105 protein-coding genes and 1 tRNA gene (1 of these 106 running past the window's edge) are annotated in these 112,055 nt (G+C 62.5%); 50 read left to right on the top strand and 56 right to left on the bottom strand.

The features are described 5' to 3' along the window. The 17 genes from AC07O2_RS00530 to AC07O2_RS00450 all read right to left on the bottom strand — a co-directional run. Nucleotides 1-722: the 5' portion of a GlxA family transcriptional regulator gene (locus AC07O2_RS00530; RefSeq protein WP_495073789.1), read on the bottom strand. The gene continues 268 nt to the left of window position 1, outside the view; only the first 722 of its 990 coding nucleotides appear in the window; its start codon is at nucleotides 720-722; its stop codon lies beyond the left edge, outside the window. A gap of 133 nt (nucleotides 723-855) precedes the next feature. Continuing rightward, nucleotides 856-1,728: an ABC transporter permease gene (locus AC07O2_RS00525; protein ID WP_495073788.1), complete on the bottom strand. Its 873-nt coding sequence runs from the start codon at nucleotides 1,726-1,728 to the stop codon at nucleotides 856-858. Continuing rightward, a complete protein-coding gene (locus tag AC07O2_RS00520; protein ID WP_495073787.1) occupies nucleotides 1,721-2,758 on the bottom strand; it encodes a quaternary amine ABC transporter ATP-binding protein in 1,038 nt (345 codons plus the stop codon). The genes AC07O2_RS00525 and AC07O2_RS00520 overlap by 8 nt, the downstream gene beginning before the upstream one ends. A gap of 219 nt (nucleotides 2,759-2,977) precedes the next feature. Continuing rightward, nucleotides 2,978-4,096: an FAD-binding oxidoreductase gene (locus AC07O2_RS00515; RefSeq protein WP_495073786.1), complete on the bottom strand. Its 1,119-nt coding sequence runs from the start codon at nucleotides 4,094-4,096 to the stop codon at nucleotides 2,978-2,980. 32 nt (nucleotides 4,097-4,128) lie between these two features. After that, a complete protein-coding gene (locus AC07O2_RS00510; RefSeq protein ID WP_495073785.1) occupies nucleotides 4,129-5,385 on the bottom strand; it encodes an aromatic ring-hydroxylating oxygenase subunit alpha in 1,257 nt (418 codons plus the stop codon). 11 nt (nucleotides 5,386-5,396) lie between these two features. Beyond that, nucleotides 5,397-6,146 carry an adenine nucleotide alpha hydrolase family protein gene (locus AC07O2_RS00505; RefSeq protein ID WP_495073784.1) on the bottom strand — a complete coding sequence of 250 codons (750 nt, stop codon included), beginning with the start codon at nucleotides 6,144-6,146 and terminating at the stop codon, nucleotides 5,397-5,399. Then, the gene (locus AC07O2_RS00500) at nucleotides 6,143-7,252 is read right to left on the bottom strand and encodes an FAD-binding protein (RefSeq protein WP_495073783.1); all 1,110 of its coding nucleotides are present in this window, start codon (nucleotides 7,250-7,252) and stop codon (nucleotides 6,143-6,145) included. Before AC07O2_RS00500 ends, AC07O2_RS00505 begins: the two co-directional genes overlap by 4 nt. Further along, nucleotides 7,249-9,141: a (Fe-S)-binding protein gene (locus AC07O2_RS00495; RefSeq protein WP_495073782.1), complete on the bottom strand. Its 1,893-nt coding sequence runs from the start codon at nucleotides 9,139-9,141 to the stop codon at nucleotides 7,249-7,251. Before AC07O2_RS00495 ends, AC07O2_RS00500 begins: the two co-directional genes overlap by 4 nt. Nucleotide 9,142: 1 nt before the next feature. Continuing rightward, the gene (locus AC07O2_RS00490; RefSeq protein WP_495073781.1) at nucleotides 9,143-11,203 is read right to left on the bottom strand and encodes an oxidoreductase; all 2,061 of its coding nucleotides are present in this window, start codon (nucleotides 11,201-11,203) and stop codon (nucleotides 9,143-9,145) included. 21 nt (nucleotides 11,204-11,224) lie between these two features. After that, entirely contained in the window at nucleotides 11,225-11,758 is a 534-nt protein-coding gene (locus tag AC07O2_RS00485; RefSeq protein ID WP_495073780.1) for a DUF5943 domain-containing protein, read from the bottom strand. Between the two features lie 79 nt (nucleotides 11,759-11,837). After that, on the bottom strand, nucleotides 11,838-12,713 hold the full coding sequence (locus AC07O2_RS00480) for a glycine betaine ABC transporter substrate-binding protein (RefSeq protein ID WP_495073779.1): 876 nt from the start codon (nucleotides 12,711-12,713) through the stop codon (nucleotides 11,838-11,840). A 64-nt stretch (nucleotides 12,714-12,777) separates the two neighbouring features. Then, nucleotides 12,778-13,749, bottom strand: a complete 972-nt coding sequence (locus AC07O2_RS00475; protein ID WP_310375654.1) for a dipeptidase — start codon at nucleotides 13,747-13,749, stop codon at nucleotides 12,778-12,780. A gap of 11 nt (nucleotides 13,750-13,760) precedes the next feature. Then, nucleotides 13,761-15,035 (bottom strand): serine hydroxymethyltransferase, encoded by a 1,275-nt coding sequence (gene glyA, locus AC07O2_RS00470; RefSeq protein ID WP_495073778.1) that lies wholly within the window; start codon nucleotides 15,033-15,035, stop codon nucleotides 13,761-13,763. Nucleotides 15,036-15,047: 12 nt separating this feature from the next. Then, nucleotides 15,048-15,692, bottom strand: coding sequence for a sarcosine oxidase subunit gamma (locus AC07O2_RS00465; protein ID WP_495073777.1), 645 nt, complete (start codon nucleotides 15,690-15,692; stop codon nucleotides 15,048-15,050). Further along, nucleotides 15,685-18,681: a sarcosine oxidase subunit alpha family protein gene (locus AC07O2_RS00460; protein ID WP_495073776.1), complete on the bottom strand. Its 2,997-nt coding sequence runs from the start codon at nucleotides 18,679-18,681 to the stop codon at nucleotides 15,685-15,687. The genes AC07O2_RS00465 and AC07O2_RS00460 overlap by 8 nt, the downstream gene beginning before the upstream one ends. Continuing rightward, complete coding sequence (locus AC07O2_RS00455) at nucleotides 18,678-18,986, bottom strand: sarcosine oxidase subunit delta (protein ID WP_495073775.1); 309 nt, start codon at nucleotides 18,984-18,986, stop codon at nucleotides 18,678-18,680. The genes AC07O2_RS00460 and AC07O2_RS00455 overlap by 4 nt, the downstream gene beginning before the upstream one ends. A 1-nt stretch (nucleotide 18,987) precedes the next feature. Beyond that, a complete protein-coding gene (locus tag AC07O2_RS00450) occupies nucleotides 18,988-20,247 on the bottom strand; it encodes a sarcosine oxidase subunit beta family protein (protein ID WP_495073774.1) in 1,260 nt (419 codons plus the stop codon). 222 nt (nucleotides 20,248-20,469) lie between these two features. On the opposite strand from AC07O2_RS00450, the gene AC07O2_RS00445 reads away from it, so the two are divergent. The 8 genes from AC07O2_RS00445 (at nucleotide 20,470) to AC07O2_RS00410 (ending at nucleotide 27,636) form a co-directional block, all read left to right on the top strand. Then, nucleotides 20,470-21,069, top strand: coding sequence for a YqgE/AlgH family protein (locus AC07O2_RS00445; RefSeq protein WP_495073773.1), 600 nt, complete (start codon nucleotides 20,470-20,472; stop codon nucleotides 21,067-21,069). Nucleotides 21,070-21,203: 134 nt separating this feature from the next. Beyond that, nucleotides 21,204-21,611, top strand: a complete 408-nt coding sequence (ruvX, locus tag AC07O2_RS00440; protein WP_495073772.1) for a Holliday junction resolvase RuvX — start codon at nucleotides 21,204-21,206, stop codon at nucleotides 21,609-21,611. Between the two features lie 8 nt (nucleotides 21,612-21,619). Further along, on the top strand, nucleotides 21,620-22,108 hold the full coding sequence (pyrR, locus tag AC07O2_RS00435) for a bifunctional pyr operon transcriptional regulator/uracil phosphoribosyltransferase PyrR (RefSeq protein ID WP_495074212.1): 489 nt from the start codon (nucleotides 21,620-21,622) through the stop codon (nucleotides 22,106-22,108). A 6-nt stretch (nucleotides 22,109-22,114) separates the two neighbouring features. Further along, the gene (locus AC07O2_RS00430) at nucleotides 22,115-23,080 is read left to right on the top strand and encodes an aspartate carbamoyltransferase catalytic subunit (protein WP_495073771.1); all 966 of its coding nucleotides are present in this window, start codon (nucleotides 22,115-22,117) and stop codon (nucleotides 23,078-23,080) included. Between the two features lie 198 nt (nucleotides 23,081-23,278). Next, nucleotides 23,279-24,574 carry a dihydroorotase gene (locus tag AC07O2_RS00425; RefSeq protein WP_495073770.1) on the top strand — a complete coding sequence of 432 codons (1,296 nt, stop codon included), beginning with the start codon at nucleotides 23,279-23,281 and terminating at the stop codon, nucleotides 24,572-24,574. 190 nt (nucleotides 24,575-24,764) lie between these two features. Next, entirely contained in the window at nucleotides 24,765-25,505 is a 741-nt protein-coding gene (locus AC07O2_RS00420) for a lysophospholipid acyltransferase family protein (RefSeq protein WP_495073769.1), read from the top strand. A gap of 205 nt (nucleotides 25,506-25,710) precedes the next feature. Further along, nucleotides 25,711-26,619, top strand: a complete 909-nt coding sequence (locus tag AC07O2_RS00415) for a glycosyltransferase (protein ID WP_495073768.1) — start codon at nucleotides 25,711-25,713, stop codon at nucleotides 26,617-26,619. 51 nt (nucleotides 26,620-26,670) lie between these two features. Then, the gene (locus tag AC07O2_RS00410; protein ID WP_495073767.1) at nucleotides 26,671-27,636 is read left to right on the top strand and encodes a glycosyltransferase; all 966 of its coding nucleotides are present in this window, start codon (nucleotides 26,671-26,673) and stop codon (nucleotides 27,634-27,636) included. A 173-nt stretch (nucleotides 27,637-27,809) separates the two neighbouring features. Here the strand turns inward: AC07O2_RS00410 and AC07O2_RS00405 are convergent, their stop codons facing one another. Continuing rightward, nucleotides 27,810-28,040 (bottom strand): hypothetical protein, encoded by a 231-nt coding sequence (locus tag AC07O2_RS00405; protein ID WP_495073766.1) that lies wholly within the window; start codon nucleotides 28,038-28,040, stop codon nucleotides 27,810-27,812. A gap of 206 nt (nucleotides 28,041-28,246) precedes the next feature. Here AC07O2_RS00405 and AC07O2_RS00400 point away from each other — a divergent pair, with 206 nt between their 5' ends. Continuing rightward, a complete protein-coding gene (locus AC07O2_RS00400) occupies nucleotides 28,247-31,603 on the top strand; it encodes an EAL domain-containing protein (RefSeq protein WP_495073765.1) in 3,357 nt (1,118 codons plus the stop codon). 862 nt (nucleotides 31,604-32,465) lie between these two features. Continuing rightward, nucleotides 32,466-33,425 (top strand): phosphoribosyltransferase family protein, encoded by a 960-nt coding sequence (locus AC07O2_RS00395; RefSeq protein WP_495073764.1) that lies wholly within the window; start codon nucleotides 32,466-32,468, stop codon nucleotides 33,423-33,425. A 6-nt stretch (nucleotides 33,426-33,431) separates the two neighbouring features. On the opposite strand, the gene AC07O2_RS00390 is transcribed toward AC07O2_RS00395, so the two are convergent. From AC07O2_RS00390 to AC07O2_RS00380, 3 genes are all read right to left on the bottom strand, one after another. Then, nucleotides 33,432-33,806: a hypothetical protein gene (locus tag AC07O2_RS00390; RefSeq protein ID WP_495073763.1), complete on the bottom strand. Its 375-nt coding sequence runs from the start codon at nucleotides 33,804-33,806 to the stop codon at nucleotides 33,432-33,434. Between the two features lie 116 nt (nucleotides 33,807-33,922). Then, nucleotides 33,923-33,997: transfer RNA gene (locus tag AC07O2_RS00385), tRNA-Arg, on the bottom strand. Between the two features lie 166 nt (nucleotides 33,998-34,163). Beyond that, nucleotides 34,164-34,664 (bottom strand): Lrp/AsnC family transcriptional regulator, encoded by a 501-nt coding sequence (locus AC07O2_RS00380; protein ID WP_495073762.1) that lies wholly within the window; start codon nucleotides 34,662-34,664, stop codon nucleotides 34,164-34,166. Between the two features lie 86 nt (nucleotides 34,665-34,750). On the opposite strand from AC07O2_RS00380, the gene AC07O2_RS00375 reads away from it, so the two are divergent. Next, complete coding sequence (locus tag AC07O2_RS00375) at nucleotides 34,751-35,635, top strand: EamA family transporter (protein WP_495073761.1); 885 nt, start codon at nucleotides 34,751-34,753, stop codon at nucleotides 35,633-35,635. 21 nt (nucleotides 35,636-35,656) lie between these two features. On the opposite strand, the gene AC07O2_RS00370 is transcribed toward AC07O2_RS00375, so the two are convergent. The 5 genes from AC07O2_RS00370 to AC07O2_RS00350 are packed head-to-tail and all read right to left on the bottom strand — an operon-like array spanning nucleotide 35,657 to nucleotide 44,020. After that, nucleotides 35,657-39,529, bottom strand: coding sequence for a translocation/assembly module TamB domain-containing protein (locus tag AC07O2_RS00370; RefSeq protein WP_495073760.1), 3,873 nt, complete (start codon nucleotides 39,527-39,529; stop codon nucleotides 35,657-35,659). Then, nucleotides 39,529-41,340, bottom strand: coding sequence for an autotransporter assembly complex protein TamA (locus tag AC07O2_RS00365; RefSeq protein WP_495073759.1), 1,812 nt, complete (start codon nucleotides 41,338-41,340; stop codon nucleotides 39,529-39,531). Before AC07O2_RS00365 ends, AC07O2_RS00370 begins: the two co-directional genes overlap by 1 nt. A gap of 4 nt (nucleotides 41,341-41,344) precedes the next feature. Next, complete coding sequence (locus AC07O2_RS00360; RefSeq protein WP_495073758.1) at nucleotides 41,345-42,535, bottom strand: vWA domain-containing protein; 1,191 nt, start codon at nucleotides 42,533-42,535, stop codon at nucleotides 41,345-41,347. 17 nt (nucleotides 42,536-42,552) lie between these two features. Next, a complete protein-coding gene (locus tag AC07O2_RS00355; protein WP_495073757.1) occupies nucleotides 42,553-43,149 on the bottom strand; it encodes a GNAT family N-acetyltransferase in 597 nt (198 codons plus the stop codon). Between the two features lie 28 nt (nucleotides 43,150-43,177). Then, on the bottom strand, nucleotides 43,178-44,020 hold the full coding sequence (locus AC07O2_RS00350; RefSeq protein WP_495073756.1) for an AAA family ATPase: 843 nt from the start codon (nucleotides 44,018-44,020) through the stop codon (nucleotides 43,178-43,180). A 109-nt stretch (nucleotides 44,021-44,129) separates the two neighbouring features. On the opposite strand from AC07O2_RS00350, the gene AC07O2_RS00345 reads away from it, so the two are divergent. Further along, nucleotides 44,130-44,795, top strand: a complete 666-nt coding sequence (locus AC07O2_RS00345) for a c-type cytochrome (protein ID WP_495073755.1) — start codon at nucleotides 44,130-44,132, stop codon at nucleotides 44,793-44,795. A gap of 81 nt (nucleotides 44,796-44,876) precedes the next feature. Here AC07O2_RS00345 and AC07O2_RS00340 read toward each other — a convergent pair whose 3' ends face one another. Continuing rightward, on the bottom strand, nucleotides 44,877-45,311 hold the full coding sequence (locus AC07O2_RS00340) for a DUF1841 family protein (RefSeq protein WP_495073754.1): 435 nt from the start codon (nucleotides 45,309-45,311) through the stop codon (nucleotides 44,877-44,879). Between the two features lie 403 nt (nucleotides 45,312-45,714). On the opposite strand from AC07O2_RS00340, the gene AC07O2_RS00335 reads away from it, so the two are divergent. Continuing rightward, complete coding sequence (locus AC07O2_RS00335) at nucleotides 45,715-46,722, top strand: helix-turn-helix transcriptional regulator (protein WP_495073753.1); 1,008 nt, start codon at nucleotides 45,715-45,717, stop codon at nucleotides 46,720-46,722. 14 nt (nucleotides 46,723-46,736) lie between these two features. On the opposite strand, the gene kefC is transcribed toward AC07O2_RS00335, so the two are convergent. Together kefC and kefF are read right to left on the bottom strand one after the other, a co-directional pair. Then, on the bottom strand, nucleotides 46,737-48,563 hold the full coding sequence (gene kefC, locus AC07O2_RS00330) for a glutathione-regulated potassium-efflux system protein KefC (RefSeq protein ID WP_495073752.1): 1,827 nt from the start codon (nucleotides 48,561-48,563) through the stop codon (nucleotides 46,737-46,739). 6 nt (nucleotides 48,564-48,569) lie between these two features. Continuing rightward, nucleotides 48,570-49,238, bottom strand: a complete 669-nt coding sequence (kefF, locus tag AC07O2_RS00325; protein WP_495073751.1) for a glutathione-regulated potassium-efflux system oxidoreductase KefF — start codon at nucleotides 49,236-49,238, stop codon at nucleotides 48,570-48,572. Between the two features lie 37 nt (nucleotides 49,239-49,275). Between kefF and AC07O2_RS00320 the strand changes: the two genes are divergently transcribed. Together AC07O2_RS00320 and AC07O2_RS00315 are read left to right on the top strand one after the other, a co-directional pair. Continuing rightward, nucleotides 49,276-49,902: a nucleotide-binding protein gene (locus tag AC07O2_RS00320; RefSeq protein ID WP_495073750.1), complete on the top strand. Its 627-nt coding sequence runs from the start codon at nucleotides 49,276-49,278 to the stop codon at nucleotides 49,900-49,902. A 5-nt stretch (nucleotides 49,903-49,907) separates the two neighbouring features. Further along, nucleotides 49,908-50,363, top strand: coding sequence for a MaoC family dehydratase (locus AC07O2_RS00315; protein WP_495073749.1), 456 nt, complete (start codon nucleotides 49,908-49,910; stop codon nucleotides 50,361-50,363). A gap of 66 nt (nucleotides 50,364-50,429) precedes the next feature. On the opposite strand, the gene trmL is transcribed toward AC07O2_RS00315, so the two are convergent. Continuing rightward, entirely contained in the window at nucleotides 50,430-50,891 is a 462-nt protein-coding gene (gene trmL, locus AC07O2_RS00310) for a tRNA (uridine(34)/cytosine(34)/5-carboxymethylaminomethyluridine(34)-2'-O)-methyltransferase TrmL (RefSeq protein WP_495073748.1), read from the bottom strand. Nucleotides 50,892-50,932: 41 nt separating this feature from the next. On the opposite strand from trmL, the gene ltaE reads away from it, so the two are divergent. Further along, on the top strand, nucleotides 50,933-51,964 hold the full coding sequence (gene ltaE / locus AC07O2_RS00305) for a low-specificity L-threonine aldolase (protein ID WP_495073747.1): 1,032 nt from the start codon (nucleotides 50,933-50,935) through the stop codon (nucleotides 51,962-51,964). Here ltaE and AC07O2_RS00300 read toward each other — a convergent pair. Next, complete coding sequence (locus tag AC07O2_RS00300) at nucleotides 51,961-52,662, bottom strand: ComF family protein (protein WP_495073746.1); 702 nt, start codon at nucleotides 52,660-52,662, stop codon at nucleotides 51,961-51,963. The two genes, ltaE and AC07O2_RS00300, sit on opposite strands and share 4 nt — an antisense overlap. A gap of 27 nt (nucleotides 52,663-52,689) precedes the next feature. Here AC07O2_RS00300 and AC07O2_RS00295 point away from each other — a divergent pair, with 27 nt between their 5' ends. From AC07O2_RS00295 to AC07O2_RS00260, 8 genes are all read left to right on the top strand, one after another. After that, a complete protein-coding gene (locus AC07O2_RS00295; RefSeq protein WP_495073745.1) occupies nucleotides 52,690-53,595 on the top strand; it encodes a class I SAM-dependent methyltransferase in 906 nt (301 codons plus the stop codon). Nucleotides 53,596-53,735: 140 nt separating this feature from the next. After that, nucleotides 53,736-54,212: a DUF2244 domain-containing protein gene (locus AC07O2_RS00290; protein WP_495073744.1), complete on the top strand. Its 477-nt coding sequence runs from the start codon at nucleotides 53,736-53,738 to the stop codon at nucleotides 54,210-54,212. 65 nt (nucleotides 54,213-54,277) lie between these two features. Further along, nucleotides 54,278-55,465, top strand: a complete 1,188-nt coding sequence (gene coxB / locus AC07O2_RS00285; RefSeq protein ID WP_495073743.1) for a cytochrome c oxidase subunit II — start codon at nucleotides 54,278-54,280, stop codon at nucleotides 55,463-55,465. Nucleotides 55,466-55,503: 38 nt separating this feature from the next. Then, nucleotides 55,504-57,129, top strand: coding sequence for a cytochrome c oxidase subunit I (ctaD, locus tag AC07O2_RS00280; RefSeq protein WP_495073742.1), 1,626 nt, complete (start codon nucleotides 55,504-55,506; stop codon nucleotides 57,127-57,129). A gap of 9 nt (nucleotides 57,130-57,138) precedes the next feature. Then, entirely contained in the window at nucleotides 57,139-57,255 is a 117-nt protein-coding gene (locus AC07O2_RS00275; RefSeq protein WP_495073741.1) for a cytochrome oxidase small assembly protein, read from the top strand. Between the two features lie 17 nt (nucleotides 57,256-57,272). Then, entirely contained in the window at nucleotides 57,273-57,893 is a 621-nt protein-coding gene (locus AC07O2_RS00270; RefSeq protein WP_495073740.1) for a cytochrome c oxidase assembly protein, read from the top strand. Further along, complete coding sequence (locus AC07O2_RS00265; protein WP_495073739.1) at nucleotides 57,890-58,090, top strand: DUF2970 domain-containing protein; 201 nt, start codon at nucleotides 57,890-57,892, stop codon at nucleotides 58,088-58,090. Before AC07O2_RS00270 ends, AC07O2_RS00265 begins: the two co-directional genes overlap by 4 nt. Nucleotides 58,091-58,138: 48 nt before the next feature. Next, nucleotides 58,139-59,020, top strand: coding sequence for a cytochrome c oxidase subunit 3 (locus AC07O2_RS00260; protein ID WP_495073738.1), 882 nt, complete (start codon nucleotides 58,139-58,141; stop codon nucleotides 59,018-59,020). A gap of 61 nt (nucleotides 59,021-59,081) precedes the next feature. Here AC07O2_RS00260 and AC07O2_RS00255 read toward each other — a convergent pair whose 3' ends face one another. Then, nucleotides 59,082-59,312, bottom strand: a complete 231-nt coding sequence (locus AC07O2_RS00255; RefSeq protein ID WP_495073737.1) for a twin transmembrane helix small protein — start codon at nucleotides 59,310-59,312, stop codon at nucleotides 59,082-59,084. 15 nt (nucleotides 59,313-59,327) lie between these two features. Here AC07O2_RS00255 and AC07O2_RS00250 point away from each other — a divergent pair, with 15 nt between their 5' ends. Genes AC07O2_RS00250 through AC07O2_RS00230 form a run of 5 tightly spaced genes read left to right on the top strand, consistent with a single transcriptional unit; the run spans nucleotide 59,328 to nucleotide 63,479 of the window. Further along, a complete protein-coding gene (locus AC07O2_RS00250; RefSeq protein WP_495073736.1) occupies nucleotides 59,328-60,065 on the top strand; it encodes an SURF1 family protein in 738 nt (245 codons plus the stop codon). After that, nucleotides 60,001-60,732, top strand: coding sequence for an SCO family protein (locus AC07O2_RS00245; protein WP_495073735.1), 732 nt, complete (start codon nucleotides 60,001-60,003; stop codon nucleotides 60,730-60,732). Before AC07O2_RS00250 ends, AC07O2_RS00245 begins: the two co-directional genes overlap by 65 nt. Next, entirely contained in the window at nucleotides 60,733-61,911 is a 1,179-nt protein-coding gene (locus AC07O2_RS00240) for a COX15/CtaA family protein (RefSeq protein ID WP_495073734.1), read from the top strand. Nucleotides 61,912-61,947: 36 nt separating this feature from the next. Next, on the top strand, nucleotides 61,948-62,862 hold the full coding sequence (gene cyoE / locus AC07O2_RS00235) for a heme o synthase (protein WP_495073733.1): 915 nt from the start codon (nucleotides 61,948-61,950) through the stop codon (nucleotides 62,860-62,862). 53 nt (nucleotides 62,863-62,915) lie between these two features. After that, a complete protein-coding gene (locus tag AC07O2_RS00230; RefSeq protein WP_495073732.1) occupies nucleotides 62,916-63,479 on the top strand; it encodes an SCO family protein in 564 nt (187 codons plus the stop codon). A gap of 48 nt (nucleotides 63,480-63,527) precedes the next feature. Here AC07O2_RS00230 and rpoH read toward each other — a convergent pair whose 3' ends face one another. Next, on the bottom strand, nucleotides 63,528-64,463 hold the full coding sequence (rpoH, locus tag AC07O2_RS00225; RefSeq protein WP_495073731.1) for an RNA polymerase sigma factor RpoH: 936 nt from the start codon (nucleotides 64,461-64,463) through the stop codon (nucleotides 63,528-63,530). A gap of 638 nt (nucleotides 64,464-65,101) precedes the next feature. Between rpoH and AC07O2_RS00220 the strand changes: the two genes are divergently transcribed. Beyond that, nucleotides 65,102-65,800: an HAD-IA family hydrolase gene (locus tag AC07O2_RS00220; protein WP_495073730.1), complete on the top strand. Its 699-nt coding sequence runs from the start codon at nucleotides 65,102-65,104 to the stop codon at nucleotides 65,798-65,800. Then, nucleotides 65,800-66,984, top strand: coding sequence for a M20 aminoacylase family protein (locus AC07O2_RS00215; protein WP_495073729.1), 1,185 nt, complete (start codon nucleotides 65,800-65,802; stop codon nucleotides 66,982-66,984). Before AC07O2_RS00220 ends, AC07O2_RS00215 begins: the two co-directional genes overlap by 1 nt. Before the next feature lie 78 nt (nucleotides 66,985-67,062). Here the strand turns inward: AC07O2_RS00215 and AC07O2_RS00210 are convergent, their stop codons facing one another. From AC07O2_RS00210 to AC07O2_RS00190, 5 genes are read right to left on the bottom strand one after another with little or no spacing between them, the layout of a single operon-like run. Then, the gene (locus AC07O2_RS00210; RefSeq protein WP_495073728.1) at nucleotides 67,063-68,220 is read right to left on the bottom strand and encodes an NAD(P)/FAD-dependent oxidoreductase; all 1,158 of its coding nucleotides are present in this window, start codon (nucleotides 68,218-68,220) and stop codon (nucleotides 67,063-67,065) included. After that, the gene (locus AC07O2_RS00205; RefSeq protein WP_495073727.1) at nucleotides 68,217-69,608 is read right to left on the bottom strand and encodes an FAD/NAD(P)-dependent oxidoreductase; all 1,392 of its coding nucleotides are present in this window, start codon (nucleotides 69,606-69,608) and stop codon (nucleotides 68,217-68,219) included. The genes AC07O2_RS00210 and AC07O2_RS00205 overlap by 4 nt, the downstream gene beginning before the upstream one ends. Further along, entirely contained in the window at nucleotides 69,605-69,997 is a 393-nt protein-coding gene (locus AC07O2_RS00200; RefSeq protein ID WP_495073726.1) for a (2Fe-2S)-binding protein, read from the bottom strand. Before AC07O2_RS00200 ends, AC07O2_RS00205 begins: the two co-directional genes overlap by 4 nt. 17 nt (nucleotides 69,998-70,014) lie before the next feature. Continuing rightward, complete coding sequence (locus AC07O2_RS00195) at nucleotides 70,015-70,509, bottom strand: Lrp/AsnC family transcriptional regulator (RefSeq protein WP_495073725.1); 495 nt, start codon at nucleotides 70,507-70,509, stop codon at nucleotides 70,015-70,017. 57 nt (nucleotides 70,510-70,566) lie between these two features. Then, nucleotides 70,567-71,970: an aspartate aminotransferase family protein gene (locus AC07O2_RS00190; protein WP_495073724.1), complete on the bottom strand. Its 1,404-nt coding sequence runs from the start codon at nucleotides 71,968-71,970 to the stop codon at nucleotides 70,567-70,569. A 599-nt stretch (nucleotides 71,971-72,569) separates the two neighbouring features. Between AC07O2_RS00190 and AC07O2_RS00185 the strand changes: the two genes are divergently transcribed. Together AC07O2_RS00185 and AC07O2_RS00180 are read left to right on the top strand one after the other, a co-directional pair. Then, nucleotides 72,570-73,862, top strand: a complete 1,293-nt coding sequence (locus AC07O2_RS00185; protein WP_495073723.1) for an NAD(P)/FAD-dependent oxidoreductase — start codon at nucleotides 72,570-72,572, stop codon at nucleotides 73,860-73,862. 60 nt (nucleotides 73,863-73,922) lie between these two features. Continuing rightward, a complete protein-coding gene (locus AC07O2_RS00180; protein ID WP_495073722.1) occupies nucleotides 73,923-75,542 on the top strand; it encodes an ABC transporter substrate-binding protein in 1,620 nt (539 codons plus the stop codon). A 24-nt stretch (nucleotides 75,543-75,566) separates the two neighbouring features. Here AC07O2_RS00180 and AC07O2_RS00175 read toward each other — a convergent pair whose 3' ends face one another. Continuing rightward, nucleotides 75,567-76,892, bottom strand: coding sequence for an NAD(P)/FAD-dependent oxidoreductase (locus AC07O2_RS00175; RefSeq protein ID WP_495073721.1), 1,326 nt, complete (start codon nucleotides 76,890-76,892; stop codon nucleotides 75,567-75,569). Between the two features lie 50 nt (nucleotides 76,893-76,942). Continuing rightward, nucleotides 76,943-78,130 (bottom strand): DSD1 family PLP-dependent enzyme, encoded by a 1,188-nt coding sequence (locus AC07O2_RS00170; protein WP_495073720.1) that lies wholly within the window; start codon nucleotides 78,128-78,130, stop codon nucleotides 76,943-76,945. Nucleotides 78,131-78,225: 95 nt separating this feature from the next. On the opposite strand from AC07O2_RS00170, the gene AC07O2_RS00165 reads away from it, so the two are divergent. Then, on the top strand, nucleotides 78,226-79,137 hold the full coding sequence (locus AC07O2_RS00165) for a LysR family transcriptional regulator (protein WP_495073719.1): 912 nt from the start codon (nucleotides 78,226-78,228) through the stop codon (nucleotides 79,135-79,137). Here the strand turns inward: AC07O2_RS00165 and AC07O2_RS00160 are convergent. The 4 genes from AC07O2_RS00160 to AC07O2_RS00145 all read right to left on the bottom strand — a co-directional run bounded on the left by AC07O2_RS00160 (nucleotide 79,131) and on the right by AC07O2_RS00145 (nucleotide 82,963). Then, complete coding sequence (locus tag AC07O2_RS00160) at nucleotides 79,131-80,570, bottom strand: aldehyde dehydrogenase family protein (RefSeq protein WP_495073718.1); 1,440 nt, start codon at nucleotides 80,568-80,570, stop codon at nucleotides 79,131-79,133. The genes AC07O2_RS00165 and AC07O2_RS00160 overlap by 7 nt on opposite strands. Nucleotides 80,571-80,623: 53 nt before the next feature. Continuing rightward, nucleotides 80,624-80,977 (bottom strand): cupin domain-containing protein, encoded by a 354-nt coding sequence (locus AC07O2_RS00155; RefSeq protein ID WP_495073717.1) that lies wholly within the window; start codon nucleotides 80,975-80,977, stop codon nucleotides 80,624-80,626. A 163-nt stretch (nucleotides 80,978-81,140) separates the two neighbouring features. Further along, entirely contained in the window at nucleotides 81,141-82,076 is a 936-nt protein-coding gene (locus AC07O2_RS00150) for a 2-hydroxyacid dehydrogenase (RefSeq protein WP_495073716.1), read from the bottom strand. Between the two features lie 8 nt (nucleotides 82,077-82,084). Further along, nucleotides 82,085-82,963 carry a GNAT family N-acetyltransferase gene (locus AC07O2_RS00145; protein ID WP_495073715.1) on the bottom strand — a complete coding sequence of 293 codons (879 nt, stop codon included), beginning with the start codon at nucleotides 82,961-82,963 and terminating at the stop codon, nucleotides 82,085-82,087. 519 nt (nucleotides 82,964-83,482) lie between these two features. Between AC07O2_RS00145 and AC07O2_RS00140 the strand changes: the two genes are divergently transcribed. From AC07O2_RS00140 to AC07O2_RS00105, 8 genes are all read left to right on the top strand, one after another. Then, nucleotides 83,483-84,148: a haloacid dehalogenase type II gene (locus tag AC07O2_RS00140; protein WP_495073714.1), complete on the top strand. Its 666-nt coding sequence runs from the start codon at nucleotides 83,483-83,485 to the stop codon at nucleotides 84,146-84,148. Nucleotides 84,149-84,192: 44 nt separating this feature from the next. Continuing rightward, on the top strand, nucleotides 84,193-85,812 hold the full coding sequence (locus tag AC07O2_RS00135) for an ABC transporter substrate-binding protein (RefSeq protein WP_495073713.1): 1,620 nt from the start codon (nucleotides 84,193-84,195) through the stop codon (nucleotides 85,810-85,812). 107 nt (nucleotides 85,813-85,919) lie between these two features. Continuing rightward, nucleotides 85,920-86,876, top strand: a complete 957-nt coding sequence (locus tag AC07O2_RS00130) for an ABC transporter permease (protein ID WP_495073712.1) — start codon at nucleotides 85,920-85,922, stop codon at nucleotides 86,874-86,876. Between the two features lie 81 nt (nucleotides 86,877-86,957). Beyond that, nucleotides 86,958-87,836 carry an ABC transporter permease gene (locus tag AC07O2_RS00125; RefSeq protein WP_495073711.1) on the top strand — a complete coding sequence of 293 codons (879 nt, stop codon included), beginning with the start codon at nucleotides 86,958-86,960 and terminating at the stop codon, nucleotides 87,834-87,836. Next, the gene (locus tag AC07O2_RS00120) at nucleotides 87,836-89,455 is read left to right on the top strand and encodes an ABC transporter ATP-binding protein (protein ID WP_495073710.1); all 1,620 of its coding nucleotides are present in this window, start codon (nucleotides 87,836-87,838) and stop codon (nucleotides 89,453-89,455) included. The genes AC07O2_RS00125 and AC07O2_RS00120 overlap by 1 nt, the downstream gene beginning before the upstream one ends. Nucleotides 89,456-89,490: 35 nt before the next feature. Then, nucleotides 89,491-90,579: a tartrate dehydrogenase gene (locus tag AC07O2_RS00115; protein ID WP_495073709.1), complete on the top strand. Its 1,089-nt coding sequence runs from the start codon at nucleotides 89,491-89,493 to the stop codon at nucleotides 90,577-90,579. 30 nt (nucleotides 90,580-90,609) lie between these two features. After that, nucleotides 90,610-92,082, top strand: a complete 1,473-nt coding sequence (locus AC07O2_RS00110) for an NAD-dependent succinate-semialdehyde dehydrogenase (RefSeq protein WP_495073708.1) — start codon at nucleotides 90,610-90,612, stop codon at nucleotides 92,080-92,082. Nucleotides 92,083-92,147: 65 nt separating this feature from the next. Beyond that, nucleotides 92,148-92,552 carry an OsmC family protein gene (locus AC07O2_RS00105; protein ID WP_495073707.1) on the top strand — a complete coding sequence of 135 codons (405 nt, stop codon included), beginning with the start codon at nucleotides 92,148-92,150 and terminating at the stop codon, nucleotides 92,550-92,552. A gap of 55 nt (nucleotides 92,553-92,607) precedes the next feature. On the opposite strand, the gene glcF is transcribed toward AC07O2_RS00105, so the two are convergent. The 4 genes from glcF to AC07O2_RS00085 all read right to left on the bottom strand — a co-directional run bounded on the left by glcF (nucleotide 92,608) and on the right by AC07O2_RS00085 (nucleotide 97,092). After that, nucleotides 92,608-93,840, bottom strand: a complete 1,233-nt coding sequence (gene glcF, locus AC07O2_RS00100) for a glycolate oxidase subunit GlcF (protein ID WP_495073706.1) — start codon at nucleotides 93,838-93,840, stop codon at nucleotides 92,608-92,610. Continuing rightward, nucleotides 93,840-94,934, bottom strand: a complete 1,095-nt coding sequence (glcE, locus tag AC07O2_RS00095) for a glycolate oxidase subunit GlcE (RefSeq protein ID WP_495073705.1) — start codon at nucleotides 94,932-94,934, stop codon at nucleotides 93,840-93,842. Before glcE ends, glcF begins: the two co-directional genes overlap by 1 nt. Beyond that, on the bottom strand, nucleotides 94,934-96,427 hold the full coding sequence (locus AC07O2_RS00090; protein WP_495073704.1) for an FAD-linked oxidase C-terminal domain-containing protein: 1,494 nt from the start codon (nucleotides 96,425-96,427) through the stop codon (nucleotides 94,934-94,936). Before AC07O2_RS00090 ends, glcE begins: the two co-directional genes overlap by 1 nt. Nucleotides 96,428-96,594: 167 nt before the next feature. Beyond that, nucleotides 96,595-97,092, bottom strand: a complete 498-nt coding sequence (locus AC07O2_RS00085; protein ID WP_495073703.1) for an Lrp/AsnC family transcriptional regulator — start codon at nucleotides 97,090-97,092, stop codon at nucleotides 96,595-96,597. Nucleotides 97,093-97,228: 136 nt separating this feature from the next. Here AC07O2_RS00085 and glmS point away from each other — a divergent pair, with 136 nt between their 5' ends. The 4 genes from glmS (at nucleotide 97,229) to AC07O2_RS00065 (ending at nucleotide 102,068) form a co-directional block, all read left to right on the top strand. Then, nucleotides 97,229-99,109: a glutamine--fructose-6-phosphate transaminase (isomerizing) gene (gene glmS / locus AC07O2_RS00080; protein WP_495073702.1), complete on the top strand. Its 1,881-nt coding sequence runs from the start codon at nucleotides 97,229-97,231 to the stop codon at nucleotides 99,107-99,109. Between the two features lie 381 nt (nucleotides 99,110-99,490). Further along, nucleotides 99,491-100,060, top strand: coding sequence for a TetR/AcrR family transcriptional regulator (locus AC07O2_RS00075; protein ID WP_495073701.1), 570 nt, complete (start codon nucleotides 99,491-99,493; stop codon nucleotides 100,058-100,060). Nucleotides 100,061-100,111: 51 nt separating this feature from the next. Then, on the top strand, nucleotides 100,112-101,029 hold the full coding sequence (locus AC07O2_RS00070) for an oxidoreductase (protein WP_495073700.1): 918 nt from the start codon (nucleotides 100,112-100,114) through the stop codon (nucleotides 101,027-101,029). Nucleotides 101,030-101,096: 67 nt separating this feature from the next. Next, the gene (locus AC07O2_RS00065) at nucleotides 101,097-102,068 is read left to right on the top strand and encodes an SDR family NAD(P)-dependent oxidoreductase (RefSeq protein ID WP_495073699.1); all 972 of its coding nucleotides are present in this window, start codon (nucleotides 101,097-101,099) and stop codon (nucleotides 102,066-102,068) included. 382 nt (nucleotides 102,069-102,450) lie between these two features. Here the strand turns inward: AC07O2_RS00065 and AC07O2_RS00060 are convergent, their stop codons facing one another. From AC07O2_RS00060 to AC07O2_RS00050, 3 genes are read right to left on the bottom strand one after another with little or no spacing between them, the layout of a single operon-like run. Next, nucleotides 102,451-102,762 (bottom strand): putative quinol monooxygenase, encoded by a 312-nt coding sequence (locus tag AC07O2_RS00060; RefSeq protein ID WP_495073698.1) that lies wholly within the window; start codon nucleotides 102,760-102,762, stop codon nucleotides 102,451-102,453. Between the two features lie 13 nt (nucleotides 102,763-102,775). Then, nucleotides 102,776-103,549, bottom strand: coding sequence for an SDR family oxidoreductase (locus AC07O2_RS00055; RefSeq protein WP_495073697.1), 774 nt, complete (start codon nucleotides 103,547-103,549; stop codon nucleotides 102,776-102,778). A 10-nt stretch (nucleotides 103,550-103,559) separates the two neighbouring features. Further along, a complete protein-coding gene (locus AC07O2_RS00050; RefSeq protein ID WP_495073696.1) occupies nucleotides 103,560-104,540 on the bottom strand; it encodes an aldo/keto reductase in 981 nt (326 codons plus the stop codon). A 138-nt stretch (nucleotides 104,541-104,678) separates the two neighbouring features. Here AC07O2_RS00050 and AC07O2_RS00045 point away from each other — a divergent pair, with 138 nt between their 5' ends. After that, complete coding sequence (locus AC07O2_RS00045) at nucleotides 104,679-105,575, top strand: LysR family transcriptional regulator (RefSeq protein WP_495073695.1); 897 nt, start codon at nucleotides 104,679-104,681, stop codon at nucleotides 105,573-105,575. A 162-nt stretch (nucleotides 105,576-105,737) separates the two neighbouring features. Here AC07O2_RS00045 and AC07O2_RS00040 read toward each other — a convergent pair whose 3' ends face one another. The 3 genes from AC07O2_RS00040 to AC07O2_RS00030 all read right to left on the bottom strand — a co-directional run bounded on the left by AC07O2_RS00040 (nucleotide 105,738) and on the right by AC07O2_RS00030 (nucleotide 108,943). Next, nucleotides 105,738-106,403 carry a carboxymuconolactone decarboxylase family protein gene (locus tag AC07O2_RS00040; RefSeq protein WP_495074211.1) on the bottom strand — a complete coding sequence of 222 codons (666 nt, stop codon included), beginning with the start codon at nucleotides 106,401-106,403 and terminating at the stop codon, nucleotides 105,738-105,740. A gap of 119 nt (nucleotides 106,404-106,522) precedes the next feature. Further along, nucleotides 106,523-106,936, bottom strand: a complete 414-nt coding sequence (locus AC07O2_RS00035; RefSeq protein WP_495073694.1) for a (R)-mandelonitrile lyase — start codon at nucleotides 106,934-106,936, stop codon at nucleotides 106,523-106,525. Nucleotides 106,937-107,608: 672 nt separating this feature from the next. Beyond that, nucleotides 107,609-108,943 (bottom strand): aminotransferase-like domain-containing protein, encoded by a 1,335-nt coding sequence (locus AC07O2_RS00030; protein WP_495073693.1) that lies wholly within the window; start codon nucleotides 108,941-108,943, stop codon nucleotides 107,609-107,611. A 127-nt stretch (nucleotides 108,944-109,070) separates the two neighbouring features. Here AC07O2_RS00030 and cynS point away from each other — a divergent pair, with 127 nt between their 5' ends. The 3 genes from cynS to AC07O2_RS00015 are packed head-to-tail and all read left to right on the top strand — an operon-like array spanning nucleotide 109,071 to nucleotide 110,534. Then, the gene (gene cynS, locus AC07O2_RS00025) at nucleotides 109,071-109,514 is read left to right on the top strand and encodes a cyanase (RefSeq protein WP_495073692.1); all 444 of its coding nucleotides are present in this window, start codon (nucleotides 109,071-109,073) and stop codon (nucleotides 109,512-109,514) included. 34 nt (nucleotides 109,515-109,548) lie between these two features. Then, nucleotides 109,549-110,166 (top strand): DJ-1/PfpI family protein, encoded by a 618-nt coding sequence (locus tag AC07O2_RS00020; RefSeq protein ID WP_495073691.1) that lies wholly within the window; start codon nucleotides 109,549-109,551, stop codon nucleotides 110,164-110,166. A gap of 29 nt (nucleotides 110,167-110,195) precedes the next feature. Next, a complete protein-coding gene (locus AC07O2_RS00015; RefSeq protein ID WP_495073690.1) occupies nucleotides 110,196-110,534 on the top strand; it encodes a cupin domain-containing protein in 339 nt (112 codons plus the stop codon). Nucleotides 110,535-110,802: 268 nt separating this feature from the next. On the opposite strand, the gene AC07O2_RS00010 is transcribed toward AC07O2_RS00015, so the two are convergent. Then, nucleotides 110,803-111,435: a LysE family translocator gene (locus AC07O2_RS00010; RefSeq protein ID WP_495073689.1), complete on the bottom strand. Its 633-nt coding sequence runs from the start codon at nucleotides 111,433-111,435 to the stop codon at nucleotides 110,803-110,805. A 415-nt stretch (nucleotides 111,436-111,850) separates the two neighbouring features. Continuing rightward, nucleotides 111,851-112,055: hypothetical protein (locus AC07O2_RS00005; protein ID WP_495073688.1), on the bottom strand; the 205-nt coding region annotated here is incomplete at its 5' end.

Genomic DNA, 112,055 nt, shown 5'->3' with positions numbered 1-112,055 from the left:
CGGTGGAACAGCCGCTCCAGCTGGCGCAGCGACAGTGCAATGGCGCTGGCCAGCTCGGCCAGCGGCAAGGGATCTTCGATGTTGGCGGCCATGATTTCGGCGGCCTCGGTCAGATGCTGGTAGCCCGGGCCTATGCATTCGGGCTGGGGTATGCGCTGGCGGTCGTTGCTGGCGCGCAGCCGCTCCACGATGAACTGCTCAGAAATGTCCATCACCAGTTTGGCGCCGTGGCTGGCGCGTATCAGGTGCAGCATCAGGTGCAGCGGCGCCGTACCACCCGAGCAGGTGATGCGGTCGCGGTCCAGAATGAAGACCTCGGTGGCGAACTGCACCTTGGGGAATTCTTCGCCAATGGCGGCCAGGTTTTCCCAGTGGATGGCGCAGCGGTAGCCGTCCAGCAGGCCGGCGCTGGCCAGGGCGAAAGAGCCAGTGCACAACGCGCCCATGGTCACCCCGTGGGTGGCCAGCTGGCGCAGCATGTGGCGTACGGCATCGTCGGTGTTGCGGCGGATGTTGACGCCGCCACAGACAAACACCGTATCGCATTCCGACAGGCTGGCCAGGTCGCCGGTGGACCCCATGGTCAGGCCATTGCTGGCCTGGGCGCCACTTTGCTCAGTGCTCACCACTGTCCAGCTGTACAGCGGGCGGCGGCTGATGTAGTTGGCCATGCGCAGTGTTTCCACCGCGTTGGCAAAGGCGATCATCGAGTAATCGGGCATCAGAATGAATCCGATGCGCGTGGTATCTGTTGAAACGGAAGCGTCGTTGGCTCCGAATGCCGCAGCCGGTGAGGCCTGGGTTGGGGCAAGGGGACTGCGTGGCAAAGGGGCGCTCCTCAATTTCTGCGTGGGGTCAGCTGTCGCGGCCTTTGCGGGCCACGCCAAAGCTTTCAGTCAGGCGGTCAAGAATGATAGCCAGCAAGACGACGGCCAGACCGCTCTCAAACCCTAGGCCGATGTCCAGCCGTTGGATGCTGGCCAGCACGTCGTTGCCCAGGCCGCCAGCGCCGACCATGGACGCAATGATGACCATGGACAGCGCCATCATGATGGTCTGGTTCACGCCGGCCATGATGGTCGGCATGGCGATAGGCAGCTGCACCTTGAACAGCAGCTGGGTCGAGGTGCAGCCAAAAGCGTTGCCGGCCTCCACCTGCTCGGAGCTGACCTGGCGTATGCCCAGGCTGGTCAAGCGCACCACCGGCGGCATGGCGAAGATCACGGTTGCAATCGTGCCGGGCACGCGGCCCAGGCCAAACAGCATGGCTGCAGGTATCAGGTACACAAAAGCGGGCATGGTCTGCATGAAATCGAGTACGGGTCGCACGCTGGCATTGATGTGGTTGTTGCGGGCACACCAGATGCCCAGGGGAATACCAAAAAACAGGCTGATCAGGGTGGCCGACAGCGTCAGCGCCAGCGTCACCATGGTTTGCGGCCAGAAGCCAGTCACCACGATCAGCATCAACGCCAAAGCAACAAACAGGCCAAAGCCCCAACTGAGCCGACGAATGCCGACAACGGTGGCGACTGCAATCACTAGCCAGAAGGGAATTGCCAGCATGCCCTGCTCGATGGATTGGGCAAAGCCCTCGACCACTACGCCGATGGAGTCGAACACGGTGGCGCCGTTGTCTAGCAGGGTTTTGACGCCTGCGTTGACCCACTTGCCCAGGGGCAGCATGTTGTGGGTGGCGTCGGTGACTTGGGTGAGCAGATCAGACATGGCGGGCTTCCTGGGACATCTTGACGAGCAGGCTGCGGGCAGAGATGCAGCCCAGCAACTGGTTGGTGGCATCGAACACGCCGACCGGCTGGTCCATGCCCAGCACGATCTTCATGGCCTCGGGCAGGGTGGTGGACCAGGGCAGGCGCGGGCCACCGTTGTACGAGTGGCCGTTGAGGCCCGGGTCCAGCAGGTCAGCGGCGGTGAGGTAGCGCGAGGTGTCCACACCTTCGAAGAACTTGCGCACGTAGGCGTTGGCCGGCTGGGTGATGATCTGGTGCGCTGTACCCTCTTGCACCAGGTTGCCGCCTTCCATGATGGCGATGCGGGTGCCGATGCGCAGAGCTTCTTCCAGGTCGTGCGAGACGAACAAAACGGTGCGTTGCTGTTCGCGCTGCAACTCCAGCATCAGGCCCTGCATTTCCACGCGCTTGAGCGGATCGAGCGCCGAGAAGGCTTCGTCCATCAGCAGAATATCGGGGTCTACCGCCAGCGCGCGTGCTAAGCCCACGCGCTGCTGCATGCCGCCGGACAGCTGAGATGGGTATTTGGCTGCGTAGGTTTGCAGGCCTACCTGGGCCAGCACTTCCATGGCGCGGGTTTCCCGTTCCTTGCGCGGTGTGCCGGCCATTTCCAGGCCGAAGGCGGCGTTGTCCAGCACATTGCGGTGTGGCATGAGGGCGAAGGACTGGAACACCATGGCCACCCGCTTGCGCCGCCAGCGCACCAGCGCGTCATGGGGCAGCTTGGCGATGTCTTCACCGTCGATGTTGATGGAGCCGGAGGAGGGTTCCACTAGGCGGTTGATCAACCGGATGAGGGTGGACTTGCCCGAGCCGGACAGGCCCATGAGCACATAAATCTCGCCTGGCATAACGTCAAAGCTGACCTTATTGACGCCCACGACATGCCCGGTTTTGGCGAAAACCTCGTCCTTGCTACGACCTTCATTGAGTAACTTGACGGCTTCTGAGATATTGCTGCCGAATATCTTGTACAGATTTTTGACGCTAATTTTTGGGTTTGACATCGTGGGTCTCCAGGAACTTTGGATCAATGCGTTGGTCTATTCTTATAAGCAAATGATGTGCCACCCATAAATGGGCTGACTTTATTATGTTTGGTTAATTTTTGGGTAAATATGAATATTGTTTTAATGGTTTGCACCAAAATAGAATTTTGGTGAGGTGACGGATGTCGGGCATGGTGCATGGCTGGTTTTTTGCGAAGTGCATGCACACATTAGTGTTCATCTTTCGAGTGAAATGTCACTCGTAGGCTTGCTGCAGCAGGGCAGAATCCAGCCTTGGTCAATCTCGCGCTGGCGTATGCCGCCAGCATGTTTCATTTCAACCTGACCCGATATTTTCTTGGTTTTGCAGGTGCCGCAGGCACCGCTGCTGCAAGAAGAGGGTAGGCGCAAACCGGCTGCGGCGGCAGCTTTTAAAATGGTTTGGTCTGATGGGCAGTCGAATATCTTGCCCATTTTCTCGAGTTGGATTTTAAATGTGGGCGTGCTATCAATTTTTATTATCTCGTCGGCGCCTGGTTTTAATTGCGCCTCTGATAATTCTTCGGTAGGCAGGGATTCGAAAGAGAAACTTTCTTCGCGGTAGCGCTGCATTTCGAAACCTGCCCCCGCCAGCAGGCCGCGCACCGCGCCCATGAACGGAGCCGGGCCGCAGGTGTAGACGTCGCGCTGCATAAAGTCGGGCGCAATATGCGCCAGCCGTGCCGCGTCCAGCCGACCGAGGTGGCCCGCGTAAGCGCTACCCGGTGTGTGCTGTTCGCACACCATGGCCAGTCGCAAATGGGGCATATTGCGCGCCATCATGGTGAGTTCTTCGGGGAACAGCAGGTCTGCGGGCGTGCGCGCGCAGTGCACAAACACGATGTTGGCGTCGCTGCCCAAGTCGTGCAGGGCGCGCGTCATGGACATCAGCGGTGTCACGCCGCTGCCGCCGGACAGGAACAGATAGCTTTTCGCCGGCGCCTTGAAGCAGCTGAACTCGCCCGACGGCCCCATGGCCCCCAGCGCCATGCCCACGCGCAGATTGTCATGCAGCCAGTTGGACACCACGCCGCCAGGCACCCGCTTGACGGTGATGCTGACCAGGTCGGGCCGGGTGGGTGTGCTGGACAGGGTGTAGCAGCGGTTGATCTTGCTGCCGGCAATGTCCAGCTCCAGCGTGATGAATTGGCCGGGCAGATAGCGAAAGTTGCGCGGACCGTCGGCGGCCAGCACAAAGGTTTTCACGTCGTGCGTTTCCTGGCGGATGTGCACGCAGCGCAGGGTTTCATCCCGGTCGGAAGACCAGGGCTGGGACGCCGGGCCGGCGAAATCGGGGGCAAAAGAGGGGATGGACATGGCGGTGCTTACAGCGCAAGGGTGGCGGTGGTTTACTTCGTCAGAGCGCTCAGGCGGTTCACGTACCAGTTGCAGAACTTCTCGACCAAGCCTTCGGTGAAGGGCGAGTAGGGGCCAGGTTCATAGGCGCCGGTGGCGATGCCGATCTGTGACTCTTCCACCAGGCGGCGGTCCTGGTCGTTGGTGGCGTTCCACACGGCGGTCAGGTTTTCCTTGGTGTAGTCCACACCTTCGACCGCATCCTTGTGCACGCACCAGGTGGTGCGCACCAGGGTCTTGGTGGCTGAGATCGGCAGCACGGTGAAACTGACGATATGGTCGCTCATGAAATGGTGCCAGGAGTTCGGTTGGGTCCAGAAAGACAGGCCACCGAGCGCCGGATCTACGAAGTCTGCTAGCAATTTCTTGGAGGCAACCTCGGCATTCATGGTCTGCGACTGGCCCGAGCGGTCGATCGGCAGGCGCTGGGTGCGAAAGCCGGTGACGCGGTCGTCCAGCGTGTCGATCTCGGCCGAGGGCAGGCCCATGCCTTCCCAGCGCTCGTGGTTGGCGGCCAGGATGTCCTGGAAGCGCTGCAGATCGGCCTTGTTGTGTTCGTCGGGTTGGTAGCCAAAGCCGTATTCGTACAGCGAGATGGTCAGCTCGGGGTGGTTGCTCACACAGTGGTAGCACTCACGGTTGTTTTCCATGGTGAGCTTCCAGTTGCAGTCCTCGATGATGTCGACCTGGGCCGCCACTTTGCAGTCCTGCAGCCGGTGCGGCGCGATATAGGGCGTCATCTCGGCCGCCATCTGCTCGAAGTCTTCGGGCGGATTTTCGGCCAGGCAGATGAAGATCAGGCCGGCTAGGCTGCGCACATTCACCTTTTTCAGGCTCAGATGGCTGGGATCGAAGTCCTCACCCATGTGCTTGGCGTGGATCAGCTTGCCGGTCAGGTCATAGGTCCACTGGTGGTAGGGGCAGACGATGTTGCCCACTACGCCTTGCTGGCTGGCGCACAGGCGCGAGCCGCGGTGGCGGCAGACGTTGTGGAAGGCCTGCACCTGGTTGTCGTCGTCGCGCACGATCAGGATGGAGTTTTTGCCGAAATCCACCGTGATGTAGTCGCCCGCTTCGGGAATTTGCGGCTCTACCGCGACGAAGATCCAGTGCTTGCCGAAGATGTGCTCCAGGTCGGCCTGTAGAACGGTCTCGCTCAGGTAAAACGGTGCCTCCAGGCTGTAACCGGGGCGGCGGCGCGCTAGCAACTCACGGGTGAGTAGAGACTGCGCTGAAATGGTCGTGGTCATGTGGGCGTCTCCTAAAAATGCACAAGAGAGTGGGTACGCAGGTAGTCCAGAACTGCCTGCGCCTTGGTATGGGGCGTACCGGTTTGCAGCACGGTGCCGCCGGTAGAGGGCGACTCAATCGCGCCGAGCATACGGGCGTGGCCGCTTTGCACGGTGCGGGCTTCCAGTAATTTGCGCCGCAGCGTGCGGGGCACCAACTGGCCTTGCGGTGCACGGCCGGCTGCGGCGTTTGATACGGATGTGCGTACCACTGTGCCGGCCATCGCATCCGCCAACGAGTGGCGCAGCGTGACAGGTGCTGCGGCGCTGATGACCAGCACGGCAGGTGGGGTGACACGCAAGCGGCGGCGTGCGCCTTTGGGCAGTGCCTGGGTGATGATCCAGGCCTTGCCGTCGACTTGCACCGCCAGCACATCGGTGATCACCGGGCGGCCCAGCGCGGTAGCCAGCGCAAAAGGCAAAACGCCTGTGCCTTGTTCGGACTCCGGACGTGTGCCCGCCAGGACCCAGGGTATGTTGTGCAAGGCAGGCAACAACACATCGCAGGTATCGGCATCCGATTCCAGAATTTCCAGCTGGGTGGCGCCCAGCGCCAGATAGTCGCGGGCTACGGCATCCGGCATGCCACCTGCGGTGAGCAAGCGCACGGTGCCGGGCAAGCCCAAGGCCAGGGCGGCTGCCGTTGCATCGGCACGGCTGCGGGTGGATTTGCCACTGACCGCGTGGGTGCGGGCAGCGACCAGTACGGTGATATCGCTCATACCCCCTCCTTCTGTTGGCGAACCAGTTCCAGCAGGGCCTGCATCAGGGCGGCACTGTCTTCCACCACCGTCAGGTCCGCACGGCGGGAAATGGGGGCGGATGCGTCCAGGTTGACCGCGATTACATGGCGGCAATCCTTGATGCCTTGCAAATGCTGTACCGCGCCCGAGATGCCCAGCGCCAGATAGCCCGAGGCCGACACGGTTTTGCCGGTGGCACCCACCTGCTGCGCGCGGGTGAAACGGCCGTCGTCCACCGCCACGCGCGATGCGCCCACGGCGGCACCCACTTCGCGTGCCAGGGTGTGGAACAGCGGCACATCGGTTACGCCATTGCCGGCAGCCAGGATGAAATCGGCTTCTTCCAGCGCCAGGGTTTGTGGGTCGCCGGCTTGTACGCCCATGTCTTCGATGCCCAGCTCCACCACGGCCGGCAGCGGTGGCGCTGATTCCTTGTTACCCAGGCCCACAAACGGCAGCTTGGTGCTGGCAACGTTCTTGGCCAGCAGCATGACCGGGGCATGTGGGCGCAGCCAGTCTTGGTGGCTATTAGCAGGTACACGCAGCTTGTCGGCAGCCAGCTCGGCCACACCGCAGACCAGGTCCAGTCCGGCGCTGACGGCGAAGCGTCGGCCCAGCTGCCCATCGGCGCCGGCATCGGCAAACAGCCATTGCGCGGGTTGCAGCAGTGCTTGCAGCTTTTGCAGCCAGGCCGCACAGGCGCCAGGTTGGTAGCGGCCGGAGTCCAGGTCCTCCAGGACCAGCATGCGGTCTGCGCCCAGCGCTGCGACATCGTCATGGCAGGCGCCGAGTACGGCCACCACTACTTCGACCTGGGCCGAGGCCAATATGGCTGCAGCCGCAACCGCCTGGCGTGCACCATCGGTCAATGCGCCGCGCTCGGCATGGGTGACCACCACGGTGGTCTGGTTGAACGGGCCAGCGCTGCGCACCGGCTTGGCCGCAGCGTGCTGGGCCGAGCGGCCGTTGGCCAGGCGCTCGCCTTCGCTGCTGCCCAGCACAATGCGACGCAGGCCGGCGGGCGTGATGATGGCCGGGCGGCGCGGGTCGATGCGCGGCACGGCGGAATGCATAGGGGCGTTCATGCAACCTCCAGGGCGTGGGCCACCAGCTCGGCAATGTCCCGCACTTCAGGGCGTGGGCCGACCACGCCTTCCAGCATGGCGGTGCAGTTGGGGCAGGCCACGGCGACGATGCCCGCGCCGGTGGTTTTGGCATCCAGCATACGGATGTCCGGTATGCGGGTGCTGCCAGGGATGTCAGTGAAGGGTGCACCGCCACCGCCGCCGCAGCAGCGGCCGCGCTCACGGTTGCGTTCCATCTCCACCACCTTGATGCCGATACCCTTGAGCACGGAGCGCGGAGCGTCCACCTCACGGCCATAGCGGCCCAGGTAGCAGGGATCGTGGTAGGTCACGGTCTCCAGGCTGCCGCTGCGGGTGGGTTTGAGCTGGCCTTTGGCCAACAGCTCAGCCATCAGCTGGGTGTGGTGCCATACGTCGAAATCGCCGCCCATGGCTGGAAACTCGTTCTTTAGCGAATGGAAGATGTGCGGGTCGGGCGTCACGATGTGCTGGAACCGGCGCGTTTTCAGCGTGGCAATCAGCTGCTTGGACAGGCGTTGGAAACCCGCTTCGTCACCCAGGCGGCGGGCCAAGTCACCGCAATCGGTTTCGGCCGCACCCAGCATGGCGATCTTCAAACCGGCCTTTTGCAGCGTCTTGATGAAGGCCCGCAGCGTGCGCTGGTAGCGCATGTCGAAACCACCTTCGCCCACTAGCACCAGCCAGTCGGTCTGGCCGCCGACATCGAGTACCGGCACGTTCAGGTCGGCCGCCCAGTGGTGGCGGGCTGTCAGCGGGAAGCCGCCCACGGTATCGGTGTCGCGCAGCTGCTCCAGGGCTTCGCCGCCCTTGTTGGGCACCACGCCATCGACCAGGGTGATGTGGCGGCGCATGTCGACGATGGCGTCCACATGCTCGATCAGCATCGGGCATTCCTGCACGCAAGCGCGGCAGGTGGTGCAGGACCAAAGAGTGTCGCTGTTGATCAGGCCATTGACGATGGGCAGGTGGGGTGCGCCCGCATGCTCGCCGACCTTCTGGCCGGGGTAGGGGCTGCCGGCATAGTTGGCGTCAGATTTGGCGCTCATACCGACCACCAGGTCCTGGATCAGCTTCTTCGGGTTCAACGGCTGGCCGGCGGCAAAGGCTGGGCAGGCGGCTTCGCACTTGCCGCACTGTACGCAGGCGTCGAAGGACAGCAGCTTGTTCCAGGCAAAATCTGCGGGTTTGCCTACGCCCATGTCGTCGGCGGTCAGCTTCAAAGGCTGCAGGGCGGTAGCGAAGCGTTTTTCGCTGGCCGTGCCAAAACGCTCGGGACGGGGATGCAGGCCTAGGTGCAGCAGGCCGGCGACCGCATGCTTCATCGGTCCGCTCAGGCCGATGCCCAGCGCCAGCTCCGCAGCGCCGGCGGCGAAAGCCAGGCTGATCAAACCCGCCAGCCACGGCGCCAGCGCCGTGCCAGTGAGTGCCACAGTTCCGACCAAAGCGACGGCGATGGCGAATAGCATCAGCGAGTAGGGCAGGCGGCTCCATGGACCCTTGGACAAGCGCGTCGGCGCATTGCGGCGCCGCGAGGCCATGGCGATGGCGCCAACCAGCATCATCAGGCCGGCCAGCAGCAGTACAGCGTCCAGGCTGCGCCAGTACAGGCCCAGGCCGTAGTTCACAGCCACCAGGGCCAGCGCCAGAATGGCGCCGCCGGCCACACCCACGTGGGCGCGTGCGACAAACGGCTCGCGCGCCACCACGTCATGCAGGTCCACAAAGTAACGCTTCGGTATTTGTAGCAGCCCGCGCAGATCCACACTGCGTGAACGGCCTGTTTTCCATATAAGCGCTCGGCGGGCCATACCCCAGGTCAAGCCCAGGACTGCCAACCAGAACAGCGTGCTCACCAGGTGCTGCAGCATCTTAAAAGTCCTTGCACAGGCGCAGCGAGTCGTAGATCGCGGCGTGGATGTTGTGCATGGAGACGCAGTCGCCCACGCGGTACAGCAGGAAGCTGCCGTTGCCGGTGGTTTCGCTCAGGCCGGGCTGCGGCTTGGCGTCATACAGCGCTTCGATGTCCGTCTGGCCCTTGTTCAGCGACAAGGGCTTGAGCTGCCAGTACAGGCCGTCGTTCGGCAGGATACCGTTTTCGACCACCACCTGGTCCACGGCGCGCTCTTCCAGCGCCTCGGTGTATTCGTTCTTCAGCACGGCGATCAGTTTGTCGCCTTCACGGTAAACCTTTTCCAGCCAGAAGTTCGGCGTCTGGATCACGGCATTGGCGTACAGCTGGCGGTAAAAGATCGGGAAGGTGGTGCCGCCCACGTCGTCTGCCACCTTCACGTCGGGCGTCACAATCTCCACCAGCTTGCCGCGGGCGGCGATGAAGTCGGCTACGCCGGTGCCCGCATGGGTGCTGATGCTGTCGTAGACCAGCACGTTTTCACCGGGTGCGACGGCGCCGGACAGGATGTCCCAGCCGCTGACGCACAGGCCTTCGGCTGCGCCCCAGGCCGGGGTCTGGCCGGTGTGCGGCACGCCGCCGGTGGCCAGCACCACGATGTCGGGTTGCTCGGCCAGGATCATCTCCTGCGTCGCGGCTACGCCCAGACGGCGGTCCACACCCAGGCGCACGGTTTCCATGTCGAACCAGCGGATGATGCCGGCCATCTGCTCGCGCTTGGGGGGCTTGGAAGCCAGGTTTACCTGGCCGCCGACCAACGCGTTCTTTTCAAACAGCACCACGTCATGGCCGCGTTCGCGGGCCACGCGGGCTGCCTCCAGCCCGGCCGGACCGGCGCCTACGACGACCACTTTGCGGCGCTTGCCGGTGGTCTTCTCGATCACATGCGGCATGGTTTCTTCGCGGCTGGTGGCCGCGTTCTGGATGCACAGCACGTCCAGGCCGTTGTATTGGCGGTCGATGCAGTAATTGGCACCCACGCATTGCTTGATCTGGTCTTCGCGTCCGTCGCGGATCTTGATGACCATGTGCGGGTCGGCGATCTGGGCACGGGTCATGCCGACCATGTCGACCATGCCGGTGGCCAGGATGCGTTCGGCCTGCGATGCATCGCGGATGCTTTGGGCGTGCATCACCGGCACTTTGGATACCGACTTGATGCCGGCGGCCAGGTGCACAAAGGGTTCGGGCGGCAACGCCATTGGCGGCATGCAGTTGACCAAGGTGTTGTGCGTATCGGCACCGGAGCCGACCACGCTGAGGAAGTCGATGAGGCCGCTCTCGCTCATGGCCTGGGCGATTTCCTTGGCCATCTCGTGGCTGATGCCGTCCTCATGGAATTCATCGCCGCACATGCGCATGCCGACGCAGAAGTCGCTGCCGACCTGCTCGCGCACGGCTTCCAGCACTTCCATGCCGAAGCGCAAGCGGTTTTCCAGGCTGCCACCGTATTCGTCGGTGCGGTGGTTCACGCGGGGGCTCCAGAACTGGTCGATCAGCTGTTGGTGCGCAGCGGAAATTTCGATGCCGTCCAGGCCGGCGTCTTTTACGCGCTTGGCAGCGCGGCCGTAGTCGGCCACGATGCGGCGGATTTCTTCGATTTCGATGGTCTTGGCGTTGCCGCGGTGCACCGGCTCGCGGATGCCGGAGGGGCTGACCAGATGTGGCCAGTCAAAACCGTGCCAGGCGTTGCGCCGCCCCATATGGGTGGCCTGGATCATGATCTTGGCGCCATGCTTGTGCATGGTTTCTGCTAGCTTGCTCAAGGGTTCGATCACTGAGCCCTTGGCCAGGTTGATCGAGCTCCACCACGACCAGGGGCTGTCACGCGATACCGGGCTGGAGCCGCCACAAATCGCCAGGCCCACGCCGCCCTTGGCTTTCTCTTCGTAGTAGCGAATGTAGCGTTCGGTAGGAACGCCACCTTCGGCATACACCTCGGCATGCGCCGTGCTGACGATGCGGTTGCGCAACAGCACCTGGTTCAGGCGGATCGGTTCAAACAAATGCGGGTAGCGCATGGCGGGCTCTGCTGGAAATAATTAAAGGGGGCTGACGGTGAAGATGCAGTGGCTGTGGCCTTCTGCTGCGCATTGGGTTTCAGCGCTGGTGGTGCGCACCGCTGAGCCGCTGGTCTCCAGTACCCAGTCCATGGCGCCGGAGAACCAGCCGGCGAACAGATAGCAGACCTTGCTGTGGTTCACGGGCACGCCGGCAATGCCTTGCGCCAGTACGAACACCGAATGCTCCAGCTTGACCTGGGCGTGGCCGGTGGCGGCATCGGCCTCGATGAAGGAGAACAGGCCCCAGCCGCGTTGCGACAGGCGTTTGAGGTAGTGCTCGTACACAGCCATGCCGGAGAGGCCATGGGTGGCAGCTTCCTGCTGGCACCAGAAGTAGGCCGAGCGGTAGCCGGCCTTGTACAGCGCCGGTGCATACACCTCGCGCCCCACTACGGCCTCGGTTTCGACATGGTTGTTGACGAAGAAGTGCCGAGGCACGTAAATCATCGGCAAGCCGTCAGTGGTCCAGATGCCGGTATCGGCGTTCACTTCAATGGGGAGTTGGGGCTGCATCGTGGGCGTCCTCGGGTGTTATCGGTAAGCTGCGTCCAGGCTGCTGGGCGCAGCCTGGACATCCGGGTTGGACTGGGACTTACGCCAGCCAGCCTGCAACGCGGGCAGGGTTGTCGGCGATCCATTTTTCGGCGGCGGCGTCGGGCTTAGCACCACCCTCGACCGCCAGCATCACAGCGCCGATTTCCTCGGGTTTCCACGACAGCTTCTTCAGGAAGGCGACAACTGTCGGCGCCTTGGTGTTCAGGCCGGGGTTGATCACGCTGTCCACATGTTCTTCGGCGCCGTAGACGTTCTTCGGATCGGCCAGGAAGCGCAGCTTGTACTTGGCAAACATCCAGTGTGGAATCCAGCCGGTCACAGCAATCGCTTTATTGGCGCGGTAGGCGCGGTCCAGTTCGGCAGTCATGGCTGGGCCTGAGCTGGGCTGTAAGCGCATTTCCAGGCCATAAGCCTTGATGGCCTCTTCAGTCTTCTTCATCACGCCGGCGCCGGCATCGATGCCGACGATGCGGTTGTCAAAGTCGGCGCGGTGGGTATTCAGGTCTGCCAGGCTGGTGGCCTTGACGTATTCCGGTACGATCAGGCCGATCTTGGCGCCTGGATAGTTGGTGCCGATGATCTGTACCTTGTCCTTGAAGTTGGCCAAATAGGCTTCGTGCGTCACAGGCAGCCAGGCCGACAATGTGGCGTCGATGTCGCCGCGCGCCACACCCTGCCACATGATGCCGGCAGCCAGGGGCACCAGCTCCACATTCATGCCCAGCTTACTGCGGATGATGGCGGCCGCCAGATTGGTGGTGGCGACGCTGTCCGACCAGCCATCGACAAAACCGATCTTGATGGTGGGTTTGGCCTGGGCAAAGGCAGCGCCACCGGACATGGCTAATGCGGACAGACTCAAAGTCTGTGTGAGGAACTCACGACGTTTGCGGGGGGTGAACGAAGCGGTCATAGCAGCTAACTCCTGGTTGTGGAAGGGAATGGGAGGGGACGGGGAAATCGGTAGGTTGCGGGTCTTAGGTGCCCCAGACTTGGTCGAAGAATTTCATCCAGTTGGCACCCAGTACCTTGGTGATCCGGGCATCGGACCAGCCCGACTGCTGCATCGTGGTCGTCAGGTTGGGGAAGTCGCCTATGGTCCGGATGCCTTCGGGATTGATCACCTCGCCGAAGTTGGTCAGGCGGCGCCAGCGGCCTTTGTCATGCGTCAGCATGTCGAAGAACTCATGGCCGTGGCCTTGGGTGAAGTCAGAGCCCAAGCCCACGCAGTCTTCGCCAACAATGTTGATGACGTAGTCGATGGCCTCGACGTAGTCGTGCACAGTCGACTCATTGCCGCGCTTGAGGAAGGGCGAGAACATGGTCACGCCGATGAAGCCGCCGTGGTCGGCGATGAACTTCAGCTCGGCGTCGCTTTTGTTGCGCGGGTGGTCCTTCAGGCCCAGGGGCAGGCAGTGGGTGTAAGCCACGGGCTTGGTGGAGGCCAGGATCGCTTCTTCCGAGGTCTTGCTGCCCACGTGTGACAGGTCGACCATGATGCCCACGCGGTTCATCTCGGCGATGACCTCGCGGCCGTAGCCGGAAAGCCCGCCATCGCGTTCATAGCAGCCGGTGCCCACGAGGTTCTGCGTGTTGTAGCAAAGCTGGACCACGCGCACACCCATGTCGTGAAAGGCTTCGATGTAGCCGAGGTTGTCTTCAAAGGCATGGGCGTTCTGGAAGCCCAGAACGATGCCGGTCTTGCCATCGGCTTTCGCCTTGACGATGTCCGCTGTGTTGCGGGCCAGTGTGACGAGATCGCTGTTGTCGCGGATCAGCTGTTTCAGCTGGGCAATGTTGTCCACCGTCTTTGGAAAGTCCTCCCACACGGAGACGGTGCAGTTGGCAGCGGCAAGGCCGCCTTTCTTCATGTCTTCAAATACGCTGCGGTTCAGGTTGGCAATGATGAGACCGTCGATGACGATGGAATCCTGGTGCAGATTGCTCATGGTGATTTCCTTCAGGCGTAGAGGGGAAAGCGGGCAGTCAGTGCTTTGACGCGGGCGTAGACCGAGGCCTCGGTCGCGGCGTCGCCGGCGGGGTTGGTCTTCAGGCTGTTGAAGACTTCCAGCATCAGGCGGCCGACTTCTTCAAACTCGGCCGTGCCGAAGCCGCGCGTGGTGCCAGCAGCGGTGCCGACGCGGATGCCCGAGGTGATGGTCGGCTTCTCGTCGTCGAACGGAATGCCATTCTTGTTGCAGGTGATGCCGGCACGCTCCAGCGCCACTTCGGTGGTGTTGCCCTTCAGTCCCAGCGGGCGCAGGTCGACCAGCAGCAGGTGGTTGTCGGTGCCGCCAGTCACCAGGTCCAGGCCACCGGCTTTCAGTACGGCGCCCAGGGCCTTGGCGTTGGCCACAACCTGCTGGGTATAGGCTTTGAAGCTGGGCTGCAGTGCCTCGCCAAAGGCCACAGCTTTGGCGGCGATGACGTGCATCAGCGGGCCGCCTTGCGAGCCGGGGAACACGGCGGAATTGATCTTCTTGGCGATCTCGGCGTCATTGGTCAGCACCACACCGCCGCGCGGGCCACGCAGGGTTTTGTGGGTGGTGGAGGTGGTCACATGCGCATGCGGCACCGGGCTGGGGTAGACGCCGGTGGCAACCAGGCCGGCCACGTGGGCCATGTCCACCATCAGCAGCGCGCCGACCTTGTCGGCGATTGCGCGGAAGCGCGCCCAGTCAATGGTGCGGGGGTAGGCTGAGAAGCCGGCGATGATGAGTTTGGGTTTGTGTTCGATGGCCAGGGCTTCGACTTCGTCGTAGTCGATCAGCGAGTCGGCGCGGCGCACGCCGTACTGCACGGCTTTGAACCACTTGCCCGACAGTGCGGGCTTGGCGCCGTGCGTCAAATGGCCGCCAGCGGATAGCGACATGCCCAACACCGTGTCGCCGGGCTGTACCAGGGCCAGCATGACGGCCGTGTTGGCCTGCGCGCCGGAGTGCGGTTGCACATTGGCGAATTCGCAGCCGAATAGCTTGCACAAGCGCTCGATGGCCAGGGCCTCGACTACGTCCACATGCTCGCAGCCACCGTAGTAGCGCTTGCCGGGGTAGCCTTCGGCGTACTTGTTGGTCAGCACCGAGCCCTGGGCTTCGAGTACGGCCTTGGAGACGATGTTTTCCGAGGCGATCAGTTCGATCTGTTCGCGCTGGCGTTTCAGTTCGTGGTCCATGGCGACGCTGACTGCAGGGTCGGCCTGGGCTACGCCGGTAGAGAAGAAGGCTTCAGTGGTCATGGTGAAAGCTTTTTAAACGGTTTCAAACAAGGGTGTGAACACGGGGTCGGCGCATTGCGCCGGGCTGGTGATGCATGGCCGGTACGACCGTGCCGTGCGCTCCAGCAGGCGCCAGGTGTAGTCGGCAAAGCTGCGGCGGAACAACAGCACCACGCCAGTGGTGTCGGTGCGCATCACAGTCAGTCCGGTCTTGGACACCACAGTGCTGGCACAGCGGCCCACGGCCAGGCTCTCATAGTCATACGGGCCGAGCTGGCGTAGCAATTGGATGTGGTCGGGGCCGGCCAGGCGCATGGAGGTCAGGCCACCGCTGTTGTCCACGATTTGCGCGAACAGGCCTTGCACTGCGCTGGTCAGGGCGGCCAGCAGGCTGTCGCGGCGCGAGCGCTTGCACACCAGCAGCCATTCGTCGGGCGATACCCAGAGCACCGCGCCTGCGTCGGTGCTCAGCACGGTCATGGGCTGGGTGGGTAGTGCCTGGCCCAGCACGCCGGCCACGGCCTGCATGAAGGCGGCGTCATCGGGCTTGCCGCGCAGCACCAGGTAGCCCATGTGCGGCAGCTCGGCCAGTACGATGCGTTCGCTGCTGCTTGGGGTTTGTACACGGGCCGACAGGCCAAAGGCGTGCAACGGAGATTCCAACAGAACCTTAGACATTTTGACGGTCACCTTTCACATCCACAAACACGCTGCTGCTGACCTTGACCGGCGTGACCTTGCCGTGCGCATGCACATACAGGGTCTGGTCCTTGCGTTGCAGTCCACCCATCACGACCGCCATGGCAATCGAACGGCCCAGGAAGGCGCTGTGGTAGCTGGAGGTCACATGGCCTAGCATCTGGTTGCTGGTGCCAACCGTGGCGCTTTCCATGATTTGCGCGCCTTCGATCAATACAGTGGTCGGGTCTTCTGGCAGCAGACCGACCAGTTGCTTGCGGCCTTCGCGGGCCGTGTCGCTGCGGGCCAGTGAGCGCTTGCCGAGGAAGTTGAAGGGCTTCTTCATGCCGACGGCCCAGGCCATGTCCAGATCCAGCGGGCTCATCGAGCCGTCGGTGTCCTGGCCGACGATGATGAAGCCCTTTTCGGCGCGCAGCACGTGCATGGTCTCGGTGCCGTAAGGGGTGATGTCGAACTCGGCACCGGCGGCCATCACAGCCTCCCACAGGGCATGGCCGTAGCCGGACTCGACGTTGATTTCGTAGGACAACTCACCCGAGAAGCTGACGCGGAACACGCGGGCCGGCAGGCCGAGCACCGTGCCAGGACGCCAGTCCATGAACTTGAAGTTCTCGGCCGACAGGTCGATGTCCGAGCACAGCTTGGCCAATACGGCGCGGGCCTTGGGGCCGACCAGGGCAATGGTGGACCAATGGTCGGTCACCGAGGTCATCCATACCTTCAGCTCTGGCCATTCGGTCTGGTGCCAGCGTTCCAGCCAGTTCAGCACGCGCGCGGCACCGCCGGTGGTGGTGGTCATGTAGAACTGGTTTTGTTCGATGCAGGCCGTTACGCCGTCGTCCATCACCATGCCGTTTTCGTCCAGCATCAGGCCGTAGCGGCATTTGCCGACGGCCAGCTGGGTCCAGGCATTGGAGTAGATGCGGTTCAGGAACTCTCGCGCATCCGGGCCGTCGATCTGGATCTTGCCCAGGGTGGATGCGTCCATCACCGCCACGCCGTTACGGGCTGCCAGGCATTCGCGGTTCACGGCGGCGTGCAGATCTTCGCCGGGCTTGGCAAAGTACCAGGGGCGCAGCCATTGGCCGACGGGCTCCAATGCCGCACCGCGTGCCACGTGGGATGCGTGGATGGCGGTGTAACGGCTCGGGTCAAAGCACTCTTCGGTCATGGTGCCGGCCAGCGCACCCAGGCTGACTGGGGTGTAGGCCGGGCGGTAGGTGGTGGTACCGACTTCGTTCACCGGGCGCTTCAGGGCGCGGGCGGTGATGACGAAACCGTTCACGTTCGACAGCTTGCCCTGGTCGGTACCAAAGCCCAGCGCGGTGTAGCGCTTGACGTGCTCGATGGAGTGGTAGTTCTCGCGCACGGCCAGCTCGATGTCGGCAGCGCTGACGTCGTTTTGGTAGTCCACAAAGGCTTTGGCGCCAGCGCCTTCCTGCTTGCCATCGGGCAGGCGGAACATGGGGCGGGCTGGCATGCGTTTGGCTTGGTTGCAGGTGGGCACCTGCAGACCCTGGGGCTTGCCGCAGTGGGCCAGTACCTGTTGCATGGCCCGCGTGGTTTGTGCCAGCGCGGCAGAGAGTTCAAACGCGCCGGTCACGGAGCCGACGCAGGCCACGCCTTTACGGCCCTGGCTCGGCGCGACGAAGGCGGCTACCGCCTCGTCCCAGGTGGGGCGGCTGCCGTCATGGCAGAACAGATGCACTGTGGGCGACAGGCCACCCGAGCTCAGCACCACATCGCAGGCGATATGGGTGCTGGCACCGGCCACTTCGTCCCGCGTGGCATGCAGGGGCACTAGGCGCACGCCCTTGACCTCGCTGCCGCCAGTGACTTCGGCAATGCCGTGGCCGGCCATTACCGTGTAGTTTTGACTCCGGGCTACCGCGCCGTGGCGTACGTCGGCTACGGTGACGGTGGCACCGGCTTTGGCCAGTACCTCGGCGCAGTCGTGGATCAGGTCACTGGTGCCGCAGATAACAATACGCTGGCCGACGCGCACGCCGTAGCGCTGCAGAAAGGTCTGGCCTGCGGACACGGTCATCACGCCGGGCAGGTCGTTGTTGCCGAACACCAGCGGGCGTTCGATGGCGCCCGTGGCCAGCACTACGTGGTGGGCACGGATCTTGTGCAGGCGGTGGCGTGGCAGATGGGCCTGGCGCTGTTCCGGGGCGATATGGTCTTGCACCAGTTCCACGGCTTGCACCAGGTTTTGTTCGTACATGCCGAATGCCGTAGTCCGGGGCAGCACGGTGACGTGAGGCATGTCATGCAGAGCCGCCAGCACGGCGCGGATGTAGGCGTCGCTGTTGCGGCCGTCAATCTGTGCAGTCGGGTCGGACAGCAGCCAGCCGCCGATTTCACTTTGCTCGTCCAGCAGCACGGTCTTCAAGCCGGCTTGTCCAGCTTGCAGCGCGGCCAGCAGGCCGCAGGCACCGCCGCCCACTACCAGCACGTCCACATGGTGGTGCAGGTGGTCGTAGTACTCGGGATCGGGCTCGGTGGGTGCGTCGCCAAAACCGGCGAACTTGCGGATCACGGTTTCATACAGGGGCCACAGCTTTTGCGGCCACTTGAAGGTTTTGCTGTAAAAACCGGCTGGCATGAAGCGCGAGCCTTGGCCCAATACCGACTTCAGATCAAAGTCCAGCGAAGGCCAGCCCGAGGTGGAGCTGGCACTGAGGCCTTCGTACAGCTCGGCTTGGGTGGCTTTGACGTTGGGCGTGGTCAGCGCGCCGACGCCCAGCTGCACCAGCGCATTCGGTTCTTCTGCGCCGGCGCCGATGATCCCGCGTGGACGGCCGTATTTGAAGCTGCGCGCCATGCGACGCACGCCATGGGCCAGCAGGGCGGAGGCCAGCGTGTCGCCGGGGTGGCCGGTGTAGTCGCGGCCGTCAAAAGTGAATTTAATGGTGCGCGTCGTGTCGATGCGCGTGCCGGTTTGGGGGACTCGGGTGCCGCTCATGCTGCGTGCTCCTTGGCCATGTCTGCCAGGAACAGCGCTTTGCCTTCGGCCAGGGTCCAGGTACCGGCGATCTCGTAGGTGGCGGTGTTGCGTTTTACGGCAAACACCTTGCGGCAGGCGGCTGTGTGCTGCCACTGTTCCCAGAACCAGCCCTTGGTGTTCTTGCGGAAGAAAACATAGTCACCCCAGACGGCATCGTCCACGGCTTCGGGCTGGGCTGGGCGGGGGATATAGGCTTCACCGGCGTTGCTGAACTCTTCTTCGTCCCGCGTTTCGCCGCAATGGGGGCAGTGCAGTAAAAACATATCAGTGTGCGACGCCAGCGGCGCCGTGTTCGTCGATTAAATGGCCGGTGAGGAAACGGTCTACGGAGAAAGCCTTGGACAGCGGGCCGGGCTCGCCCTGGGCCAGCATGTCGGCAAACACATGGCCGGAGCCCGGCGTGGCCTTGAAGCCACCGGTGCCCCAGCCGCAGTTGAAGAACAGGCCTTGCACCGCGGTCTTGGAGATGATCGGGCAGGCGTCGGGCGTCACGTCCACAATGCCGCCCCATTGGCGGTTCATGCGCACGCGGGAGAACTGCGGAAACAGCTCGATGATGGCGGCGGCCGTGTGCTCGATCACGTGCGGGCTGCCGCGCTGGCCATAGCCCAGGTAGCTGTCGATGCCGGCGCCGATCACCAGCTCGCCCTTGTCGGACTGGCTGAGGTAGCCGTGTACCGCGTTGGACATGATCACGGTGTCGATCACGCGCTGCATGGATTCGGACACAAAAGCCTGCAGCGGGTGGCTTTCCAGCGGCATGCGCAGGCCGGCCATCTTAGCCAGCACCGAGGAGTGGCCGGCAGCCACGCATCCCACGCGGTCGGTCTTTACCGCACCGAGGTTGGTTTGCAGGCCGCGGATCTTGCCGCCTTGGATGTCCATGCCGGTGACTTCGCAACCCTCGATCAGGTCCACGCCGAGTCGGCTGGCGGCGCGGGCAAAGCCGCGGGCCACGGCGTCGTGGTGGGCGATGCCGGCGCGCGGCTGCCAGCTGGCGCCCAGCACCGGGAAGCGGCGGCTGCGGCTGCAGTCGAGCTGGGGGATCTTTTCTTTGACTTCCTGGGCGTTTAGTACGTGGGCGTCGATGCCTTGCAGCGCGTTGGCGTTGACCCGGCGCTCGATGTCACGCATGTCCTGCAGGTTGTGCCCCAGGTTGAACACACCGCGCTGGCTGAACATCACGTTGAAGTTCAGGTCTTCGGTCAGGCCTTCCCACAGCTTCAGCGAATGCTCGTAAATCGCTGCGGATTCGTCCCACAGGTAGTTGGAGCGCACGATGGTGGTGTTGCGGGCGGTGTTGCCGCCGCCCAGATAGCCTTTTTCCAGTACCGCGATCTTTCCGACCTCGGGATGGTTCTTGGCCAGGTAGTAGGCGGTGGCCAGGCCGTGCCCGCCGCCGCCGACGATCACCACGTCGTAAGAAGGTTTCAGGGCCACCCGTTCCCAGGCCGGTTCCCAGGTTTGGTGGTTTTTAAAGCCGTGCTTGAGCAGGCTCCAGAGTGAGTAGTTTTGGCCGCGCATGGGTTTCTCGTGGGGGTCCAATGAATCTGCGCTTATTGTTCGATGTCAGCAGTGTGTCACCTTGCGCCATGCGGACGTGCACTTGTTCAAAATCGACATGCGGCGGGAATTGGCTACAGGCAGGGGCAAACCCTAGGGCCCCATAAAGCTGGTTCCATTGCATCCCTGGATAGGGGCATGGCGCCTCGTGGAGGGGCCTGCGTGCTGTTTTAAAATGGCAGCATGACCCCTGATGCATCCCCCATGAATTTGACGCATCACTTCCTGATTGCCATGCCCGGGCTGGAGGACGATGCCTTCGCCAAGAGCGTGGTCTACCTGTGTGAGCACAGCCCGCGCGGCGCGATGGGCCTGGTGATCAATAAACCCAGCGATATCAGCCTTCAAGCCCTGTTTGACAAGGTCGAGCTGCCGCTGCGCCGCGCCGATCTGAGCGATAGCCCCGTATTCCAGGGCGGCCCAGTGCAGACCGAGCGCGGCTTTGTGCTGCACGAGGCCTTTGTCGCCGACGATGTGGACCCTACCGAGTCGGTTTACGCCTCCACCATGGCCATTCCCGGCGGGCTGGAGATGACCACCTCCAAGGACGTACTCGAAGCCCTGTCTACCGGCGCCGGCCCACGCCGTGTGCTGGTGTCCTTGGGCTATTCCGCCTGGGGTGAGGGCCAGCTGGAGGCCGAGCTGGGTGAAAACAGCTGGCTGACGGTGGAAGCCGATCTGTCGGTGATCTTCGACACTCCGGTCGAGCAGCGCTACGACAAGGCCTTGATGCTGCTGGGCCTGCAGGCCTGGATGCTGTCCCCCGAGGCGGGCCACGCATAGGATGTTGAACACCCCCAGGCTTGCGCACTGCGTGTCGCCGCCAACCCCCTTGCAGGGGGCAATACCAGCAGCCCGGCAAAGCCGGTTCTGCGGTATTTCTGGAATGGTTCGTCGCCCAGGTATGCACCGCTGATATGGACAGCCCGACCATCCCCCCCCATCTGCAATCTTTTCTGGCCTTTGACTATGGCCTGAAGCGCACCGGTGTGGCCGTGGGCAACCGCTTCACCCGCACCGCCACGCCGCAAGGCACGATCAACGCCGAAGGCGATGCGCGTTTTGTACCAATTGCCGCTCGCGTCAAGGAATGGCAGCCCGACGCCATCGTGGTCGGCGTGCCCTTCCACCCGGACGGTGCCGCGCATGACAACACCCGGCGCGCCCAGAAGTTCGCACGCCAGCTGCGCGGGCGCTTCAATCTGCCGGTTTTCGAAGTAGATGAGCGCTATAGCACCACAGAAGCGCTGGAGATGGGTGCCAAAGACGCTGATGCCGCCGCCGCTTGCATCATCCTGGAACAATTTTTGAGGAGTATTCCGTGAGCACACTCATGCTGGATGCCGAGGCGCTGTACCTCGAGCTTTTAAAAGGCGTCAGGGCTTTGTTGAAATCCGACACCCGCCTGGTCGGCATCACCTCCGGCGGCGCCTGGCTGGCCGAACGCCTGCAGGTCGATCTGCAACTACCCGGCAAACCGGGCGTGATCTCCAGCGCCATGCACCGTGACGATTTTTCCCAGCGCGGCATGGTCTCGGGCGGCGGCGGGCAGACCGCGCTGGCTTTTGACGTGAATGGTGCCGACATCATCTTGCTGGACGACGTGCTCTACACCGGCCGCACCATCCGCGCCGTGGTCAACGAACTATTCGATTTTGGTCGCCCAGCGGCTGTCAAGCTGGCGGTGCTGGTGGACCGCGGCGGTCGCGAGCTGCCGATCCACCCCGACTTTGCCGCTGCCCGCGTGGCCCTGCCTGCTACCCAGAAGCTCGAACTGGCGCGCAAGGACTCTGGCGCTTTCAGCTTCAACGTCGAAGGCTGACACCCTATGCTTTACAAACGAAACAACCCCCAACTCAACAAGCACGGCGAGCTGATCCACCTGCTGTCCACCGAAGGTCTGCCCAAGGACATCCTGACGCAGATCCTGGATACCGCCGCCAACTTCGTCAGCGTCAACGACCGTGAAGTTAAGAAGGTGCCGCTGCTGCGTGGCAAGAGCGTGTTCAACCTGTTCTTCGAGAACAGCACCCGCACCCGCACCACCTTCGAGATCGCCGCCACCCGCCTCAGCGCCGACGTGATTAACCTCGACATTGCCCGATCCAGCGCCGCCAAGGGCGAGTCGCTGCTGGACACGATTGCCAACCTCAGCGCGATGGCGGCCGACATCTTCGTGGTGCGCCACAGCGAGTCCGGCGCGCCCTACCTGATTGCCCAGCACGTCGCGCCGCATGTGCATGTGGTGAATGCCGGCGACGGCCGCCACGCGCACCCCACGCAGGGCCTGCTGGACATGTACACCATCCGGCACTACAAAAAAGACTTCAGCAACCTCACTGTGGCCATCGTCGGCGACGTGCTGCACTCGCGCGTGGCGCGCTCCGACATCCATGCGCTGACGACGCTGGGCTGCGCCGAAGTCCGCGTGGTCGGCCCCAAGACCCTGGTGCCCAGCGACATGGCGCAGATGGGTGTGCGCGTCTGCCACACGCTGGAAGAGGGCATCAAGGACTGCGACGTGGTCATCATGCTGCGCCTGCAGAACGAACGCATGAGCGGCGCGCTGCTGCCGTCCAGCCAGGAGTTCTTCCGCAGCTTCGGCCTGACCCCCGAAAAGCTGGCCCTGGCCAAGCCCGACGCCATCGTCATGCACCCCGGCCCGATCAACCGCGGCGTGGAGATCGACTCCGCCGTGGTCGATGGCGCGCAAAGCGTGATCCTGCCGCAAGTCACTTTCGGCATTGCGGTCCGCATGGCGGTGATGGGCATCGTCGCCGGGAATGAAGCGTAGCTTGTGGCACACCCCCAGGCTTCAGTGCTGCGCATCTTTCGCCAACCCCCTTGCAGGGGGCAACACCAGCAGCCCGACGGAGCCGGTTCTGCGGTGTTTCACGAACGGAACGCCGTCGATGTCTATTGTGTGTGCTATTTATTTGATAGCTTCTAGCGCAGGTACTACCTGCGCTAGAGCCCTATTTGGTTTAAAAATATGAAGACCCTGATCCAACACGGCCGCATCATCGACCCGGCCAGCAGGCTGGACACCACCGGCCCCATCGCTATCGCCGCCGGCCGCATCATCGCCATCGGCCGCGACGTGCCCGACTTCCAGCCCGACCGCGTGGTCGACGCCAGCGGCTGCATCGTGCTGCCCGGCCTGGTCGACCTGTGCGCCCGTCTGCGCGAACCAGGCTACGAGCACGAAGGCATGATGGAAAGCGAAATGGCCGCGGCGGCAGCCGGTGGCGTGACCAGCCTGGTCTGCCCACCCGACACCGACCCGGTGCTGGACGAGCCCGGCCTGGTGCAGATGCTGAAGTTTCGCGCCAAAAAGAACCACCAGGCGCGCCTGTTCCCGCTGGGCGCGCTGACCCGCGGCCTGCAGGGCGAGGTGCTGACCGAGATGGTCGAGCTCACCGGCGCGGGCTGTATCGGCTTCGGGCAGGCCGAGGTGCCATTGGGCAACACCCAGGTGCTGCAGCGCGCGCTGCAATATGCCGCCACCTTTGACTACGCCGTCTGGCTGCGCCCGCAAGAGCTGCATCTGGGCAAGGGCGTGGCCGCCAGCGGTGCGCTGGCTACGCGCATGGGCTTGAGCGGAGTGCCTGTGTCCGCCGAAACCATCGCGCTGCACACCATTTTTGAACTGATGAAGACCACCGGCGCCCGCGTGCACCTCTGCCGCATCAGCAGTGCCGCCGGCATCACCCTGGTGCGCCAGGCCAAAAAGGACGGCCTGCGCGTGACCTGCGATGTGAGCATCAACTCGCTGCACCTCACGGATACAGACATCGGTTACTTCGACAGCCGGGCCCGCCTGAGCCCTCCGCTGCGCCAGCAACGCGACCGCGAAGCCCTGCGCGCGGCGTTGGCCGACGGCACCATCGACGCCCTGGTGTCCGACCACACGCCGGTCGAAGCCGATGCCAAGGCCTTGCCGTTCGCCGAAGCCGAACCCGGCGCCACCGGCCTGGAGCTGCTGCTGAGCCTGGCGCTGAAGTGGAGCCAGGACGACGGCGTACCGCTGCAGCGCGCGCTGGCCGCCGTCACCTGCGCGCCCGCCGCCGTACTGGGCAGCAGCCTGGGCACGCTGCAGGCCAGCCTGGGCCAGCTGGTCGAGGGCGGCGTTGCCGACCTCTGCGTGTTCGACCCCGCCGCCAGCTGGGCGGTGGCTGCCGACAGCTTGCGCAGCCAGGGCAAGCACACACCCTTTTCGGGCTATGAGCTGCCGGGCCGTGTGCGCTGTGCCGTTGTAGCCGGCCACGTGGCATTCGATTCACTATAAAAATAGTAGCTGCTAGCGCAGGTATCTTCAGCGCCAGCGGCACTTTTTACTTGAATATCTCATTCCATTTCCAGGTCAATCCGAATATGTCGTTGCTTCGCCTTGCCGTGGTAAACCACTGTCTGCGGCTTCGCGCCTAATCTCGTATTGATCTGGAAATGGAATCAGCGCCTAGCTTGGATCGGGTTGTATGCATATTTTTCGCGTTCTGGCCAAAGTGCTGGGCTTGTTTTTGCATGTGCTTAAGGGCTGGTGGACTATCCGTCGGCATTTTCCGCACATGGACGCAGCGACCCAGCAGCGTGAGGTAGAGGTCTGGTCCAAACAGGTGCTGGTGGTCCTGGGCATCACGCTGCGGGTGCGGGGCAGCATGCCGGCCCAGGGGCCGCTGCTGCTGGTGTCCAACCATATCTCCTGGCTGGATATTGCGGTGGTGCACGCTGCGGGCTACTGCCGGTTTGTTTCCAAGTCCGAAATCAAGCACTGGCCCCTGGTCGGCACCCTGGCCACGGGCGTGGGCACGCTGTACATCGAACGCGCCAAGCGCCGCGACGCCATGCGCGTGGTGCACCACATGGCCGAGCATCTGCAGGCCGGTGAAGTGGTGGCGGTGTTCCCCGAGGGCACCACCAGCGACGGGCGCGGCGTGCTGCCCTTCCACGCCAATCTGTTCCAGGCCGCGATTTCCTCGCAGGTACCGGTGCTGCCGATGGCGCTGCGCTTTGTCGACGCACATACCGGCGCGCCACACGATGGCCCGCGCTTTGCCGGTGACGACACCTTGTTTGGCTCGCTCTGGCGCACTCTCAGCGCCAACAACATCGTCGCCGAGGTCGCCTATGGCCAGCCCCAGCGTGCGGATGGCCGGGACCGCCGTACCTGGTCCCGTGACCTGCAGCAGGCGGTGGAGCAGTTACACCAATTCCGCTAGCTGGGCGTCAAGCGCCCGCCCTATAGCGCGTAGAAGCGCGTGGGCGTGCCCAATCCTGTGGAGCAAAAGGCATAAATCGTACGATTAGTATGACTTTTGTCTGTTTGCCGCCACCGAAATGCGACTTGCTTCGCAAATAATCGTCGGCAAACGGTTACAAATCTATACCTGCGTGGTGCGTCCGCGCACTTCACCTTGCTTGGACATGGCACTTCCCCTCATCACGGCGATTGTTTCCACCTACAGTGCAGAGCGCTTCATACGCGGCTGCCTGGAGGATCTGGTCGCGCAGACCTTGTTCAGTGAAATGGAGGTGCTGGTCATTGATAGCGGCTCCCCGCAGGGTGAAAGTGCGATCTGCGCGGAGTTTGCACGCCAGTATCCGCAGATCCAGCTGATCCGCACCGAGCGCGAGCCCTTGTATGCCGCCTGGAACCGGGCCATCCCCCTGGCGCGCGGCAAGTACCTGACCAATGCCAATACCGACGACCGTCACCGCCAGGACTTCATGCAGCGCATGGTGACCGCTTTGGACCAGCACCCAGATGTTGCGCTGACCTACGCAGACCAATTGATCAGCCACACGGAAAACGAAACTTTTGCTGAATGCGACCGGCGTGGAGCCAAACTGCGCCATTGGCCCGACTACACCCCGCAAGACCTGATGCTGCGCTGCATCACCGGGTCACAGCCCGTGTGGCGCAAATCGCTGCACGCGGAGCTGGGCGATTTCGATACCCGCTACCGTATCGCGGCGGACTACGACCTGTGGCTGCGGTTTGCCGCCAAATACCCATTGCTGAAGGTGTCAGGCCCTTTGGGCGTGCTGTATGACTCGCCCAACACCATATCCGGGCGCAATAGCCGCCTGCCGATGAACCAGGAAATCCTGGACATCCAGCAGCGCTGCATGCGCCAGGCCCCGTGGCAGACTTTGCCGGGCATCCGCACACGCCTGGCGGCCGAACTGTTCGGCCGCGGCTACCAGCACATCGAGCACGACCGCGACATGCAAGCCGCCAAGCCTTTCATCCGAGAGGCGATACGGCTGGACCCGACGAATTGGCGCTATTTGAAAACCTATGCCCTGCGCTATATCGCGGGCTTGGGTTAAAGCACGGGCCGCTGGACGGGTTGGCCCATTATTTGCACAGTAAATCTAGCCATGGAAAAAGAGATTCTGGTTTCAGCGATCGTCTCCACCTACAACGCGGAGCGCTTCATGCGTGCCTGCCTGGAGGACCTGGAGCGCCAAACACTGGCCGACCGCATGGAAATCATCGTCATAGACAGCTGCTCTCAGCAGAACGAGGGCGCAATCGTTCGGGAGTTCCAGCACCGCTACACAAACATCGTCTATCTGCGCACGGAGCAGCGTGAGGGGCTGTATACCGCCTGGAACCGTGCCATCGGCCTGGCCCGCGGCCGCTACATCACCAACGCCAACACCGATGACCGGCACCATCCCCAGTCCTTCGAGACGCTGGCGCGCGTGCTGGATGCAGCCCCAGAGTTTGTGCTGGCCTACCACGACCAGATCACCAGCGACATAGAAAACGAAACTTTTGAGAGCTGCTGGGCGCGCAAAACGCGGCAAAAGAATTACCCCGTGTTCTCCCATGAGGTCATGCTGCTGGGCTGCATGACCGGTTCTCAACCCATGTGGCGTAAAAGCGTGCACGCGGAGCACGGTTTATTCAGCGAGAAGTACCGTATTGCTGCGGACTACGAGTTCTGGATGCGGATTGCACAAACCCATTCCTTCATCCATGTGCCTGAGCCCTTGGGGCTTTTTTATGATTCGCCCCACACCATGTCGGGGGCCAGCAACCGGCTCACGGTAGACAAAGAGTCGCTGGAAATTCAGCACTTCTATTTGAAACGCGAGCCATGGCGTGCGAATGCCGACAACCGTGCCCAATTGGCTGACGCCACTTTCAAGGTCGGCTACCACTATGCAGAGATATTGCGTGACCTGAAAAAGGCCAAGCTATTCCTATGGGAAGCCTGGAAGCTGGACCCCTTGAACTTCCAGTTGGCCAAGACCTTTGTTCTCCGTGGACTGTTGCAAACCCATTGGGGTTTGGGTGTGCAGGCACCGCAAAATCTTGCCCCTCCCAAGTCGTTCTAGCCCGTTCTAGCCACTGCCTAAGCATGCCAGTGCCCACAACTTGGCGTGTGCAGCGGCAGACCCGCGTGCCGTACTCCCCGTTTTCCCTAAAGTGCGGTTGCTATATTTAAAGTAGCGGCTTGCGCAATGTTAATAAGCGCTACAGCCATTTTTCATCAAAATGGAGTAGAGGCTCAGGCGCGCAGGTTCAAATGCTGGCCTATGGTCTGCCCAAGGCCGTTGGAAACAGGCTGTGCCGGCATTGGCACATTGAAGTGCGCGTCCTGGGTGCTGTCTTTTTTGACTTCGGGTGTGGCTGCAGTGGTGCTGCTGGCATCGGTTTTGGCCGGTGCGGTGGTTTTGGTGCTGCTGCTTGTGGGGGGTAGCGGCGTGGAACCTGCGGACGACGTGGCGCTGATGGACATGCGGGCCTTTCAGGGTGAAGCTAAGGCCGCAGTGTAGTAGGGCAAGCCGCACTGCCATGTAGTGGAGATATGTCGGGTTGTAAAGATTTTCAGCGGTTTTCGCGTCTGTCGGCGGACTGTGTGGGCCGTCACTAGGGCATGCCGAAATCGTTTCCGGTGGGTGGCAGAATGTAAACGTTGGCTATACACAAAGCTGGAGGAGTTCTATGAAACGTCGCTCTGGTTTTGAGGTGAAGGTGCTGGGAGCATTTGCCGCCGCGATGCTGGTCGTGTGCGTGCTAGCCGCCACGACCTGGAAGGTGGCCAGCGATGCGAATGCTGCGGCGCTATGGGTCGAGCACACCCACGAGGTTCTCAACAGCCTGTCCCGCGCCCGGGGTGACACGCTGCAGATTGAGCTGGTGACCCAGAGCTACCGGATCACGGGCGATGCCGCCCAACTGGCTGAGCGCAATACGGCTATGGCCTCGCGCGAAGCTGTTCTGCGCCGCATTCAACAACTCACGGAGAAAAATGCAGGCCAGCAAGAGCGGTGGGTGCAGCTGCGTGCCGTGGTAGACCAGCGCATGGCTATTGCGCGCCAGGTCGAGCTACTGCGCAAGACGCAGGGTGTGGGTGCCGCCAACGCATTTGTTGCCCTATCGCCGTTGAAGGAAACACGGGAGCGCGTGTACCGGCTGCTGCAGGGCATGGAGGCGGAAGAGCTGCGCCTGCTGGAGCAACGGTATGCCGATCAACAACGCACGCGCAATAACCTGTTGGGCATGGGCTTGCTGGTGGCATGTAGCTTGTGCGCGCTGTTGGCGGCAACCTATGCCTTGATCAGTCGCCAACTGCGCAAGACCGACGCCAGTCGGAGGGCCCTGGCTGACAGCGAAGAAGATTTGGCGACCACCTTGCATTCCATTGGGGATGGCGTGCTGGCAACCGATACCCATGGCCGCATCACCCGCATGAACCCGGTGGCAGAGCAGCTGACGGGCTGGCAGCAAGCTGAAGCCCTGGGCCTACCGGTGGATGCGGTGTTTCGCATCGTCCATGAGCAAACACGCCGGCCTGCCGAGGTGCCGGTGGCGCAGGTGCTGACTACCGGCGAAGTGCAAGAGCTGGCCAACCACACGCTGTTGCTGGCCCGCGATGGCCGCGAGTGTCCGATCGCGGACAGCGCGGCCCCCATCCGTGACAGCGCAGGTCGGATACACGGGGTCGTACTGGTGTTTCGGGACGAAACGCTGGCGCGCCAGGCCCAGCGGGTGATCCGCAGCCAAAATGAACTGTTGGAGCAGCGCGTGTGGGAGCGCACGGAGCAGTTACGTGAGAGCGAAGACCATCTGCGCAGCGTCATCAACAACGTACCCGCTTTGATTGCCTACGTGGATGCGCAGCAGCGCTATGTCTATGCCAACAGCCAGTACCAGCAGCGCTTTGCCCCCGGGCTACCCGATATTGGCGGTCTTACGGTGCGGGAGGTGCTGGGAGATACGCGCTATGCGATCGCTGCGCCCTTGGTTGACCAGGCTTTGCAGGGGCAAGCGCAGAGCTATGACTGGCAACCTTTTCCAGGCATCTGGCAGGCCATCCAATATGTCCCTAAGTTTGATGCGCAGGATGCTGTGGTGGGCTACTACGTGCTGGGTGCGGACATTACCGAGCGCAAATTGGCCAGCGAGAAAATCCAGGCGCTCAATACCGAGCTGGCGCTACGTGTGCATGAACTGGAGCAGGTCAGCCGCGCATTGAAAACCTTGAGTGCGGGTAACCGTGCCATGTTGCGGGCCAGCCATGAACAGCAACTGCTGGACCATATGTGCCAGGCGATTGTGGACGCGGGTGGCTACCAGATGGCGACCGTCTGGTACTCCCGTGACGACGCCGAACAATCCATGTCGCCCATGGCCGAACGTGGCTATCCCGCCGGCCTTGCCGCGTTGCAGACCTTGAAGGTGACCTGGGCGGACAACGAGCACGGGCGTGGTGTGATTGCCACCGCCATCCGTACCGGCACGACGCAGGTGGTCGGGAATATGCAAGCCGATCCGCGTTGTGCCCCATGGCTTGAGCATTTGTATGACAGCACGACCTGCATAGCATGTCCTTTGACGGTGCATGGCAAAACCCTGGGCGCGTTGGCAATTTTTGCGATGGAACCCGATACCTTTGGCCCGAACGAGCTCACCTTGTTGAGTGAGTTGGCCGACGATCTGGCCTTTGGTATCAGCAATTTGCGCGCGGCCGTTGAACAGCACGCAGTTCAGGCGGCCATGCGCCACCTGACCCGATTCGACACCTTGACCGGTTTGCCGAATCAGCTGCAGTTCACCGAGCAACTGGAGGCCGCCATCGAAGCTAGTGCGCGGCTCAACCAGCCTTTTGCCGTGATGCAGACCAACATCGAACGCTTGAGCGAAATCAACGACACGCTGGGCTTCGACCAAGGCGACGCCATGTTGCGCGAGTTTGGCGCCCGGCTGCAGATGGCAGCCCCTGCGCCGGCCGTAGTCGCCAGGCTGCGTGGAGATGAATTTGCCATGTTGCTACCCCATAGCGATGCGCAGGCCACTAACGCCATGGTTCAGCGCTTGGCGGCGATGCTGTCGCGGCCATTTCCGATTGCCGACATCATGCTGGATGTGTCCGTGACCACCGGCGTAGCCCTGTTTCCCCAGCATGGAGAGACCCCTCACGACCTTTATCGGCACATGGACATTGCCGTGCACCAGGCCAAGAAGAAGGGCGTGGCCTACCGGGTGTTTGATCCGGCCCAGAACCAGGTTCAGTCGCATCGGCTGAACATGGCGGGCGAGCTGCGCCGGGCGATTGAAGGTGGTGATCTGCAGCTCTACCTTCAGCCCAAGGTCGCCATGGCCACTGGCCAGGTCTGCGGTGCCGAGGGCCTGGTGCGCTGGAAACATGCCGAGCGCGGCCTGGTGCCGCCGAGTGAATTTATCGGTCTGGCTGAACACACTGGTTTGATCAGGCCGCTGACCGAATGGGTCATCGACGCCGCATTGCGCCTCAACCATGTGTGGCAGGAGCAGGGCTGTGCGCTGCCGATCGCCGTCAACCTGTCGGCCCGTAACCTGCGTGACGAAGGCCTGCTGGACACCATACGCAAGCAAAGAGCCACCTGGAGCGTGGCCGCAGGCCTGCTGGAGCTGGAGATCACCGAAAGCGCGGTGATGGACGACGCCGAGTTTGCGCTGCGCGTGCTGCACAGCCTGCGCGACGACGGCATACCGCTGTACATCGACGACTTTGGCACCGGCTACTCGTCGCTCAGCTACCTGCAGAAACTGCCTGTGGAATACATCAAGATCGACCAGTCCTTCGTGCGCGACATGGCCACCAGCAAGGACTCGGCGGCCATTGTCCGCTCCACCATCGACCTGGTCCACGACCTGGGGCGCAAGGCCGTGGCCGAAGGCATAGAAACCCGCGCGGCCTGGGACCAACTGGCCGCCCTGGGTTGCGACTTTGCCCAGGGCTACTACATCGCCAGGCCCATGCCGGCAGAGGCGTTCCCGGGCTGGGTGCAAGACTTTCAAAGCCGGCCCACCCGGTGATGCGGTGGTGGCATCAATTGCTATATTAAATATAGCTTCTAGCGCCGATATCACCTGCGCTGTAGCCTGTCTTTCTATAAATTCTCAACCATCATGGTTGCGTCCTGCACGGGGGGCTGGTAGTGCGCCCGCAATTCCCGGGGCGTGGTTCTTTCTTCGCTCGTATAACTGAAAAAAGTAGCATAACCCGGTCGCGTGGTCGGGCTGGGTTTTTCCGCTGGTTGTAGCGATGTAGTCAGCAGAAGGCCGCATCCGCTGAAAAGTAGCGCGCAGCCGTTGCGCTACCGTTCTTTACGCCCTTATTCTTGAATAAAAACGGCTCTAGCGCAGGCAATATCTGCGCAAGAAGCTATAAAAAATAGAGCGCTTGGTGCCTCCATCTTTTGACGAAAAGATGCCTACTGATCGAGACCTAACGGTTAGCCGGAGCTGCAGTGGTTCGTCAAATTTTTGATATCTGGATATTTTTCCAAGTACTCGCCAGAGAGCCAGTCTGCACGCTACTTCCAGGAGATTTTGATGGCCGAGACATACCGCAGCGACATTTTTATCCCGCAGGTTTTGAGGTCGACATTACGTTGGGCCACATTTAAGAAGCACTGGGCTATTCTTTAAGTGTCAGAACAGTGTCGCGCCCTGCTAAACAGGGGCAAATACATGTCGAGATGCACAGCTCCAGCTAATTGTCATCGGTCAGCGAGCGCCGCTGCAAAATGCCCTGTGTGCAGTGGCCGCTATGGCGGCAAATGCTAGTAGAAGGGCACCTTTTTGGCTCCTTCCTGTTCCGTAAACCCTCATTTATTGCAATGTAACAAAATGTTGTAGTCCGGGCATAATTTCTCCAGGTAATTCTGGGGAATACATGATTTACAAATCGATAGCCGATCTTTCGAGAGATATTGCGGCGGGACATGCAACGTTGCCGCGAGGGGTTGATTTGATCGTGGGCGTGCCTCGTAGTGGTCTTTTGGCCGCCAGTATTCTTGCGCTTTATGCCAATTGCAAGGTGACAGATGTGCACTCCTTTTGCACCAATGCCCCACTCGCTACGGGGCGTACCCGCAAAGATGGCACAGCAGAGCATTCGATGGGCTACTTGCAAACTGCGTGGGATGCGAAAAGCATCGTCGTGATTGACGACAGCGCCTGGACGGGGAAATCCATCAATGATGCCCGGACGATGATTGAAACCTCCGGCTACAAAGGGAAGGCGACATATGGTGCGGTTTACACAAGCCCGACATCGACCCCGCTAGATTTTCATTTTGCAAGCACGGGCTTTCCGCGAGTTTTCGAATGGAACCTCTTCCATCGTGACGAAGCCGAACACTATTGCGTGGATATTGACGGCGTGCTTTGTCTCGACCCCTCGGCAGAACAAAACGATGATGGGCCAAAATACATCGATTTTCTGCAGGCTGCGCGCCCTTTGGCGGCAACTTCCTATCGGATTGGTCATTTGGTGACGAGCCGGCTTGAGAAGTACCGACCGCAGACGGAGCAATGGCTGCGTGATTTCGGGGTCAAGTATGGCGAATTGCACATGCTCGACTTGCCGTCAGCTGAAGAGCGCCGCCGTTTGGGCGCCCATGGAAGCCACAAGGCAAAGGTCTACAGCAAACTGAAAGATGCTGTCCTGTTTATCGAGAGCGAAAGTGAGCAGGCGATCGAGATTGCTCGGTTGTCAGGCAAGCCTGTCCTTGATTACGGTCAACATGTCTTGCGGACCCCGTCGTCCTTGGCGAGCCTGCCGCGTGTTCTTGAAAAGAAGTCTCGCGGATTCGCCGGAAGAGTGAAACGCAAAGTGAAGAGCTGGCTCTGATCTAGCTTAATTTCCGTCCCTTGCCGGTAAACCCCGGCCAAACAAGCCGCCTTGAGCAATCTCGGCGGCTTTTCTTTCCCTCGAATCTCGCCCATGTACAAAACCATCGCATCCAAAATCACATGGAACTGGGACTACCCCGAGCATATTGACATGCTGATGCGCTGCTGAATGGGTGTCTGTACGACCATTTGCAGAATGGACATCCATTTCAAGGTAACTGAGCTGAACCGTACTGCTGGCCTGGTGGAAAAAATCGGAGGGGTCGTCGCTTCGGCCGCCGAATTCGCTGGCTGCGATCTGCAAGCGGACGTACCGGTAGTCAAGCGCGCGACGGTATTTTTCGGTATTGGAAATTGCCAGGGTAGTGTTGTCGTTCATGGCGTGGACGAGGTCGTTTCAGGACCCTCAGCCTACCCATGGCACTGCAAAAATCTGTCAAAAAGTCCCAGCTTTGTCCCAGTTTGTTCAGTGCGCTATAGAAATCAACGACTTACTGGTCCCCTCGACAGGAATCGAACCTGTATTTAGCACTTAGGAGGCACTCGTTCTATCCATTGAACTACAAGGGGAGCCGGGATTGTAGGGCCTGGCAAGGGCAGTTTTGGCGTGGTCGCCGGCCGGCGTGCAAATCGTGCTTTTGTAGTCCTGGGTGCAGCAAATGGATGGATATTTGCTATTGAAAGCGTAGCTACTAGCGCAGTTTCTATCTGCGCGGGCGGCTTATTTTTTATAAATTTATCCAGCGGTGCTGCTCGGCAGCGCCTTGTCCAGCGGCAGCTGCAGGCCGGACTTCAGCCAGCCCAGGGTGACCGAGGTGCGGAAGCGGCGGATATTGTCGTCGCCTTCGAAGAGGCGCCGCGTCAATGCTTCGTAGTCGGCCATCGAGGCCACGGTGACGATCAGCAGGTAGTCGGCCTCGCCGGTTACGCTGTAGCACTGCTGCACCGCGGGTTCAGCGGCGATGCGGGCGCGCATGGCGGCGGTGCGGTCGGGGCGTTCGTTCTCCAGGTGCAGCTCGATGATGATGGTCAGCGGCAGGCCGACCTTGGCCGCGTCTATCACGGCTACATTGGCGCGGATCACGCCGCTGTCTTGCAGCCGGCGGATGCGCCGCTGCACCGCTGGCGCCGATAGGTGCACGGCTTCGGCAATCGCGCGCTGGGGCACGCTGTTGTCCTTTTGCAGGATGTCCAGGATGGCGATGTCGAATGCGTCTAGGGGCAGGGCGGCGGACATATGGGTGGACGATGGTGAGCGAATCTTGCGTTTGTGGCCTGTTTTTGCAGCGAAAACCAGCCGTGCTGCGATTTATATTTTCACCCATGACTTTGACACGCTACCCACGGGTGATTCCTTTTTTGGCGGTTCTGGGCGCGGTGACGGCGCTGGGCATTGGCACGTCCTGGGCCAAGCAGCTTTTCCCTTTGGTGGGCGCGCAGGGCACGTCGGCCGTGCGCGTGGGCTTTTCGGCCCTGCTGCTGTTGCTGCTGTGGCGGCCCTGGCGCTGGCATTTGTCGCGCGCCGATGCCATCTCGATTGCCTGCTACGGCGCTGCGCTGGGGGCGATGAACCTGATGTTCTACATGTCGCTGCGCACCTTGCCGTTTGGGCTGGCCGTGGCCATCGAATTTGCCGGGCCGCTGGCCTTAGCGATTGCCGCGTCGCGCCGGATGGTGGATTTTGTCTGGCTGGCGCTGGCCGCTCTGGGCCTGGGCATGCTGCTGCCCCTGGGCCTGAGCAGTAACGACCTGGACCCCACGGGCGTGCTGTACGCACTGGGGACGGCGGTGCTGTGGGCCCTGTACATCGTGTTCGGCAAGCGCGTCGGCCATCTGCATGCGGGGCATTCGGTGTCGCTGGGCCTGCTGGTGGCGGCCATCGTGGTGGTGCCGGTGGGCATTGTGCATGCCGGTGCGGCGCTGCTGTCGCCCACGGTGCTGCTGGTGGGCGTGTGTGTGGCGGCAATCTCCAGCGCGTTGCCGATCTCCTTGGAAATGGTGGCGATGAAGCGCCTGCCCAAGGAAGCCTTCGGCATCATGATCAGCATGGAGCCGGCAGTGGCCGCGGTGCTGGCCATGGGCTTGCTGGACGAGCACCTGAACCCCCAGCAGTGGTTGGCCATAGGCTGCATCATGGCTGCGTCCATGGGCAGTGCGGCCACTGCGCGGCGGCCACAGACGCATGCGTCGCAGGTGGTCGCTGCTTAGATCGTGAACACGTTCTCAGCTTCAGTCGTAGGTGAGCGTGAAGATCAGGTCGATCGCGCTTTGTTCGCCGGTCTGGCCGCGCAGGGTGAAGCGTTTGCTCAGGTCGTAGAAGATGTAGAGCGTGCCCAGCGTGCCGGCCAGGCTGTGCTCGTAGGCCACGTAGAAGTCGCGCGACAGGCGTTTGCCGAATGTGACGGCGGCAGCGGTGGTGGTTCCGTCGGTCTTGGTGCCGCTGCCGCTGAACGATAGCTCGTCCAGGCCCAGTGCAGATGCCAGTCCGCCCGAGATGCCCTTGCCATTGCCGCCCAACAGGGCCAGCGCGGCCTGCTGCAGCACGGCGGCTTCGGCGCCACCGTTGGCGGCGCTGCGTCCCAGCACCAGCCAGGCGAGTTTTTCGGCATCGGACAGGTCGGAGTCGGAATACAGGCGCACCCGTGGCGCCAAGGCGGTGCCGGTGATTTGTACCCCCACGCGCACGCTGAGGTTGGGGCGGATCGCCAGCACGTCCAGCGACGGGTTATCAAAAGGCCCGTTGAAGCGCAGGATGCCTTCCTCAATATCCAGGTTCTGGCTGTAGGCGCGGTAGCTGCCGCGCACAGTGCGCAGCTCGCCGGTGACGCGCGGGCCGGCCAGCGTGGGGCCGGCGCGCAGCTTGAGCTGGCCGGTGAGCCGGGTGTCCAGGCCGCGCCCGACCAGGCGGAAGTCGTTGCCCAGGTCCAGGTCCAGCGTGATGTCGGGCGTATTCTTGGAGGCTGTGGGCGTGGCCGCCGTGGTAGCTGTGGCCCCGGTGCTGCGGGTGCGCACCACCACGTCACCACCCAGGCTGGGGGCGGTTTCATCGGGCAGGATGAACAGCGCCTGGTCGGCCTTCAGCGCGCCTTGCAGGCTCAGTTTGCCTTGTTCCAGATGGGCTTGCAGCTTGCCGGAGACCGACAGGCGCCGGTCGGCCCGGGCCGAGACGCGTAGAGCCTGCGCCTGGGCTTGCAGGTCCAGCTGGATGCCAGCCGGAGCCACGCTGGACCAACGGGCGAAGCCGGTGGCGGTCAGCGTACCGCCGTCGCTGCCTGCCGGTGCGGCCGTGCCACCGGTGGGTGCGCCGCGCAGGCTGAATTCGTTGATGTTCAGGCGCTGGCCTTCCAGCGTGGCGCGGAAGCGGCCGTCGCGCAGCTCTATGCCTTCCACCACCGAGCGCAGCGCCAGGTCGTCGGCCTGCAGCGTACCGGCCCATTGCGGTGCCTGGCGGGTGCCGCTGAGGCTTGCGTTGGCGGCCAGCGTGCCGCGCATGCGCCAGCCGGGTGGGGCCAGCACCGACCAGATGCCGACCCGGGGCAGCTCTGCGCGCACGCTGCCGCTGAGTGGCGCGTCGGCCGGCCAGGTCCAGCCGCTATCGCTGTTGTTGATTTGTGTGCCGAGGTTGGCCTCGATCTGGCCGGCACGCTCGCTGTCCCAGCGCAGGCTGGCGCGCAACTGGTTGCCATTGCTGCGTAGCCCCACGCTGGCGGTACGGATGCCGGCGCTGATGGTGCTGGCCGTGTTGGCGGAGCCCGCACGTGCGGGGCCGGTGTCGTCGCTGGTCTGCAGCAGGATGTCGCCGCTGCGCCGGCTGAGGTTGGCGCTGATCTGCAGGGTCTGGGCGGCCTGGATGTCCCAGTCGCCGTCCAGCACCAGGTCGCCCTTCAGGCCCAGTTGCGCCAGTTGGCCGCTGCTGGCGGCCAGGGTTTCCAGCCAGCCCATGGTGATGCCTTGCACGTTGCCCTGGGTGCGCAGCCGGGTGTGCGCACCATCCTGAACCCAGGCCACGGGCTGCCAGCTGATGCGCGCGCTGCCCGGTGCCGGGCCGGTCAGGCTGGCGGTGCCGGCGGCGGCGGCGGCGTCCAATGCCGTGGTGCCGGCGCTACGGGCCAGTTTCAGGGCCAGTGGCTGGTCCAGCTGCAGCCGCCACGGCCCGGGCCGGGTGCTGTCCTGCAGCTGGAGCACCAGACTGGCGATACGGGCCTGCCACTGGTTGGGGGCGGAAAGGTCGGCACTGGCGCGGCTGTCCAATTTCAGCTGCTGGGTACCGGTGGCCAGTTCGGCCTGTAGTTGCAGGTCCAGCGCTTGCAGCCTGCCGGACAGGTCCAGCTTGCCATTGCGCAGCAAGATGGGGTCGCCGCTGGCGGGGCGCAGCTCCAGCGTGGGCACGCTCAGCTGGGCTTGCAGGCCCAGGCCATCGGACCCTGCCTTTTGTGCAGAGCCTGCGAGATTGGCCCAGCCGCCGGTCCAGTGGCCGCTCAGGTCGGCCTGGCCCTTGATGGCCAGGTTTTGCAGGCTGGTGGCAAGGCCGGGCAGGCGGACCAGCCACTGGGTGGTGGCTGCGGCGTCGGTGACGTGCAGGCTGATATTGCCCGCGCCCTGCTGGGCGCTGAGGTTGCCTTGCAGGTCGGCCTTGGCGCCGGGCAGGCTCAGCTGTAGCTGCCCTTTGGCCGCGCGGCTGGCCAGTGTCAGGTCCAGTTGGCCCTGCAGTTGCGCGTCGTCGGTCTGCAGCTGTAGGGTGGACAGGCTGAGCGTGCCCTGGGCCCAGCGGCCTACGGCACGTGCCTGCTGTATGCGCAGGCCGTTCAGGGCCGAGCGCGCGGGCGCTGCACCAGCAGGTTGCAAGGCGGCGGTGAAGCTGATGGCGGCGCTGCGACTTTGTGCACTGAGCTGACCGTTCAGCGGCGCCGGGTCCAACTGGGTATGTAGGGCCGAGGGGGTGATGCGCTGCAGCTCGGCATTGGCAGTCCAGTCGTTGCTGGCCGTGCCGTCCAAATGGTTTTGCAAATGGCCTTGCAGATGCAGGCTGCCCTGGCCCAGCTGGGCGGTTAGCGACTGCACCACCCAGGCACCCTGTTGAAACTGCAGCTGGGCACGTGCGCTGTCTACCGGAATACGGCCCTTGTCCCAAGGGCCGCTGAGGCGGTTGTCCACGGCTGCGCTGGCGTTCCAGCGGCCGCCTGGCGTGCCGGACGCATCGGGTGTGATCTGGGCGCTGCCGCTCAAGCGGGTTTGTGGCGCCTCGGGCCAGAGCTCGGCCAGGTTGAGGTCCTGAAACTTCGCCTCGGCTTGGTGCAGTGGCTGTTCTGCCCAGGGGCGGACTTGCGCTGTCACGGTGGCTTGCAGGGGCTGTTGGGCTGCTTTGTCTGGCGTCAGCTGGGCCAGTACTTCCAGCTGGGCGTCCTGGCCGGCCAAGGGGCCTTGGGCGGAGGCGCTGGCTGCGATGTGCAAGGGGGCTTTGCTGCCTGGGATGCTGGTTTCCACCTGGCCCTGTAGCTTGGCCTCCAGGGCCATGGGGTTGCGTGCCTGCAGTTGGGCTTGCCCGCTGTACTGGCCGGATGCAATGCGCAGGCTGTCCAGCTTCAGCTGGTGCTGGCTGCCGTCATAACGGTAGCGGCCTGCCAGTTGGCTGGCCTGCAGCGCGGGCGGGCCGGTCCATTGCAGGTCATTTACCGCAAACACCACATCCAGCTGCAGCGGCAGGACAAGTTCGGTCAGCGGCTTGCTGGGGCTGGTGGAGGGGGCTTGCGTGATGCGCAGCTGTGCCACGCGCAGTTGGCTGAGGTGCAGCTTGCGTTGCAGCAGGGGCTGGATCTGCCATTCCACCGCGATGTCTTGCGCATCTATGGTGATGTCCGGGCTTTGGTAATGCAGGCTGCCAATGTGGCCGCCCTGGCGCACCGAGCCGCTGACGTCGCGCACCTCCAGCGAATGGCCGGTCGGCAGATAAGGTGCCACCCGGCCCAGGGCCGTGGCCAGCGAGGTATCGCCACCCAACCAGAGCCAGATGCCGCCAGTCAGGGCCGCCACCAGGGCCAGCAGCGCCAAGGGCGCACCCAGCAGCCACAGCAGGCTTTTACGTGAAGGTCGCCAGATCGCCATCAGAAGCTGAACCCTACGCTCAGGTGTAGCCGCATCTTGTGGGTGGCCAGGCCATAGGCTAGGTCGATCTGCACCGGGCCGACCGGGCTGCGCCAGCGCACGCCGGCGCCCACGCCGACCTTGGTTTCCAGCGAGCCAATGGTGTTGGCCACCGCACCGGCGTCGGCGAACACCGCGCTTTCCCACTCGGTGGTGCGGCCGTTGTAGACGATGGGGCGCTGCCATTCCAGGCTGCCGGAGGCCATGTAGCGCCCGGCGCTGACCGTGCCGTCCGCGGCCACGATACCGATGCTGTGGTAGCTGTAGCCGCGCACGGTGGTGTCGCCGCCGGTCAGGAATTCCTGGGTGCTGGGCACGTTGGCGCTGGCCTTGGCCACCACGGCACCGCCTTCTGCGCGCATGGCCAGCCGACCCAGGCGCATGGACGGGCCATCCGCCGGCAACAGGCGGCTCAGTGGGAAGTAGCCCAGCCAGCGTGTCAGCACCCGGGTGAAAGGCTGGCGGTCACTGCCTAAGGTCAGACCCTGGCCTAGTTCTACCGCCACGCCGTAGCCCGATGTGGGGGTGCGGATGTCGTCAAAGTTGCGCTGCGTCCAGGCGTAGTTGGCACTGATGGCGCTGGCCGTGCTTTGGGGTTCGGAGTCGGTGGTCGTGGTGGCCTGGTCGTACTGCAGGTAGATATTGCGGTCGATGTGGTCGTTGATTTGCGTGCGGCCGGCGCGCAGGCGTTGGCTGTTGGTCACGGTGCCGCTGACGGCTTCGCGCTCCAGCTGCGCGGAGGTGACCCAGCGCCAGCTGCGCTCGTCGGGGTGCGAAGTGAGTTCGGTGCCCAGTGTCTGGGTCTTGTGGTCGAGCGACAGCTTGGAGACGCCGCGCCAGCCAATCCAGGGCAGTTGGTGGTGCGTGTGTTCGGCGGATATACGGGGCCCGCTGTCGGTGCTGAAGCCCACGCCCAGCACCAGCTTCTGCAGCTTGGCCTCGCGCAGTTGCGCAACTACGGGGGCGGCTGCGGGGTCGCCGGCGGTGTCCAGCGTGAGAAAGACCGAGTCGAAGTAGCCGCTGTCGGCCAGGCGTTGCTGGGCCTGCAGCAGCTGGGCCTGGGTGTAGTCTGAACCGCTGGGTAGTTGGGCCAGGTTGCGCACCAGGTCGGCGTCGTAGCGTTCCAGGCCACGTATCTCCATGGCGCCAAATCGGTATGCCGGCCCTGAGGCCAGCGTGACCTCCAGGCGTGCCTGGTGGGTGTCGGGGTCGATGTCGGCCAGGCTGTTCTGGATTTCGCCGGTGGGAAAGCGCTGCACGGTCAGGCTGCGCAGGGCCTGGGTCTTGGCGTCGTCCCAGCCGTCCTGGGTAAAAGTGTCGCCAGGGTGCAGCTGCCAGTCGGCGCGTATGCTTTCGCGCAGCGGGGCGCTGTCGGGGTCGTCGGCCAGCGGGCCGCTGAAGTCTATGTGGACCTCGCTGATGCGGGTCGGCACACCGGGGTCCACAGTCAGCACCACTTCGACCGGGGCCGTGGGGCTTTGTGGGGTGTCTACCGTGGTCAGCGTAACCGTAGGTGCAAAGTAGCCGCGCGTGGCCAGCAGGTCACGGGCATTGCGCTCCGCGGCTTGCAGCAGGCGCGTGAGTTCGGTGGCGTCCAGGTCGGTCAGGCTGCGGTAGCGCTGCAGCTCCAGGTGGCGCGTGAGCATGTCGGTCAGATTGGCGGGCGCGTCGATGCGCAGGTCAAACGCCGATTTGGCAGGGGTTTGTGCCCATGCAGCAGTTCCTGCAAAAGCCCATGCCCAGAGGGTGATCAATATAACTTTGCGCAGCATCCGTCTATTTGGAAAGCAAGCGCATGGCTTCCTCCAGGCCTTTGAGCGTCAGGGGGAACATGCGTTGGCCCATCAGTTGCTGGACGATGGCAATGCTTTGGCGGTATTGCCACAGGCCTTGGGGTTCGGGGTTGATCCAGGCGAATTGGGGGAAGGCGCGGGTCAGGCGCTGCAGCCATTCGGCACCGGCTTCTTCGTTGTTGTATTCCACGCTGCCGCCGGGCTGCAGGATTTCATACGGGCTCATGGTCGCGTCGCCGATGAAGATCAGTTTGTAGTCTTTGTTGTACTTGTGCAGGATGTCCCAGGTGGCGAATTTTTCGCTGTAGCGGCGGCGGTTGTGCTTCCACATGAAGTCGTAAACACAGTTGTGGAAGTAATAGAACTCCAGGTGTTTGAACTCGCTTTTGCTGGCGCTGAAGAGTTCCTCCACCCGCTGTACGTGTTCGTCCATGCTGCCGCCCACGTCCATCAGCAGCAGCACTTTCACGTTGTTGTGGCGCTCCGGCACCATCCTGATGTCCAGGAAGCCGGCGTTTGCCGCGGTGCTGCGTATGGTGTCGGGCAGGTCCAGCTCGTCGGCATGGCCTTCGCGGGCGAACTTGCGCAGGCGGCGTAGCGCGATCTTGATGTTGCGCGTGCCCAGCTCTTGCTGGTCGTCGTAGTCTTTGAAGGCGCGCTGGTCCCATACTTTCACCGCGCTTTTGTGGCGGCTTTTCTCCTGGCCTATACGTATGCCTTCGGGGTTGTAGCCGTTGGCGCCGAAGGGGCTGGTGCCTCCGGTGCCTATCCATTTGCTGCCGCCTTCGTGGCGTTCCTTCTGCTCTTCAAAACGCTTTTTGAGCGTTTCCATCAGCGCGTCCCAGCCCATTTTTTCGATCTGGGCTTTCTCTTCGGGGCTGAGGTCCAGCTCCAGATTTTTGCGCAGCCAATCCAGCGGGATGTTCTGTGTGAAGTCGGCCACCATCTCCACGCCCTTGAAGTAGGCGGCAAAAGCCTGGTCGAACTTGTCGTAGTGCTTTTCGTCCTTGATGAGGGTGGTGCGGCTGAGGTAGTAGAAGTCGTCTATGGATGTGCCGTCCTCGCTGGCTGGGCCGACCACACCTGCCTTCAGTGCTTCCAGCAGGCTCAGATATTCCTTGACGGAGACCGGTAGCTTGGCGGAACGCAGGGTGTAGAAGAAGTCGATCAGCATGGCGGTGGCAAGCAGGCTCAGGGGCGTGGCTTGTCCAACAGGTACAGCAGTTGTGCTTTGACCTCGGGCCATTCACCGCTGCGCAGGCTGTACATCACGGTGTCGCGGATGGTGCCGTCGCGCCGCACCGCATGGCCACGGATGACGCCGTCTTTCTTCGCGCCCAGGCGTTCGATGGCAGCTTGCGACGCGAAGTTGAAGTTGTCGGTGCGCCATCCCACCACATGGCAGCCCAGGGTTTCAAATGCGTGTGTCATCAACAGCAATTTGGCCGTGGTGTTGACGTGGCTGCGCTGGCTGCTTTTGCCGTACCAGGTGTAGCCAATCTCCACGCGCTTCACAGCCGGCAGGATGTCGTGGTAGCTGCTGGTCCCCAATACGCGGCCAGTGGCTTCGTCCTTGACTACGAATGCGAAGCGGTTGCCATCGGCGCGCATCTTCAGGGCGGTCTCTATATAGGAGCGGGTGTTCTCGGGTTCGGGTACCGAGGTGACGCGGATGTTCCACAGTTCGCCATCGGCGGCGGCGGCTTGCAGGCCGGCTTCGTGCTGCAGCTCCATGGGTTCCAGCAAGACACCGCGGGCACGCAGGTTGACAGCTTGTACAAAACTCATTCCAAAACTCCTATTGTGGATGGCAAGGTTAGCGGTTGCGCTGGTTCATGAAAACCAGCTTCTCAAATAGGCTTACATCCTGCTCGTTCTTCAGCAGGGCACCTACCAGGGGTGGTACTGCCACCTTATGGTCCTGGCTGTGCAGTGCCTCGGCCGAAATGTCTTCGGCGACCAGCAGCTTGAGCCAGTCCAGCAGCTCGGACGTGGATGGTTTCTTTTTCAAACCCGGCAAATTGCGTACGTCGTAGAAGGTCTTCATGGCCGCAGCCAGCAGCTCTTTCTTGAGGCCGGGGAAGTGCACGTCCACGATCTTCTGCATGGTGCCGGCGTCGGGGAACTGGATGTAGTGGAAGAAGCAGCGTCGCAGGAAGGCGTCGGGCAGTTCCTTTTCGTTGTTGGACGTGATGAACACCAGGGGGCGGTTCTTGGCACGGATGAGCTCGCGCGTCTCGTAGCAGTAGAACTCCATGCGGTCGATCTCGCGCAGCAGGTCGTTCGGGAATTCGATGTCTGCCTTGTCGATTTCGTCGATCAGCAGGGCCACCGGCTCGTCTGCGGTAAAGGCCTGCCACAGCACGCCCTTGACGATGTAGTTATGGATGTCCTTGACTCGCTCGTCGCCCAGTTGGGAATCACGCAGCCGGCTGACGGCATCGTATTCATACAAACCCTGTTGCGCTTTGGTCGTGGATTTGATGTGCCATTGCAGCAGGGGCATGCCCAAGGCGGCGGCTACTTCCTCGGCCAGCATGGTCTTGCCTGTGCCGGGCTCTCCCTTGACCAACAGCGGTCGTTTGAGCGTGGCCGCTGCATTGACTGCCAACATCAAATCCTGGGTAGCAACGTAATTGTCGGAGCCTTGAAACTTCATGGTGGGTGCAGAAGGATGGGTGGGATTGAATTACCGACGCATATAATCCGCGCACGTCGGCGAGCTTGATGTACAAGCTTGTTTCTCCCCCAGATTGTGCGCGCAAAAAATGAATAAATTATTGACCACGGTGTTGACGTTTGCAGTAGCTTCGGTGGGTACTCTGGTGAGTGCACAAGACATTGTGGGAGATGCCAAAGCGGGGCATGCCAAGGTGGACATGTGCATTGGCTGCCACGGCATCAAGGGCTACCAGGCCAGCTTCCCCGAAGTGCACAAGGTGCCCATGATTTCCGGGCAGGGCGCAAAGTACATCATCTCTGCGTTGAACGCCTATAAGAAGGGCGACCGCAAACACCCCACCATGCGCGGCATCGCCGATTCGCTCAGCGACCAGGACATGGCGGACGTGGCAGCCTATTACAGCAGCCTGGGTGTGGTGGAGGGCGCAACGCTGCCAGCCAAGCCCACGGTGCAGCCCTCTGCCCAGGTGACGGCATTGCTGACCAAGGGCGCTTGCGTGTCCTGCCACGGTGACAATTTCTCCAAACCTATCGACCCCAGCTATCCCAAGATTGCGGGTCAGCATGCGGACTATCTTTATGTTGCTTTGAAGGCGTACAAGACCGAGGGAAATCCCTTGGTGGGTCGCGGCAACGCCGTCATGGGCGGCGTGGCTAAGCAGTTTTCCAATACCGAACTGAAGGCCTTGGCTTCGTATGTGCACTCGCTGGACAGCGAGCTGAAGGTCGTGCCGCAGTCGCGCTTCCGTTAAGTCTGCCTAGGTCACAAAAAAGCCCGCTGTCGCGGGCTTTTTTGATGGTTGCTGAAAGTGGTGTCTTGGGTGCCCAGGACTTCAATCCCGTGTTGCCTGGCGCTGCACACAGGCGATATAGGCTTCGCCATCGGGCGGGCGGCCGGCGCGCTGGCTTTCCCACAGCATCTGGCCCAGGCAGTCCATGGTTTCGTGGTGCGCCGCGTGCAGCGAGTCGCGCCGCCGCGTCAGCAGCTCCACCGCCTGGCGTATGCCGCGCGGCTGGTCGATGGAGCATTGCTCGCTGATCGACAAGTGCATGGACAGGTGCAAAAAGGGGTTGGTCGCGCCAGCCTCCAGATCGTAATTTCGGGCCAGGGCGGCATCCAGATCATGTAGGTCGGCATGGTATTCAGGATGCTCGTCCATCCATTGGCTTGCTATGGTTTCAATAGCTTCTAGTGCTTGACCTGCCTTCGCTTTGGCGTAAACAGTACAGAAAAATCGGCGAACATCGGCTTGCGAGGGATTGAACATGGCGCCAAGCCTACCACGGCCAAACCGGGGCGTTGTCGCTCAAGCTCCGCGGCAGTTTGTGCGCATGGATTCCGTTCGCGTGGCGGGGTTTGTTGGATGCGCGCAACTTCGCGGTGTCATCGCTGTTCTTGAGCGTGGCGTTAGTAAAGCTGTGGATGGAGTTTCGATTCGCCACAGCTTTCTGGATGCTGGGTAGGTTGTTTACTGGTAAGCAGCTGCTGCAAGACACTGTAAAGTAGGCGCTGCAGTTGCATGAATATGTCGCAAGGATGTGGCTTGTATACAGTTGAACCAAGGGAAACTCGCTAGTTCGCTGTGTAAAAGTGCCTTGCTCTCTGCATGGCTATGGAATTAAATGGTTACATCTGTTACTTGAATACCTGATTCCATCTCCGGAGATACCATGGACCAGACGGGGCGCCTCTACAAAATCGACCAGCTACTGCGCCAACACAAGGTCATCAGCTTCGCTGCGCTGCAGGATGAACTGAAAGTATCCCGTGCAACGCTGAAGCGTGACCTGGATGACCTGCGCAAACGGCTGAAATTGCCCATTGAATGGAGCCGCGCTGCGGGCGGTTACCGGCTTGCGGCATTGCAGGAGCCCAGAACTAGTGCTCATGAGCTGCCGGGCCTGTGGTTTTCACCGGCTGAGATCCAGGCCTTGCTGACTTTGCAGCATCTATTGGCCTGCCTGGATACCGGGGGGCTGATACTCAACCCCGTGTCCGAGGCCGAGCGCCTGATGGCACTTTTGCAAAGCGACAACGTCGAGCTGCAGGAGCTGCGTGAGCGCGTGCGTATCGTCGGGCTCGAGCGGGAACCAGCTACGCCGCGGTACTTTGAGCGTGTGGGCCAGGCCCTGGTGCGGCGCAAGCGCCTGTTGCTGACCTATACCAAGGGCGAGCTCACGCTGGTGGGATGTGAGGTTTCGCCTCTGCGGATGGTGTCGTACCAGGGCGTCTGGTATCTGGAGGTGTGGTGCCACGGCCATAGCGCGCTGCACAGTGTGGAGGTGGCGGCCATCATCGATGTGCAGGTGCTGGGCACCGGCGCGGTGGACATGGGCGCTGACAAGCTGGATGCGGCTTTTGGCCCGCTGTACGGCATCTACCCCAGTGGTAGGGTGCGTTGGGCGCGGCTGCAGTTTGGGGCGGAGCATGCGGCGGAGGCGGCGCACTTGCAGTGGCATTCCCAGCAGCAGGGCCGCGTGCAGCAGGACGGCAGCTATCTGCTGCGCGTGCCTTACATGGACCACCGGGAACTGATGAGCGACATCTTGCGCCACGGCGCACGCTGTGTGGTGCTCGGCCCAGCCAGCCTGCGTCAGGTGCTGGCCGACGAGGTGGCCAAGATGGCCGCCGCTTACCAGGCGGCGGCGCCGCTGGATGAGCCCGAGGTGGTCGAGTAAAAACGGTCTGGGCCTCAGTGCCCCCGGGTTTTGGCCCGGCGTTGCGCTTGCTCTTCCCGCTCCTGGGCCATTTGCTCCTCTAGCTGCTGGCGGCCCTCGGTGGCCACGGCGATCAGCTTGTTGCGGTCTTTGCGGTGCGGGTACATCTGCTCGAACAACCCGATGTTGTGCCGCCGAAAACGCATGGCCTGCTGCCGAGCCTCGTGTGGCGGGTAACCCACCAGCTCCAGCACCGAACGCGCGCTACGCAGGCTGGACTCGAACAGTTCACGCTCTACCCGCTGCACACCCCGGTCGCGCAGCGCATACCAGTGGGGCACGTCGCGGGCCCGGGCGACAATCTCCAGGTTGGGGAAGTGCTCGCGTGCGATGTCCACGATCTTCAGGCTCTGCTCCTTGTCGTCCACCGCCACGACCAGGATCTTGGCGGTGGCAGCGCCCGACAGGCGCAGCAGGTCCAGCCGGGTGGCGTCGCCGTAAAACACGCGAAGGCCGAACTGGCGGATGGTCTCCACCATTTCCGCGTCATGGTCCAGCACGGTGGCGCCTATGCCCTCGGCCAGCAGCATGCGGCCCACGATCTGGCCGTAGCGGCCAAAGCCGGCAATGATGATGGGCGCCTCTTGCTGCTCGGTCAGCTCTTCCAGCTGCGGCCCGCTGCGCTGCGCCAGGCGTGGCAGCAGCAGTTTGTCGATGGCCAGCAGCAGCAACGGGCTGACCAGCATCGATACCGCCACCGAGCCGATCAGCAGGGACGAGGTCTGCGCAGAAAACACCTGTGCCGCCGTGGCGGTCTGGAACACCACGAAGGCAAATTCACCGCCCTGCGCCAGCAGTACGGTGAACACCGGCCGCTCCTGGAAGGGCACGCCCATGGCCTTGGCGATGGCGTAGATCACCAGCAGCTTGGCCAGCAGAAAACCGGCCACGATGGCCGCCATCAGCCCCGGCGAACGCAGCAGCACGCCAAAGTCCACGCTCATGCCCACGGCAATGAAGAACAGGCCCAGCAGCAGGCCCTTGAAGGGTTCGATATCGGTCTCCAGCTCGCGCCGGTACTCGCTCTCGGCCAGCAGCACGCCAGCCAGAAAGGCACCCAGCGCCATCGACAAGCCTACCGACAGCATCAGCGAGGCAATGCCCACCACCAGCAGCAAGGCCGCTGCGGTGAAGATCTCGGGCGTCTTGCTGCGCGCAATCCAGTGGAACAGCGGGCGCAGCAGCAGCCGGCCACCCAACACAATTCCGGCGATGACTGCTATTGTTTTAAGAGCTGCTAGCGCAGGTGATATGTGCGCTAGCGCATCATTTTCTTCAGAAATGGCGCCCAGCAGCGGCAGCAGCGCCAGGATGGGGATGGCGGCCACGTCCTGGAACAGCAGGATGGAAAACCCCGCCTGCCCGCTGCGCGTGGGCAGCAGATTACGTTCGCCAAACACCTGTAGCGCAATCGCCGTGCTGGACAGGGCCAGGCCTAGCGCCGCTACCAGGGCGATGCGCCAGGGCGCCCCGGCCGCCATGCCGCCCAGCAGTATCACCACGGCGCAGCCCAGCACCTGGGCCGAGCCCCAGCCGAAGATGGGGCGGCGCAGGCTCCACAGGCGCTTGGGTTCCAGCTCCAGGCCGATTAGGAACAGCATCAGCACCACGCCGAATTCGGCGAAATGCAGGATGTCCTGCACCTCGGTCACCAGGCCCAGGCCCCAGGGCCCGATGACGATGCCGGCGGCCAGGTAGCCAATGATGGAGCCCAGGCCCAGGGCCTTGCTCAGCGGCACGGCGATGACTGCCGCGCTCAGGTAGACAAAGCTGTTGACCAGCCAGGAGGGAGCGTGTTCCATGGGGTATCAGATGTCCGTTGCGGCTTCGGGCCAATGGGGGTAGTGCTGCAGGCGCTGGCGGAACTGCGCGATATGCGCCAGCACCTCTTGCTTGCCCGCGCTGTGGGCGCTGTGCAGTACCAGCGGCGGCAGAAAGCGCATGCCGCACAGAGCGGCGGTGTGCTGGTAGGGCGGCAGGAAGGCATCGAAATCCGACGCCTGCTTGCCGCTGGGTTGGTACGAGCCCTCTTGCCCGCCAGTGGTCAGCACCAGCCACAAGGCCTTGCCACGCAGCGCGGTGCCGGGTGCGCCCTGGGGCGCGGTTTCGTCGCTGCCCGCAGACACCACGCCATAGGCCCAGCCGTAGGTCAGCACCTCGTCAAACCACAGTTTTTGCAGCGCGGGCATGGAATACCACTGGATAGGGTGCAGCAGCACCAGCAGGTCGGCTGCCTCCACGCGGGCCTGCTCGGCCGCCACGTCGATGCTGTAGTCGGGGTAGTTGGCATACAGGTCCTGCACCTCCAGGTGCTGGCCGTCGGCGGTATCGGCCAGGGCTCGGGCCGTATCCAGCAGGTGCTGGTTGACGCGTGAGGCGCGCCAGTTCGGGTGGGCGGCCAGCAGGTAGATGCGGGGCGGGGCGTTGTCGGGGGGCGCTGGGTCGGCTGGATTGGGGTTGGAACTGGCTTCGTGCATGCCGCTAACATAGCAAATTCTCAACCAGGAGTTCTCCATGCCCATCGTTGTTGTCGCCAGCCCCAAGGGCGGCGTCGGTAAATCTACCTTGGCCACCCAGATTGCGGGCTACTACGCCTCCCAGGGGCATGCAGTGCTGCTGGGAGATGCCGACCCGCAGCAGTCGTCCCGCCTGTGGCTGGACTTGCGCCCGGAGCATGTGGCGCCCATCACCGCCTGGGATGTGGCCTCCGACGAGATCGACAAACCGCCCAAAGCCAGCAAAGCCGATGGCTATGTGGTGCTGGACACGCCTGGCGGCCTGGACGGCAAGCGTTTCAAGGACGTGATGAAGCTGGCCGACAAGATCGTCATCCCGCTGCAGCCCAGTGTGTTCGACATCTTCGCCACGCGCAAGTTTCTGGACCGCCTGGCCGAGCACCGCCGCATCGACAAGATGCAGGTCGGCCTGGTCGGCATGCGGGTGGATGAGCGCACCCTGTCGGCCGACCGCCTGCGTGAATACCTGGACGGCCTGGAAGTGCCGGTGCTGAGCCATCTGCGCGATACGCAAAACTATGTGCATCTGGCCGCCGGCGGCCTGAGTCTGTTCGACGTGGCGCCCAGCCGGGTTGAAAAAGACCTGGAGCAGTGGAAGCCCCTGGCTGCCTGGCTGGACGCCTGAGCCATTTGAAAACCTTCGCCACTTTCGCCGAGCTGGCCGCTGCGGTGGGCCAGGAGATTGCCGTCAGCGACTGGACGCTCATCACCCAGGCCCAGGTGCAGCAGTTTGCCGACGCCACGGGCGACCAGCAGTGGATACACGTGGACGTGGAGCGGGCCAAGGCGGGACCCTTCGGCGGGCCGATCGCGCACGGTTTTTTGACGCTGTCGCTGCTGCCGCGCCTGTTTGACAGCTCGTTTGCCATCACCGAGTCGCGCATGGCGGTGAACTACGGCCTGAACAAGGTGCGCTTCATCAGCCCGGTGCCGGTGGGCAGCCGCTTGCGCGCACGCCTGAAGCTGCTGGCCTGCACGCCGCTGGCTGAGCCGGGCGTGCAGATCGTCCTGGAGGCGACGCTGGAGCTGGAAGGCCAGGCCAGGCCGGCCTGCGTAGCCGAGTCGCTGGTGCGCCACTATGCCTGAGCAGATTTATAAGAAATAGGCCGCTAGCGCAGGGTTTACCTGCGCAGGTAGCTATTTATTTGATAGCTATTGAAAGCCGCACTGGCGCCAGGCCTCGAACACCGTCACGGCTACGGCGTTGGACAGGTTCAGGCTGCGCTGGCCGGGCCGCATGGGCAGCTTCAGGCAATTCTGGGGGCTGAAGGCGGCGCGCACGCTGTCGGCCAGGCCCTTGGTTTCGGAGCCGAACACCAGCCAGTCGCCGGGCGCGAATGCGCAGTCGAACACATTGCCCGTGCCCTTGGTGGTCAGCGCGAACAGGCGCTGCGGGTCGGGCTGGGCGGTGGCCAGAAAGCTGGGCCAGTCGGCGTGGCGGGTTAGCGTGGCGTACTCGTGGTAGTCCAGCCCGGCGCGGCGCATGTGCTTGTCGTCCATGGAGAAGCCCAGCGGCTCCACCAGGTGCAGATTGCAGCCGGTGTTGGCGGCCAGGCGGATGACGTTGCCGGTATTCGGCGGGATTTCAGGTTCGACCAGGACGATGTTCAACATGCCTGGATTATCCTGTCGCATCCCCTTCTTTTTGACGCCCCATGAAAACCATAGACCTGCGTAGCGACACCGTCACCCGTCCCACCACCGCCATGCAGGCCGCCATGCTGGCCGCACCCCTGGGTGACGACGTGTTTGGCGACGACCCCACGGTGAACCTGCTGCAGGACAGCCTGGCCGAGCGCCTGGGCTTTGAGGCCGGCCTGTTTTGCCCCACCGGCACGCAGAGCAACCTGATTGCCTTGATGACCCACTGCCAGCGCGGTGACGAATACATCGTCGGCCAGGAGGCCCATTGCTATAAATGGGAGGCGGGTGGCGCAGCCGTGCTGGGCAGCATCCAGCCCCAGCCGCTGGACAACGCGCGCGACGGCAGCATTCCGCTGGAGCGCATCGCCGCCGCCATCAAACCCGATGACGTGCACTATGCCCGCACGCGCCTGCTGGCGCTGGAGAACACCATCGGCGGCAAGCTGCTGCCGCAGGACTATGTGGACGCGGCGGTGGCCCTGGCCAATGGGCGCGGCTTGCAGTGCCATCTGGACGGGGCGCGTTTTTTTAACGCCGTTGTGGCCTCGCAGCAGCCCGGCGAGGCGTTGATACAGACCGAGCGCCGGCTGATTGCCGGTTTTGACTCGGTCAGCATTTGCCTGAGCAAGGGCCTGGGTGCGCCGGTGGGATCGGTGCTGCTGGGCCGCAAGGACTTCATCGCCCAGGCGCGGCGCTGGCGCAAGATGTTGGGCGGCGGCATGCGCCAAGCCGGCGTGCTGGCGGCTGCAGGCCTGTACGCGCTGGAACACCATGTGGCGCGCCTGGCCGATGACCACGCGAACGCCCGCCTGCTGGCCGAGTTGCTGGCGGGCATTCCTGGCTTGCAGGTGGATGCCGGGCCGACCAATATGGTGTTCTTGCACGTAGCTGCCGAGCAGGCCCAGGCACTGGTGGAGCACCTGAAGGCCCAGCAGGTGCTGGCCACCGGCCTGTATACCCTGCGCCTGGTCACCCACCTGGACGTGTCGCAAGACGATGTGCGCCGCGTGGCACAGGTGGTGCGGGCTTTCTTCGAGCGCTAATCTACAGGTGTGCGCGCCACCACCAGGCCGGTGATATGCGTGGCGCCGGCCTGGCGCAGCACGGCAGCCGCCCCAAACAGCGAGGCACCGCTGGTCATCACATCGTCCACCAGCACCACCCGTTTGTCCCGCAGGCTGTGGGCCCGCAAAGGTTCTACGGCGAAAGCGCCTTTGACGTTGCGCAGGCGGTCGGTGCGGCTCAGCGCGGGCTGGGGTGCGGTATGCCGGGTGCGCAGCAGCAGCCGTGCATCGGTTTTGTGCGGCGCCAGGTGGCGCGCCAGTTCCAGCGATTGGTTGAAGCCGCGTTCGCGCAGGCGTTCGGCTGACAAAGGCATGGGCAGCAGCACATCACAGCGCTCCAGCGCGGGCTCCACCCAGGGGCTGTGGCGCAGCAGATCGGCCAGCGTAGCGGCCCAGCCCACGTGCTGCTGGAATTTGTAGCGTGCAATGCATTGCGACCAGGGATAGGCATAGTCCACCGCCGCCAGGCAGGCATCCAGTGGAGGTGCTTGCCGCAGGCAGCTACCGCATTGGCCCACGCCCTCGGGCACGACCAGGGCGCAGGTGGTGCAGCGTAGGCGCGGCTGGGCGAAGCGGGCCACGCAGGCGCCGCACACCGGCTGGCTGGGCCAGGCCCGGCAGACGGCGCACTGGCTGGGCAAAAGGGTTGCTGCCCGGTGGATAAGCGCGCGGAACATGGCCTCAATATACTAGCCGGCTAGCCTATGACGACCCAACTTCCGCCCACGATTGACTCCGCCGCCGCTGCCCGCTGGGCCCGCCTGCCCGCCACAACGTCCCCTTGGTTGCACGAGGAGGTGGCCCGGCGCATGGAGGACCGCCTGCAGTGGATCAAGCTGCAGCCCCAGGCCTGGGCCCACTGGGAGCCGGTGCGCGGCGGCCTGGAGGCCCATGCCAAGCTCACAGCCCGCTACCCGGATGCTGCGTGTTATGTGGTGGAGGCGCACGAAAATCAAGCGCAGGCAGCTATTCAATCTGTAGCAAAACCGTGGTGGAACCCGGGCCGCTGGACGGCGCCACCCCAGCATGCCCAGCTGCCGCCCGATGGCAGTGTGCAGATGCTGTGGGCGAATATGCTGCTGCATTCCGCGCCCGACCCCCAGGCCCTGATCGCGCAGTGGCACCGTGCTTTGGCCGTCGATGGATTTCTGATGTTTTCCTGCCTGGGGCCGGACACCGTGCAGGAGCTGCGCAGTGTCTATGCTGCCCAGGGCTGGCCGCTGCCGGGCCATCAGTTCACCGATATGCATGACTGGGGCGACATGCTGGTGCACGCCGGCTTTGCCGAGCCGGTGATGGACATGGAGCGCATCCGGCTGACGTATGAGAACCCGCAGCGTCTGCTGCAGGACCTGCGCGAGATTGGTCGCAATCTGCATCCCCAGCGCTTTGCGGGTTTGCGTGGCAAGGCCTGGCGCGCGCAACTGGAGGCCGCGTTGGCACGTCAATTGGCCAGCGCTGCGGAGCAGGGGCGGCTGCCGCTGACGTTTGAGCTGATCTATGGCCACGCGCTGAAGCCTGCACCCAAGCTGCGGGTCAGTGCCCAAAGCGCGGTTTCGCTGCGAGACATGCGCGATATGCTGCAGAGAGCCAAGCCTGGCGCGGCATGATGGTTTCTAGGTAGGCCGCCAGCGGGAAAGGCGGGCTACAATGAAAATGAAAAAACATATGGGTATCTTCCCACGCAGCTAAGCCCATCGGAAAGTGACAGTCAAGTCGTCCGAAGGGCTTAATTTTGTGAGTGCCATCCGTGTCGAATCTGGTATTTCGCTTCGCCACCGTTTCCGGCCAGAACATCCACTGGTTTCTGAAGCGTAATTGTTCGGTCACTCCGACCCAGTTGGCTTGGCTGTACGCGTCGATCTGTGTGGTGTCTTTGGGGATTGCATCCTTTTTCTGGATGCAGGGTGCCAAGTTGGTATTGCCTTTTGCTTGGCTGGAACTGGCGGCCGTGGGCATTGCGTTCCTGGTGTATGCCCGCCATGCCACCGATGGCGAGAAGATTTCGTTGCAAGGTCCCCGTCTGGTGGTTGAGTTGGAAAACGCGGGCCGACTGGAGCGAGCTGAGTTTCACCGTGAATGGGTCAGAATCGAACCCAAAACAGGTGACCGGTCCTTGATAGAGGTGTCCGGCCAGGGGTGTTCGGTAGAGGTAGGGCGGTATGTGCGTCCAGAGTTGCGGTCCGCATTGGCCCGCGAACTTCGCATGGCATTGCGCAGCGCTTGAGGGGGAGGTCCAGGGTTGCTTGGGCAGCGTAGACAAACTGGTTCTATTGAGAAGAAGTTAAAACGATGAAGATGATTCCTAACAAGTTGGCTTCACTCCTGCCCGCACTCGGCGTCTGGGCGGGCGCATGGTTCAGCACTGCTGCACATGCGGTCAATGATCTACCCGGTGGCCCCGCAGTGCGGCAGTTGAATCTGGCCCCCGCAGTCACCAAGATCGCCGAAGAGCAGCAATGGCTGCACTGGTTCATGCTCATCGTGTGCTGCGTCATCTTTGTTGCGGTCTTCGGGGTGATGTTCTATTCCATTTGGAAGCACCGTAAATCCAAGGGTTACAAGGCCGCCAACTTCCACGAGTCCGTAGTGGTAGAAGTGATTTGGACCATCGTGCCTTTCGTCATCGTGATCCTGATGGCGCTGCCGGCCACCAAGGTGGTTGTCGCCTTGAAGGACACCACCAATGCCGACCTGACCGTCAAGGTCACTGGTATGCAGTGGAAATGGGGCTACGACTACCTGAAGGGTGAGGGCGAAGGAATCGGCTTCGTGTCCACGCTGGACAGCAGCCAGCGCGCCATGTCCAACAATGGTGGCCCCAAGGCCAATGAAGTGGTGGACGACTACCTGCTGAAAGTGGACAACCCGCTGGTTGTGCCAGTGGACAAAAAGGTGCGCATCATCACCACCGCAGACGACGTGATCCATTCCTTTGGTGTGCCGGCTTTCGGTATCAAGCAAGATGCGATTCCCGGTTTTGTGCGCGACACCTGGTTCCGTGCGGAAAAGGTCGGTACCTACTATGGCCAATGTGTAGAGCTTTGTGGCAAGGAGCATGCCTACATGCCCATCCAGGTGAAGGTGGTGTCGGCAGAAGACTATTCCAAGTGGGTGGACGGCGAGAAAAAGAAAATGGCTGCCAAGGCCGATGATCCTTCCAAGGTCTGGACACTGGACGACATCTTCAAGCGCGGTGAAAAGGTGTATGCAGCCAATTGCGCAGCCTGCCACCAGGCCAACGGCAAGGGCGCAGGCCCGATCAAGCCGCTGGATGGCTCGCCCAAGGTGCTAGATGCGGACAAGAGTCTGCAGATCATGACGGTGCTGAACGGGCAAAACAACGGCGCCATGCCTTCCTGGAAGCAACTCAGCGATACCGATATTGCAGCAGTCATCAGCTACACCAAAAACAACTGGTCCAACAAGACGGGCCAACTGGTGCAGCCGGCTGATGTCTTGGCTCTGCGCGGCAAATAAGCTGCTCTCGCAACGTACAGATTTCCAAGGAAAGCAAGATGAGCGCAGTTCTCCATCCCCACGAAGACCATGCCCACCACGATGGGCATGACCACCACGCACCTACGGGCTGGCGTCGGTGGGTTTTTGCGACCAACCACAAGGACATCGGTACCCTGTACCTGTTGTTCAGTTTCACCATGTTGATGGTGGGCGGTGTCTTGGCGCTGCTGATCCGTGCCGAGCTGTTCCAGCCTGGTCTGCAGTTCGTGAATCCCGAGTTGTTCAACCAACTGACCACCATGCACGGCCTGATCATGGTGTTCGGCGCCATCATGCCTGCCTTTGTGGGCTTTGCGAACTGGATGATCCCGTTGCAAATCGGCGCCAGTGACATGGCGTTTGCGCGCATGAATAACTTCAGCTTCTGGCTGATGATTCCCGCCGCTGTGACGCTGGTCAGCTCGTTCTTCATGCCTGGCGGTGCGCCTGCCGCGGGCTGGACGCTGTACGCACCGTTGACCCTGCAGATGGGCCCCAGCATGGATGCCGGTATTTTTGCGATGCACATTTTGGGCGCATCGTCCATCATGGGCTCGATCAATATCATCGTCACCATCCTGAACATGCGCGCACCCGGCATGACGCTGATGAAGATGCCGATGTTCTGCTGGACTTGGCTGATCACAGCCTATCTGCTGATCGCCGTGATGCCCGTGCTGGCCGGCGCCATCACCATGACGCTGACGGACCGCCACTTCGGTACCAGCTTCTTCAACCCCGCCGGTGGCGGTGATCCGGTGATGTACCAGCACATCTTCTGGTTCTTCGGCCATCCCGAGGTGTACATCATGATTTTGCCGGCCTTCGGCATCATCAGCCACATCGTGCCAGCGTTTGCACGCAAGAAGTTGTTCGGCTACGCCTCCATGGTCTACGCCACGTCTTCTATTGCGATCCTGTCGTTCATTGTTTGGGCGCACCACATGTTCACCACCGGCATGCCGGTGACCGGCCAGCTGTTCTTCATGTACGCCACCATGCTGATTGCCGTGCCGACTGCTGTGAAGATTTTCAACTGGATCGCCACCATGTGGCAGGGCTCGATGACCTTTGAAACCCCGATGCTGTTCGCTGTGGGCTTCATATTCGTGTTCACCATGGGCGGCTTCACCGGCCTGATCCTGGCGGTGGCGCCTATCGACATTCAGCTGCAGGACACTTACTACGTGGTGGCGCATTTCCACTACGTGTTGGTGGCAGGCTCGCTGTACGCCATGTTTGCCGGCTTCTATTATTGGTGCCCCAAGTGGACCGGTGTGATGTACAACGAACGCCGCGGCAAGATTCATTTCTGGTGGTCGCTGATAGCGTTCAACGTCACCTTTTTCCCGATGCACTTCTTGGGCTTGGCCGGTATGCCGCGCCGCTATGCGGACTACCCCATGCAGTTTGCTGACTTCAACGCCATTGCGTCGGTGGGGGCGTTTGCCTTCGGTTTTGCCCAGGTGTATTTCTTCTTTTTCGTCGTACTGCCCGCCATGATGGGCAAGGGCGAAAAAGCGTCGCAAAAGCCCTGGGAGGCCGCTGAAGGTCTGGAGTGGGAAGTGCCATCGCCCGCACCCTTCCATACCTTTGAAACCCCACCCAAGCTGGATGCCACGGCAACCCGCGTCATTGGATAACACCTGACTATGCTGACGCCAGAGCAAAAGAAGCTCAACCTTCGTACCGGACTGATACTGGCGTCGGTTGCGCTGGTGTTCTTTGTGGGATTTGTTGTCAAGATGGTTCTGCTGAGCCACCACTAAGTCACTACAAGGCCTGCATGTACGTGCGTCGCGAAAACTGGAAGATGATGGGCAAGCTGGGCGTTGTGGCGCTGGGCATGTTTGCTTTCGGTTATGCGCTGGTGCCGTTGTACAAGGCGATTTGTGAGATGACCGGCATCAATGTGCTGGCGTTGGCAGAGCGTCAGTTGCCGGGCGATGGCGGTGCAGGCAAGGCTATCAAGCTACCCGCCAATACCCAGGTGGATATGAGCCGGACCATCACGGTAGAGTTTGATGCGAACGCGCGTGGCCCCTGGGAGTTCAAACCCGCCACGCGATCGCTACAGGTGCACCCTGGCGAACTGACTACCGTGATGTACGAATTCCAGAACGTGCAGAACCGGCGTATGGCCGCACAAGCTATACCCAGCTATGCGCCCAGGCAGGCAGCGGCGCATTTCAACAAGCTGGAATGCTTTTGCTTCAATCAGTACACCCTGGATCCAGGCGAGAAGAAGCAATGGCCTGTGGCTTTTGTGATCGACCCGAAGCTGTCCAAGGATGTGAGCACGATCACCTTGTCATATACCTTTTTTGAAGTGGGTGGCAAGACCCCGCCAGCGCCTGTGTCCACGGTCGATGCAGGGAAGCATGTGGAAGCGGGGCGGGGCTCATGAGTGCACCGGCCAAGGCTTCGGTACTGCACACTATCAAGACGGTGGCCTGGTCGTTTCTGGGCATACGCAAGCGCAGCGGCTTTGAAGATGACCTGGCCAAGCTGAGTCCGCTGCAGGTGATTGCAGTAGGCTTGTTGGCCGTGCTGCTGTTCGTGGTGGGTTTGATGTTTTTTGTCAGTTGGGTGGTAGCGAAGTGATCTGCTTTGCTAAACGGTTAAGAAAATAAGTGAGACCAAGGAGCTGAAATGAGTTCAAGCGCGCATGCCGCAACACCGTACTACTTTGTGCCTGGTCCATCGCGCCACCCGGCGATGGCTGCGTTGGGCTTGTTTTTTGTGATCCTGGGCGCTGGCCAATGGGTGAACGATGCCGAATGGGGCAAGTACTCACTGGCCGTTGGCATGCTGTTCTGGTGGGGTGTGCTGTACCAGTGGTTCCGCGACGCCATCCGTGAAAGCGAAGGCGGGCTCTATGGGCACAAGATCGATCTGTCCTTCCGCTGGGCCATGAGCTGGTTCATCTTCTCGGAGGTGATGTTCTTCGGCGCCTTTTTCACCGCTTTGTGGTGGGCGCGTGCGCACTCCGTGCCGGTTTTGGGAAGTCTGGACAACGCCTTGCTGTGGCCGGACTTCAAGGCAGTGTGGCCCAGCTTGGCTGCGGGTGTCACGGCTTCGCCAGCGAACATCATTGAACCTTTCGAAACCATGACGCCGTTCTGGCTGCCGACCATTAACACCGGTCTGTTGCTGAGCTCGGGCGTGACGCTGACGATCGCCCACCATGCGCTGGTCAAAGGCCAGCGCGGCAAGACGATTGGTTTCATGTGGGCCACGGTGATTTTGGGTACGGTGTTCCTGTTCGTGCAGGGATATGAATACGCCCACGCCTACAGCGAGATGAATCTCAAGCTCAGTTCCGGCGTCTACGGCTCTACCTTCTTCATGCTGACCGGCTTCCACGGCTTCCACGTTTTTGTGGGCATGTTGATGCTGCTGTTTATCACGCTGCGTCTGATGAAGGGCCACTTCACGCCGCAAAAGCATTTCGGCTTTGAGGGTGCGGCTTGGTACTGGCACTTCGTGGACGTGGTCTGGCTGGGCCTGTATGTGATCGTCTACTGGATGTAATGGCGCTGCCCTCTACCATCCTTCAAAAAAGCGCCGATGGGCGCTTTTTTGTTGCTGCGCCTTATTTGCCGGCAGGGATGCCGGTGGGGTGCAAATATCCCAGCTTCCAACCCACCAGAATGCAGACGAACAGCAGTACCGAGAAGGCTATACGGAACGCTAGTGCCCGCGCCATGCGGTCGGCCTTTTTCGGGCTGTTTGGGTCGTCCTTGCCGCCTTTGAGCATGAAGTACAGGGCAGCGCCCAGGCTGGCGAAGATGGCCGCAAAAGCAACGAGGGCGAGGTAGGTCATGGAGAGCATTATCCCGTGAGCCCCAAGTTGCGTTTCTGTTTGCTGACCGCAGGGGCTTTGCTGGGCCTGGCCGCTACGCTGTCGCTGGGGCGCTGGCAATTGTCGCGTGCAGCCCAGAAGGAGGCCTTGTTTGCCGCCATCGAGTCTCAGAACCGGCTGCCGCCGGTCGCACAGGCCGAGTTGCTGGCCAGTCCGCAGGTTGATTCGCGGCTGCACCGCAATGTCCAGTTGCGTGGCCATTGGGTGGCGCAGCGCACGGTGTTTCTGGACAACCGCCAGATGCACGACCAGACTGGTTTTTATGTGGTGACGCCCTTGCAGTTGCTGGACAGCCAGGCCGTGATCCTGGTGCAGCGGGGCTGGGTGCCACGCAATTTCCTGGACCGCACGGCCTTGCCCCGCATCGATACGCCCGGGGGCTTGGTAGATGTGCAAGGGCGTATGGCCCCGCCACCGTCCAAGCTTTACGCCTTCCAGGCGGTAGAGTCGGGACCCATCCGGCAAAATCTCGACTTGGCAGCTTTCACTGCGGAGACCGGCCTGCCCCTGATGGCGGCGTCTGTATTCCAAACCGGGCCGCCCGCACCGCTGCTGCAACGTGACTGGCCCAAGGCCAATACCGGTGTTGAAAAGCACTATGGCTATGCATTCCAATGGTTTGGGCTGGCTGCCCTGATCGCAATCCTATATGTCTGGTTCCAAATTGTCCGACGCTTCATCCCTAAGCACTCCCGCCGCCGTGAGCCCGTCTGAAGACCACTTGCTGGGCATGACGGTGCACTCCATGCCTACGCCCCAGGAGGCGGTGGATGGCGCCAGTCGGCGCACGGTGCTTGGTCGCTGGAAGATGCTGGCCGTGCTGTTGACTTGTGCTGCACCGGTGGTTGCCTCGTATTTCACCTATTACGTGATCCGCCCCGAGGGTCGGCGCAATTTTGGCGAGCTGATCGACCCGCAGCGCCCGCTGCCCGATCAGCCGGTACAAGCGCTGGACGGTACGCCTGGCAATCTGCGAGCGCTCAAGGGCCAGTGGCTGCTGCTCAGCGTAGGCAGTGGCGCATGCGATGCGCTGTGTGAGAAACACCTGTATTTGCAGCGCCAGCTGCGCGAGACCCAGGGCAAGGAAAAAGACCGCGTGGACTGGGTCTGGCTAGTGACAGACGACGCCCCCGTGCCCGAGCGCCTGTTGCCCGCCTTGAAAGGTGCCACCGTGCTGCGCCTGCCCGAGTCACAGCTATCGCAGTGGTTATCACCTGCCCAGGGCCATCTGCTGGCCGATCACCTGTACCTGGTTGATCCCCTGGGCAACTGGATGATGCGCTTCCCTGCCAGCCTGGACCTGGCCGGTGCGGCGAACGCCAAGCGGGACCTGGAGCGCCTGTTGCGCGCCTCGGCAGCCTGGGACCAACCGGGCCGTTAAATGGACACGCCTGCCTTGTACGACCTGTCGCCCGCCATCCGCGTCATGCTGGTGGGCTTGCTGATCGCCGTCGTGCCCCTGGTGTGGGTGCGACTGCGCAACCCCCAGGCATCGACCATGGGGCGTTTGCAGGCCCTGACGGTGTTGACCCTGTTTCTGACTTTTGATCTGGTGCTGTTCGGTGCCTTCACCCGTTTGACCGACTCCGGTCTGGGCTGCCCCGACTGGCCGGGCTGCTATGGCAATGCCAGCCCACTGGGTGCCGTGGCCCAAATCACCCATGCCCAGACTGCTATGCCCAGCGGACCCGTGACCCATGGCAAGGCCTGGGTGGAGATGGTGCACCGTTATCTGGCGACTTCGGTCGGCGTGTTGATTTTGACGCTGACCATTGCCAGCTGGTGGCAGCGCCGGCGAGGCCTGATCCTGCCCGTCAGCCCCTGGTGGCCCACGCTGACCTTGGTGTGGGTGTGCGTGCAGGGCGCATTCGGTGCCTTGACCGTCACCATGAAGCTGTTCCCGGCCATCGTCACCTTGCATTTGATCGGCGGCCTGGTGCTGCTGGTGTTGCTGTGCGTGCAGGCCGTGGCCTACGCCCAGCGCGAGCGGGCGCCAGCGCCGGCCTGGCCGGGACCGCGTTGGATTCTTTGGCTGGTGTTTGCGCTACTGGCCTGCCAGGTGGCTTTGGGCGGCTGGGCCAGCACCAACTATGCGGTGCTGGCCTGCGATACTTTCCCCCTGTGCCAAAACAGCTGGTGGCCAGAGATGGACTTCCAGCAGGCCTTCCAGATCTGGCGTCCCCTGGGGCGTTTGCAGGATGGCACCTACCTGGGATTTCCGGCGCTGACGGCCATCCACTACACCCACCGGCTGATGGCTTATCTTGTGCTGCTGGCGCTGGCCTGGCTGGCCTGGCTGGCTTGGCGCTTGCACCGTAATCCGGCCACCCAGCGCCAGGCGCGTTGGCTGGGTGGGCTGACCCTGTTGCAGTTTGCGACGGGCTTGAGCAATGTGGTGCTGGGCTGGCCTATGCTGGCTGCCGTGGGCCATACCGGGGGCGCGGCCGCGCTGGTGGTCGTGCTGACCTGGATCGTTTGCAGCCGCCGTAGTGCATTGGCCGCAGAGCCCCGTGTTTCCTTTGCCTTCAGCGAGCCGGCGGCGCAGCGCCCCGTTCGCTGATGGCGTGTATTTTTTGTCTGGACCGAGATTGTTTGCATGCGTGTTGCTGAACCTACCGCCCCTCCCATGACTGCCGCGCCGCCCTCGCGCCTGCGCCAGTTCTATTCGCTGACCAAGCCGCGCGTGGTCCAGTTGATCGTGTTTTGTGCACTGATTGGCATGGTGCTGGCTGTGCCCGGCGCGCCTACATGGGCCGAAGTCCGGCTGGGCCTGGTGGCCTGCCTGGGTATCTGGCTGGTGGCTGGCGCCGCTGCCGCCTTCAATTGCCTGGTAGAGAAGGGCATAGACGCCAAGATGAAGCGCACCTCCTGGCGGCCGACGGCGCGGCAGGAGCTGCAGGACTGGCAAACCCTGCTGTTTTCGGCCCTGTTGTGTGTGGCTGGCTCGGTGCTGTTGTATGTGTGGGTGAATGCCCTGACCATGTGGCTGACCTTTGCCACCTTTGTGGGTTATGCCGTGGTCTATACCGTCATTCTGAAGCCGCTGACGCCGCAGAACATCGTCATTGGCGGAGCCTCGGGCGCCATGCCGCCGGTGCTCGGCTGGGCCGCCATGACCGGCAATGTCGGGCCTGAAGCCTTGATCCTGTTCCTGATCATCTTCCTGTGGACGCCGCCGCACTTCTGGGCGCTGGCGTTGTACCGGGTGGAGGACTACCGCAAGTCCGGCCTGCCTATGCTGCCCGTGACCCATGGCAACGAGTTCACCCGCCTGCAGGTGCTGCTGTACACCCTGGTGCTGTTCGCGGCCTGCCTGATGCCCTTCATCTACGGTATGAGTTCCTGGCTGTACCTGGCAACCGCCGTCGTGCTGAGCATTGGCTTCTGCGCCTATGGTTTTGCACTGTGGCGCAATTACTCGGACGCCCTGGCGCGCAAGACCTTCCGTTTTTCTCTGATCCACCTGAGCGCGCTGTTTGCTGCGTTGCTGCTAGACCACTACCTGATTTGAGCCTTATGCATAAACGTGATGCTATTAAAAGAGTAGCTGTTGGCGCAGTAACTATGTGCGCTAGCGGTCTTTTTGTTGCCTGTTCTGAAACCAAGGCCGATTTTGCCTCGGTGGATGTTACCGGGGCGGACTATGCCAAGGACTTCCAGCTGAGCGACCACAACGGCCAGCGCCGCAGCCTGAAGGACTTCAAAGGCAAGCTGGTGGTGGTGTTCTTTGGCTACACCCAGTGTCCGGACGTTTGCCCCACCTCCATGGCCGAGTTGGCAGAGATCAAGAAATCCTTGGGCGCCGATGGCGACCGCCTGCAAGGCATTTTCATCACCGTGGACCCGCAGCGCGACACACCGGCTCTGCTGAAGGCCTATATGGCTAATTTTGACCCCAGCTTCCTGGCGCTGGTGCCCACGCCCGAGCAGTTGGCCGCCGTGGCCAAGGACTTCAAGGTCTACTACAAGAAGGTGGATGGCAGCACGCCTACCAGCTACACCATGGACCATTCCGCTGGCAGCTACGTGTACGACACCCAGGGCCGGCTGCGCCTGTATGCGCGCTACGGCGGTGGCGTGGCGCCGCTGCTGGGCGACCTGAAGATACTGCTCAAGCAGGCTGCATAAAAAAAGGGACCGTCTAGGTCCCTTTTTGTTTGGCGGCGAATGCAGCACTTAGGCGTATTCGGTCAGCGCCTTTTTCATCTTCTTCATGGCCGCAGATTCGATTTGGCGAATCCGTTCGGCACTCACGCCGTAGTCGGCCGCCAACTCGTGCAGCGTCATCCCGCCAGAGCCGTCGTCCTGTACCTTGAGCCAGCGCTCTTCCACGATGCGGCGGCTGCGTTCGTCCAGGCCGTCCAGCGCGCTGCGCACGCCATCGCTGGCCAGGGTGTCGCGCTGGTGGGCTTCGATCTGAGCGGTGGGTTCGTGCACTGTGTCGGCCAGGTAGGCGATGGGGCCGTAGCTGTCTTCGCCATCGTCGCTTGGGCCTGGGTCCAGCATCACGTCGCCACCGGACAGGCGGGTTTCCATCTCGATCACGTCCTCGCGCTTCACATTTAGCTGGCTGGCCATGGACTCGATTTCCGACTCGCTCAAAGTGTCGCGGTGGGTGTCACCGTCGATCGCGTCGGACTTGAAGCCCTGCTTCATCGAGCGCAGGTTGAAGAACAGCTTGCGCTGTGCCTTGGTGGTCGCCATTTTGACCATGCGGCAGTTCTTCAGGATGTATTCGTGCATCTCCGCCTTGATCCAGTGCAGCGCGTAGCTCACCAGGCGTACGCCTTGGTCAGGGTCGAAACGCTTCACGGCTTTCATCAGGCCAACGTTGCCTTCCTGGATCAGGTCGCCATGCGGCAGGCCATAGCCCAGGTATTGGCGTGCGACGGACACCACCAAGCGCAGGTGCGACAGCACCAGCTTACCGGCGGCGTCCACGTCGTTATCGTTCTTGAGTTGGCGTGCGTATTGCTGCTCCTGCTCCAGGGTGAGCATGGGCATGCGGTTCACCGCGGAGATATATGCGTCCAGGTTACCCAGCGGGGGCACCAGGGCCCAGGGGTTCGGGGCCGCCAATGCGGTGGACATGGTTCCAGTTTGAAGGTTCATACCAGATTCCCTTTCTCTAGGGCTGAATATTAGCACTCTATTAAAGAGAGTGCTAAAGCCGGGGATTTCCTCTTTGGCGCTAGGGTATTCCCTTGGTCGAAGCTAGGAGCTTTGACCTAGTAAAGCCTGTAGCGATTGTCGATTCTTGGCAAACGTGGAACTCTGGGTATCTTGAAAACCTGTGTAACCTATTGAAAGTTATGGGAAATTTCTAAAAACCTGCTCAAGTGAAGGTTCTGATTACCAGATGGGAGCGCTCCAGCTGGTTTTCAAGCGCTTAGGGTGCAAAACGACTTATGGGCGGGCGTTAACATCCTCGGCTATGAAATTTCTGAACACATTCATGCTTGCGGTAGGCTGGTTTTTTGTCGTTTTCGCAGTTCTTTGCGCCCTTGGACTGGGCTCAATCCATATGCACCTGGGTCCACTGGACTTCAAGCTGCCCTTTCATTGGCGCTGATCCAGGGGGGCGGGTGTTTGGATAGAGCGCAGGCTTCGATCGCTCAGTAGAACATGCTGCTGCCGAGGCGACAACAGAATCCTGTGCCAAGGCAGTGGCCTGGTTTGCTCTCGCAATGAATGCGTTGCCGCCTATGCTTTAGCTATACGACATACACCGTCTTAGCTGGAGCCTTAACTTGTCTCTTCAACACTTCAAAGTCCTCACGTTCGACGTTGTCGGCACTCTGATCGATTTCGAGCGCGGCATGCTCGACTATTTGCATACCGCCGTACCAGGCACCCAGGTGTCCGACGACGACTTTCTCAGTGCCTACCGCAAGGCCCGCAAGAGCGAAGACGTCACCTGGTACCCCGACGATCTGGTGCGCGTATGGCACGTGATTGCGCCACCGCTGGGCCTGCCTGACAGCCATGTACTGGCACAAGGCTTCCGTGATTCCGTGGCCCAATGGCCGGCGTTTCCTGACTCCGTCGAGGCATTGAAACGTTTGGGCAAGCGCTTCAAGCTTGTCACCATGACCAATGCGCAGACCTGGGCGTTGAAGCACTTCGCCAAGACGCTTGACCAACCCTTTGACTTGGAACTGAGCTGCGACGACGCGCTCTGCGAGAAGCCCGATGCCCGTTACTTTGCTTATGCACGGGGTCGCTTTGAAGGGGCCTGGGGTTACAAGCAGGCAGACAATCTGCACGTTGCGCAAAGCCAGTACCACGACATTGGTATCTCCAAGCAGCTGGGCATTACCACCTGCTGGATCGAGCGGCGCCATGGGCAGGCGGGCTCGGGCGGCACCATCGAATCGGCCTTGACCCAGCCCGACTACCACTTCCACACTTTGAAAGAGTTGGCCGACGCGGTTGAGGCTGGGCGCTGATGCCGACAGCCCTGAGGGATATCGCGGCACCGGTGGCCGACTTGTTGCCGGACCTGGTGGCCTTGCGCCAGGACCTGCACGCCAACCCCGAACTGGCGTTTGCTGAGCGGCGTACCGCCGGCATCGTCGCGCAGTCCTTGCGCCTGCTCGGTTTGGACGTGCATGAGGGACTGGGCGGTACCGGTGTGGTCGGCAGCCTGCGCTGCGGCAGCAGTACCCGCAGCGTTGGCCTGCGCGCCGATATGGACGCGTTACCCATGGTGGAGCTCGGGCACAGCCCCTACGCCAGTCGTATCCCCGGCGCCCACCACGGCTGCGGCCATGATGGCCACACCAGCATGTTGATCGGTGCTGCCCGGCAACTGGCGCGCACCCGCGCTTTCGATGGCACGGTGCATTTTATTTTCCAGCCGGCCGAAGAAGGCAAGGGCGGCGCCCGCGCCATGATTGAAGACGGTCTCTTTGACCGCTTTCCCTGCGACAGCGTATACGCGCTGCACAACTGGCCCGACCTGCCGCTGGGCCAGGCGCAGACCCGACCCGGCCCCATCATGGCCGCAGCCGACCGCTTCGACATCGTGCTGCGCGGCCGCGGCGGCCATGCGGCCCAGCCCCAGCACACGCCGGACGCTATCCTCGCGGCGAGCCAGTTGGTTACCCAGCTCAACACCATCGTCTCGCGCCGCATCGACCCCGGCGAATCGGCCGTGCTGTCGATCACGCGCATCGAGGGCGGTCACAGCCACAACGTGCTGCCGGCCGAGGTAGCCATCACTGGCACGGTGCGCAGTTTCGACCCCGCCACGCAAGACCGCATCGAAGCCGCGCTGCGCGCCTGTGTAGAGGGCGTGGCCCTGGCCAATGGTGTGCAGGCCGAGCTGAACTACCTGCGCTACTACCCCGCTACCATCAATACCGCGGCCGAAGCCGCACTGGCGCTCGACGCGGCCACGGCGATAGGCTTGCAGGCAGCCGAGGCGCCGCGCGCCGCCTTCACCTCGGAAGACTTTGCCTTCATGTTGCAGCGCAACCCCGGCGCCTACCTGTGGCTGGGCCAGGGCCGCGCCGATCCCGGGCCCGACGGCGAGCGTGCACTGCACCACCCCTGCTACGACTTCAACGACGACGCGCTGCCCCTTGGCGTGTGCTGGTTCTGCGAGGTGGCGGCGCGTGCGTTGGCGTGAGGTGGGCAGTCGAAACTTTTGAATGAAATCGGCTTCCCGCGCATATTTCATGTGCGCAAGGTGCTATGTTTTTGATAGTTATGCTGCTTGCCGCGCCTGCTGCAGCGCTGCGAATCGCCCGATGGCATAGGGCGCCAGCGGAATCGAGGTACTGCCCGTGGTCATTAGTTCGGCCATGGTCTCGCCCACGCCGGGGCTGATGGCAAAGCCCTCGCCATTGAAGCCGAAGGCGTAGTGCAGGCCGGGCACCTTGGCGCTAGGCCCCATCACGGGTTGCCAGTCGACGGTGTAGCCCTCGATGCCGCTCCATACGCGGATCAACTGCACCTGGGCGAAGGCGGGCACGAAGCGGCGCAGTTCGCGCAGCTGGCGCAGCACGTTGTCGGGCTTCACATAGGCGCGGACCAGGTCGGCATGGGCTGGCCCCTTGAGCCCGCCGCCGAAGACGATGTTGCCGCGCGCGATCTGGCGGAAGTACAGGCCTTCGGTTTCTATGGGCGACGACAGGCCAATGGACGGGCCTATCGCGTAGGGCAGTGGCTCGGTCACACCCATCTGCGGGCCGCGGGCCTCCATCGGCACGCGCTCGCCGAACTGCTCGGCCATGCGGTTCGACCAGGCGCCGCAGGCCACCAGCATCTGCGGCGCGCGAAAGCGCCGGCCATCGGCCGTGTGGGCGACGAAGCCGTTGCCGTCGCGTTCCACCTGCACCACCTCGGCATGCTCGACGATGTTGGCGCCAGCGCGTTGTGCCGCGCGCGCAAAGGCCGGGCCGGCCAGGCGCGGGTTGGCGTGGCCGTCTTGTGGTGAATACGAGCCGGCCACCACGCTGGGCGCGAAGATGCCCCAGCGCTGGCGCAACTGCTCGGCGTTGAAAAGTTGCAGATCCAGGCCCAGCGGCTTCACGTCGCGCGCATGTTTCTCTATCACCGCGGCCTGCTTCTCGGTGTAGCAGACGCGCAGATGGCCGTAGGGCACGAATTCCACATCTTCGTCCAGCAGCTCCTTGATCCGGCCCCAGACGGCGCGCGCGCGGTTGGCCAGCGGCATCTGGTGCAGTTCGCGGCCCTGCCGGCGCACGTTGCCGAAGTTGGTGCCGCTGGCCTGCCGGCCCACGAGTTCGCGCTCGAGCAGCGTGACCGACTTGCCGTGCTGGCGCAGGAAAAACGCGGTGCTTGTGCCCATCAGGCCGCCGCCCAATACCAGCACGTCGGTGTCGAATGTTTTTGCGCTCATTCCACCGCCTCCAGCGTGTCCATCATCAGTGGCTTGACGGGCGCCTGCGAACGCAGCCGTCCTACCTGTTCTACCGGAATTGCGCAGGCCTGGGCCACGATCTCGGCCGCGGCGTGGCCGCAAAAGCGCCCCTGGCAGCGGCCCATGCCGACGCGGCTGAAGGCCTTGGCGCGGTTGACCTCCTGGCTGCCGAGCTCGTTCACGCAGCGGCGCAGTTCGCCCACGGTGACGGCTTCGCAGCGGCAGACCACGGCGTCGTCGGGCAGTGCTGCGGCTTGCGAGTGCGGCCAGGGGAAGGCGCGGACAAGGCCGACGCGAAAGCGGTCCATCTTCGCGAGGGTGCGGCGCAGTGTGGCCGATTCGTTCTGATAGAGGGCTTGGCCCTGCGCATGCCCAAGGTCGGCCAGCGCGGCCAGCGCGGCCAGGCGACCGGCGGCTTCGGCGCCGTCGGCTCCGAGGATGCGCGCGCCATCGCCTGCGAGGTAAACCGCTGGCGTGCTGCTGCGGCCGTCGGTATCGATGCGCGGCAGCCATTGGCGGCTCACGGGTTCGAAGGCGAACTCACAGCGGGCCAGGTCGGCCAGCTGGGTTTCGGCGCGCAAGTGCCAGCCCAGGCCGACCGCATCGCACTCGAAGCGCTGCGTGCGGCCTTGCGCATCCCGCACCTGCACCGCCTGTACGCCCAGGCGCTCGTCGCCTTCGATGCGCAGCGGCGTCACGCCTTGCAGCACCGGCACGCCGGCACGGCGCAACCCGCGGATCAGGCCGAGCCCGCGCAGCGCCAGCGTGGGCCGCGCCAGCAGGCCGGCGATGGCGCCCCAGGACTTGGCCGCGGGCGCGGTATCGAGCACCGCCGCCACCTGGGCGCCGGCTTGCTGGTATTGCGAGGCCACCAGGTACAACAGCGGGCCGCTGCCCATGAAGACCACGCGCTGGCCGATGGCGCAGGCCTGGGCTTTCAAGGCGATCTGCGACGCGCCCAGGCTGTAGCAGCCGGCGCGGTGCCAGCCATGCACGGGCATCAGCCGGTCAGTGGCGCCGGCACAAATCAGCAAGGCATCGAAAGGCAGCGTCTCGGCCTGGCCGGCATGCGCCAGATGCAGGGTTTTTTCGGTCACGTTCCAGGCCAGGGTGTCGGCGCGGTAGTCGATCTGCGAACGCAGCGCATCAAAGTCGCGGTGCAGGGCCTGGGCCTTGTCGGCCTCCGAGCCGTAGAGCTTGGCATAGGAGCGTTTGAAGCCCTCGGGCTGGCGCCGGTAGATCTGGCCGCCGTCGCGCCGGCCTTCGTCGACCACGGTGGGCCGCAGACCGGCCTGGACCAGGGCCTGGGCAGCGCGCACACCGGCTGGGCCGGTACCGACCACCACGATGCGCGGCGCGGTGCTCACGCAGCCTCCTGGGCCGCCTGCCGCGCCAGAGACTGCTGCAGATCCGGGGTGGCGGGCCAGTGGTGTATGGGCGGGCGTGTCAGCACGGCCATGCCGGGCTCGGCCGGCGTGCTGCAGGCGCGCAGGCGCTGGCCTTGCGGCGTCCACACCCAGCAGTCCTGGCAGGCGCCCATCAGGCAGAAGCCGGCGCGCGGGCCGTCGCCGAATTCACTGTCGCGCACCCGGCGGCCATGGCTGAGCAAGGCGACGAGCAGCGTATCGCCCACCAGGGCGGTAGCCGGCTCGCCATCGATCAGCAGCGACAGGGTAGGGCGGTCGGTCTCTGCGAGCCGGACAAAGCGGCCGGGCGAACGGAGGTCGGAGGCGGGACGAGAAGAGGTGTCTGGCATGCGGTCAGGCGCGGAGTTCAGCGCTGGTGGGGAAACAGTTTCTCGACGGGGCAGTGCGCCTTGATGAACGGCGACTTGATGACGATGTAGCTGAAGTACTTGACGATGCCGATGTTGCGTTCAAGCAGTTCCTCGACCACTTCCTGGTAGTGGTTCACGCCCCGCGTCAGGAAGCGCAGCAGGTAGTCGTAGCCGCCGCTCACCAGGTGGCATTCGAGCACTTCGTCCACTTCGCGGATGGCCGCTTCGAAGCGCGCGAAATCTTCGCGGCGGTGGTCCGACAGAGTGACCTCGGTGAACACGGTCAGCGTGTCGCCGAGCTTTTCCAGGCGCAGATGCGCGCCATAGCCCGCGATGTAGCCAGACTGCTCCAACCGCTTCACACGAATCAGGCACGGGCTTGGTGACAAGCCCACCGCGTCTGCCAAGTCAACGTTGGTCATCCGCCCATTTTTTTGTAGTTGCGCCAGGATACGCAGGTCCAGGCGGTCAATCTTTAAGGCTTCGTTCATGGCGAGGTCTATAGCGTGGAAAACACAGATTCTGCTACGTGAAAGGGCTGTTGGGCCCTAGCCGGCCAGTGCGGCACGTACATCGGGCATTGCCAGAACATCGTCAAGCGTTGTCTTCAGTCGGTCGAACATTTGAGCGAACTCGTCTTCGGTGAAGGTGAGAGCCGGTGCGAAGCCGAGGATGTTGTCTCCAAACGCGCGGAACACCAGGCCGTGGCGGTAAGCAGTCTGGGTGATACGCTCAGGTAAACCCAGTGCTGTATCGAAGCCGCGCTTGGTGTTTTTGTCGCTGACAAGCTCCAAAGCACCAAGCAGGCCACGGTGGCGGGATTCGCCAACCAAGGGATGTGCAGTCAGGGCGTCCAGGCCGGCCGCAAAATGCACGCCGCCGCGCTGCCCATTGGCCAGCACACCGCCTTCTTCGTAAAGGCGCAGAACCTCCAGTGCGACTGCGGCGCTAACGGGGTGTGCAGAATAGGTAGCGCCGTGGCCTATGACGGCGCCAGCGGGCGCACCGTCAGCGATGCCTGCGTAGACCTTTTCGCTCATCATCGTCGCCCCCATGGGCGCATAGCCTGCAGTCAGCCCCTTGGCCATGGTCATCAGGTCGGGCTCCACACCTTCGGCATCGCAGGCGAACATCGGGCCCGTGCGGCCAAAGCCGGTAATGACTTCGTCCACGACGAACAGGATGTCGAGCTCGCGCGTGGCATCGCGCATGGCCTTGAGCCAGCCCTTGGGCGGCACGATGACGCCGCCGGAGCCCTGGATGGGCTCGCAGAAGAATGCTGCCACGTTGTCGGCGCCCAGCTCTGCTACTTTGGCTCGTAAAGAGGCGACCGACGCGTCGATAACCGCCTGCGGGCTGGCGGCACCTTCATGGCGGTAGGGGTTGGGCGAAGGAATGTAGTGCTGCGTGGGAAGTGGTAAGTCGAAGCCCCGGTGGAACGCTGGCAAGGCTGTCAGACCTGCGCCGGTGGAGGACGATCCGTGGTAGCCCCGCTCCAGCGCGATGAACTGTTTTTTGGAGGGCTTGCCGATGGCGTTGTAGTACTGCACGATGAACCGCACAGCTGCATCCACCGACTCAGATCCACCCAGTGTCAGGTACACCCGGGTCAGCGATGCAGGCGTGATCTCCACCAGCTTGGCGGCCAGACGTATGGCCGGCTCGCTGCTGAAGTGGAAATAACCGGTGGCATACGGCAGGCGGCGCATTTGTTCGGCGGCGGCCTGGACTACGCTCTCCTGCCCGTAACCTACGTTGACGCACCACAGACCGGCAAACGCGTCGAGCAGTTCGTGGCCATTTGCATCTGTCAGCCAGGCGCCGCGGCCAGAGCTCAACACAGTGGGGCCGCGTTGTTCATGCATGCGCCAGGGCGAGACGGGATGAATCAGGTGGGCACGGTCAATGGCGCTGAGAGAAGCAAGTTGAGGCAGATCTGAGAGTTGGTTCATGGCGGGTCCGTGGATGCAAAAACATGCGAAACGATGAGACGTTCTGATGCCTGTCAGCATAGGTCTTGTGCCTTGTCGCGTGGTGCTGCAATGGGGCTGGCGATTGGTGAAGCCTGCGGTTATGCGAGTTTTGACAGCAGATCATGCGGCGCTGCTGGAAGGCACTTTTGTCATGTCGGCATGTATGGCGCAATACAGGTCTGCGCTGGCCTGGTGATGGAGCGAGGGCTGCTTCAAAACCGTGCTTTTCGGGCTTCGGTACGCTGCAGGGAAGTGCATCGCCGCACGCATGCGGTGCAGACCGCATGGCGTGCTGCAGCTGCCACGTCAAACCGCAGCTTTAGCGTGGCAAGGCATGCATTTCCCTACAAGCCTCGTACTACTGCATGTTTCAATCAGTTCGAAATTCAGTGGGTGCACAGGCCTGTCAGGCCGTGACCCGCGCCGGTCTGAGACCGGTTTGACAAAGGAACCGAGACCATGATCTTTCGTCCCAGGCACACCGTCTACGGTGGCCGCAGCACATTACCCTGCAGCCACGGATCACGCCAGCTGGCGCGCTGTGGCACCCGGCAGCGGAATCTTGGCGGTGCTGCAGCATGAAGCTTGATTCCTACTGGACGGATTCATCGTCTGCCTTTGTTGCCCCGGTGCGGGAGCTACCCGCGCAGGTCGATGTGGCCATCGTTGGCGCGGGGTTTACTGGACTGTCGGCCGCACGGACCCTGGCCCGGCGGGGGGCGAACGTCGTCGTGCTGGAGGCTGGCAGCCGTGTTGCTGCCGAGGCTTCAGGGCGCAACGGAGGACATGTCAACAATGGGCTGGCCGTGGACTATGCCGATGTGGCGGCCAAGGTGGGCATCGACAAGGCGCGTGTCTGGTACCAGGCCTACGATGCAGCCGTAGACACGGTGGCCCGCGTGGTGCGCGACGAGGCCATTGATTGCGACTTTTTACGCCACGGCAAGCTCAAACTGGCTACGCGACCCAACCAGATGGCTGCGCTACAACGCAGCGCGCAGCGGCTGATAGACGATGGCGTGGACAACGACGTCGAGATACTTGATGCCGCACGGGTCCAGGCCGAGGTGCAAAGCGAACGCTTCCATGGCGGCCTGCTCTATAAACGCAGCGGCCAGATGCATATGGGCCGCTTTGCCGCGGGCCTGGCTGCTGCTGCTGAGCGCAGCGGCGCGCAGATACATACCGGTACCAGTGTTGAGCGCATTACGCGGACAGGCCCGGGCCGCGCCCGGCAGCTGCACACGGCGCGTGGCTCGGTGACAGCGCAGCAGGTGCTGCTGGCTACTGGTGCAACGCGTCACGGTGCTTATGGCAGCTTTGGCTGGCTGCGCCGTCGCATCGTGCCGATCGGCAGCTTCATTGTTGTCACCGAACCGCTCGGCGCCGAACGTGCACAGGCTCTGCTGGCCCAGCGCCGCACCTACACCACGGTAGCCAACATCCACCATTACTTTCGGCTCACGGCCGACCATCGGCTGGTGTTCGGCGGGCGGGCAAGGTTTGCGATCTCCAGTCCGCAATCGGATGCAGCGAGTGGGGAGATCCTGCGTGCAGGACTAACCGAGACTTTTCCGCAGCTGGGTGCCGTGCGCATCGACTATTGCTGGGGGGGGCTGGTCGATATGACGCAGGACCGGCTGCCCCATGCGGGTGAGCGCGACGGGTTGTATTACGCCATGGGCTATAGCGGCCATGGCACGCAGATGTCGGTGCATATGGGCGAAGTCATGGCCGATGTCATGGCTGGCCAGGTGCATGCCAACCCCTGGCAAGGCCGCGACTGGCCCGCTATTCCAGGCCACTTTGGACCGCCGTGGTTTCTGCCGGCGGTGGGTATGTACTACCGACTCAAGGACCGACTGGCCTGAGCGGTTACTGGTCAACCGCGCATCCTCCCCGTTTTCTTTCAACCCCAGGAGCTCACCACCATGAACTACAGAAAAAACAAGCTAGACCAACTTGTCAGTCCCGGCGAAAGCCTGCGGGTGATGGAATCGATACGACGCGGTGCCACGCGGCGCGACATTCTTACCATGTTGATGGCTGGTGGTATGCAGGCCACACTAGCTACCGGCCTGGCCAGTGTGGCGATGACGGCGCATGCCGAAACTCCGCGCCGCGGTGGGCGCATTCGCGTAGCCGGTGCCACGGCCGCCGCGAGCGATACGCTGGACCCTGCAAAGCAGTCGAACCAGACCGACTACTCGCGCGGCACCATGCTCTACAACGGTTTGACCGTGCTGGACGGCAGCCTTACGCCACAGCCTGCTTTGGCCGAATCGTTCACCACCAAGGATGCCAAGACCTGGGTCTTCACGTTGCGCAAAGGTGTGGTGTTCCATGACGGCAAAGCGCTGTCGCCAGCCGACGTGGTGTATTCGGTGATGCGCCACAAGGACCCGGCCACCGCGTCGAAAGCCAAGGTGCTGGCAGACCAGATAGAAAGCGTGAAGGCCACCGGCCCGAACGAGGTCACGATGGTGCTCTCCGCGCCAAACGCCGATCTGCCCGTCATCGTCGGCACCTTCCACTTCCATATCGTCAAGGACGGCACCACCGACTTCAACGCCGGCATCGGTACCGGCCCCTACAAGCTCAAGGAATTCAAGCCCGGTGTGCGTTCGCTGGTGGTGCGCAATGAGGCTTATTGGAAACCTGGCAAGCCCTACCTTGATGAGATTGAGTTCGTCGGTATTGGCGATGAAAGCGCACGCGTCAACGCACTGCTGTCGGGTGGTATGGACTTGGTGGCTTCGGTCAACCCGCGTTCGGTGGCGCGCGTCAAGGGCACGCCGGGCTACGCTATCTTCACCACCCAGTCGGGTCAGTATTCGGACCTGATCATGCGCAAGGACCAAGGCCCGGGCATGAACCTCGACTTCGCCATGGCGATGAAGTACATGTTCGACCGCGAGCAGATGAAGAAGACCATCGCGCTCGACTATGCCGTGATCGCGAACGACCAGCCGATAGACCCGACCAACCGTTTCTACTTCGAGGGCCTGCCGCAGCGCAAGATGGACCTGGACAAGGCCAAGTTCCACCTGCAGAAGTCGGGTGTGACCGGCAAGGTGCCGGTAGTGGCTTCGCCAGCGGCCATGTATTCGGTGGAGATTGCGCTTCTGCTGCAGCAGGCCGGACAGGGCATCGGCCTGGACCTGGACGTGAAGCGCATGCCGGCCGATGGCTACTGGTCCAACCACTGGCTAAACAGTCCGGTGGGCTTCGGCAATGTGAACCCGCGCCCGAGTGCCGATACGCTGTTGACCCAGTTCTTCCAGTCGGACGCGGCCTGGAACGAGTCGCGCTGGAAGAGCCCGAAATTCGACCAACTGCTGCTGGCATCGCGTGCTGAAACCGATCTGGCCAAGCGCAAGCAGATGTACGCCGATATGCAGACCATGATCCACCTGGAGGCAGGTATCGGCATCCCCTTGTTCCTGGCCAGCATCGACGGCCACAGCAGCAAGCTCAAGGGCCTGGCACCGATTCCGCTGGGTGGCCTGATGGGTTACTCCTTTGCAGAAAACGTCTGGCTCGACGCCTGACACGGAACGCCTTGATCGGCACATTTAGAACTCCGCAACTTTGCCCCAGGCCGAAGACTTGAAACGGTCAGGGTGGTAGGGCCGGGCATCTACAAGAGGTGTCGCACCGCTGACGATGTCGGCTATCAGATGACCAGCACCGGGACCAATGCCGAAGCCGTGTCCGCTGAAGCCGGCCGCCAGCACCAGGCCGGGTACGCTGGCTGTCTCACCTATGCCTGGCACCCCGTCCGGCGTGCTGTCTACATAACCGGCCCATGCCGCCGTGACGGTGCGGTCCTTCAGCGCCGGGACCAGGTCCAACGCGCGTTGGTAGGTCAAGCGCACGACCGCCTTGTCCACCGCTGGATCGAGGGTGCGCATGAGCTCCATCGGTGTCGGCTGGTCCAGCCGCCAGCGGGACATTCCTTCATGGCCCGACCGCATGCCTTCCAGTCCGCCCGGTGCCAGGTTGCGCCAGCGGCGCTGGAACATGGGCAGAAACTGGGCGGAGAAGCGCAGCAATTGCGGTGTGGGATCCACCCGCCCGCGGCCGCTGATGGCCACGGTGTAGCCGCCATTGCTGCGCCGGGTCATGGACACGGCGGTGGTGTGGAGTGCCGGCGGCAGTTCGCTGGCCCCCGGCGAGACCGCCAACACCGTCTGCCGGATGGCTGCTTGCGGGAACCGGATGCCGTACTGGCGGCAGAAAGAGGACGCCCAGGCGCCGCCTGCCAGCACGGCGATCTTGGTGCGTACCGTGCCCTTCTCCGTGACAACGCCAGACAACCGGCCACCTTCCATCTCGATACCGCGCGCCGCGCAGTCCTGGTGCACGCTGCCGCCGAGCTGCATGATGGCCCGGGCCACCGCCGGGGCTGCCCGCGATGGGTCTGCGGTGCCGTCGGTGGGCGAGAAGACGCCGCCTTTCCAAGGCTTGCCGGTTACGCGTCCGCGTTGGGCTGCCTCTTCGGCCGTCAGCATGTGTGTTTTTACGCCGACGGTGCGGGCGAACTCGCCCCAGCGCGCCCAGCCGGCCAGCTCCGCCTCGCTGTTGCTGAGGTAGAGCAGGCCACAACGCTTGAAGCCCGTGTCTTCGCCGGATTCGGCGCTGAACTGTTCCCACAAGTCCAGGCTTTTGGTGGCCATAGGTAGCTCGCGGGCATCGCGGTTCTGCTGGCGGCACCAGCCCCAGTTGCGGCTCGACTGTTCCGCACCGATGCGCCCCTTTTCGACCAGCGCGACCTTCAGTCCGCGTTGGCTCAGGTAATAGGCGGTAAAGCACCCGATGATGCCGCCACCGATGACGACCACATCGGCGTGGGTGGGCAGGTCTGGCGTGGTTTCTACAGCGGTGAGAGGTGCTGGCATGGTGAGGACGTTGGGTCAGAGTGGATGAACATCAAAAAAGGAATTCGCGATCACCAGCCGCCGAACCTTGGCCATTCGGCTTCGAGCGAGCTGCTGTCACCGCGCACGACGTGGTAGCGGCCGTGCTGGGCACCGGTGGCACAGGCATGGTTGGGCAGAATTCGCACGCGGTCGCCGATGGCCAGATCGGGCAGCGTGCCGCTGGAGCCAGGTCGGACCGTGATGATGCCGTGCTCCTGGTTGGCATCGGAGACGATCAGGTCGGGGTAAGGCTTGCCGGCGATGTCGCAGACCACGCCATAGCCCTGGTTCACCGCCTGTTTGGAGGTACCGCGGTCCTGCGACAGCGCCATCCAGCCGGCATCGACCAGTATCCAGCCCTTGTCGCGCTGGTGGCCGATTACTGTCGCCATGACAGACAGCGCGATGTCGTCGATGCGGCAGATGCCGATGCCCGCCATCACGAGGTCGAAGAACACGAATACGCCTGCCCGCACCTCGGTGATGCCGGTCAGGTCCGTAGCGCTGTGCGCGGTCGGGGTGGAACCCATGCTCACGACTGGGCAGGGCCATCCCGCATTGCGCAAGATGGTGGCAGCCACAACGACACTGCGCCGTTCGTCCTCCGCGCATTGCTGCAAAGCCTCAGCGCCGCGTGCGGCATAACTACCGCCCGCATGGGTCAATACGCCACGCAGCGATGCGCCCTGTTCCAGCGCCTTGCCGATGGCTAGCAAAGCGGTTGCATCGGTCGGCAGCACGCCGGAGCGGTGGCCGTCGCAATCGATCTCGATCAGCGCGGGAATGGGGGCGCCGGCCTCGCGGGAGGCGGCTGCAACCGCTTCGGCCTGCGCCACCGTGTCGAGTACCACGGCGAGGTCGATTCCCTGGGCACGCAGCGCCTGCACCTGGGCCAGCTTGGCCGGCGCAATGCCGACCGCATAGACGATGTCGCGAACACCGGCGGCTGCGAACAGTGTTGCCTCCTTGAGTGTCGAGACGGTGGCCGGGCCGTGCGGCGAGTCCATGACCCGGCGCGCCACTTCGACCGACTTGGCGGTCTTGAGGTGCGGGCGTAGCTGCACGCCAAGATCCGCCATACGCCTGCGCAAACGTGCCACGTTGCGCTCCATGCGTGCGGCGTCGAGCACCAGGCAAGGGGTTTCCAGTGTGTGCAAGCTGCTGATTTCGGTGGTCGCTTGCGGCGTCAGGTCTACGGTAGTCATTGCCTCGTTCATACGGGTTCTCCAGGTCGGTTGATGGAGGAATTTTCCGTGTCGACCTATAAGTTTGCAATTTACGTTTTCTGCATTAAACATTAAGCTATGCCTTAATGATTACCTCTGAAGATCTCGCCTTTTTTGCCGTGCTGGCAGATTCCCGTTCGCTGGCCGAAGCCGCGCGCAAGCTCAACGTCACGCCGCCCGCGGTGTCGCAGCGCTTGCAAGCTTTGGAGGCACGCGCCGGGGTGCAGCTGCTGGACCGCACAGGCCGGCGTTCTAGCCTGACCGACGAAGGCGCGCTGGTTGCTGCACACGGCCGCATGGTCGCCGACACCATCGACGCGCTCGCTGAAGCACTTGGCGACCGCACGAGCAAGGTGAGCGGGCACCTGCGTGTCGCCGCACCGCATGGCTTTGGCAGGCTGCACGTGGCGCCGGTCGCTGAGGCCTTCGCACGTACGCATGCGGGCGTGAGCATTTCGCTGGAGCTTTCTGACCACCCCGGCGCGCAGCTTATTGAAAGCTGCGATGTGGTGATCCACATCGGGCCGGCGGGCCCGCCGAACCAGATCATGACTACGCTGGCGCCGAACCGGCGCATCTTGTGCGCCAGCCCTGCCTATTTGGAGCACGCCGAGCCGATTGCCGAGCCTGGCGACCTGGCCAGACACCGCTGCCTGGTGGTGCGGGAGAACAATGAGGATGTCACGCTCTGGCGCTTCAGTGCCGCCAGGCGCGACCCCGTGACGATTCGCATCAACCCTGTGATGTCCAGCAACGATGGCGCCGTGGTGCGGGACTGGGCCTTGGCCGGCATGGGTATTGCCATCCGCTCGGAATGGAATGTCGCAGACGACATCGTGCAAGGCCGCTTGCGCGAGGTCTTGCCGGGATGGGAAGTACCGGGCGCCGACGTTGTGGCCATGTTGGGCTCGCGGCGCGGCCGCAGTGCGCGGACGACCGCCTTCCTCGCGATGCTGCGTCAAGCGCTCAACCCGGTTCCTTGGCGGCACCATCAGTAGCCAATGATGGCTTTGGTCTCTAGGTATTCCTCCAGGCCGTGGACGCCATATTCGCGTCCATTGCCAGAGCGCTTGTAGCCGCCAAACGGTGCGTGTCCGTTCCAGGTGGGGTAGTTGATATGCACCTGTCCGGCGCGGATGCGGCCCGCCACGTGGCGGGCGCGATCCAAGTCGCTCGACTGTAGGTGAGCACCCAGGCCGTAAACCGTGTCGTTGGCTATGGCGATAGCTTCTGCCTCATCCTTGTACGGCATGATCACCAGCACCGGGCCGAAAATTTCCTCCTGTGCTACCCGCATTCCGGGTGTCACATTGGAGAACACGGTTGGCTGTACGAAGAAGCCGTGCGCCAGTCCGGCCGGTCGGCCCTGCCCACCGCAGACTAGCTTGGCGCCTTCGTCCATGCCGGCTGCAATCATGTCCTGCACCCGGGCAAACTGCGCGGCATTGGCGATCGGGCCCATGGCCGTCTTTTCATCGCGCGGATCGCCTACCGCGATGCTGGCCGCGGCCGCTTGCGCCAAGGCTTCTACTTCGGCCAGGCGTGACGCCGGCACCAGCATCCGTGTCGGTGCGCTGCACGACTGGCCTACGTTGCGCATGCCTGCGAGCACGCCCTTGGCAACGCCGCTCTCAAAGTCGGCATCGTCAAGAAACACATTGGGCGACTTGCCGCCCAGTTCCTGCACTACGCGTTTGACCGTCACGGCGGCCGCCTGTGCCACCAGCACACCCGCGCGCGTCGATCCGGTGATGGAAATCATATCGACGTCCGGGTGTGACGCCAGCGCCGCACCGACGACTTCGCCGGTGCCTCCCACCAGGTTGAACACACCGGCCGGTACGCCGGCGTCGTGCACCACCTGCGCGAAGAGTTGTGCGCTGTAAGGCGAGAGCTCGCTGGGTTTGAGTACCACGGTACAGCTGGCTGCGATGGCGGGCGCCACCTTGGCGGTGATCTGGTACAGCGGCCAGTTCCAGGGCGTGATGAGTGCGCAGACGCCGATCGGCTCTTTGGCCAAGGCGGTGCCGCCCTCGTTGGTGAGAAAGGCGTAGCGCTGCAACACCTCCATTTGCACGCGCACATGGGCGATGGCATAGGGCACATGGGATGCCCGGGCGAAGCTGATCGCAGCGCCCATCTCGGTCACGATGGCCTGTGCGAACAGTTCCGCGCGTTCTTCCAGCAGCGCCAGGATGCGGCCTAGCAGGGCCAGTCGCTCCTCTACCGTGCTGCGCGAAAAAGTCTCGAATGCGCGCCGGGCTGCAGCCACGGCCATATCGACATCGGCGCACGAGCCGGCGGCGACATGTCCCACCACCTGCTCTGTGAATGGGTTGACGACGGCGATCTGCGCAGCGCTGGATCGGTCGAGCCATTGGCCGTCGATATAGAGCCGCGCATCGTTGAGGGTGAGGTTGGGGGCTGCCATGGTCTGGTTTTCTGTGCTTATGGGGTGGTCCGTTCTGTCCAGGGGCCGTTGCTTCAGGCCATGACCCATACCTTGCGCACGGTTTCAATCGTGCGCCAGGTGCCGATGTAGCCGGGCTTCATGATGAAGCAGTCGCCAGCCTTGTAGGTCACCGGTGCTTGCCCGGCCTCGGTGATTTCCACCACACCAGAAAGGATCAGGCAGAACTCCCAGGTTTCGCCCTTGATGGAGTGGTTGACGCCGACCGTCGACTCGAACACGCCGGCACGTACCTTGCCATCCTTGGCGCTATCAACATCCCAGTTGCGGCAGACGATGTCGCCCTCAATAACGCGGTCCGCTGGCGGCCGGTATTCGCGTGGTTCGCCGAGCTGGTCGAGGTTGAAGGAGACGAGAAGTTTTGACATGGAAGAGGCCTTATCCAAAGTTGCTTGCTTGATGCCTCTATGCTAGGGCGCACGTTGCAATATGGGTGCCGAAGCGGGTGCCGCCAACAGTGGGAAATTGCCGATTCGCGGCCCCTCGCAGCGCAATCTGCCGGTAGGGGTTGTCGGTAGATTGCGTACGCTTTCAGTAGCCTCGCTGGCGGTCCACCAACCCCAACATGGGCTCGCCGGATTCGAAGCGGCGCAGATTGTCCAGCACCACGCGCGCAGCACTGAGAGGGTGCGTCATGCTCGCGATGTGCGGGGTCAGCGCGATGCGTGCATGCGACCAAAATGGATGCGACGCGGGCAGAGGTTCAGGCTCTGTTACGTCGAGTATGGCCTCACCGATGTGCCCTGTTTCCAGGGCTGCCAGTAGATCGGCATCAACCATTTGCGGCCCGCGTCCGACATGTACCAGGCCTGCGCCTTTGGGGAGTTGGGCGAAGAGCTTGGCATTGAGAAATCCGCGCGTCGCGTCGGTCAGAGGCAGCAGGCAGACGAGTATGTCGGTGCGTGCCAAAAAGCCAGCCAGGCCTTCGCTGCCCGCGTGGCATTGCACGCCGTCGATATGGTGTTGCGAACGGCTCCAGCCCGCACAATCGAAACCTAGTGCCTTTAGCTGCGCGAGCACTGCCTGCCCGAGCGACCCGAGGCCGAGCACGCCAACGCGCCGGTCGGCGGCTGGCCGGACCTGCAGTGGCCGCCAATCGGCCTGCTGCTGCTGGCGACGGTACTTGGGCATGTCCCGGTGCAGGTCCAGCACGGCATGGGTCACATACTCCACCATGCCACCGACGATGCCTGGTTCCACCATGCGTACCACCGGCAGGTCGGCCGGCAGCGCATGCAAGTCGAATTGGTCCACGCCTGCACCGGAGGAGAACAGCACTTTAAGCTTGGGAAATTGGTGAGTGATGTGATCGGGGGGCACCCAGGCCGCCAGGAATCGCACTTGCTCGGGATCGCCGACATCGGGCCAGATCCGAAAGTCGATATGTGGTGCCTGCGTACGAAACACTTCGGCCCATACGCGGCCGCGTACCGGATCGGACTTGTAGACAAAGCTGAATGCGTGCATTCCGGTCCTTAGCCGATGGCCTGGGTTGTGATGGCAAAGAGTACCGGCCCACCTTTGGTGGTCGGCAAAGGTGTGCCGCGCACCATGGTTGTCGGTGCATCGACCTCCGCCAGGCCGATGGCGGTCAGCCAGTCGCCCAGGTCCGCGTTGGCATCCACGTCGATGCGGGTGAAATGGCCGGCGTTTTGTCCGGCCAGGTGGGCGATCAACGCCTTGGCACCTTCCACGTCAGGGGCGACCACCGGCCCGATGACGTGGCCACGACCAAAGCGGCGCAGCATGGCGAAGCCTCGCGGTGTTTGTTCGCAGTCCAGCACCACGCAGACTTCGGCCCGGTCCAACAGGTCTTCTATCAGTGCGGGGCGGGGCATGCCACGCGCAGCTGCATCTAGCGATTGCAGCGCGGCCAGCTCGTTCTGGCCCGCAGGCCTCAAGCGGCAACCGGGAGGTAGTTCGATCAGCGGTGTCGGCTTAGCCAGGCCCTGGTGCTGGCGTATTCCGCCAGTGACCTTGAAGCCCAGCTTTTCATACAGTGGGCGACCGGCTTCTGTCGCCTGCAGCAATACGCTGTGTGAGTCCAGTCCGTCGAGCAGAACCTCCATGAGTTGGCGGCCGATGCCGCGGCCCTGGCACGCCGGACTCACGATGATCAGGCCCAGGGATGCATGCTGCGCACCCCAGCGCCAGCGCAGTGCGGTGCCCACGATCTTGCCGCCTTGTTCAGCCACCGTGCCTTCAGCATGTTCAAAGACTTGTGCCCAGTCGGTCGGGCGGTGCGGCCAGCGAAGTTCGGCGGACAGCGCGTGGGCCTGCTCGATGTCATCGGAAGTCATCGCCCTGAAGACCACGCGGTCTTCGGCGATGTCGGAAGGGGAAGATAAGGGCATACGGGAAATCTCTCTTGCAAACATGGGAGTGCACCGATCTTGACCGACATCGATGCACTACGCCAGAGTCAAGATGCATGTTGCTGCAACTCGCAAGCATCTTCTGTGGCGGCCCGGCGCTTTGCAATTCGCTGCCGCTGCAGCCCGGCTTACGCATACATATGCTGCGGCTGTTTGTTTGGTGCCGGGTACGGTGGCGGTGCGATGCAACAGGCGTACCGCAGCCGGGTATTTAGCAAGTCTGGGTGGCAGGACTAACCTGCTCTAGCCTTGCTTCAAAAGCGTGCCGGGTGGATGCGCCGCAGCACACCAAGGTGCATACCGCACGCATGCGGTGCGAACCGCACGCCATGCCGCGCTCCCTACTTCAAACAGCAGCTTGGGATCAAAACGCCAGCCATTTCCATACAACCCTTGTGAGCTTGCGTGATTCAATTACTTCACATCAAGACGTCGCGGAAATCAGTTATGCCGCAACCCGTTTCCGGTCGGACACCGGCACATCAAGGATCAGCAACCATGGCTTTTCGTCCCAAGTACATCACCTTCGACTGCTACGGCACGCTCACGCGCTTCCGTATGACCGAGATGACCCGGGTCATTTTTGCGGACCGTATTCCGGCCGATCGTATGGAGCAGTTCATCGCAGACTTCACCAGCTATCGATTCGACGAAGTGCTGGGTGACTGGAAGCCTTATGAGACCGTGTTGAAGAATGCCGTGCGCCGCCTGTGCAAGGCCTGGAAGATCCAGTACCTGGATAGCGATGCGCAGCAATACTACGACGCCGTTCCGACCTGGGGACCGCATGAAGACGTGCCGGCGGGCCTGTCCAAGGTTGCGCACGAGATCCCGTTGGTGATTCTCTCCAATGCCGATGACTCTCAAATCCAGAAAAACGTCGCCATGCTGGGTGCGCCTTTCTACCGTGTCTACACCGCCCAGCAGGCCCAAGCCTATAAGCCACGGCTGCGCGCTTTTGAGTTCATGTTCGACTCGCTGGGCTGCAACCCGGAGGATGTGCTGCACGTTTCGTCCAGCCTGCGCTACGACTTGATGTCGGCCGCAGACATCGGCATCGTCAACAAGGTGTTCGTCAATCGTGGCCATGGCCCAGGCAATCCGGCTTATGGCTACACCGAGATCCAGGACATCGGCGGCCTGGCTGGCGTCGTCGGTCTTTGAGTCATTTACTCCCCCATTCACCGTTCTACAAGGAGTGCATCCCCATGAGCAATAGCCGCAATCAGTTCGATAGTCTTGTCCATCCCACAGACAGCGTCCGGGTGATGGAGTCCCTGCGCCGCGGAGCTTCGCGCCGCGATGTGCTCGCCATGCTGATGGCGGGCGGTATGCAGGCCACCCTGGCTGGTGGTGCAGCCACCTTCGCGATGTCTGCCCATGCGCAGACACCACGCAAGGGTGGGCGTATTCGTGTCTCAGGGGAGCAAACAGCCGCTACCGACACGCTGGATCCGGCCAAGCAATCCAACCAGGCCGACTACTGCCGCAGCACCATGCTTTTCAATGGCTTGACCGTGCTCGACGCCAGCCTCACCCCGCAGCCAGCTCTGGCCGAGTCGTTTACCACCCGCGATGCCAAGACCTGGGTCTTTACGCTGCGCAAGGGTGTGACCTTCCATGACGGCAAGGCGCTCTCGCCAGCGGACGTGGTGTATTCGGTGATGCGCGTCAAGGACCCGGCAACGGCCTCCAAGGCCAAGGTGCTGGCCGACCAGATCGAAAGCGTCAAGGCCACCGGTCCGAACGAGGTCACGATCGTGCTGACGGCGCCGAACGCCGATTTGCCGACCATCGTCGCTACCTTCCACTTCCACATCGTCAAAGACGGCACGACCGACTTCGCCGCGGGCATTGGTACCGGCCCCTACAAGCTCAAGGAGTTCAAGCCCGGCATACGCTCCATCGTGGTCCGTAACGAGTCTTACTGGAAACCCGGTAAACCTTACCTCGATGAGGTCGAATTTGTGGGTATCGGCGACGAGAGTGCCCGGCTCAATGCGCTGCTGTCCGGTGGCATGGATCTCATCAACGGCGTCAATCCGCGCGCTGTCGCACGTGTCAAAGGCATACCGGGTTTCAACATCCTGACGTCGCAGTCCGGTCAATACACCGACCTGATCATGCGCCGCGACCTGGGTCCGGGTACCAACCCTGACTTCGCCATGGCCATGAAGTACATGCTGGACCGCGAGCAGATGAAGAAGACCATTGCACTGGACTACGCAACGGTCGGCAACGACCAGCCTGTGGACCCGACCAACCGCTTTTACTTCGCAGGCCTGCCGCAGCGGACCATGGACTTGGACAAGGCCAAGTTCCATCTGCAGAAATCGGGTGTGAGCGGAAAAATTCCTGTCGTGACCTCGCCTGCGGCCACTTACTCCACCGAGATCGCCTTGCTGATGCAGGAAACGGGTCAGCGCATCGGCCTGGAGCTGGATGTCAAGCGCATGCCGTCCGACGGTTATTGGTCGAACCACTGGCTCAGCAGCCCGATTGGCTTCGGCAATATCAACACCCGGCCCAGCGTCGATACCTTGCTGACGCAGTTCTTCCAGTCCGACGCGCAGTGGAACGAGTCGCGCTGGAAGAACCCCAAGTTCGACCAACTGCTGCTGGCATCGCGTGCCGAAACCGACCTGGCCAAGCGCAAACAGCAGTACGCCGACATGCAAACCTTGATCCACCAGGAGTCCGGCATCGGCATTCCCATGTTCATTGCCAGCATTGACGCCTACAGCTCCAAGGTCAAGGGCCTGGAAGCCCGGCCGCTGGGCGGGTTGATGGGTTTCTCCTTTGCCGAGCACGTCTGGCTGGACGCATAAGCGCTGCGTGATGGCCTGATTAGCCACGAACCTGACCGCCCGCCACAGTGTGCCCATTTCTTGCAAGTGCTGTGCAGGCGGCAGGTTGTTGTACCTGAAAGATTGATATGAATGCCCTGATTCTCAAGCTGCTCGGCCAGCGCATTGCCATTGGCTTGCTTTCCTTGCTGGCTGTCTCAGCGCTGGTCTTTGCGATCACGGCCGTGTTACCCGGAGACGCAGCGCAGGAGCAGTTGGGTCAGGATGCGACCCCAGCGGCCCTGGCCGCGCTGCGTGCGCAGATGGGTCTGGACGTGCCCGCCCCGTTGCGCTACATCCACTGGCTGGGGGGTGTTCTGCATGGCGATCTCGGTACCTCGGCAACGACCAGCATGCCCGTGGGTGAGCTGGTCGCCAGCCGCCTGCCCAATTCGCTGCTGCTGGCGGCCGTGACCGCCGTTTTCTCGGTTCCCATCGCTCTGGCACTGGGCATCTCCTCGGCGGTATGGCGTAGTTCATGGTTTGACCGGTTCGCCTCCACCGTGGCCGTCGGTGTGGTGTCGGTGCCTGAGTTTCTGGTCGCCACGCTGGCCGTGCTGGTCTTCGCGGTCAAACTGCATTGGCTGCCCGCGCTGTCCTATGCGAGTGATATCGAATCCATAGGGCAGATGCTGCGAGCCTTTGCAATGCCGGTGCTCAGTTTGTGCTGCGTAATCATCGCGCAGATGATGCGCATGACGCGCGCTGCGGTCATTGACCAGCTTGAAGCGCCCTACATCGAAATGGTGCGTTTGAAGGGGGCCTCGCCCTTGCGCACGGTGATGGTCCATGCGCTGCCCAACGCTATCGGCCCGATTGCCAATGCCGTGGCTTTCAGCCTGTCCTATTTGCTGGGCGGCGTGATCATTGTCGAGACCATCTTCAATTACCCCGGCATCGCCAAGCTGATGGTGGACGCTGTCGCCCAGCGCGATATGCCGCTGGTGCAGGCCTGCGCCATGATCTTCTGTGCCGGCTACCTCATCCTGGTGGCACTGGCCGATGTGTGCGGCATCGTCGCCAACCCCCGCCTGCGCCACCTCTGAGTAGCCTGTACCTGGCTTGCATCTCTTTGCGATATCCCCTCAACGCCCCCAACACATAAGCGATACCCCATGGAACCTGTTATGCAAACCTTGACCGCTCCTCCCGTGGCCACCCCGCGCGGCGCTTGTCGACGCTGGCTATCCGGGTTCGGTTTATCTGGTCTGGTGGGCCTGGCGGTGCTGGCCATCTGGATGCTTGCCGCATTGTTCGGCCCCGCGATGCTGTCGCGAGAGCTTGCCGGCTCCGGCAGCAATGCCGTTTTCGCCCCCATCAGTGCCGCGCATTGGCTGGGGACGGACTATCTTGGCCGCGACATGCTGGTGCGCGTGGTCAATGGCGCCCGCTACACCGTGGGCGTAGCCCTGATCGCTACGCTGTTCGCCAGCGGCGTGGGAACCGTGCTGGCCCTGTTGGCCGCCAGCGGCAGCAGGGCGCTGGATGCCATGCTCAGCCGTGGACTGGACACCCTCACTGCCATACCCAGCAAGATGTTTGCGCTCATCATGGTGGCGGGGTTCGGCTCCTCGGTGGCCATGCTGGTGGCCACGGCCGCCATCATCTATATCCCCGGCGCCTTCCGCATTGCCCGCTCGCTGGCAGTCAACATCAACGCGCTGGATTACGTGGTGGTGGCACGCACACGCGGCGAAGGCACGCTCTACATCATGTTGCGAGAAATTCTGCCCAACATCCTGGGCCCCATGCTGTCCGACCTGGGGCTGCGTTTCGTCTATGTGGTGCTGTTGTTGGCGGGCCTGAGCTTTCTCGGCCTGGGTATACAGCCGCCGGCCGCCGACTGGGGTTCGCTGGTGCGAGAGAACATAGGTGCGCTGCCCGATGCTGGCGCCTCGGTAATCGCTCCGGCCCTGGCCATCGCCAGCCTGACCATCGCTGTCAACCTGGTTATCGACAACCTGCCGGGCCGTGCGGCCCGCGAACGCCGCCGGGGAGCACACTGATGGGCGCGCCTGTTATTGTCAAAGACCTGCACATCACCGCAGGTGGCCAGACGCTGGTGGACCATCTCAGCTTCTCCATTCAACCGGGCGAAGTGCTGGCACTGATTGGTGAGTCCGGCTCCGGCAAGACCACCACTGCGCTGGCTCTGATGGGCCATGCCCGCAGCGGCTGCACTATTGCCGGCGGTAGCGTGCGCATCGGCGATGTGGACGTGTTGACGCTGGACGCAGCCGGGCAGCGCACCCTGCGCGGGCGCCGCGTGTCCTATATCGCTCAAAGTGCGGCGGCCTCCTTCAACCCCTCGCGCACGCTGCTGGACCAGGTGGTGGAGCCCACGCTCATCCACGGCCTCATGAAGCGGCCTGAAGCCGAAGCCAAGGCCGTGGCGCTGTTCAGAGAGCTTGCGCTGCCCAGTCCCGAAACCATTGGCGCGCGTTATCCGCACCAGGTGTCCGGCGGGCAGCTACAGCGCGTGATGGCGGCGATGGCGCTGATCACCGACCCGGACCTGGTCATACTGGACGAGCCGACCACCGCGCTCGACGTCACCACCCAGCTGGAGGTGCTGCGCGCCTTCCGCCGTGTGGTGCGCGAGCGCCGTGCCACGGCGGTCTACGTCAGCCATGACCTGGCCGTCGTGGCTCAGATGGCCGACCACATTCTGGTGCTGCGCAATGGGCAGATGCAGGAAATCAACGCGACCGAAAATATCCTCAGCCAGCCAGCCCAGCCCTACACGCAAAGCCTGTTGGCTGCAGCACGCCCAGCACCGCGCGTGTCGCCGCAAGGCTGTGGCAGCGAGCTGCTGCTGGACATCCACGACCTCTCGGCTGGCTATGGCCCCACCGACCTCCAGGGCCAGCCCGAAAAGCTGATCCTGCAGCACATCGACCTCAAGCTGTACCGTGGCCAGGCCATTGGCGTGATCGGCGAATCGGGCTCCGGCAAGACCACGCTGGCGCGTGCCGTGGCCGGGCTGATCAAGCCCTGCGGTGGCGGCATCATCTTCCAGAACCGCGAGCTAGCCCCGTCGCTTACCGAGCGCAGCAAGGAAGAGCTGCGCCAGATCCAGATCGTGTTCCAGATGGCCGACACGGCACTCAACCCGTCGCAGACCATCGAGGCCATCCTGGCGCGGCCTTTGGTGTTCTACAAGGGGCTGCGCGGGCCAGCACTGCAGAAGCGTATCCGCGAGCTGCTGGACCTGGTGAAGCTGCCGCACACCGTGGCTGCGCGTTTGCCCGGTGGTCTCTCGGGCGGGCAGAAGCAGCGCGTGAACCTGGCGCGCGCGCTGGCTGCCGACCCTGACCTCATTCTTTGCGACGAGGTGACCTCGGCGCTGGATACCGTCGTTGGCGCCGCAGTGCTCGACCTCATCGCCGAGCTGCGGCGTGAACTCGGCGTGTCCTACCTGTTCATCAGCCATGACCTGCACACCGTGCGTGCGGTCTGCGATGAAATCGTCGTCATGAAGGACGGCCACAAGCTCGCGCAAGTTGCCCGCGCCGACTACAACCGCGGCCCGCACCATCCGTATTACGAACTGCTGGAACGCTCGGTGCCCGAGCTTCGGCGCGGCTGGCTTGATGAGATGGATCAACGGCGCGCTGTGGCCTGAATGACAAGCCCCACCTTCACAAGGACCTGATAGCCATGGAACCTAGCTTTCGCATCGCACTCATTGCCGGAGACGGCATCGGCAAGGAGGTACTGCCCGAAGGTCTGCGCGTGGTCCAGGCCGCCGCCGAGCGCTTCGGTTTCTCATTGGAGTGCCGCACCATGGACTGGGCCAGCTGCGACTACTACCAGGCACACGGCCAGATGATGCCGGACGACTGGAAGGAGCAGCTCAAGGGCGTTGATGCGATCTACTTTGGCGCCGTGGGCTGGCCCGCCACCGTGCCCGACCACGTGTCGCTGTGGGGGTCGCTGCTCAAGTTCCGCCGCGAGTTCGACCAGTACATCAACCTTCGGCCGGTGCGCCTGTTTGAAGGCGTGCCCTGTCCTCTGGCCGGCCGCAAGCCGGGCGACATAGACTACTTCGTGGTGCGGGAGAACACCGAGGGTGAATACACCTCGCTGGGCGGCATCATGTTCGAGGGGACCGACCGCGAGATCGTGGTCCAGGAGTCGGTCTATTCGCGCAAGGGGACAGACCGCCTGCTGCGTTTCGCCTTCGATCTGGCGCAAAGCCGGCCCCGCAAGCATGTCACCCTGGCCACCAAGTCCAACGGCATCGCCATCAGCATGCCATGGTGGGACCAGCGCGCCGAGACGGTGGCCAAGGACTACCCCGAGGTGGTGCTGGACAAGCAGCACATCGACATCCTGACCGCACGTTTCGTGCTGCAGCCCAACCGCTTTGACGTGGTGGCGGCCACCAATCTGTTTGGTGACATCTTGTCCGACTTGGGCCCCGCCACCACCGGCACCATCGGCCTGGCGCCATCGGCCAACCTGAACCCGGAGCGCAGCTTCCCTTCGCTGTTTGAGCCCGTGCACGGCTCTGCCCCCGACATCTACGGCAAGAACATTGCCAATCCGATCGCCATGGTCTGGTCGGGTGCCTTGATGCTGGACTTTCTGACCCATGGCGAAGGCATGGGCCGTGCCGCGCACGACGCGATCGTGCGTGCCATTGAAGACGTGCTGCGCAGTGGGCCACGCACGCCGGACCTGGGCGGCACGGCCTCGACCACCGAGGTTGGCATCGCCATTGCCGAGCATGTTGCCGCCGCCTGATCTCTTCTTACTTTCACACCCTATACCGCCATGCCACTGACACTCCAACGCCAGGACCTGCTGCCTGGTCGCCAACTCATAGGCACCGAATGGTGCGACTCCAGCGACGGCCGCCGCCTGGACGTGAGCGATCCCGCCACTAACCAGGTGTTTGCCAGTGTGCCCGACGGCTCGGCCGCCGACGCCCGGGCCGCAGTCGATGCCGCCCAGGCCGCTTTTCCCGCCTGGCGCGCCGTTCCGGCCAAGCAACGGGCGCAGACCATCAAGCGCTGGAACGACCTGATCCTGGCCCATCAGGAAGATCTGGGCCGGCTGATTTCACGCGAGCAGGGCAAGCCCCTGGCCGAAGGTAAGGGTGAGGTGCTGTACGCGGCCAGCTACGTGGAATGGTTTGCCGAAGAGGCCACCCGTGCTGGCGGCGACATCATCCCCGCGCCGGTGCCGGGCCGCCGTATGTTCGCCTTCAGGGAGCCGGTGGGCGTGATTGCGGCCATCACGCCGTGGAACTTTCCGGCGGCCATGATCGCCCGCAAAATCGCTCCGGCCTTGGCTGCGGGATGCACCGTGGTCTGCAAGCCGGCCGAGGACACGCCGCTGACATCGCTCGCGCTGGTAAAGCTGGCGCAGGAGGCCGGCGTTCCGCCGGGCGTGCTGAACATCGTCACCGCGTCGCGTGAGCGCACCCCCGAGGTTGTCGATGTGTGGCTGGACGACCCGCGTGTGCGCAAGGTCACCTTTACCGGCTCCACCCCGGTGGGCAAACACCTGGCGCGCCGCTCGGCTGACACGCTCAAGAAGCTCTCGCTGGAACTGGGTGGCAACGCACCCTTTATCGTGTTCGACGACGCCGACATCGACGCGGCCATCGAGGGCCTGATGGTGTCCAAGTTCCGCAACGGCGGGCAGACCTGCGTGTGCCCGAACCGTATCTATGTGCAGGCCGGCGTACACGACGTCTTCGCCCAGAAGCTGGCCGCGCGTGTGGCCGCGCTGGTGGTCGGCCCGGCCACCGATGCTGCGTCACAGATCGGCCCCATGATCAACGCCCGTGCCGTCGAAAAGATCGAGCGCCACGTGCAGAACGCAGTGGCCAATGGTGCCTGTGTGCTGGCTGGCGGTCAACGTCTGGTGACGCTGGGGGCGAACTACTACGCGCCCACCGTGCTGGTGGATGCGACGGCCAGCATGGACTGCTCGTGCGAGGAAACCTTTGGGCCGGTGGCGCCGATCACCCGCTTTACATCGGAAGCCGAAGTTCTGGCCGCAGCCAATGCCACGCCGTTCGGGCTGGCCGCCTACTTCTATTCCAGCGACGTGCGGCGCATCTGGCGTCTGGCGGAGGCGCTGGAGTGCGGCATCGTTGGCATCAACGAAGGCGCGCTGGCGGCGGAGGCGGCGCCCTTTGGCGGCGTGAAAGAGTCCGGCTATGGCCGCGAAGGTTCGACCCATGGTCTGGGCGAATACATGCACCTGAAGTACGTGTGCCAGGGCAATTTGGCTTGATTTTTCGGGGGCGTGCCGGGTGGGCAATGGGCTAAAGTGGCTGCTTCAAGCCACCCAGGAAACCCATGCCCATCCAATCCCGCCTGCACCGCCCGTTCGGTGCGCTCACCACCCTGACCAATGGCCGCCACAGCTGGAGCGCCGATGTCGATGCCACCCTGGGCTCTGACGATCTGGCACCCGACCCGCACGACCTGCTGGACTCGGCCCTGGCCGCCTGCACCAGCCTGACGCTGGAGCTGTACATCCGCCGCCGCAAGCTGGCCGTGACCGACCTGCGCGTGGATATCAGCCACACCGAGAGCAAGACCGAGGACGGCAAGGTCCGCTACGCGCTGCAGCGCAGCTTGCACATCGAGGGCGACATCACGCCCGAGGACCGGGCCAAGCTGCTGGAGATCGCCAACAAATGCCCCATCCACCGGGTGCTGGAGGGCGAGATCAGCGTAGCCACCAGCCTTGCAGAGTAGTTGCTATTGTTTAAATAGCTGTTGGCGCAGGTAATATCTGCGCTAGCGGCCTATTTCATGTATAGGCAAGGGCGGCGTCCAGTACCTCTACCCAGTGCTTCACCGGCGTGCTGGTGCCGCTTTGCAGATGCTGGATACAGCCGATATTGGCCGAGACGATGGTTTGCGCGCCCAGCGGCTCCAGGTGGCTCAGCTTGCGGTCGCGCAGCTGGGTGGCCAGCGTGGGCTGCAGCACCGAGTAGGTGCCGGCCGAGCCACAGCACAGATGGCTTTCCGCGCCAGCCAGCTGCACCTTGAAGCCAAGTGCACCCAGATGCGTTTCCACCCCGCCGCGCAGCTGCTGGCCATGCTGCAGCGTGCAGGGCGGGTGGAAGGCCAGCTGCTGTTGGGCACCGGGCCGCAGCTTGCCGCGCAGGGCGGTGACCAAATCGGGCAGCAGCTCGCTCAGGTCGCGCGTCAGTGCGCTGATGCGTGCAGCCTTGGCCGCATAGGCCGGGTCGGTGGCCAGGGCGTGGCCGTAGTCTTTCACCATCACGCCGCAGCCGGACGCATTCATCACGATGGCTTCCACCGTGTTGGCCTCCACCAGCGGCCACCAGGCGTCGATATTGCGGCGCATATCGGCCAGGCCGCCACCGTGGTCGCCCAGGTGGCTGCGGATGGCCCCGCAGCAGCCGGCGCTGGGCGCCACCAGCGTCTGGATGCCGGCAGCGTCCAGCACGCGGGCGGTGGCGCTGTTGATGTTGGGCATCATGGCGGGCTGCACGCAGCCGGTCAGCATCAGCACCTTGCGGGCGTGCTCCCGCGTGGGCCAGGGTTGGGCCGGTGTGGCCTGGGGCACCTTGTTCTTTAGGGCTTGGGGCAGCAGCGGGCGTAGCGCCTGGCCGACCTTCATCGCCGGGGCGAACAGCGGGGATGTAAGGCCTTCCCGCAATACCCAGCGGGCGGCTTTCTCGGTGGCGGGGCGCTCCACGCGTTCGTCCACGATGCGCCGGCCTATGTCTACCAGTTGGCCGTACTCCACGCCGCTGGGGCAGGTGGATTCGCAGTTGCGGCAGGTCAGGCAGCGGTCCAGGTGCTGCTGGGTGCTGCGCGTGACCTCCGCGCCCTCCAGCACCTGCTTCATCAGGTAGATGCGGCCGCGCGGGCCGTCCAGCTCGTCGCCCAGCAGCTGGTAGGTGGGGCAGGTAGCGGTGCAGAAGCCGCAGTGCACGCATTTGCGCAGAATCGCCTCGGCGGCCTGGCCGTCGGCGGTGTTCTTGAATTCGGGGCTGAGGTGGGTTTGCATTACAGGCTGGGGTACAAGCGACCAGGGTTGAAGATGCCAGCCGGGTCCATGGCGGCTTTCAGTGCGCGCTGGATGCGTAGCAGCGGGGCCGACAGCGGGGTGAATACGCCGTCGTGCCGGTGGTCGGCATGGAACAAGGTGGCATGGCCGTCGGCCTGGGCTGCGGCGGCGCGTATCTGCTTGGGCGTGGCAAAGCCGCGCAGCCAGCGCAGGGCGCCGCCCCATTCGATAAAGCTCTGCCCCGGCAAGTCCAGCGGCGGCGTGGTGGCGGGTACGGAGATGCGCCACAGCTCCTCGCCACGCGCCAGGTGGGCGGCATCCAGTTGGAAGAAATGGTGGCCTTGGTCGCGCACCAGCTGCCACCAGCCTGCGGCCATTTCGGGCTCCTGCAGCGTGCCGCCCAGGCGCTGGCAGGCTGCGTGTACGGCGGCCTGGGCGCCGGCCAGGCGCAGATGCAGGTGGCCCGCATGCCAGCTGCTGCCGTTCAATGGCAGGGGCTGGCCGGCCCAGGTGTGCAGCTGCTGCAGGGCCGTGGCTTCGTCCATCTCGAACACCAGGGTGGCGCTGGCGGGCAGCGTGGGCAGCACCTTCAGCGATACCTCGCAAATGATGCCCAGCACGCCCATGGAGCCGGCCAGGGCGCGCGACAGGTCGTAGCCGGCTACGTTCTTGATCACCTGGCCGCCAAAGCTCAGCAGTTCACCTTTGCCGTTGAGCACGGTGGCGCCCAGCACGTAGTCGCGCACCATGCCCACATGCGGGCGGGCGGGGCCGGACAGGCCGGCGGCCACCATGCCACCGACCGTGCCGTGGGCGTTGAAGCGCGGCGGCTCGAAGGGCAGGCACTGGCCCTTGGCGGCCAGGGCGGCTTCCAGCTCGGCCAGCGGGGTGCCGGCGCGCGCGGTGACGACTAGCTCGCTGGGCTCGTAGCTGCTGATGCCCGCCAGGTCGCGCATGCTGAGCGGCTCGCCGTGCGGCTTTTCGCCGTAAAAGGCCTTGCTATTGCCGCCTTGGATGTTGAGGGCGGTCTTGTGTGCGTGGGCGGCTTGCACCCGCTCTATGAGGTGCTGCAGCGCAGTGTCGGTGTGGGCCATCAGAATCTCGGCAAATGGGGGAAGGGCAGCATGCCGCGCAGCACGGTCATCTTGCCGTATTCGGCGCAGCGTTGCAGGCTGGGGATGACCTTGCCGGGGTTTAGCAACTCCAGTGGGTCGAAGGCACGCTTCACGGCCAGCATCTGTTCACGCTCGGGTGCGCTGAACTGCACGCACATGGAGTTCAGCTTTTCCACGCCCACGCCATGCTCACCGGTCACCGTGCCGCCCAGGCGCACGCTGGTTTCCAGAATATCGGCGCCGAACAGTTCGCAGCGGTGCATCTGGTCGGGGTCGTTCGCGTCGAACAGGATTAGCGGGTGCAGGTTGCCGTCCCCGGCGTGGAATACGTTTGCGCAGGCCAGGCCGTATTGCTGTTCCATGGCTTCGATGGCGTGCAGGACCTCGGCCAGCTTCTTTCGCGGAATGGTGGAGTCCATGCACATGTAGTCGGGGCTGATCCGGCCCGACGCGGGGAAGGCGTTCTTGCGCCCGCTCCAGAACTTCAGGCGCTGGGCTTCGTCCACACTGACGGTGCAGCGGGTGGCGCCGTTGGCCTGCAGCACGGCCTCCATGCGGGCGATTTCTTCCTCCACCTCTTCGGGTGTGCCGTCGCTCTCGCACAGCAGGATGGCGGCGGCGTCCAGGTCGTAGCCGGCGTGGACGAAGTCCTCCACGGCGGCGGTCATGCGCTTGTCCATCAGCTCCAGCCCTGCGGGGATGATGCCGGCGGCAATCACTGCCGCCACCGCATTGCCGGCCGATTCCACATCGGCAAAGCTGGCCATGACGCAACGTGCCAGCTGTGGCTTGGGCACCAGCTTGACGGTGACTTCCAGCGTCACGGCCAGCATGCCTTCGCTGCCGATGACCAGGGGCAGCAGGTCCAGGCCGGGTGTGTCCAGGGCTTCGGAGCCGAATACGACCTCTTCGCCCTCCACGGTGTAGCCGCGCACACGCAGTACGTTGTGCAAGGTCAGGCCGTATTTCAGGCAGTGCACTCCGCCCGAGTTCTCGGCCACATTGCCGCCTATGGTGCAGGCGATCTGGCTGCTGGGGTCCGGCGCGTAGTACAGGCCGTGGGGCGCGGCGGCCTCGCTGATGGCCAGGTTGCGCACGCCGCACTGCACGGTGGCGGTGCAGGCCAGTGGGTCCACGGCCAGGATGCGGTTGAACTTGGCCAGCGACAGCGTCACGCCCAGCCGGTGCGGCATGGCCCCGCCGGACAGGCCGGTGCCCGCGCCGCGCGCCACCACCGGCACCTGCAGGCGGTGGCAGATTTGCAGCACGGCCACTACCTGGGCCTCGGTCTCGGGCAGCACCACCAGCAGCGGCGGCGTGCGGTAGGCGGTCAGGCCGTCGCATTCATAAGGCGTGGTGTCTTCCCGGCGCGACAGGATGGCGTGGCGGGGCAGGGCGGCGGCCAGGGCTTGGGCCACTTCGGCGCGGCGGGTCTGCAGCTGGGCGGTGTCTTCTAGCGTGGGGGTATTCATGGCAGTGCGGGTGGGCTGTCTGCCACTATAAGCAGATGCGTTGCCTGCCGGGTTGAAATTTCTGGTGCCGACGCGTGCAGAAATTGATGGCTGGGTGAGTCAATATTTGTGCTATGGATTTGGTAGCTGCTTGCGCAGGTATATTCTGCGCTGCGGGCCTTTTTCCTTTAAATATTGGTGCGAAGTGCCACCGGCACACGGGGCTCGAACTTGCTGCGCTTCAGGCTGAAGAATGCCTTCACATTGCGCACATTCGCATCGCTGGTGAACAGGCGCTGCGCCAGGGCCAGGTAGTCTGGCATGTCACGGGCAAACACCACCAGGCAGACGTCCGGCCCGGGCGATACGCGGTAGCACTGCTGCACCGCGTCGTCTGCCGCAACCCGGGCCTCAAAAGCGGCCAGGTGCTCGTCGCCCTGCCGGTCCAGGGTGATTTCCACAATCGCCGTCAGGCCATGGCCCAGCTGCGTGGCCAGCTTGTCGTTGTCCAAGATGGCCACCTGCCTGGCGATCAGGCCCGAGTCCACCAGGCGCTTGACGCGCCGCAGGCAGGTGGGGGCCGAGACATGGACCAGCTCCGCCAGCGCCAGATTGCTCAGCGAAGCATCCTGCTGCAGCTGTTGCAGTAGGCGCAGATCAATCGCATCGAGTTCTATTTGTTCCATAAATTGAATAAATTTTTACTTTAATTTCTTGATAAATTTAGTAAGAAATATTATTCCATTAAATATGAAATATTGAAACCAATCTTCTCGTGCTCAGGCTTAACATGCCGGCACAAACAAACTGTTGGAGTCTTTTATGTGTGGCATCGTTGGCGCTGTATCTACCCGCAATATCGTCCCCATCCTGGTCCAGGGCCTGCAGCGCCTGGAGTACCGGGGCTACGACTCCTGCGGCGTGGCCGTGCAAGGCATGGGCCCGGATGCACAGCACACCGGCACCCTGCGGCGCGCCCGCAGCACCTCGCGCGTGGCCGAGTTGATGACGCAGGTGAGCGAAGACAAGTTGGAGAGCGGCACCGGCATCGCCCACACCCGCTGGGCCACCCACGGCGCCCCGGCCGTGCACAACGCGCACCCGCATTTCAGCCACGGCCCCGGCGCCGATTCCGCCAGCCGCGCCGGCCGTATTGCCCTGGTGCACAACGGCATCATTGAAAACCACGAAGAGCTGCGCGCCCAGCTGCAGGCCAAGGGTTACGTGTTCACCAGCCAGACCGATACCGAAGTCATCGCCCACCTGGTGGACAGCCTGTACAACGGCGACCTGTTCGAGGCAGTCAAGGCCACGGTGCTGCAGCTGCACGGCGGCTATGCGATTGCCGTGTTCTGCAAGGACGAGCCGCACCGCGTCATCGGCGCGCGCGCCGGCTCACCTTTGATTCTGGGCGTGGGTCAAGGCGAAACCTTCCTGGCCAGCGACGCCATGGCCCTGGCCGGCGTGACCGACCAGATCGTCTACCTGGAAGAGGGCGACGTGGTGGATGTGCAAATGGGTAAGTACTGGATTGTGGACAAGGCCCACAAGCCCGTCACCCGCGTTGTCAAGACCGTGCACGCCCACAGCGGCGCAGCCGAGCTGGGTCCCTACCGCCATTACATGCAGAAGGAAATCTTCGAGCAGCCGCGCGCCATCGGCGACACGCTGGAAGGCGTGACCGCCATCGTGCCGGGGCTGTTTGAAGGCCCTAACGGCGGCGACGCCGAAGCCGTTTTCAAAGACATCGACTCGGTGCTGATCCTGGCCTGTGGCACCAGCTACTACAGCGGCTGCACCGCCAAATACTGGCTGGAAAGCATCGCCAAGATCCCCACCCAGGTGGAGATCGCCAGTGAGTACCGCTACCGCGACTCGGTGCCCAACCCCAAGACCTTGGTGGTCACCATCACCCAGTCCGGCGAAACCGCCGATACCCTGGCCGCCCTGCGTCACGCCCAAAGCCTGGGCATGCAGCACACGCTGACGGTGTGCAATGTGTCCACCTCGGCCATGGTGCGTGAATGCAAGCTGGCCTACATCACCCGCGCGGGTGTGGAAATCGGCGTGGCCTCCACCAAGGCCTTCACCACCCAGCTCGCAGGCCTGTTCCTGCTGACCCTGGCCTTGGCCAAGTCCAAGGGCCGCCTGACCGAAGAAGAAGAGGCTGGCCATCTGAAGGCCATGCGCCACTTGCCCGCCGCGCTGCAAGCCGTGCTGGCGCTGGAGCCGCAAATCATCGCCTGGGCCGAAGACTTCGCAGTGAAGGAAAACGCGCTGTTCCTGGGCCGTGGCCTGCACTTCCCCATCGCCCTGGAAGGCGCGCTCAAGCTCAAGGAAATCACCTACATCCACGCCGAAGCCTACGCCGCCGGTGAGCTCAAGCACGGCCCCCTGGCCCTGGTCACCAGCGAAATGCCGGTCGTGGCCGTGGCCCCCAACGACGCCCTGCTGGAAAAGCTGAAAAGCAATCTGCAAGAAGTGCGTGCCCGTGGCGGCGTGCTGTACGTACTGGCCGATGCCGATTCCCACATCGCCAGCGGCGAAGGCCTGCACGTGATCCGCATGCCGGAGCACTACGGCGCGCTGTCTGCGTTGCTGCATGTGGTGCCACTGCAGCTGCTGGCGTACCACACGGCTTGTGCGCGCGGGACGGATGTGGACAAGCCTCGGAACTTGGCCAAAAGCGTCACTGTTGAATAGGTGGTAGCGCCAATTGACTGGAGCAAATAAGGTCCGTCGGAAAAAAATAAAGTCCGTCGGGAATTTGTAATCCAGAAAAAGGGCCGATGGCCACTTTTCTGGATGGCGTTTTGGTTTTATGTGCGTAACCAGTCGCTTCGCAGTTGCTACTGCCGGCTATGCAGCGAATGCTGTCACTCGCTACAAAAAACTGAACGCGCAGTATCGCCCCCCTCGCAGCCCTCCATGCCTTCCAACAAAGCCTTGGGCCTGCTGCATAAAACTAGTCCAAGTTTCTATCTGCCCCCCGGAAGCTCACAACGTCCTGAGCGTGACACTTGACGGAGAAGATTTTCTATACGATAATTGAGCATCCACTTACTCAATAGAAAATATTAGATCATGGCTCGTCCCTTGAGCGAGGAGAAGCGCGATGCCCTGCTTGAAGCTGCGTCAGACCTCATTGCCCAACTCGGCACTGGTGCATCTACAGCGAAGATCGCCAAGGCCGCCGGCGTGTCTGAGGGGACGCTGTTTACCTACTTTCCGTCGAAGGATGATCTCCTGAATGATCTGTTCGTTGAGATAGAAAATGAGCTTGCGGAGACGATGCTGGCGCCATACCCGCTCGAGGCGTCAGCACGTGACCAACTCTTCATCGTTTGGAGTCGGCTGATTGAGTGGGGACTGAATCATTCCACGGCGCGCAAGGCGTTGCGCCAGTTGAAGGTGTCGGACCGCGTGACGGCGCAGAGCCGCCAGCGATGCCACGCCATGTTCCTCGACTCCCGCTCGATGGTCGAACAGTGTCTTGCGGGACATGCTGCGCCTGAACGAGTCGCTTTCTATATCGATACGATTCTGTTCGATTTGGCGGATATCACCATGAACGCCATTGCGGCCAAGCCGAAGGACCGTGAAGCGATTCGACAGGCAGGGTTCGACCTGTTTTGGAAAGGCTCTGCGGCCTGATTTTTTTTGTCAGTTAAATGAGTATGTAATCACTCATAAAAAGGAGTTTGTATGTTAGATCACAAAGGCTTTACCGAAGTAGATGTCCCGAGTCAATCGGGCAAGTGCTTCATCGTCACAGGCGCCAACGCGGGCGTAGGGTTCGAGTTGTCCAGAGTGCTTGCTGCGCGGGGCGCGCGCGTGTTGTTGGGTTGCCGCGAAAAGAGCCGGGCAGAGGAGGCCATTGCACGCATCAAACAACAGACGCCGAACGCCGACCTCGCCTGGTTGCCACTGGACTTGGGCGACATCGAGAGTGTGCGTGCCGCCGTTGCAACGGCGTCAAAGGAGCCGCGCATCGATGCACTCATCAACAACGCGGGCATCATGTTCCCGCCCCTGACGCGCACCAAGCAGGGATTCGAATCGCAGTTCGGGGTCAACCATCTGGGCGTGTTCGCACTGACCGCGCTGCTGTTGCCCAAGTTGGCCGAGACGCCGGGCTCGCGCATCGTTGTCACATCCAGCATTGCGCATTTGAAGGCAAATATCGACTGGGACGATCTCAATGCCGAGCGCAGTTATTCCAAGCAGGATCGTTATGGCGCCAGCAAGCTGGCGAATGCGCTGTTCTTTTTTGAGTTGGATCGGCGCCTGCGCGCGACCCGATCCCCCATCACGGCCGTTGGTGCCCACCCCGGTGTGGCAAGCACCAGCCTGGGTCGGCACATGGGGCTTGCTCAGTTGGCAGGTCCCATCGTCGGCCTGCTGCTCAACAGTGCGGCCAAGGGCGCATGGCCGGCGTTGCTGGCCGCGACAGGCCCCGTGAAACCAGGAGGCTATTACGGCCCGACCGGATTCGCAGGGATCAGAGGCGTCGCCGGAGAGGCCAAACGCGCACCGCAGGCTGAAGACGCGGCACTTGCCAAGCGGCTTTGGGACGTTTCCGTCGCCATGACCGGGATCGACCCCGAATTGCCGACTGTGTGACAGCACTGCCTGTCTCTACTCAAACCCACCGATCTAAGGCATCGGGCAATCAACCAAGGAATCTGATATGCACGCAAAATTTGGAGCCACATCCACGACCGACGATGTTCTTGCTGGACTGGACCTGAAAGGCAAACGCGTTCTCGTCACGGGTACGTCGTCTGGCCTGGGCATCGAGACCGCTCGGGCACTCGTTGCTCACGGGGCTTATGTTGTGGGTACGGCGCGCGATCTCGACAAAGCATATGCAGCAACCGGAGCCGTACGCGCGGCCGCCGCCACGAGCGGCGGTTTCGAACTGATCGAGGTCGATCTCGGATCACTCGCGAGCGTCAGGGCTTGTACCGATAAATTATTGTTGAGGGCCGAGTCGCTCGATGCAGTCATCGCGAATGCAGGCATCATGGCAACACTGCACGGACATACGGCCGATGGCTTCGAGACTCAAATGGGAACCAACCATTTAGGCCACTTTGTCCTGGTGAACCGACTCGCGCCGTTGTTGCCCGCAGGCTCGCGCGTCGTGGTGTTGTCTTCCAACGCTCATCGAATGAGCGACATTGATCTGGAAGACCTGAACTTTGAGCGGCGAGCTTATAACCCTGTGGTTGCCTATGGACAATCGAAGACGGCCAATGCGCTTTTTGCCGCCGAGTTCGACCGCCGCCACAAGGATCGGGGCATCCGCGCTGCCGCGGTCCATCCAGGCGTGATCAATACAGGTCTCACCCGCCACGTTGACATCGAGATGCTGAAGGGCTGGATGGCAGGCATCAACGCAGCCCGTGCCCAGCGGGGCCTATCGCCGTTCGAACCGAAAACAGTTCCTCAAGGTGCGGCGACTTCGGCCTGGGCGGCTTTCACGGCCTCCAGCGAGGAGATCGGCGGCAGGTACTGCGAGGATTGCCATGTCTCGACCGAATTCAAGGCGCCACAGGACGATGGCTTCTCGGAAGGCTATCGCGCCTACGCCCTGGATGCAGCACGAGCAGCCGAACTGTGGCGCAAGAGCGAAGACCTTGTCGGCGAGCGCTATTGACCAATTGGCTGACCGTGTCGCCTCGCTACCGTTCTTCCATGCGCTCCGGCGCGTATGACGAAGTTCCGGTCGGTATCGATCTGCCTGGCAAGCGCGTCCCAGTCACAGCATGTCTACAACCGAGGTGAATGCGCCTTTCGCAGCAAGTCGCTGACAGAGTCAGCTTTGAGCAGGAGGCGGCATTCGACAATCGTGGTCGAATGTCGGCAGTCAGCCTGAAGCAGCCTTCACATTTGCGATAGCGGCTTCGCAGCGATTACGGTTCCACGTTCTGCGGAGTTCAACGCCCGAAAGAAGCTGCTCAATATTGTCGCAGCTGATCAGATCTAGTCGGTGTCCCCTTCAGCACCAACGGTGTGTCGTAGGCTTGCGGTCTAGCTTCTCACTCGCTCACCCGGGAAGTGAAGGTGAGCGAGGGACCGAAGGTCAGCAGCGGCCCCAGTTCCTTCATCACCTCGGCAACATGAGCGTTGCCGGCATGGTCGTCCACGTCCATCTGGCGTTTCCAGCCGTCGATGATGAAGAAGGTGTTGGGATCGTCCTTTTTCTGGTGCAAGTCGTAATAGAGGCACCCCGGTTCGGCGCGTGCCGGCTCCACGAACTGGAGCGCAAGTTCGCGCACTCGTTCGCGATTGGCCGTCTCGCAGCGCAACTCGCAGATGATGTGGATTTCGTCCAATCGGTTCGCAGTCATGGTGTCTCGTCCTTCAGTTCTTGCCAGCGTAGACACGGGTCATGCCACCGTCCACGACCAGGTCGATTCCGCGGATGTAGGAGCTGGCGTCGGACGCCAGGAACACCAGGGCATCACCGATGTCTTGCGTGGACCCGACACGACCTGCCGGAATTTCGGTTGAGACGCGCTCAACGTAGTCGGCCACCTGCTGGTCTGTCATCTTCTGCTCCTGACCGTAGCCTTCGGTCGGCACTACGCCAGGGCTGATGGTGTTCACCCTGATGTCGCGGTGCTTCAGGTCCGTCGTCCAGCTGCGGGCGAGTGAGCGCACCGCCGCCTTGGTTGCGGCGTAGACAGCGAAGCCAGACAAGCCCATGTCCGCCGTGATGGACGCGTTGAGCACCACCGAGGCGCCGTTGCGCAGCACGCCCAACATTGTCTGCACTGTCAGCACGACACCCTTGATGTTGATGGACAGTTCGCTGTCGATTTGCGCTTCGGTCAGCTCTTCGAGCGGAGTGGCGTGGCCGCCGCCGGCATTCGCGAACAAGATGTCGAGCCGGCCGTGGGCCGCCTGGATAGTGTCAGCCACTCGCTGCATGTCGGCCTTGCTGCTAACGTCTGCTCGGATGCCAAGGACTCCATCGCCAAGCTTGGCTACCGCCGCATTGAGGACTTCTTGTCGGCGGCCAGTGATGTAGACGGTGGCACCATGCTCAAGCAGCCGCTTTGCCGAGCCGAAGCCGATGCCCGTCGTGCCGCCCGTGACGAGCGCGACGCGCCCTTGAAGGGTCTGTACAGTCATCGCAGTCGCCTCAGCGGTTGACGGTCTTCATCATGGCAGCGGTGTAGCGCTCGCCGGTGACGGGGACCTTGGCCATCACATCGGCCAACTCCTTCAAGTCAGTGGCCGTCAGTTCGACGGTGGCGCCACCGATGTTCTCTTCCAGGCGGTGCAGCTTGGTGGTGCCCGGGATCGGGGTGATCCAAGGCTTCTGTGCCAGCAGCCAGGCCAGGGCTACCTGCGCCGGCGTGGCATTCTTACGCTTGGCCACTTCGCCGATCATCTCGACCAGCTTGTGGTTGGCTTCACGGGCTTCATCGGCAAAGCGCGGCAGGTTCTTGCGTACGTCGCCATCGGCGAAGGTCGTGGAGGCATCAATTTTGCCGGCCAGGAAGCCCTTACCCAGCGGGCTGAAGGTCACGAAGCCGATGCCAAGCTCCTCCAGGGTCGGAATGATTTCCTGTTCTGGCTCCCGGGTGAACATCGAGTATTCGCTCTGCAGAGCGGCCACAGGCTGCACGGCGTGGGCGGTGCGGATGGCCTTCACGCCGGCTTCGCTCAGGCCAAAGTGTTTGACCTTGCCTTCCTGGATGAGGTCGCGCACGGTGCCGGCGACGTCTTCCATTGGCACATTCGGGTCGACACGGTGTTGGTAGAACAGGTCGATGCAGTCGGTCTTCAGGCGCTTGAGGGACTGTTCGGCAACCAAGCGGATGCGGGCAGGGGTGCTGTCAAGGCCCGCAGTGGCGATGCCATCCTTGAAGCCGAACTTGGTGGCCAGGACGATCTGGTCGCGGAAAGGTGCGACGGCCTCGCCGAGCATTTCTTCGTTCACTGCGCCGTAGGCTTCTGCGCTGTCAAAGAAGGTAACGCCGCGTTCGAAGGCCGCGCGGATCAATTCGATGCCGGCCGATTTCTCGGTGGCGGGGCCGTAGCCAAAGGTCAGGCCCATGCAGCCGAGGCCGATGGCGGAGACTTCGAGACCGTTCTTACCTAGTGTGCGCTTTTGCATTTTCAGTTCCTTCAAATGTTGATAGCTGCCCCTGGGAGGTGCCGGAATGGCTTTCTCCAGAAGGCATGTAAGAACTTTAAAAGTTTGACGGTTATGTGAGAACCCGCTATGCTCGCCTAAGCGATATGAATTTTGTTCATGACAAATCGGATTGACCTCAACAGCCTTTCGTCTTTCATCGTGGTGGCGCGAGAGCGCAGCTTCACACGGGCAGCAGCCCAGTTGGGCGTGACGCAGTCGGCTCTGAGTCACGGCATGCGAGCGCTGGAGGAGCGTTTGGGTGTGAGGCTGCTGGCCCGGACGACCCGAGGTGCAGCTCCGACCGAGGCGGGAGAGCGGCTACTGTTGAGCCTGACTCCGTACTACGAAGGCATCGAGGCGGAGTTGGCCGCCCTCAGCGAGCTGCGTGAGAAGCCTTCGGGCACCATCCGCATCACAACGCACGACCACGCGGCCTCCACCATCCTTTGGCCCAAGCTGTCCAAGCTGTTGCCCGAGTACCCCGACATTCGGTTGGAAATCAACATCGGCTATGGCCTGATCGACATCGTGGCCGAGCGATTCGACGCCGGCGTGCGCATCGGCGACCAGATTGCCAAGGACATGATTGCGGTGCGCATCTCACCGGACTTCCGAATGGCTGTTGCGGGCTCGCCCGCCTACTTCGCGAACCGGCAGAAGCCTCAGACGCCCCAGGACCTCACCTCCCACAATTGCGGCAATCTGCGCATGGCAACTCACGGGGGGTTGTACGCCTGGGAGTTTGTGCAGGATGGCAAGGAATTGAACGTCCAGGTGCCTGGGCAAATCATCTTCAACACCTCGGTACAGCTGCTAAACGCTGCGCTGGAAGGCTATGCCCTTACCTACGCGCCGGAGGACATCATTCAACCGCATGTGGAGGCGGGGCGTCTGGTGCGTGTATTGGAAGACTGGAGCCCAACTTTCCCGGGTTACCACCTCTACTATCCCAGCCGCCGCCAGTCCTTGCCTGCGTTCGCGCTCGTGGTCGAGGCGCTCAAACTGCGGGCTTGAGACGGGCCTCCATCGAAGAGCCGTCAAGGCTCTCAGCGTTTCCGACTGTGGTGGACGCGAGAAATCAGGGGCCCATTGTGTGAGAGGGCTTGGGGAATCGAACAAATTGGTCCTGTTGCTACCGAGTGGCGACTCGTAGGGATGGCTCTGGAAAGCGGCGAATCACTTCGCGGCCTTGGTCGCCAAGTGTCGCTTGATAGCCGCCCGAACCCCGCTTCCGGCGCCGGCATTGATTTTCTCGCTCACGACATCGGCGACTTGGTTCAACTGGGCCTCTGTGATACCAACATTCATGCTGATGCTCACATGCGACTGCAGTTGCGGGTCCACGCCCAGCAATGCGGAGAGCATGCCGACGGTCGCGAGCTCGCGACTCTGCCAGTCGAGGTTGTCGCGTTCGAAGATGTCGCCGAACAGATGGGCCTTCAGGTAGATGTCCGCTGCCGGCGCAAAGTCAAACAGCGCGCCGTTGACCGGCGCACCGACAAGCTGGGTCTGGTTGGCGGTGCCAGCGGCAAGCAACTCGTCGCCCTTCGGGATGGGACGGGTCGGCTCCTGTCCCCACGCGTCTTGCACACCGCGCTGCTTGCGGGCCTCGACCACTTTCTTGAGTTCGCCAAGCGCATTGAGGCTGCGCGGGAAGCCGGCATAGGCGTACAGCTGAACCAGGACCTCCTTGGCATCGTTCACCGTCAGGCCGGCATCCAGACCTTGATTGAGGGCGATGCTCAGGCGCGGGATGTCGCCCGCTGCTGCGAGCGCGGCGACGAAGACGATGGCTTGCTGTCGAGCGGAGAGAGTGTCGGACGCGGTTTGCGAATTCATCATGGTGGTGGAGACGGTAGGGATGGAGGCCGTTGCCGATAAGGCGAAGCCGCTATAGCAGGCAAGCAGAGCCGCAGCGAAGAGCTTGCACATGGGCAATCCGGTCGTCGGGTTGCTGGGCGTCAGGCGGTCTCGAGAGGGCCGGCCTGGTACTGCTCGTCCGAAACCGGCTCCATCCATTCGACGTTCTTGCCGTCGACCATTTCAGTGATGGCCAAGTGGGACATCCCGTTGGTGGGGGTGGCGCCGTGCCAGTGGCGTTTACGGCAGGGGCACCACACCACGTCACCGGCGCGAATTTCAGTGCGGGCACCGCCTTCGCACTGCGTCCAGCCCACGCCAGAGAGAACGACGAGGGTTTGACCCGCCGGATGGAAATGCCAGTTGGTGCGGGCGCCCGGCTCGAAGGTCACGATGGCACCACCAGATCGGCCGTCGCCGTCCGCCTGAAACGCGCTATCGATGCGGACCGTGCCAGTGAAATAAGAGGCAGGTCCCTTGACTGATGGCTTGGCGCCGTTGCGGATGATTTTCATGTACTGGCCCTAAGTTTTGGTGGGAGCCCGTGTACCCACGGTCCGTCGGAAAACTGTAAGTGGTATCGGAGCCAATCAGAAGTCCCACACGTCACTAGCCCTTATGAACTCGGCTCATGATGTGGCAAGCAACCATTGCGTTTAGCGATGAGCGGCTCCGCGAGCGCCTGAGCATGCGCCGAAATGCTTCGTCGCTTCATTAAACGGCGGCTTGAACTGAGCAATTTGGCCCAACCGTCCCTCTTGGCGCGCATGTACACACTGCGCTTGGCCGTCTACCAGCAGCACATGCTCTGCTAGCGCACCGTGCTCGAAATTGGGCAGGGGCAGTAGAAGCCAGGTGTGGCGCGATGAATGGCAGTCACCCATTTTTATAGATCGCCCTACAGCCTCGACGAGAGACCGGTCTTGAGCCGATAGTACCTATTCCTTATCGGCATGCTAGCGGTTGCAATCAGCCTGAAGCCATCTCCAACGGAATCTGCATTGCAGCGGGCGCGGTCATCTACTGCCCCGGTATTCAAGTAGATAGATGTGAATCGTCCTAGGGTGGTCAAATGATGTCTCGGAGGTTTACCCACTGACGCTGCCAACATTGCTTATGCTGGCGACAGTCCGCGCAGGATTGGTCCGTCATCGTCAAATAGTAGCTCACAATAACAGGAAACGAACTCAATACGTGTAGGCACCAATAACCTGCTTCACTTTTTCCAGTGCGTTCTGAAGAGCGTCCAGTTCTACGGATCCGAGCGCCAAGCGGATCGCATGCGGCACATGGACAGACGTTGCAAACGGTTCGGCGGTCGACACCGAAATGTGCTCGCGCATGAGCGCCATCGCAATCTGGTCAGCTCGAACCTCTTCTGCCAGCGGGAGCCAGAGAAAATAGGAGGCCGGATGGCGAACGCATTGGAACCCGGCAAAAACGTCGCCGGCCATGGATTGCCGAAGCCTCGCATCGCGGCACTTCTCCGCTTCCAGTCGGGTGACCGTACCATCCTCCAGCCAACCGCAAGCGATCGCCGTCATCACGCCGGGGGTGTTCCAGGTGGTCGCCCTGATCGTTCGCTCTATTGCAGGCACCCACTGCGTGGGTGCGGCGACGAACCCGAAACGTAGCCCGGTGGCTACGTTCTTGGAAAGCCCTGAGACATAGACGGTCGTCTCCGGCGCAAGTGCTGCCAGCGGCGGCGGTGGGTTCTCAGCAAGGAAGGCATATGCCGCATCCTCGATGATGAGGAGCCCATGCTGGCGTGCGATTGTTACCAACTGCTGCCGCCAGCGCGTACCCATCACCCATCCCAGCGGGTTGTGCAGTGTCGGCATCGCATACACAGCGCGCACCCGTCGGCTCTTGCACAGCCGCTCCAGCGCATCCAGGTCAGGCCCTTGTTTAGTCGCCGGAATCGGCACCTGCTCAAGGTGAAGCGCCTCTGCCAGCACCTTGAAACCCGGATACGTCAAGGCGTCGACGGCAACAACGTCACCGGGTTGCAACAACGCCATGGCCGTCACCGCCAGTCCCTGCTGCGCGCCATTCACGATCAGCACCTGAGCGGCATCGACGGCCAATCCTCGGCATCCGAGGTGGCGTGCGACTGTAGCTCGCTCATGCTGACGTCCGCCATGCGGCTGGTAGCGCAGCAAAGCCTCAAGGTCCCCGGAGGACGCGAGCTGACGCAAGGCACTCCGCAACAACTCCGTCTGACCGGGCAGCGATGGATAGTTAAAGCTGAGATCAACCATCCCCACCGCTGCCACATATTGGTCGATGCCAAGACCAGGAGGCAATGAAGTCTCTCGGACGAAGGTACCTCGGCCAGCTTCTCCGCTGACCAGTCCCATGGCTTCGAGTTCGGCATAGACCCGTGTTGCAGTCACCAAGGCCAACCCTTGTTTCGCAGCAAGTTGACGGTGAGTCGGTAAGCGCGTACCCGGCGGCAGGCGCCCTGCGCGGATGTCGGCCGCAAATGCGTCAACCAACAATTTGTAGCGGGACTGAACCATATACCAATGTATCCATGACAATTGTTTGATCGTATTGATTGTCAGCCATAAGATGCCTTATCGCAACCAGACCAGCACGGGTAGACGGAAGTGTCCGGAACCGTACGAACCCTTTGAAGGAGCTCTTATGAACCGCCTCACAGTTACCGAAAAAATCATTGCCACCAAGGTGTCCTCTGGCATTAAGTGGTCGGAGGTCGCCGCCAAGGTGGGACTCAGCAAGGAATGGGTCACCGCCGCATGTCTAGGCCAAATGACGCTGAGCAAGGAACAAGCGGGCGTTCTCGCAGAGGTTTTCAGCTTGACCGAAGAAGAGGCTAAATGGCTGACCGTTACACCGTACAAGGGCTCCTTGCCCACGTCGGTCCCAACCGACCCACTCATCTATCGTTTCTACGAGATGGTTAACGTGTACGGAACCACTTTCAAAGCCCTCATACACGAAGAATTTGGTGACGGCATCATGAGCGCCATTGACTTCAAGATGGACCTGCAGCGTGAGAACGACCCCCATGGCGACCGCGTGCGCATTGTCATGAGCGGGAAATTTCTACCTTACAAGCAGTACTGATCCCTCAACCCCAATTGCACAGGAATACAACGTCATGCACATCACCATCCTCACCTTCGAAGGTTATAACGAACTCGATTCCCTCATCGCGCTGGGCGTCCTCAATCGCGTCAAGAAGCCGGGCTGGCGCGTGTCTATTGCCAGCCCCACCGCAAAGGTGAAATCGATGAATGGGGTCGTCATCGAATCGCAAGCTACGCTTGAAGAAGCAAGTGCCGCCGATGCGGTCATCGTGGGCAGCGGCCTTTTAACGCGCGACGTGGTTGCAGATCCGGCGTTGATGTCGCGGCTGCAACTCGATCCCTCCAGGCAATTGCTGGGCGCGCAGTGCTCCGGCACGCTGGTGCTGGCCAAGCTCGGCTTGCTCGATGGTGTCCCAGCATGTACCGACTTGACGACGAAACCGTGGGTCCAGGAAGCCGGCATCGATGTGCTGAACCAGCCATTCTTTGCCAAGGGCAACGTGGCCACTGTTGGTGGATGCCTGGCATCGCACTATCTTGCCGCCTGGATCATTGCCCGTCTGGAGGGTATCGAAGCGGCGGAAAGCGCACTTCACTACGTCGCCCCGGTGGGAGAGAAGGAGGACTACGTCTCGCGTGCGATGCGGCATATCACACCGTATCTGCACAAGGAAACAGCGTCCGTTTGAGCAAACAGTTATTCAGCAGGAGAAAATCAATGAGCATCCGTGTATTCCAGGCCGCCACACACAAGCAGCTAACCGACCTGAAGATTCCCAACACTGTCGCGTTCGGCGATGACTTCGGCGCTTCCTGCAACACGAGCGCTCCGATCACGGCAGGATTATTCCGCATCGGACAGGGGCAGCCCATGCCCTACAGCTATGACTTCGACGAGTTCAAGCTTGTGCTTGAAGGCGAGATCACCGTCACGGACGAAGCGAGCGGACAGGTCTACGAATTGAAGACCGGTGATGTCATCCAGTTTCCCGCAGGAACCAAGGTGAGCTATTCGTCGTATACCAGCGGCCTAGCGTTCTACGTTGCCCAGCGTTGATATATGACATTGAGAAATAGCGGTGCCCGGTCCCCCGGCCCTAATTGATCTAGTTTGTATCGACCGCGCCAAGATTGGGCGCCATCAGCTGTTGAAGGGCGTTTGTTTATAAGCACTTATCAAATTCTCAAATAGCAAAAGTTTTGCCAAATGCGCCATCACCATCAACAGAGTCTGTGTAGGCGCAATATTACCCAGCAGGCCGACTACACCATTCGTAGGGCAGTCGGAAAACGCTATATGGGGAAAGGTGGCGCAATCCGCAAAATCAGCGCCGCCCCTCCACGACCATGCGCGTGGCCAGTCCACCCAGCACGGTTCCCATGAGCCAGCGTTGAACGATCTGCCAAGAGGGGTGGGCTGCGAGAAAAATCGCAATCGAACCTGCCAAGACGGCTATCACGGCATTGATGCTCACGCTGACAACAATTTGCGTAAGGCCTAATGTGAGAGATTGCAACAGAACACTGCCGTGGTCGGGATGGATGAATTGTGGCAACAATGACAAATACATGATCGCGATCTTGGGGTTCAGTAAATTGGTGAAGAACCCCATCGTGAAAAGCCTTCTTGCACTGTCCTTTGGCAAATTGCGCACTTCAAACGGTGAGCGTCCGCCTGGCTTAACAGCTTGCCACGCCAAATAGAACAGATAGATAGCACCTCCAAGGCGTAGTGCGTCATATGCGTATGGCACCGCCAACACCAACGCAGTGATGCCACATGCGGCGCAAAGCATGTAGAAGACGAAACCCAGTGCCACCCCAGCCAGAGATATCAGCCCGGCTGTTCTTCCCTGACAAATCGAACGTGAAATAAGGTAAACCATGTTCGGCCCGGGTGTGAGTACCATGCCGAGTGAGATAAGGCCAAAGGCTAGCAAGCTGGAGATTTCTGGCATGGAATCAGTCCTGGACGTGGGCAATAAATGCGTATGGCTTCGAGCGAATACTTATTTTTGAGTGCACTCTGCAAAAGCTGCGAACGTCTCACTGGACAGTCGGCTAACGGTTGAAGAGTGTGGCATCGGCATGACTTGACCGTCAGGATACGCACGACGGGGCATGCCGAACAGATACAGATCCGCCCATTTGTGAGCGCTACAGCAGCAGCATCTACCTATTCCAAATCACCCAAGGTACCTCGCACTTTCTCAAAAAGCGAAAATTTTGCCAAATGGGAGCCGATTTCAAAAACGCGCCTCCGGAAGAAATCAACCGTGCGGAAGCGCGCATAGGCCCACCTCCGGTCCGTTTGTGGGCCGCGGTTCGAGTTCAACCGGAAAAATGGCAACTTGAGCCATACGGCACACACGGCTACGACTTCTGGGTTGTTGCCCTGCTCGTTGAGACAACGACATCGAAGATGGATTCAACTGCTCGACGTACGCGTAGCACGGCGTCATTGGCGACTACTGGTGCAATCAGGACGATCTGGAACACGCTATACAGCGACTCATCAACGTCATCGACAACGGTCAAGGTCTTGACGGCGCCTTGCCCCCCATGCCGCCGATATTGG

This window comes from Rhodoferax sp. GW821-FHT10B06, from assembly GCF_059415605.1.
This window is presented reverse-complemented; position numbering and strand designations above follow the sequence as displayed.

Bases quoted from the DNA above. Each gene is read 5' to 3' on its own strand.
- AC07O2_RS00515 (WP_495073786.1), bottom strand. From the start codon at position 4,096: ATGTCCATCCCCTCTTTTGCCCCCGATTTCGCCGGCCCGGCGTCCCAG.
- glyA (WP_495073778.1), bottom strand. From the start codon at position 15,035: ATGACCACTGAAGCCTTCTTCTCTACCGGCGTAGCCCAGGCCGACCCT.
- AC07O2_RS00390 (WP_495073763.1), bottom strand. From the start codon at position 33,806: ATGAACGACAACACTACCCTGGCAATTTCCAATACCGAAAAATACCGT.
- AC07O2_RS00420 (WP_495073769.1), top strand. From the start codon at position 24,765: ATGCATATTTTTCGCGTTCTGGCCAAAGTGCTGGGCTTGTTTTTGCAT.
- AC07O2_RS00460 (WP_495073776.1), bottom strand. From the start codon at position 18,681: ATGAGCGGCACCCGAGTCCCCCAAACCGGCACGCGCATCGACACGACG.
- AC07O2_RS00070 (WP_495073700.1), top strand. From the start codon at position 100,112: ATGTTAGATCACAAAGGCTTTACCGAAGTAGATGTCCCGAGTCAATCG.
- cyoE (WP_495073733.1), top strand. From the start codon at position 61,948: ATGCGTGTTGCTGAACCTACCGCCCCTCCCATGACTGCCGCGCCGCCC.
- AC07O2_RS00410 (WP_495073767.1), top strand. From the start codon at position 26,671: ATGGAAAAAGAGATTCTGGTTTCAGCGATCGTCTCCACCTACAACGCG.
- AC07O2_RS00275 (WP_495073741.1), top strand. From the start codon at position 57,139: ATGCTGACGCCAGAGCAAAAGAAGCTCAACCTTCGTACCGGACTGATA.
- kefF (WP_495073751.1), bottom strand. From the start codon at position 49,238: ATGCACGAAGCCAGTTCCAACCCCAATCCAGCCGACCCAGCGCCCCCC.
- AC07O2_RS00495 (WP_495073782.1), bottom strand. From the start codon at position 9,141: ATGCTGCAGCACCTGGTGAGCACGCTGTTCTGGTTGGCAGTCCTGGGC.
- AC07O2_RS00105 (WP_495073707.1), top strand. From the start codon at position 92,148: ATGCCCATCCAATCCCGCCTGCACCGCCCGTTCGGTGCGCTCACCACC.
- AC07O2_RS00075 (WP_495073701.1), top strand. From the start codon at position 99,491: ATGGCTCGTCCCTTGAGCGAGGAGAAGCGCGATGCCCTGCTTGAAGCT.
- glcF (WP_495073706.1), bottom strand. From the start codon at position 93,840: ATGCAAACCCACCTCAGCCCCGAATTCAAGAACACCGCCGACGGCCAG.
- AC07O2_RS00045 (WP_495073695.1), top strand. From the start codon at position 104,679: ATGACAAATCGGATTGACCTCAACAGCCTTTCGTCTTTCATCGTGGTG.
- pyrR (WP_495074212.1), top strand. From the start codon at position 21,620: ATGCTGGATGCCGAGGCGCTGTACCTCGAGCTTTTAAAAGGCGTCAGG.
- AC07O2_RS00525 (WP_495073788.1), bottom strand. From the start codon at position 1,728: ATGTCTGATCTGCTCACCCAAGTCACCGACGCCACCCACAACATGCTG.
- AC07O2_RS00165 (WP_495073719.1), top strand. From the start codon at position 78,226: ATGATTACCTCTGAAGATCTCGCCTTTTTTGCCGTGCTGGCAGATTCC.
- AC07O2_RS00190 (WP_495073724.1), bottom strand. From the start codon at position 71,970: ATGAACCAACTCTCAGATCTGCCTCAACTTGCTTCTCTCAGCGCCATT.
- AC07O2_RS00150 (WP_495073716.1), bottom strand. From the start codon at position 82,076: ATGCACGCATTCAGCTTTGTCTACAAGTCCGATCCGGTACGCGGCCGC.
- AC07O2_RS00345 (WP_495073755.1), top strand. From the start codon at position 44,130: ATGAATAAATTATTGACCACGGTGTTGACGTTTGCAGTAGCTTCGGTG.
- AC07O2_RS00195 (WP_495073725.1), bottom strand. From the start codon at position 70,509: ATGAACGAAGCCTTAAAGATTGACCGCCTGGACCTGCGTATCCTGGCG.
- AC07O2_RS00415 (WP_495073768.1), top strand. From the start codon at position 25,711: ATGGCACTTCCCCTCATCACGGCGATTGTTTCCACCTACAGTGCAGAG.
- AC07O2_RS00145 (WP_495073715.1), bottom strand. From the start codon at position 82,963: ATGCCCTTATCTTCCCCTTCCGACATCGCCGAAGACCGCGTGGTCTTC.
- AC07O2_RS00215 (WP_495073729.1), top strand. From the start codon at position 65,800: ATGCCGACAGCCCTGAGGGATATCGCGGCACCGGTGGCCGACTTGTTG.
- AC07O2_RS00035 (WP_495073694.1), bottom strand. From the start codon at position 106,936: ATGAAAATCATCCGCAACGGCGCCAAGCCATCAGTCAAGGGACCTGCC.
- ltaE (WP_495073747.1), top strand. From the start codon at position 50,933: ATGAAAACCATAGACCTGCGTAGCGACACCGTCACCCGTCCCACCACC.
- AC07O2_RS00350 (WP_495073756.1), bottom strand. From the start codon at position 44,020: ATGAAGTTTCAAGGCTCCGACAATTACGTTGCTACCCAGGATTTGATG.
- kefC (WP_495073752.1), bottom strand. From the start codon at position 48,563: ATGGAACACGCTCCCTCCTGGCTGGTCAACAGCTTTGTCTACCTGAGC.
- AC07O2_RS00085 (WP_495073703.1), bottom strand. From the start codon at position 97,092: ATGGAACAAATAGAACTCGATGCGATTGATCTGCGCCTACTGCAACAG.
- AC07O2_RS00425 (WP_495073770.1), top strand. From the start codon at position 23,279: ATGAAGACCCTGATCCAACACGGCCGCATCATCGACCCGGCCAGCAGG.
- AC07O2_RS00055 (WP_495073697.1), bottom strand. From the start codon at position 103,549: ATGACTGTACAGACCCTTCAAGGGCGCGTCGCGCTCGTCACGGGCGGC.
- AC07O2_RS00020 (WP_495073691.1), top strand. From the start codon at position 109,549: ATGCACATCACCATCCTCACCTTCGAAGGTTATAACGAACTCGATTCC.
- AC07O2_RS00485 (WP_495073780.1), bottom strand. From the start codon at position 11,758: ATGCAGCCCCAACTCCCCATTGAAGTGAACGCCGATACCGGCATCTGG.
- AC07O2_RS00010 (WP_495073689.1), bottom strand. From the start codon at position 111,435: ATGCCAGAAATCTCCAGCTTGCTAGCCTTTGGCCTTATCTCACTCGGC.
- AC07O2_RS00490 (WP_495073781.1), bottom strand. From the start codon at position 11,203: ATGCGCTACCCGCATTTGTTTGAACCGATCCGCCTGAACCAGGTGCTG.
- cynS (WP_495073692.1), top strand. From the start codon at position 109,071: ATGAACCGCCTCACAGTTACCGAAAAAATCATTGCCACCAAGGTGTCC.
- AC07O2_RS00030 (WP_495073693.1), bottom strand. From the start codon at position 108,943: ATGGTTCAGTCCCGCTACAAATTGTTGGTTGACGCATTTGCGGCCGAC.
- AC07O2_RS00375 (WP_495073761.1), top strand. From the start codon at position 34,751: ATGACTTTGACACGCTACCCACGGGTGATTCCTTTTTTGGCGGTTCTG.
- AC07O2_RS00255 (WP_495073737.1), bottom strand. From the start codon at position 59,312: ATGACCTACCTCGCCCTCGTTGCTTTTGCGGCCATCTTCGCCAGCCTG.
- AC07O2_RS00320 (WP_495073750.1), top strand. From the start codon at position 49,276: ATGCCCATCGTTGTTGTCGCCAGCCCCAAGGGCGGCGTCGGTAAATCT.
- AC07O2_RS00170 (WP_495073720.1), bottom strand. From the start codon at position 78,130: ATGAACGAGGCAATGACTACCGTAGACCTGACGCCGCAAGCGACCACC.
- AC07O2_RS00370 (WP_495073760.1), bottom strand. From the start codon at position 39,529: ATGGCGATCTGGCGACCTTCACGTAAAAGCCTGCTGTGGCTGCTGGGT.
- AC07O2_RS00115 (WP_495073709.1), top strand. From the start codon at position 89,491: ATGGAACCTAGCTTTCGCATCGCACTCATTGCCGGAGACGGCATCGGC.
- AC07O2_RS00130 (WP_495073712.1), top strand. From the start codon at position 85,920: ATGAATGCCCTGATTCTCAAGCTGCTCGGCCAGCGCATTGCCATTGGC.
- AC07O2_RS00355 (WP_495073757.1), bottom strand. From the start codon at position 43,149: ATGAGTTTTGTACAAGCTGTCAACCTGCGTGCCCGCGGTGTCTTGCTG.
- coxB (WP_495073743.1), top strand. From the start codon at position 54,278: ATGAAGATGATTCCTAACAAGTTGGCTTCACTCCTGCCCGCACTCGGC.
- AC07O2_RS00090 (WP_495073704.1), bottom strand. From the start codon at position 96,427: ATGAATACCCCCACGCTAGAAGACACCGCCCAGCTGCAGACCCGCCGC.
- AC07O2_RS00400 (WP_495073765.1), top strand. From the start codon at position 28,247: ATGAAACGTCGCTCTGGTTTTGAGGTGAAGGTGCTGGGAGCATTTGCC.
- AC07O2_RS00500 (WP_495073783.1), bottom strand. From the start codon at position 7,252: ATGAACGCCCCTATGCATTCCGCCGTGCCGCGCATCGACCCGCGCCGC.
- AC07O2_RS00335 (WP_495073753.1), top strand. From the start codon at position 45,715: ATGGACCAGACGGGGCGCCTCTACAAAATCGACCAGCTACTGCGCCAA.
- AC07O2_RS00175 (WP_495073721.1), bottom strand. From the start codon at position 76,892: ATGCCAGCACCTCTCACCGCTGTAGAAACCACGCCAGACCTGCCCACC.
- glmS (WP_495073702.1), top strand. From the start codon at position 97,229: ATGTGTGGCATCGTTGGCGCTGTATCTACCCGCAATATCGTCCCCATC.
- AC07O2_RS00365 (WP_495073759.1), bottom strand. From the start codon at position 41,340: ATGCTGCGCAAAGTTATATTGATCACCCTCTGGGCATGGGCTTTTGCA.
- AC07O2_RS00340 (WP_495073754.1), bottom strand. From the start codon at position 45,311: ATGTTCAATCCCTCGCAAGCCGATGTTCGCCGATTTTTCTGTACTGTT.
- AC07O2_RS00480 (WP_495073779.1), bottom strand. From the start codon at position 12,713: ATGACCGCTTCGTTCACCCCCCGCAAACGTCGTGAGTTCCTCACACAG.
- AC07O2_RS00140 (WP_495073714.1), top strand. From the start codon at position 83,483: ATGGCTTTTCGTCCCAAGTACATCACCTTCGACTGCTACGGCACGCTC.
- AC07O2_RS00260 (WP_495073738.1), top strand. From the start codon at position 58,139: ATGAGTTCAAGCGCGCATGCCGCAACACCGTACTACTTTGTGCCTGGT.
- AC07O2_RS00230 (WP_495073732.1), top strand. From the start codon at position 62,916: ATGTGCGCTAGCGGTCTTTTTGTTGCCTGTTCTGAAACCAAGGCCGAT.
- AC07O2_RS00395 (WP_495073764.1), top strand. From the start codon at position 32,466: ATGATTTACAAATCGATAGCCGATCTTTCGAGAGATATTGCGGCGGGA.
- AC07O2_RS00430 (WP_495073771.1), top strand. From the start codon at position 22,115: ATGCTTTACAAACGAAACAACCCCCAACTCAACAAGCACGGCGAGCTG.
- AC07O2_RS00120 (WP_495073710.1), top strand. From the start codon at position 87,836: ATGGGCGCGCCTGTTATTGTCAAAGACCTGCACATCACCGCAGGTGGC.
- AC07O2_RS00270 (WP_495073740.1), top strand. From the start codon at position 57,273: ATGTACGTGCGTCGCGAAAACTGGAAGATGATGGGCAAGCTGGGCGTT.
- ctaD (WP_495073742.1), top strand. From the start codon at position 55,504: ATGAGCGCAGTTCTCCATCCCCACGAAGACCATGCCCACCACGATGGG.
- AC07O2_RS00200 (WP_495073726.1), bottom strand. From the start codon at position 69,997: ATGCCAGACACCTCTTCTCGTCCCGCCTCCGACCTCCGTTCGCCCGGC.
- AC07O2_RS00125 (WP_495073711.1), top strand. From the start codon at position 86,958: ATGCAAACCTTGACCGCTCCTCCCGTGGCCACCCCGCGCGGCGCTTGT.
- AC07O2_RS00450 (WP_495073774.1), bottom strand. From the start codon at position 20,247: ATGCGCGGCCAAAACTACTCACTCTGGAGCCTGCTCAAGCACGGCTTT.
- trmL (WP_495073748.1), bottom strand. From the start codon at position 50,891: ATGTTGAACATCGTCCTGGTCGAACCTGAAATCCCGCCGAATACCGGC.
- AC07O2_RS00135 (WP_495073713.1), top strand. From the start codon at position 84,193: ATGAGCAATAGCCGCAATCAGTTCGATAGTCTTGTCCATCCCACAGAC.
- AC07O2_RS00475 (WP_310375654.1), bottom strand. From the start codon at position 13,749: ATGAGCAATCTGCACCAGGATTCCATCGTCATCGACGGTCTCATCATT.
- AC07O2_RS00380 (WP_495073762.1), bottom strand. From the start codon at position 34,664: ATGTCCGCCGCCCTGCCCCTAGACGCATTCGACATCGCCATCCTGGAC.
- AC07O2_RS00445 (WP_495073773.1), top strand. From the start codon at position 20,470: ATGACCCCTGATGCATCCCCCATGAATTTGACGCATCACTTCCTGATT.
- rpoH (WP_495073731.1), bottom strand. From the start codon at position 64,463: ATGAACCTTCAAACTGGAACCATGTCCACCGCATTGGCGGCCCCGAAC.
- AC07O2_RS00185 (WP_495073723.1), top strand. From the start codon at position 72,570: ATGAAGCTTGATTCCTACTGGACGGATTCATCGTCTGCCTTTGTTGCC.
- ruvX (WP_495073772.1), top strand. From the start codon at position 21,204: ATGGACAGCCCGACCATCCCCCCCCATCTGCAATCTTTTCTGGCCTTT.
- AC07O2_RS00155 (WP_495073717.1), bottom strand. From the start codon at position 80,977: ATGTCAAAACTTCTCGTCTCCTTCAACCTCGACCAGCTCGGCGAACCA.
- AC07O2_RS00015 (WP_495073690.1), top strand. From the start codon at position 110,196: ATGAGCATCCGTGTATTCCAGGCCGCCACACACAAGCAGCTAACCGAC.
- AC07O2_RS00040 (WP_495074211.1), bottom strand. From the start codon at position 106,403: ATGATGAATTCGCAAACCGCGTCCGACACTCTCTCCGCTCGACAGCAA.
- AC07O2_RS00360 (WP_495073758.1), bottom strand. From the start codon at position 42,535: ATGCTGATCGACTTCTTCTACACCCTGCGTTCCGCCAAGCTACCGGTC.
- AC07O2_RS00210 (WP_495073728.1), bottom strand. From the start codon at position 68,220: ATGAGCGCAAAAACATTCGACACCGACGTGCTGGTATTGGGCGGCGGC.
- AC07O2_RS00265 (WP_495073739.1), top strand. From the start codon at position 57,890: ATGAGTGCACCGGCCAAGGCTTCGGTACTGCACACTATCAAGACGGTG.
- AC07O2_RS00405 (WP_495073766.1), bottom strand. From the start codon at position 28,040: ATGTCCATCAGCGCCACGTCGTCCGCAGGTTCCACGCCGCTACCCCCC.
- AC07O2_RS00180 (WP_495073722.1), top strand. From the start codon at position 73,923: ATGAACTACAGAAAAAACAAGCTAGACCAACTTGTCAGTCCCGGCGAA.
- AC07O2_RS00050 (WP_495073696.1), bottom strand. From the start codon at position 104,540: ATGCAAAAGCGCACACTAGGTAAGAACGGTCTCGAAGTCTCCGCCATC.
- AC07O2_RS00455 (WP_495073775.1), bottom strand. From the start codon at position 18,986: ATGTTTTTACTGCACTGCCCCCATTGCGGCGAAACGCGGGACGAAGAA.
- AC07O2_RS00240 (WP_495073734.1), top strand. From the start codon at position 60,733: ATGGACACGCCTGCCTTGTACGACCTGTCGCCCGCCATCCGCGTCATG.
- glcE (WP_495073705.1), bottom strand. From the start codon at position 94,934: ATGGCCCACACCGACACTGCGCTGCAGCACCTCATAGAGCGGGTGCAA.
- AC07O2_RS00245 (WP_495073735.1), top strand. From the start codon at position 60,001: ATGTCTGGTTCCAAATTGTCCGACGCTTCATCCCTAAGCACTCCCGCC.
- AC07O2_RS00510 (WP_495073785.1), bottom strand. From the start codon at position 5,385: ATGACCACGACCATTTCAGCGCAGTCTCTACTCACCCGTGAGTTGCTA.
- AC07O2_RS00520 (WP_495073787.1), bottom strand. From the start codon at position 2,758: ATGTCAAACCCAAAAATTAGCGTCAAAAATCTGTACAAGATATTCGGC.
- AC07O2_RS00060 (WP_495073698.1), bottom strand. From the start codon at position 102,762: ATGACTGCGAACCGATTGGACGAAATCCACATCATCTGCGAGTTGCGC.
- AC07O2_RS00160 (WP_495073718.1), bottom strand. From the start codon at position 80,570: ATGGCAGCCCCCAACCTCACCCTCAACGATGCGCGGCTCTATATCGAC.
- AC07O2_RS00465 (WP_495073777.1), bottom strand. From the start codon at position 15,692: ATGTCTAAGGTTCTGTTGGAATCTCCGTTGCACGCCTTTGGCCTGTCG.
- AC07O2_RS00295 (WP_495073745.1), top strand. From the start codon at position 52,690: ATGACGACCCAACTTCCGCCCACGATTGACTCCGCCGCCGCTGCCCGC.
- AC07O2_RS00110 (WP_495073708.1), top strand. From the start codon at position 90,610: ATGCCACTGACACTCCAACGCCAGGACCTGCTGCCTGGTCGCCAACTC.
- AC07O2_RS00505 (WP_495073784.1), bottom strand. From the start codon at position 6,146: ATGAGCGATATCACCGTACTGGTCGCTGCCCGCACCCACGCGGTCAGT.
- AC07O2_RS00065 (WP_495073699.1), top strand. From the start codon at position 101,097: ATGCACGCAAAATTTGGAGCCACATCCACGACCGACGATGTTCTTGCT.
- AC07O2_RS00300 (WP_495073746.1), bottom strand. From the start codon at position 52,662: ATGTTCCGCGCGCTTATCCACCGGGCAGCAACCCTTTTGCCCAGCCAG.